This is a genomic window from Variovorax beijingensis (assembly GCF_003951285.1).
GTDB classification, from domain to species: domain Bacteria; phylum Pseudomonadota; class Gammaproteobacteria; order Burkholderiales; family Burkholderiaceae_C; genus Variovorax; species Variovorax beijingensis.
Window position 1 is genome coordinate 166,469 of record NZ_RXFQ01000008.1, and the last position, 115,343, is coordinate 281,811.

At 68.4% G+C, this 115,343-nt stretch carries 89 protein-coding genes and 2 tRNA genes (2 of these 91 running past the window's edge); 57 read left to right on the forward strand and 34 right to left on the reverse strand.

The window, feature by feature from the left end; all coding sequences use genetic code 11:
• The 3 genes from ybgF to EJO66_RS15990 form a co-directional block, all read left to right on the forward strand.
• A protein-coding gene (gene ybgF / locus EJO66_RS15980; RefSeq protein ID WP_124959703.1) for a tol-pal system protein YbgF crosses the window boundary here: on the forward strand, nucleotides 1-329 show its 3' portion. It extends 421 nt beyond the left edge of the window; 329 of the gene's 750 nt are visible here — the last part of the coding sequence; the start codon falls outside the window, past its left edge; the stop codon is at nucleotides 327-329.
• 31 nt (nucleotides 330-360) lie between these two features.
• Nucleotides 361-1,191: a tRNA threonylcarbamoyladenosine dehydratase gene (locus tag EJO66_RS15985; protein WP_420856693.1), complete on the forward strand. Its 831-nt coding sequence runs from the start codon at nucleotides 361-363 to the stop codon at nucleotides 1,189-1,191.
• 60 nt (nucleotides 1,192-1,251) lie between these two features.
• Nucleotides 1,252-1,327: transfer RNA gene (locus EJO66_RS15990), tRNA-Lys, on the forward strand.
• A 56-nt stretch (nucleotides 1,328-1,383) separates the two neighbouring features.
• Here EJO66_RS15990 and EJO66_RS15995 read toward each other — a convergent pair.
• The 11 genes from EJO66_RS15995 to EJO66_RS16045 all read right to left on the reverse strand — a co-directional run bounded on the left by EJO66_RS15995 (nucleotide 1,384) and on the right by EJO66_RS16045 (nucleotide 14,605).
• A complete protein-coding gene (locus tag EJO66_RS15995; RefSeq protein WP_124959561.1) occupies nucleotides 1,384-2,100 on the reverse strand; it encodes a helix-turn-helix domain-containing protein in 717 nt (238 codons plus the stop codon).
• Between the two features lie 381 nt (nucleotides 2,101-2,481).
• The gene (locus EJO66_RS16000; protein ID WP_125965581.1) at nucleotides 2,482-2,985 is read right to left on the reverse strand and encodes a hypothetical protein; all 504 of its coding nucleotides are present in this window, start codon (nucleotides 2,983-2,985) and stop codon (nucleotides 2,482-2,484) included.
• Nucleotides 2,986-3,008: 23 nt separating this feature from the next.
• Nucleotides 3,009-4,973, reverse strand: coding sequence for an ABC-F family ATP-binding cassette domain-containing protein (locus tag EJO66_RS16005; RefSeq protein ID WP_125965582.1), 1,965 nt, complete (start codon nucleotides 4,971-4,973; stop codon nucleotides 3,009-3,011).
• A gap of 145 nt (nucleotides 4,974-5,118) precedes the next feature.
• Entirely contained in the window at nucleotides 5,119-6,000 is an 882-nt protein-coding gene (gene prmB / locus EJO66_RS16010; protein ID WP_125965583.1) for a 50S ribosomal protein L3 N(5)-glutamine methyltransferase, read from the reverse strand.
• A complete protein-coding gene (dapE, locus tag EJO66_RS16015; protein WP_125965584.1) occupies nucleotides 5,997-7,172 on the reverse strand; it encodes a succinyl-diaminopimelate desuccinylase in 1,176 nt (391 codons plus the stop codon). Before dapE ends, prmB begins: the two co-directional genes overlap by 4 nt.
• Nucleotides 7,173-7,188: 16 nt before the next feature.
• A complete protein-coding gene (locus EJO66_RS16020; RefSeq protein WP_062367027.1) occupies nucleotides 7,189-8,337 on the reverse strand; it encodes a PilT/PilU family type 4a pilus ATPase in 1,149 nt (382 codons plus the stop codon).
• A gap of 58 nt (nucleotides 8,338-8,395) precedes the next feature.
• Nucleotides 8,396-9,229, reverse strand: coding sequence for a 2,3,4,5-tetrahydropyridine-2,6-dicarboxylate N-succinyltransferase (dapD, locus tag EJO66_RS16025; protein WP_124959566.1), 834 nt, complete (start codon nucleotides 9,227-9,229; stop codon nucleotides 8,396-8,398).
• 44 nt (nucleotides 9,230-9,273) lie between these two features.
• Nucleotides 9,274-10,485, reverse strand: coding sequence for a succinyldiaminopimelate transaminase (gene dapC, locus EJO66_RS16030; RefSeq protein ID WP_125965585.1), 1,212 nt, complete (start codon nucleotides 10,483-10,485; stop codon nucleotides 9,274-9,276).
• Between the two features lie 74 nt (nucleotides 10,486-10,559).
• Nucleotides 10,560-11,198: a LysE family translocator gene (locus tag EJO66_RS16035; protein WP_124959568.1), complete on the reverse strand. Its 639-nt coding sequence runs from the start codon at nucleotides 11,196-11,198 to the stop codon at nucleotides 10,560-10,562.
• 25 nt (nucleotides 11,199-11,223) lie between these two features.
• Nucleotides 11,224-12,570 carry an amino-acid N-acetyltransferase gene (argA, locus tag EJO66_RS16040; RefSeq protein ID WP_012747826.1) on the reverse strand — a complete coding sequence of 449 codons (1,347 nt, stop codon included), beginning with the start codon at nucleotides 12,568-12,570 and terminating at the stop codon, nucleotides 11,224-11,226.
• A gap of 40 nt (nucleotides 12,571-12,610) precedes the next feature.
• Nucleotides 12,611-14,605, reverse strand: a complete 1,995-nt coding sequence (locus tag EJO66_RS16045) for an AAA family ATPase (protein ID WP_125965586.1) — start codon at nucleotides 14,603-14,605, stop codon at nucleotides 12,611-12,613.
• 477 nt (nucleotides 14,606-15,082) lie between these two features.
• Between EJO66_RS16045 and hrpA the strand changes: the two genes are divergently transcribed.
• Nucleotides 15,083-18,871: an ATP-dependent RNA helicase HrpA gene (gene hrpA, locus EJO66_RS16050; RefSeq protein WP_240648592.1), complete on the forward strand. Its 3,789-nt coding sequence runs from the start codon at nucleotides 15,083-15,085 to the stop codon at nucleotides 18,869-18,871.
• A 69-nt stretch (nucleotides 18,872-18,940) separates the two neighbouring features.
• Here hrpA and EJO66_RS16055 read toward each other — a convergent pair whose 3' ends face one another.
• From EJO66_RS16055 to lptF, 6 genes are all read right to left on the reverse strand, one after another.
• Entirely contained in the window at nucleotides 18,941-19,099 is a 159-nt protein-coding gene (locus EJO66_RS16055) for a DUF3309 family protein (RefSeq protein ID WP_124959571.1), read from the reverse strand.
• 135 nt (nucleotides 19,100-19,234) lie between these two features.
• Complete coding sequence (locus tag EJO66_RS16060) at nucleotides 19,235-20,410, reverse strand: pyridoxal phosphate-dependent aminotransferase (RefSeq protein ID WP_125965588.1); 1,176 nt, start codon at nucleotides 20,408-20,410, stop codon at nucleotides 19,235-19,237.
• A gap of 32 nt (nucleotides 20,411-20,442) precedes the next feature.
• Nucleotides 20,443-21,384: a CysB family HTH-type transcriptional regulator gene (locus EJO66_RS16065; RefSeq protein ID WP_012747830.1), complete on the reverse strand. Its 942-nt coding sequence runs from the start codon at nucleotides 21,382-21,384 to the stop codon at nucleotides 20,443-20,445.
• 63 nt (nucleotides 21,385-21,447) lie between these two features.
• Nucleotides 21,448-21,822 carry a sirohydrochlorin chelatase gene (locus EJO66_RS16070; RefSeq protein ID WP_125965589.1) on the reverse strand — a complete coding sequence of 125 codons (375 nt, stop codon included), beginning with the start codon at nucleotides 21,820-21,822 and terminating at the stop codon, nucleotides 21,448-21,450.
• Nucleotides 21,823-21,828: 6 nt separating this feature from the next.
• The gene (lptG, locus tag EJO66_RS16075; RefSeq protein WP_124959574.1) at nucleotides 21,829-22,938 is read right to left on the reverse strand and encodes an LPS export ABC transporter permease LptG; all 1,110 of its coding nucleotides are present in this window, start codon (nucleotides 22,936-22,938) and stop codon (nucleotides 21,829-21,831) included.
• Nucleotides 22,935-24,074: an LPS export ABC transporter permease LptF gene (lptF, locus tag EJO66_RS16080; RefSeq protein ID WP_124959575.1), complete on the reverse strand. Its 1,140-nt coding sequence runs from the start codon at nucleotides 24,072-24,074 to the stop codon at nucleotides 22,935-22,937. Before lptF ends, lptG begins: the two co-directional genes overlap by 4 nt.
• Before the next feature lie 21 nt (nucleotides 24,075-24,095).
• Between lptF and EJO66_RS16085 the strand changes: the two genes are divergently transcribed.
• The 4 genes from EJO66_RS16085 to EJO66_RS16100 all read left to right on the forward strand — a co-directional run bounded on the left by EJO66_RS16085 (nucleotide 24,096) and on the right by EJO66_RS16100 (nucleotide 27,819).
• The gene (locus EJO66_RS16085) at nucleotides 24,096-25,631 is read left to right on the forward strand and encodes a leucyl aminopeptidase (RefSeq protein ID WP_125965590.1); all 1,536 of its coding nucleotides are present in this window, start codon (nucleotides 24,096-24,098) and stop codon (nucleotides 25,629-25,631) included.
• The gene (locus EJO66_RS16090; protein ID WP_125965591.1) at nucleotides 25,628-26,071 is read left to right on the forward strand and encodes a DNA polymerase III subunit chi; all 444 of its coding nucleotides are present in this window, start codon (nucleotides 25,628-25,630) and stop codon (nucleotides 26,069-26,071) included. Before EJO66_RS16085 ends, EJO66_RS16090 begins: the two co-directional genes overlap by 4 nt.
• Nucleotides 26,071-26,478: a hypothetical protein gene (locus EJO66_RS16095; RefSeq protein ID WP_124959578.1), complete on the forward strand. Its 408-nt coding sequence runs from the start codon at nucleotides 26,071-26,073 to the stop codon at nucleotides 26,476-26,478. Before EJO66_RS16090 ends, EJO66_RS16095 begins: the two co-directional genes overlap by 1 nt.
• A gap of 135 nt (nucleotides 26,479-26,613) precedes the next feature.
• Nucleotides 26,614-27,819, forward strand: coding sequence for a branched-chain amino acid ABC transporter substrate-binding protein (locus EJO66_RS16100; protein ID WP_124959579.1), 1,206 nt, complete (start codon nucleotides 26,614-26,616; stop codon nucleotides 27,817-27,819).
• An 89-nt stretch (nucleotides 27,820-27,908) separates the two neighbouring features.
• Here the strand turns inward: EJO66_RS16100 and EJO66_RS16105 are convergent, their stop codons facing one another.
• The 5 genes from EJO66_RS16105 to EJO66_RS16125 form a co-directional block, all read right to left on the reverse strand.
• Entirely contained in the window at nucleotides 27,909-28,301 is a 393-nt protein-coding gene (locus EJO66_RS16105; RefSeq protein ID WP_124959580.1) for a response regulator, read from the reverse strand.
• A 99-nt stretch (nucleotides 28,302-28,400) separates the two neighbouring features.
• On the reverse strand, nucleotides 28,401-28,757 hold the full coding sequence (locus EJO66_RS16110) for a hypothetical protein (RefSeq protein ID WP_125965592.1): 357 nt from the start codon (nucleotides 28,755-28,757) through the stop codon (nucleotides 28,401-28,403).
• 202 nt (nucleotides 28,758-28,959) lie between these two features.
• Nucleotides 28,960-29,050, reverse strand: a tRNA-Ser gene (locus tag EJO66_RS16115).
• Between the two features lie 24 nt (nucleotides 29,051-29,074).
• Nucleotides 29,075-30,004, reverse strand: a complete 930-nt coding sequence (locus EJO66_RS16120) for an SPFH domain-containing protein (protein WP_012747840.1) — start codon at nucleotides 30,002-30,004, stop codon at nucleotides 29,075-29,077.
• Nucleotides 30,005-30,031: 27 nt separating this feature from the next.
• Nucleotides 30,032-30,457 carry an NfeD family protein gene (locus tag EJO66_RS16125; RefSeq protein WP_124959582.1) on the reverse strand — a complete coding sequence of 142 codons (426 nt, stop codon included), beginning with the start codon at nucleotides 30,455-30,457 and terminating at the stop codon, nucleotides 30,032-30,034.
• A 108-nt stretch (nucleotides 30,458-30,565) separates the two neighbouring features.
• On the opposite strand from EJO66_RS16125, the gene EJO66_RS16130 reads away from it, so the two are divergent.
• Nucleotides 30,566-32,869: an arginine/lysine/ornithine decarboxylase gene (locus EJO66_RS16130; protein ID WP_124959583.1), complete on the forward strand. Its 2,304-nt coding sequence runs from the start codon at nucleotides 30,566-30,568 to the stop codon at nucleotides 32,867-32,869.
• A 34-nt stretch (nucleotides 32,870-32,903) separates the two neighbouring features.
• On the opposite strand, the gene EJO66_RS16135 is transcribed toward EJO66_RS16130, so the two are convergent.
• A complete protein-coding gene (locus tag EJO66_RS16135) occupies nucleotides 32,904-33,755 on the reverse strand; it encodes a DNA ligase (RefSeq protein WP_124959584.1) in 852 nt (283 codons plus the stop codon).
• A gap of 18 nt (nucleotides 33,756-33,773) precedes the next feature.
• Complete coding sequence (gene fabI, locus EJO66_RS16140) at nucleotides 33,774-34,556, reverse strand: enoyl-ACP reductase FabI (RefSeq protein ID WP_012747844.1); 783 nt, start codon at nucleotides 34,554-34,556, stop codon at nucleotides 33,774-33,776.
• Nucleotides 34,557-34,593: 37 nt separating this feature from the next.
• On the opposite strand from fabI, the gene EJO66_RS16145 reads away from it, so the two are divergent.
• The 12 genes from EJO66_RS16145 (at nucleotide 34,594) to EJO66_RS16200 (ending at nucleotide 50,775) form a co-directional block, all read left to right on the forward strand.
• Entirely contained in the window at nucleotides 34,594-36,390 is a 1,797-nt protein-coding gene (locus tag EJO66_RS16145) for an extracellular solute-binding protein (RefSeq protein ID WP_124959585.1), read from the forward strand.
• Nucleotides 36,391-36,417: 27 nt separating this feature from the next.
• A complete protein-coding gene (locus EJO66_RS16150) occupies nucleotides 36,418-37,452 on the forward strand; it encodes a microcin C ABC transporter permease YejB (RefSeq protein WP_124959586.1) in 1,035 nt (344 codons plus the stop codon).
• Nucleotides 37,445-38,488 (forward strand): ABC transporter permease, encoded by a 1,044-nt coding sequence (locus EJO66_RS16155; RefSeq protein WP_124959587.1) that lies wholly within the window; start codon nucleotides 37,445-37,447, stop codon nucleotides 38,486-38,488. Before EJO66_RS16150 ends, EJO66_RS16155 begins: the two co-directional genes overlap by 8 nt.
• A 5-nt stretch (nucleotides 38,489-38,493) precedes the next feature.
• Nucleotides 38,494-40,116: an ABC transporter ATP-binding protein gene (locus tag EJO66_RS16160; RefSeq protein ID WP_164547835.1), complete on the forward strand. Its 1,623-nt coding sequence runs from the start codon at nucleotides 38,494-38,496 to the stop codon at nucleotides 40,114-40,116.
• Nucleotides 40,117-40,135: 19 nt separating this feature from the next.
• On the forward strand, nucleotides 40,136-41,335 hold the full coding sequence (locus EJO66_RS16165; protein ID WP_125965593.1) for a YbfB/YjiJ family MFS transporter: 1,200 nt from the start codon (nucleotides 40,136-40,138) through the stop codon (nucleotides 41,333-41,335).
• 169 nt (nucleotides 41,336-41,504) lie between these two features.
• Nucleotides 41,505-42,152: a ribosome maturation factor RimP gene (rimP, locus tag EJO66_RS16170; RefSeq protein WP_125965594.1), complete on the forward strand. Its 648-nt coding sequence runs from the start codon at nucleotides 41,505-41,507 to the stop codon at nucleotides 42,150-42,152.
• 17 nt (nucleotides 42,153-42,169) lie between these two features.
• Nucleotides 42,170-43,654 (forward strand): transcription termination factor NusA, encoded by a 1,485-nt coding sequence (gene nusA, locus EJO66_RS16175; RefSeq protein WP_124959591.1) that lies wholly within the window; start codon nucleotides 42,170-42,172, stop codon nucleotides 43,652-43,654.
• A 24-nt stretch (nucleotides 43,655-43,678) separates the two neighbouring features.
• Nucleotides 43,679-46,633, forward strand: a complete 2,955-nt coding sequence (gene infB / locus EJO66_RS16180; protein ID WP_124959592.1) for a translation initiation factor IF-2 — start codon at nucleotides 43,679-43,681, stop codon at nucleotides 46,631-46,633.
• A gap of 24 nt (nucleotides 46,634-46,657) precedes the next feature.
• Entirely contained in the window at nucleotides 46,658-47,029 is a 372-nt protein-coding gene (rbfA, locus tag EJO66_RS16185; RefSeq protein WP_021007399.1) for a 30S ribosome-binding factor RbfA, read from the forward strand.
• Nucleotides 47,030-47,031: 2 nt separating this feature from the next.
• Nucleotides 47,032-48,000: a tRNA pseudouridine(55) synthase TruB gene (gene truB / locus EJO66_RS16190; RefSeq protein WP_124959593.1), complete on the forward strand. Its 969-nt coding sequence runs from the start codon at nucleotides 47,032-47,034 to the stop codon at nucleotides 47,998-48,000.
• Nucleotides 47,997-49,832, forward strand: a complete 1,836-nt coding sequence (gene typA, locus EJO66_RS16195) for a translational GTPase TypA (protein WP_124959594.1) — start codon at nucleotides 47,997-47,999, stop codon at nucleotides 49,830-49,832. The genes truB and typA overlap by 4 nt, the downstream gene beginning before the upstream one ends.
• Nucleotides 49,833-49,845: 13 nt before the next feature.
• Entirely contained in the window at nucleotides 49,846-50,775 is a 930-nt protein-coding gene (locus EJO66_RS16200) for a DMT family transporter (protein WP_185738337.1), read from the forward strand.
• Nucleotides 50,776-50,857: 82 nt separating this feature from the next.
• On the opposite strand, the gene EJO66_RS16205 is transcribed toward EJO66_RS16200, so the two are convergent.
• The 5 genes from EJO66_RS16205 to smpB form a co-directional block, all read right to left on the reverse strand.
• Entirely contained in the window at nucleotides 50,858-51,253 is a 396-nt protein-coding gene (locus EJO66_RS16205) for a COG4315 family predicted lipoprotein (protein ID WP_012747857.1), read from the reverse strand.
• Nucleotides 51,254-51,325: 72 nt separating this feature from the next.
• Entirely contained in the window at nucleotides 51,326-52,141 is an 816-nt protein-coding gene (locus EJO66_RS16210; protein ID WP_125965595.1) for an anti-sigma factor family protein, read from the reverse strand.
• Between the two features lie 16 nt (nucleotides 52,142-52,157).
• The gene (locus tag EJO66_RS16215; RefSeq protein WP_124959596.1) at nucleotides 52,158-52,673 is read right to left on the reverse strand and encodes a sigma-70 family RNA polymerase sigma factor; all 516 of its coding nucleotides are present in this window, start codon (nucleotides 52,671-52,673) and stop codon (nucleotides 52,158-52,160) included.
• 21 nt (nucleotides 52,674-52,694) lie between these two features.
• Nucleotides 52,695-53,075: a COG4315 family predicted lipoprotein gene (locus EJO66_RS16220; protein ID WP_124959597.1), complete on the reverse strand. Its 381-nt coding sequence runs from the start codon at nucleotides 53,073-53,075 to the stop codon at nucleotides 52,695-52,697.
• 93 nt (nucleotides 53,076-53,168) lie between these two features.
• Nucleotides 53,169-53,645: an SsrA-binding protein SmpB gene (gene smpB, locus EJO66_RS16225; protein WP_012747861.1), complete on the reverse strand. Its 477-nt coding sequence runs from the start codon at nucleotides 53,643-53,645 to the stop codon at nucleotides 53,169-53,171.
• A 62-nt stretch (nucleotides 53,646-53,707) separates the two neighbouring features.
• Between smpB and EJO66_RS16230 the strand changes: the two genes are divergently transcribed.
• Together EJO66_RS16230 and EJO66_RS16235 are read left to right on the forward strand one after the other, a co-directional pair.
• Nucleotides 53,708-54,154 (forward strand): type II toxin-antitoxin system RatA family toxin, encoded by a 447-nt coding sequence (locus EJO66_RS16230; RefSeq protein WP_125965596.1) that lies wholly within the window; start codon nucleotides 53,708-53,710, stop codon nucleotides 54,152-54,154.
• Nucleotides 54,154-54,489 (forward strand): RnfH family protein, encoded by a 336-nt coding sequence (locus EJO66_RS16235; RefSeq protein WP_124959599.1) that lies wholly within the window; start codon nucleotides 54,154-54,156, stop codon nucleotides 54,487-54,489. Before EJO66_RS16230 ends, EJO66_RS16235 begins: the two co-directional genes overlap by 1 nt.
• Nucleotides 54,490-54,504: 15 nt before the next feature.
• Here EJO66_RS16235 and EJO66_RS16240 read toward each other — a convergent pair whose 3' ends face one another.
• Nucleotides 54,505-55,017: a DUF4124 domain-containing protein gene (locus tag EJO66_RS16240; RefSeq protein ID WP_124959600.1), complete on the reverse strand. Its 513-nt coding sequence runs from the start codon at nucleotides 55,015-55,017 to the stop codon at nucleotides 54,505-54,507.
• 179 nt (nucleotides 55,018-55,196) lie between these two features.
• On the opposite strand from EJO66_RS16240, the gene guaB reads away from it, so the two are divergent.
• The 7 genes from guaB (at nucleotide 55,197) to EJO66_RS16275 (ending at nucleotide 62,035) form a co-directional block, all read left to right on the forward strand.
• Nucleotides 55,197-56,666 (forward strand): IMP dehydrogenase, encoded by a 1,470-nt coding sequence (guaB, locus tag EJO66_RS16245; RefSeq protein WP_012747865.1) that lies wholly within the window; start codon nucleotides 55,197-55,199, stop codon nucleotides 56,664-56,666.
• An 88-nt stretch (nucleotides 56,667-56,754) separates the two neighbouring features.
• A complete protein-coding gene (locus tag EJO66_RS16250; protein WP_124959602.1) occupies nucleotides 56,755-57,003 on the forward strand; it encodes a type II toxin-antitoxin system Phd/YefM family antitoxin in 249 nt (82 codons plus the stop codon).
• Nucleotides 57,004-57,014: 11 nt separating this feature from the next.
• Entirely contained in the window at nucleotides 57,015-57,434 is a 420-nt protein-coding gene (locus EJO66_RS16255; protein ID WP_124959705.1) for a type II toxin-antitoxin system VapC family toxin, read from the forward strand.
• A gap of 14 nt (nucleotides 57,435-57,448) precedes the next feature.
• Nucleotides 57,449-59,068, forward strand: coding sequence for a glutamine-hydrolyzing GMP synthase (guaA, locus tag EJO66_RS16260; RefSeq protein WP_125965597.1), 1,620 nt, complete (start codon nucleotides 57,449-57,451; stop codon nucleotides 59,066-59,068).
• 102 nt (nucleotides 59,069-59,170) lie between these two features.
• On the forward strand, nucleotides 59,171-60,814 hold the full coding sequence (locus tag EJO66_RS16265; RefSeq protein ID WP_125965598.1) for a S8 family peptidase: 1,644 nt from the start codon (nucleotides 59,171-59,173) through the stop codon (nucleotides 60,812-60,814).
• An 8-nt stretch (nucleotides 60,815-60,822) separates the two neighbouring features.
• Entirely contained in the window at nucleotides 60,823-61,065 is a 243-nt protein-coding gene (locus tag EJO66_RS16270) for a hypothetical protein (protein ID WP_124959605.1), read from the forward strand.
• A gap of 55 nt (nucleotides 61,066-61,120) precedes the next feature.
• Nucleotides 61,121-62,035 carry a DNA/RNA non-specific endonuclease gene (locus tag EJO66_RS16275; RefSeq protein ID WP_125965600.1) on the forward strand — a complete coding sequence of 305 codons (915 nt, stop codon included), beginning with the start codon at nucleotides 61,121-61,123 and terminating at the stop codon, nucleotides 62,033-62,035.
• 1 nt (nucleotide 62,036) lies between these two features.
• On the opposite strand, the gene EJO66_RS16280 is transcribed toward EJO66_RS16275, so the two are convergent.
• Nucleotides 62,037-62,561, reverse strand: a complete 525-nt coding sequence (locus EJO66_RS16280; RefSeq protein WP_124959607.1) for an arsenate reductase ArsC — start codon at nucleotides 62,559-62,561, stop codon at nucleotides 62,037-62,039.
• Nucleotides 62,562-62,697: 136 nt separating this feature from the next.
• A complete protein-coding gene (locus EJO66_RS16285) occupies nucleotides 62,698-63,192 on the reverse strand; it encodes an arsenate reductase/protein-tyrosine-phosphatase family protein (protein ID WP_125965601.1) in 495 nt (164 codons plus the stop codon).
• A 137-nt stretch (nucleotides 63,193-63,329) separates the two neighbouring features.
• Between EJO66_RS16285 and gspG the strand changes: the two genes are divergently transcribed.
• From gspG to EJO66_RS16355, 15 genes are all read left to right on the forward strand, one after another.
• Nucleotides 63,330-63,779: a type II secretion system major pseudopilin GspG gene (gspG, locus tag EJO66_RS16290; RefSeq protein WP_124959609.1), complete on the forward strand. Its 450-nt coding sequence runs from the start codon at nucleotides 63,330-63,332 to the stop codon at nucleotides 63,777-63,779.
• Nucleotides 63,780-63,872: 93 nt separating this feature from the next.
• Nucleotides 63,873-64,832 carry a type II secretion system minor pseudopilin GspK gene (gspK, locus tag EJO66_RS16295; protein WP_124959610.1) on the forward strand — a complete coding sequence of 320 codons (960 nt, stop codon included), beginning with the start codon at nucleotides 63,873-63,875 and terminating at the stop codon, nucleotides 64,830-64,832.
• Nucleotides 64,829-66,019 carry a type II secretion system protein GspL gene (gene gspL / locus EJO66_RS16300; RefSeq protein WP_125965602.1) on the forward strand — a complete coding sequence of 397 codons (1,191 nt, stop codon included), beginning with the start codon at nucleotides 64,829-64,831 and terminating at the stop codon, nucleotides 66,017-66,019. The genes gspK and gspL overlap by 4 nt, the downstream gene beginning before the upstream one ends.
• On the forward strand, nucleotides 66,016-66,618 hold the full coding sequence (gene gspM / locus EJO66_RS16305) for a type II secretion system protein GspM (RefSeq protein ID WP_164547836.1): 603 nt from the start codon (nucleotides 66,016-66,018) through the stop codon (nucleotides 66,616-66,618). Before gspL ends, gspM begins: the two co-directional genes overlap by 4 nt.
• A gap of 23 nt (nucleotides 66,619-66,641) precedes the next feature.
• Nucleotides 66,642-69,227, forward strand: coding sequence for a type II secretion system secretin GspD (gene gspD, locus EJO66_RS16310; protein WP_223262303.1), 2,586 nt, complete (start codon nucleotides 66,642-66,644; stop codon nucleotides 69,225-69,227).
• A complete protein-coding gene (gene gspE, locus EJO66_RS16315; protein ID WP_125965604.1) occupies nucleotides 69,224-70,651 on the forward strand; it encodes a type II secretion system ATPase GspE in 1,428 nt (475 codons plus the stop codon). The genes gspD and gspE overlap by 4 nt, the downstream gene beginning before the upstream one ends.
• A 10-nt stretch (nucleotides 70,652-70,661) precedes the next feature.
• On the forward strand, nucleotides 70,662-71,867 hold the full coding sequence (gspF, locus tag EJO66_RS16320; protein WP_124959614.1) for a type II secretion system inner membrane protein GspF: 1,206 nt from the start codon (nucleotides 70,662-70,664) through the stop codon (nucleotides 71,865-71,867).
• Nucleotides 71,868-72,077: 210 nt separating this feature from the next.
• The gene (locus EJO66_RS16325) at nucleotides 72,078-73,319 is read left to right on the forward strand and encodes a substrate-binding domain-containing protein (RefSeq protein WP_164547837.1); all 1,242 of its coding nucleotides are present in this window, start codon (nucleotides 72,078-72,080) and stop codon (nucleotides 73,317-73,319) included.
• Nucleotides 73,320-73,578: 259 nt separating this feature from the next.
• Complete coding sequence (locus EJO66_RS32565) at nucleotides 73,579-74,337, forward strand: TonB-dependent outer membrane receptor (RefSeq protein ID WP_164547838.1); 759 nt, start codon at nucleotides 73,579-73,581, stop codon at nucleotides 74,335-74,337.
• Complete coding sequence (locus EJO66_RS32570; RefSeq protein WP_164547839.1) at nucleotides 74,334-74,885, forward strand: RNA polymerase sigma factor; 552 nt, start codon at nucleotides 74,334-74,336, stop codon at nucleotides 74,883-74,885. Before EJO66_RS32565 ends, EJO66_RS32570 begins: the two co-directional genes overlap by 4 nt.
• Nucleotides 74,886-74,893: 8 nt before the next feature.
• Nucleotides 74,894-75,880: a FecR family protein gene (locus EJO66_RS16335; RefSeq protein ID WP_124959616.1), complete on the forward strand. Its 987-nt coding sequence runs from the start codon at nucleotides 74,894-74,896 to the stop codon at nucleotides 75,878-75,880.
• A gap of 54 nt (nucleotides 75,881-75,934) precedes the next feature.
• Entirely contained in the window at nucleotides 75,935-76,315 is a 381-nt protein-coding gene (locus EJO66_RS16340; protein ID WP_124959617.1) for a FecR/PupR family sigma factor regulator, read from the forward strand.
• A gap of 32 nt (nucleotides 76,316-76,347) precedes the next feature.
• The gene (locus tag EJO66_RS16345; protein WP_164547840.1) at nucleotides 76,348-89,139 is read left to right on the forward strand and encodes a filamentous haemagglutinin family protein; all 12,792 of its coding nucleotides are present in this window, start codon (nucleotides 76,348-76,350) and stop codon (nucleotides 89,137-89,139) included.
• A 117-nt stretch (nucleotides 89,140-89,256) separates the two neighbouring features.
• On the forward strand, nucleotides 89,257-89,871 hold the full coding sequence (locus EJO66_RS16350) for an RNA polymerase sigma factor (protein ID WP_124959619.1): 615 nt from the start codon (nucleotides 89,257-89,259) through the stop codon (nucleotides 89,869-89,871).
• A gap of 96 nt (nucleotides 89,872-89,967) precedes the next feature.
• A complete protein-coding gene (locus EJO66_RS16355; protein WP_164547841.1) occupies nucleotides 89,968-90,585 on the forward strand; it encodes a transposase in 618 nt (205 codons plus the stop codon).
• A 43-nt stretch (nucleotides 90,586-90,628) separates the two neighbouring features.
• Here the strand turns inward: EJO66_RS16355 and EJO66_RS16360 are convergent, their stop codons facing one another.
• Nucleotides 90,629-91,081, reverse strand: coding sequence for a type II secretion system protein N (locus EJO66_RS16360; RefSeq protein WP_124959621.1), 453 nt, complete (start codon nucleotides 91,079-91,081; stop codon nucleotides 90,629-90,631).
• Between the two features lie 140 nt (nucleotides 91,082-91,221).
• Here EJO66_RS16360 and EJO66_RS16365 point away from each other — a divergent pair, with 140 nt between their 5' ends.
• From EJO66_RS16365 to EJO66_RS16375, 3 genes are read left to right on the forward strand one after another with little or no spacing between them, the layout of a single operon-like run.
• On the forward strand, nucleotides 91,222-91,722 hold the full coding sequence (locus tag EJO66_RS16365) for a prepilin-type N-terminal cleavage/methylation domain-containing protein (protein ID WP_124959622.1): 501 nt from the start codon (nucleotides 91,222-91,224) through the stop codon (nucleotides 91,720-91,722).
• Between the two features lie 3 nt (nucleotides 91,723-91,725).
• Nucleotides 91,726-92,112 (forward strand): type II secretion system minor pseudopilin GspI, encoded by a 387-nt coding sequence (gene gspI / locus EJO66_RS16370; protein ID WP_206168852.1) that lies wholly within the window; start codon nucleotides 91,726-91,728, stop codon nucleotides 92,110-92,112.
• Nucleotides 92,113-92,772 (forward strand): PulJ/GspJ family protein, encoded by a 660-nt coding sequence (locus EJO66_RS16375; RefSeq protein WP_124959623.1) that lies wholly within the window; start codon nucleotides 92,113-92,115, stop codon nucleotides 92,770-92,772.
• A 21-nt stretch (nucleotides 92,773-92,793) separates the two neighbouring features.
• Here EJO66_RS16375 and EJO66_RS16380 read toward each other — a convergent pair whose 3' ends face one another.
• Nucleotides 92,794-93,168: a hypothetical protein gene (locus EJO66_RS16380; protein WP_124959624.1), complete on the reverse strand. Its 375-nt coding sequence runs from the start codon at nucleotides 93,166-93,168 to the stop codon at nucleotides 92,794-92,796.
• A 193-nt stretch (nucleotides 93,169-93,361) separates the two neighbouring features.
• Here EJO66_RS16380 and EJO66_RS16385 point away from each other — a divergent pair, with 193 nt between their 5' ends.
• From EJO66_RS16385 to EJO66_RS16425, 9 genes are all read left to right on the forward strand, one after another.
• Nucleotides 93,362-94,090: a TonB family protein gene (locus EJO66_RS16385; RefSeq protein ID WP_124959625.1), complete on the forward strand. Its 729-nt coding sequence runs from the start codon at nucleotides 93,362-93,364 to the stop codon at nucleotides 94,088-94,090.
• 17 nt (nucleotides 94,091-94,107) lie between these two features.
• Nucleotides 94,108-94,668, forward strand: coding sequence for an RNA polymerase sigma factor (locus EJO66_RS16390; protein ID WP_124959626.1), 561 nt, complete (start codon nucleotides 94,108-94,110; stop codon nucleotides 94,666-94,668).
• The gene (locus EJO66_RS16395; protein WP_124959627.1) at nucleotides 94,658-95,647 is read left to right on the forward strand and encodes a FecR family protein; all 990 of its coding nucleotides are present in this window, start codon (nucleotides 94,658-94,660) and stop codon (nucleotides 95,645-95,647) included. The genes EJO66_RS16390 and EJO66_RS16395 overlap by 11 nt, the downstream gene beginning before the upstream one ends.
• Nucleotides 95,648-95,800: 153 nt before the next feature.
• Nucleotides 95,801-109,501 carry a filamentous haemagglutinin family protein gene (locus EJO66_RS16400; protein WP_164547842.1) on the forward strand — a complete coding sequence of 4,567 codons (13,701 nt, stop codon included), beginning with the start codon at nucleotides 95,801-95,803 and terminating at the stop codon, nucleotides 109,499-109,501.
• A 198-nt stretch (nucleotides 109,502-109,699) separates the two neighbouring features.
• Nucleotides 109,700-111,316 (forward strand): ShlB/FhaC/HecB family hemolysin secretion/activation protein, encoded by a 1,617-nt coding sequence (locus tag EJO66_RS16405; protein ID WP_240648584.1) that lies wholly within the window; start codon nucleotides 109,700-109,702, stop codon nucleotides 111,314-111,316.
• A gap of 71 nt (nucleotides 111,317-111,387) precedes the next feature.
• Nucleotides 111,388-113,193, forward strand: coding sequence for a DUF2341 domain-containing protein (locus EJO66_RS16410; protein ID WP_124959630.1), 1,806 nt, complete (start codon nucleotides 111,388-111,390; stop codon nucleotides 113,191-113,193).
• A 12-nt stretch (nucleotides 113,194-113,205) separates the two neighbouring features.
• Nucleotides 113,206-113,619 (forward strand): ExbD/TolR family protein, encoded by a 414-nt coding sequence (locus EJO66_RS16415; RefSeq protein ID WP_125965608.1) that lies wholly within the window; start codon nucleotides 113,206-113,208, stop codon nucleotides 113,617-113,619.
• A gap of 10 nt (nucleotides 113,620-113,629) precedes the next feature.
• Complete coding sequence (locus EJO66_RS16420) at nucleotides 113,630-114,328, forward strand: energy transducer TonB (RefSeq protein WP_125965609.1); 699 nt, start codon at nucleotides 113,630-113,632, stop codon at nucleotides 114,326-114,328.
• A gap of 68 nt (nucleotides 114,329-114,396) precedes the next feature.
• Nucleotides 114,397-115,343, forward strand: the 5' portion of a protein-coding gene (locus tag EJO66_RS16425; protein ID WP_125965610.1) for a putative porin. 838 nt of this gene lie beyond the right edge of the window; only the first 947 of its 1,785 coding nucleotides appear in the window; its start codon is at nucleotides 114,397-114,399; the stop codon falls past the right edge of the window.

The following is a 115,343-nucleotide window of genomic DNA, read 5'->3' on the forward strand; positions in this document are numbered from 1 at the left end:
CGGGCCAGTTCGCCCAGGCGCAAACCGCGTTCGCCGAATTCGTCAAGCGCTACCCGCAAAGCGGCTACAACGCCTCCGCGTTGTTCTGGCTCGGCAACGCGCAGTACGCCACGCGCAACTACAACGAGGCCATCGCGAACTTCCGCTCCATGCTGTCGCTTGCGCCCGACCACGCCAAGGCTCCCGAGGCCGTGCTGTCGATCGCCAATTGCCAGATCGAGCTGAAGGACACGCGCGCCGCGCGCCGCACGCTGGAAGACCTGACCAAGGCCTATCCGCAATCCGAAGCCGCCCAGGCGGGCCGCGAGCGTCTCTCGCGCCTGCGCTAGCGACGGCGGAGCCCTCCGCTTGAACGCAGCCATCCTTCCTGATGCGTCGACCGCTGCCGCGAATGTCGTCACCGACACCGCGGCGCCCGACTTTGCGCGCCGCTTCGGCGGCCTCGAACGCCTGTACGGCGTGGCCGGTGCCGCGCGCATCCGCAACGCCCACGTGCTCGTCGCCGGCATCGGCGGCGTGGGATCGTGGGCGGTCGAGGCGCTGGCGCGCAGCGGCGTGGGGCGGCTCACGCTGATCGATCTCGATCACGTCTCGGAGTCGAACATCAACCGGCAGATCCACGCGCTCGATGCGACCGTGGGGCAGGCCAAGGTCGAGGCCATGCGCGACCGCATCGCGCAGATCAACCCCGACTGCAAGGTGCTCGCGCTCGATGAATTCGTGGAGCCGGGCAACTGGACGGCATTGCTCGACGCGGCGCAGGCTGCCAACGGGGCCGCGACGGCCGTCATCGATGCCTGCGACCAGGTCAAGGCCAAGCTCGCGATGGCTGCGTGGGCGCGTGCGTCGCGCACCGCCTTCGTGACCGTGGGCGCGGCCGGCGGCAAGCGGCAGGCGCACAAGGTCGACATCGACGATCTCGCGCTCGTCACGCACGACCCGCTGCTGGCCCAGCTTCGCCAGCGCCTTCGCAAGGAGCATGGCGCCCCGCGCGAGGGCCGCAAGATCGGCGTGGCCTGCGTCTTCAGCCGCGAGAGCGTCGCACCGCCCGATGCCTCCTGCGCCATCGAAGAAGGCGATGGTTCGCTCAACTGCCATGGCTATGGTTCGGTGGTGAGCGTGACCGCGACTTTCGGCCAATGTGCAGCAGGTTGGGTTCTCGACAAGATTGCGAGCAACGCCACGCTATAATCTTTGGCTTTGCCGGATTCAACGTCGGCAGAGAGAAAACGAAAAAGAAAAAATGGTTCCGGGACGTTAGCTCAGTTGGTAGAGCAGCGGACTTTTAATCCGTTGGTCACTGGTTCGAATCCAGTACGTCCTACCAGACCCATACAAGAAGCCGCTCCACCGAGCGGCTTTTTTATTGCCCGCAGATCGGCGTCAGTCCTCGTCTTCCCACTTCCCCACGACGGTGCCGAGCACCGTGAACGCGGCGCGGATCGGCTCGTGCTTGGGATTCAGCGGCAGCAGCCAGCGGCGGCCGTCTTCCTGCTTGAAGACCTTGAAGGTGACTTCGTTGCTTGCATCGAGCCTGGCAATGATGCGTTCGCCGTCTTCGGGCGCTGTTCGCTGCGTGTCGACGAAGATGATCGACTCCGCGGGATAGCTCTTCAGGTGGCCGTTCGGTGCGGTCATGCTGTCGCCGCGCACGCGCAGCGCGTAGGTGTTGCCGGGGCTGTGATGCGCAACGCAGGGAAGCCACCGCTCGGCCTGGACCGCTCCTTGGGCAGCGCCCTTCCATGAGGCGACCCGCGTCCATGCGATGAGGGGAACGGTGCCGGGCGTGCCGGGATGGAAGGACGGGCCCGACGGCGGCGTGCGCGTGACCCTGTAGGCGCCTGGAGGTTCGCTGGCGTTGTCGCGCGCCGTGCCTGGCTGGGGTACGTCCCACGGCGCGGGGCCGTCGCCGGTGTCGAGCCAGTTGGGATCGACGCGGTAGGCGCGCGCCAGCGCGAGCAGGGCCATCGAGCGGCCGGTGTCGCCGCGTTCTATCTTCGAGATGTTGGATTGCTTGACGCCTGAAGCCGCTTCGGCTTGCTTCTGAGTCATCCTGGCGTATTTGCGCGCTGCCAATGCGCGCGCTGCAATAGTCTCCATGGGCGCCGATTTAAGCGCAGGTGAATATTCGCTTTGGACTCTAGAATAGTTGAAAGGGAGTATTTGCCATGAAACCACGCAAGTTGGTGCTGGCGCTGAAAGCCGCGAGGCCGACGCACGAGCCAATCGAAGAGCGAGGCCATCACGCTTGCGGCGTGGTGCGGCGCCCACACCGTATTCACCTTCCGGGCTGAGTTGTGCGCAGGCTCCTGCCGCCGGGCCTGTGGCTCGACCGCGCGCTGTGCGCGCTATTGGCGCTGCTGTCCGTCGCGGCTCTTTTCCATGGATTTCGTTCGCAGAACGATGGCCTGGCCGGCCTGGGGATCGCAGGCCTTGTTGCCACGGGGTGGATCGGGACCGCGCTGTTCGACGACTGCGCCTTCAGTCGGGCGCGTGCGGTCCGGGAGGCGGTAGAGAAAGCGTCGCACTCACGCGCACGCAATCCTTGATGTGCTGCTCGCCCAAGGCGCGCAAGGCGGCGTAGCCGAGCGCAGCGGAAACGATCTGCCCGGCAATCGGTACGTACTTGGCGGCCTGCTTGGCCGTGAGCTTCACGCCGGCATGCCGCGCGAGCTTGATCAACAGGTCGCGCGTGACGAGCCTGCCGACCAGCAGCGCGCCAACGGTCGTGGCGGCCTTCTGGATGCGTTCGCGCTGATGCGGCGCAAGTTTTTCGACCTGGGTGACCGAAAGGCCGAATTCGGCGCTGATCTGCGGCACCAGGCGCGAGAGCAGGGCCGCATCGGCCGCCCAGTCGACGCCGGGCAGGGGAACGGCGCTGGCGGCTGCGGCCATCAGCGCCTTGCGGCCGATCAATCGGCGGCTGCGGTGGATGGCCGCGATCAGCTTTTCGTCACCACGGGCCAGTTCGATGGCAGATGGCATGCAGGGCGTCTCCTTCGGAAGGATCAGGCCGCGAGCGCCTCGAGCTGGTCCGACAGGGCCAGCCAGCGCTCTTCGAGGCGGCCGATTTCGTCGTTGAGGGCTTTCAGCCGCTTGCCCGCCTCGGCAATGTCGGCCGACGGCAGCGGCTGCGCCAGGCGAGCCTCGAGTGCGGTGCGTTCGGCGCCGGCCGCGGCCAGCCGTTCGTCGATCTGCGCGATCTCGCGCTTGATCGGCTTGGCCTGGTCGCTGCGCTGCTGGCGGTCCTGGGCGTCCTGCCTGGGCACCGGCGCGGCCGTGTTGGCGGCTTCGCGCACGGCCACCTTGGCTTCTTCGCGCAGGCGCTTGGCTTCATCGAGCAGGTAGCGCTGGTAGTCGTCGAGGTCGCCGTCGAAATCGGTGACGACGCCGCGGCCCACGAGCCAGAACTCGTCGCACACCGAGCGCAGCAGCGCGCGGTCGTGGCTCACCAGCATCAGCGTGCCTTCGAACTCGTTGAGCGCCACCGCCAGCGCTTCGCGCGTGGCCAGGTCCAGGTGGTTGGTGGGCTCGTCCAGCAGCAGCAGGTTGGGGCGCTGCCAGACCATCATCGCGAGCACCAGGCGCGCCTTCTCGCCGCCGCTCATGGTGCCCACGGGCTGCTTCACCATGTCGCCGCTGAAGTTGAAGCTGCCAAGGAAACCGCGCAGCGCCTGCTCGCCGGTGCTTTCCTTGACGGCGCTGCCCAGTTCGCGCGCCATGCGCACCATGTGTTCGAGCGGGTTGTCCTGCGGGCGCAGCACGTCGAGTTCCTGCTGCGCGAAGTAGCCGATGTTGAGGCCCTTGCCCTCGGTGACCTGGCCGGCCAGCGCGCCCATTTCGCGCGCAATGGTCTTCACCAGCGTGGACTTGCCCTGGCCGTTGGCGCCCAGGATGCCGATGCGCTGGCCCGCCAGCACCGAGCGGCTGACGCCGCGCAGGATGGTCTTGGGCTCTTCGCCTTCGCCACCTTCCGGGGCCTTGTAGCCGAAGCTCGCGTTGCTGATCGAGAGCATCGGATTCGGGATGTTGCCCGGCTCCTTGAACTCGAAGGTGAAGTCGGCCTCGGCCAGGAGCGGCGCGACCTTTTCCATGCGCTCCAGCGCCTTGACCCGGCTTTGCGCCTGCTTGGCCTTGCTGGCCTTGGCCTTGAAGCGGTCGATGAACTTCTGCAGGTGGGCGATCTTGTCCTGCTGCTTGGAGAAGGCCACCTGCTGCTGCTCCATCTGCAGCGCGCGCATGTCCTCGAACTTGCTGTAGTTGCCGCCGTAGCGCGTGAGCTGGGCGTTGGCGATGTGCAGCGTGACGTCGGTCACGGCGTCGAGGAACTCGCGGTCGTGGCTGATGACGATCATGGTGCCGGCGTACTTCTGCAGCCAGGCTTCGAGCCAGACGAGCGCGTCCAGGTCCAGGTGGTTGGTGGGTTCGTCGAGCAGCAGCAGGTCGCTCGGGCACATCAGCGCGCGGGCCAGCTGCAGGCGCATGCGCCAGCCGCCCGAGAAGCTGTTGACGGGCTCGTCGAGCTCGTGCGACTTGAAGCCCAGCCCGAGCACCAGCGCCTGCGCGCGTGGCACGGCGTCGTGCTCGCCGGCGTCGGCCAGGTCGGTGTAGGCGTGGGCCAGCTCCATGCCGATGTCGGCGTCGTCGGGGTTGGCTTCGTAGGCGGCCTCGATGGCCGCCAGCGAGGCGCGCAGCTCGGCCAGCCGGGTGTCGCCGCCGACCACGAAGTCGGTGGCCGACTCCTCGGTTTCGGGCATGTCCTGCGCCACCTGCGCCATGCGCCATTGCTTGGGCACGTAGAAGTCGCCGCCGTCTTCATGCAGCGAGCCGTTGAAGAGCGCGAACAGGGTCGACTTGCCGGCGCCGTTGCGCCCGACGAGGCCGACCTTCTCACCGGGATTGATGGTGACGGTGGCGCCGTCGAGCAGAACCTTGGCGCTGCGGCGAAGAATGACGTTTTTGAGAGTAATCATGAAATAGGAACCGTAGGGGTGATTATCCCGCCCGGCCCGTGGCGGCCTGGCGCGAAGGGGCAAATGGGGAGGACACACCCGGAAAAGGAGGGCCGCAGCCGTGGCTGCGAGAACGCGGCGGAAAAAGGGGCGTGGGCGGGCGCAGCTAACGCGCGCCGGCGCCGGCCAGCAGCGCGGTGCGGGTCACGAGCAGGACCTGGTCCTCGCCCGCGGAGGTTTCCAGCCACACGACTTCGAGCTGCGGGAAGGCCGCTTCGAAGTATTCACGCTCATTGCCGATTTCCAGCACCAGCACGGCCTCTTCGCTCATGCGCGAAGGGGCATCGGCGAACAGCTGGCGAACGAAGTCCATGCCGTCGGCACCGCCGGCCAGCGCCAGTTCGGGTTCGGCGCGGTATTCGGCGGGCAGGGCGGCCATGCTCGCGCTGTTCACGTAGGGCGGGTTGCACAGCACCAGGTCGTAGGGACCGGGCAGGCTGGCGAGGCCGTCGGATTCGACCAGCCTGATGCGCGCATCGAGCTGGTGGCGGGTGACGTTGATGGCCGCGACCTCGAGCGCCTGGGCCGACAGGTCGGCGGCATCGACCGTGATGTCCGGATAGGTCATGGCCGCGAGCACTGCCAGGCTGCCGTTGCCCGTGCACAGGTCGAGCACGCGCTGCGTGTGCTCGCCCAGCCAGTAGTCGATGCTGCCGTCGGCGATCAACTCGGCGATGAAGCTGCGCGGCACGATGGCGCGCTCGTCCACGTAGAAAGGCACGCCCTGCAGCCAGGCCTCCTTGGTGAGGTAGGCGGCGGGCTTGCGCGTGGCGATGCGTTCGTCGAGCAGCGCGGCGACCTTGCCGGCATCGGCGGGCGAGACGGCCTTGTCGGCGACGGCGTCGATGTTGTCGAGCGGCAGCTTCAGGCGCCACAGCACCAGCCAGGCGGCTTCGTCGAAGGCGTTGGCCGTGCCGTGGCCGAAGGCAACCCCGGCTTCTTCCAGCCGCCTGGCGCCGGCCTCGATCAGCTCGATGACCGTGCTCATCTGGCGAGCGACGCTTCGAGGCGCTCCAGCATGCGCTTGTAGATGTTCTTCAGCGTCTCGATCTCGGCCACGTCGATGTGCTCGTCGATCTTGTGGATGCTGGCGTTGACCGGGCCGAGCTCGACCACCTGCTTGCAGATCTTGGCGATGAAGCGCGCATCGCTGGTGCCGCCGCTGGTCGAGAGCTCGGTGGTGATGCCGGTTTCGTCGGCAATGGCCGCCTGCACCGCGGTCACGAGTTCGCCGGGCGTCGTGAGAAAGGGCAGGCCGCCAATGGTCCAGGCGAGCGTGTAGTCCACGCTGTGCGCATCAAGCACCGCATGCACGCGCTTCTGCAGCGACTCGGGCGTCGATTCGGTCGAGAAGCGGAAATTGAAGTCGATGACCGCGCTGCCCGGAATCACGTTGCTTGCGCCGGTGCCCGCGTGAAAGTTGCTGATCTGCCAGCTGGTGGGCTGGAAGTACGCATTGCCTGCATCCCAGCCGCCCGCGGCGTTGATGGCCACCAGCTCCGCCAGCGCGGGCGCCACGGCATGCACCGGGTTCTTCGCCAGGTGCGGGTAGGCGATGTGGCCCTGCACGCCATTGACGGTGAGCTTGCCGCTCATGGTGCCGCGGCGGCCGTTCTTGATCATGTCGCCGCAGCGCTCGACGGCCGTGGGCTCGCCGACGATGCAGTAATCGATGGTTTCGCCGCGCGCGGCCAGCACGTTGCAGACGATGACCGTGCCATCGACGCCCGGGCCTTCCTCGTCGCTGGTGAGCAGGAGCGCGAGCGTGAGCCTGGGATCGGGCGTGGCCGCGAGGAATTCCTCGATGGAGACGACGAAGGCCGCGATCGAGGTCTTCATGTCGCACGCGCCGCGGCCATAGAGCTTGCCGCCGCGGTGGGTGGGCGTGAAGGGGTGGCTGGTCCACTGCTCGACCGGCCCCGTGGGCACCACGTCGGTGTGGCCTGCGAACACCAGCGTCTTTGTCGGCGCGCTGCCGGCCGGGCGGCGCACCGCCCACAGGTTGGTCACGCGGAAATCGGCCGGGCCGCTTTCGATGGTCTCAAGTGTGAAGCCCAGCCGTGCCAGCCGTTCGCCGAGGATCTGTTGGCAGCCCGCATCCTCGGGGGTGACCGAGGGGCGCGAGATGAGTTGTTCGGCGAGCTGGAGGGTACGGGACATCGGCGGAAGGCTGTGTTCAGAACTTCACGTCGAGCGTGATGTCGGTAAAGGTGGGCTCGTCGACCTGGTCCGTCAGGTTGCGGTCTTCGGTCTTCTGCTTGGGCGCGGCGCGGTTCTGCAGCCGCCACATCAGGTTGGTGGGCGAGTCGGCCTGGGCCAGGCCTTCCTCGCGCGTGACGCGCTCTTCGGTGATGAGGCGGGCAATGTCTTCCTCGAAGGTCTGCGAGCCTTCCGCCATCGACTGCTCCATGGCTTCCTTGACGGCGGAGAAGTCGCCCTTTTCGATCAACTCGGCCACCAGGGCCGTGTTGAGCATGACCTCGAGCGCGGGCACTCGGCCGCCGGTGGGCGTGCGCAGCAGCCGCTGCGACACGATGGCACGCAGTGCCGAGCCCAGGTCGCCCAGCAGCGTAGGGCGCACCTCGACCGGGAAGAAGCTCAGGATGCGGTTGAGCGCGCGGTAGCTGTTGTTGGCATGCAGCGTGGCCACGCACAGGTGGCCCGACTGCGCATAGGCAATGGCCGCGGTCATGGTTTCGCGGTCGCGGATCTCGCCGATCTGGATCACGTCGGGCGCCTGGCGCAGCGCATTCTTGAGCGCGACCTGCAGCGACTCGGTGTCGCTGCCCACGTCGCGCTGGTTCACCAGCGATTTCTTGTTGGTGTAGGTGAACTCGATGGGTTCTTCCACCGTGAGGATGTGGCCCGTGGCGTGTTCGTTGCGGTAGTCGAGCATCGAGGCCAGCGTGGTGGTCTTGCCCGCGCCGGTCGCGCCCACCATCAGGATCAGGCCACGCTTCTCCATGATGAGCGTCTTGAGGATGTCGGGCAGGTTCAGGTCGGCAAAGCTCGGAATGGTCGAGGCGATGTGCCGCACCACCACCGCATAGCTGCCGCGCTGGCGCATGGCGCTGATGCGGTAGTTGCCGGCGCCCTCGAGCATCACGGCCATGTTGAGTTCGCCGGTTCGCTCCAGCTCCTGGATGCGGGCTTCGGGCACCACTTCAGCCAGCAGCGCGAGCGGCGCGGTGGCCGGCAGCACCTGGGCGTTGATCGGCACGCAGGTGCCGTTGAGGCGGATCAGCACCGGGGAGTGCGCCGAGAGATAGATGTCGGAGGCCTTGCGCTCGGCCATCAAACGAAGAATCCGTTCCATCATGTTCATCGGTCTCTCTCCTCGGGTGCTGTTGTTTTCTAAGGGGACAAAGGCAGGAGCCTGTCGATCAGTCGCGCAGCAGGTCGTTCAGGCTGGTCTTGGAACGCGTTTGCGCATCGACCGTCTTGACGATGATCGCCGCGTAGGTGCTGTAGTCCTGGCCCGACTTGGTCTTCTTGGGCAGGTTGCCGCTGATGACGACGCTGCCGGACGGCACGCGGCCGAAGGAAGTCTCTCCGGTGTCGCGGTTGAAGATCGGGGTGCTCTGGCCGATGTACACACCCATGCCGAGCACCGAGTTTTCCTCGATCACGACGCCCTCGACCACTTCGGAGCGCGCGCCGATGAAGCAGTTGTCCTCGATGATGGTGGGACCGGCCTGCAGCGGCTCGAGCACACCGCCGATGCCGACGCCGCCCGACAGGTGCACGTTGGCACCGATCTGCGCGCACGAACCCACGGTGGCCCAGGTGTCGACCATGGTGCCTTCGCCCACGTAGGCGCCGATGTTCACGTAGGAGGGCATGAGGATCGCGCCCTTGGCGATATAGCTGCCGCGGCGGGCCACGGCCGGCGGCACGATGCGAACGCCCGATTCCTTCAGCTCGTTGGCCGACAGGTGCGAGAACTTGGTGGGCACCTTGTCGTAGAAGCCCAGCGAGCCAGCCTGCATCTGCTCGTTGTCCTTCAGGCGGAACGACAGCAGCACGGCCTTCTTGATCCACTGGTGCACGGTCCACTGGCCCACGCTTTCGCGCGTGGCGACGCGCAGCTTGCCGTTGTTGAGCTCGGAAATCACGTGCTCGACGGCGTCGCGCACTTCGGCAGGGGCGGCGCTGGGCGAGATGTTGGCGCGGTCTTCCCACGCGGCGTCGATGATTTGTTGCAGTTGCTGGGTCATGGAGAAAGTCTCGTGTGAAAAATGGGTGCGGGCGGAAAAGCGGATCAGCGGCGGGCGTCCTTGCAGAAGCGGACGATGCGCTGGGCGGCTTCCACGCATTCGGCCGTTTCGGCCACCAGGGCCATGCGGATGCGACCCCGGCCGGGGTTGGCGCTGTGAGCCGTGTCGCGCGCCAGATAGCTCCCCGGCAGAACCGTCACATTGTATTGAGCGTAGAGCGCGCGGGCGAAGGCTTCGTCGTCGCCAGCCCACACTTCGGGAATGTCGGCCCAGAGATAGAAACTGGCGTCAGGCAGGCGCACGTCGAGCACGGGTTCGAGCAGCGGCGTGACGGCCGCGAACTTGGCGCGGTACTGGGCGCGGTTGTCCACCACATGGGACTCGTCGCCCCAGGCCGCGATGCTGGCCGCGGCCACGGCGCCGCTCATGGCGCTGCCGTGGTAGGTGCGATAGAGCAGGAACTTCTTGATGATGGCCGCGTCGCCCGCCACGAAGCCGCTGCGCAGGCCGGGTACGTTGCTGCGCTTGGACAGCGAGGTCAGCGCAATCAGGTTCCGGAAGTCGGGCCGCCCGAGCTTCACCGAGGCTTCGAGTCCGCCGAGCGGGGGCTCGTCGCGGAAATAGATCTCGCTGTAGCACTCGTCGGCGGCAATCACGAAACCGTGGCGGTCCGACAGATCGAAGAGCCTTTTCCATTCGTCCAGCGACATCACCGCGCCCGTCGGGTTGCCGGGCGAGCAGACGAACACCAACTGCGTGCGGGCCCAGACGGCCTCGGGCACGCTGTCCCAGGCTACCGCGAAATTGCGCGCGGGCACGCTGGCCACGTAGTACGGCTCGGCGCCCGAAAGCAGGGCCGCGCCCTCATAGATCTGATAGAACGGATTGGGCGACACCACCACCGGCTGCGGCGAGACGGTGGGGTCGACCACGGTCTGCGCCAGCGAGAACAGGGCTTCCCGTGAACCATTGACAGGCAGCACCTGCGTGGCCGGGTCGAGGGCGAGGCTGTAGCGGGTTTTCAGCCAGTCGGTGAAAGCGGTGCGCAGGGCCAGGTCGCCCGCGGTCGCGGGGTAGGCAGCCAGCGCGCCGAGGCTGGCGCTCAGGGCGTCCTTGATGAAGCCTGGCGTGGCGTGCTTGGGTTCACCGATGCCCAGGCTGATGGCCGGGAACTCGGGGTTGGGCGTGACGCCCGCGAACAGTTGCTTCAGCCGCTCGAAGGGATAGGGTTGCAACCGGGAAAGCAGGGGATTCATGCCCGGGATTATCGGTGACAGGTGTTACCGCTCCTGCCGAGGCGGCTACTGACAGCCATGGCGGCTGGCAGGCGTCAGGCCGCGCTGCGCCGGTAGAGGGCCAGCGAGCCCGCCAGCGCCAACAGCATGCCGCCGCAGGCGCGATCGATCCAGCGCGTGGCCGATACCGTGAGCACCCGGATCGCGCGGGCTCCGAGGAAGGCATAGCCCAGCATCACCAGCGTGTCGAGGCCCGCGAAGATCAAGGCAATGATCAGGTACTGCGGCGCCTGCGCGGCCGCCGGATCGATGAACTGCGGCAAGAGCGCAGAGCAGAAGATGTAGCCCTTGGGGTTGGTCACCGCCACCAGGAAGGACTTGAAGAAGATGCGCCGGCTTTCGCCCGCCGTGACCGAGGCGGCAGAGTCGGCATCCGGCAGCTTGAAGCCGCCCCTGGAGCGCAGCATGCGCAGCCCGAGCCACGCCAGGTAGACGGCGCCCACCCACTTGAGCATCGAGAACCAGAACTCCGAGGCCGCGAGCAGCGCACCAAGCCCGAGCGCCACGGCGCCGACCAGCACGAAGTCGGACAGCACCGCGCCGAGCATGCCCGGCAGCGCCCGGCGCACGCCGTGGCGGGAGCCGTTGCTCAGCGCCAGCAGCACCGTGGGACCGGGTGTGGCGATGGCGGTGAAGGCGACGAGGGCGAACAGCAGGGCGGTGGCGAGCGTCATGGCGGCGGGCGTCCTTTTTTCGGGTTCAGATTTTCTTGACCAGCACCTGGCTCTTGCGGTCCCAGTTGTACTTGCGCTTGCGGGCTTCGGGCAGCCAGTCGGGGTTGACCTGCTGGAAGCCGCGCTTGAGGAACCAGTGCATGGTGCGCGTGGTGAGCACGAAGATGCTTTCCAGGCCCATGGCCTTGGCGCGGTGCTCGATGCGCTTGAGGATGCGTTCGCCATCGCCCTGCGACTGCGACTGGGGCGAGACGGTCAGCGCGGCCATCTCGGCGGTCTTTGCCTCGGGGTAGGGGTAGAGCGCCGCGCAGCCGAAGATCACGCCGTCGTGCTCGATGACCGTGTAGTGGCCCACGTCGCGCTCGATCTCGGTGCGGTCGCGCTTGACCAGCGTGCCGTCGCGCTCGAAGGGCTCGATCAGCTGCAGGATGCCGCCGATGTCGTCGACCGTGGCTTCGCGCAGGCTCTCGAGCTTCTCGTCGATCACCATGGTGCCGACGCCGTCGTGCACATAGACCTCGAGCAGGAGCGCGCCGTCCAGCGCGAACGGCAGGATGTGGTTGCGCTCCACGCCGCCCTTGCAGGCCTTCACGCAATGCTGCAGGTAGAAGGCGGTGTCGGTGGGCTTTTGCGGCGGCGGCAGCGACGCCAGCAGCTTCTCGGCCGCGGCGAGCGGCAGCTCGGTGTCGATGGGGTTGTCTTCGCTCTCCGGCAATTCGCTGTCGATGCGGATGCCCGGGATCTCGGTCAGGAAGATCAGCTTGTCGGCCTGGATGGAGATGGCCACGCTGGTGGCCACTTCTTCCATCGTCAGGTTGAAGGCCTCGCCGGTGGGCGAGAAGCCGAAGGGCGACATCAGCACCATGGCGCCGAAGTCGAGCGTGCGGCGGATGCCCACGGCATCGACCTTGCGCACCAGGCCCGAATGCTTGAAGTCCACGCCGTCGACCACGCCCACGGGGCGCGCGGTGATGAAGTTGCCCGAGATCACGCGCACCGTCGATCCGGCCATCGGCGTGTTCGGCAGGCCCTGGCTGAAGGCGGCCTCGATTTCGTAGCGCAGCTGGCCGGCGGCTTCCTGCGCCGAATCGAGCGCCACCTCGTCGGTGATGCGGATGCCGTGCGAATAGCGCGCTTCGTGCCCCTTGGCCGCGAGCTGCTCGTTGACCTGCGGACGGAAGCCGTGCACCAGCACGATCTTGACGCCCATGCTCTGGATCAGCGCCAGATCCTGCGCAATGTTCTGCAGCTTGCCCGCCGCGATCGCCTCGCCTGCCAGCGCGACCACGAAGGTCTTGCCGCGGTGCGTGTGGATGTAGGGCGCGACCGAGCGGAACCAGGGCACGAAGGTGAAGTTGAAAACGGTGGACATGGAGCGTGATTGTGCATTCTTGGAGGGTGATTGGTGCGGCTCAGGCCATCGCGCGCAGCAGCCCGGCGGCGCGGGTGGCCGCGCCAGGGCCGGCGCCGGGCTCGGGCGGCACCGGGCCGTCCATTCTTCGGGCCTTGAAAGTGGCCAGCAGGGCGGCGTAGGCGTCGGTCGAATCGCCTGCCTCGGCGGGCAGGTCGAGCATTTCGGCCAGCTGCGCCGGCGCCACCGAGCCTTCGCGCGCCAGGGCGTCCACCACGGCCATGAAGGCCGGCGCGTGCGCCTCGAGCAGCGCCAGCGCTCGCGCATGCTCCTGTGCCAGCAGCGCCTCGATTTCAGGGTTGGTGGCTTCCAGGTCGGTGTTGAGGTTGTCCTCGGCGTCGTTGGCCACGTCGGTGCGGCTCAGCCGCGTGCCGAAGGCGAAATGGCGCACGTACTGCGCGGCGTAGGCGGTGGCCTGGCGGAAATCCTGCGAGGCGCCCGAGGTGCAGGCCTGCGCACCGAACACCATCTGCTCGGCCGCGCGGCCCGCCAGGCTCACGCAGATGCGGTCGCGCAGGTTCTGCCGGGACCAGGCCTTGCGCTGCTCGTAGCTGTTGTAGCCGCCTTCGAAGGACGCGACGTTGATCTTGATCTCCTGCGGCGCGCGGCCGAAGAGCAGGCCATAGGCCACGCCATGGCCCGCCTCGTGAACCGCGAGCAGGGCGCGGAAGTCCTCGTTCGAGCGCTTCTTGAGCTGGTTGAGCTCGAGCGTGACCGGGAAGCGGCGCTGCGCCTTGCCCTTGCCTTTTCGATACCGCGCCACGATGCAGGACTTGTCCGCCGCCGTTTCCAGCGACAACCACACCGGCTCGCCGCCGCCCGCGCCTTGCTCCAGCGCCCAGAGCGCAGCGTTGACCAGCGTCGCGCTCAGGATCGCGTGGATCGACGAGAACAGCGGGCGCGTGCCCTGCGCCGGAAAGACCGCGTTGGCATAGATCTGCTCGTACATGCTCGACTCGAGCATGAAGCGCACGCCCGAGCTCTGGCGGATGTCTTCGACGTAGCGGTCGCAGATCGACAGGATCAGCTGCACATAGGTGGCCCGGCTGAACGAGGGATAGATGACGTGGTTGTTGCCCAGCCGCGCAATCTGCTCGGGCTTGAAGCGTTCGGCCAGTGCCTTCTTGACGTCGATCAGCGAGAGCTTCTTCGTCAGCGCATGGAAGATGTCGGCGTCGGTGTCGCAGTCTTCCACGCGGCGCGCGGTCTCGGCATACATCTCGTCGAGGTTGCCCGAGACGAACACCAGCAGCTTGCTGTAGTCGGTTTCCCAGCTCTGCTGCGAGTCGCGGAAGGCGCGCAGCCGCGCATGCACCTCGGCCGGCTTCCAGGCCATGATCTGCAGCAGCGTCTCGGGCAGCTTGAGGCAGCGCTTGACCTCCTGCGCTTCCCAGGGGGAGAGGTGCAGCTTTCGCTTCTTCGCCTTCTTCTTGTCGGCCGGGCCGTCGCGGTCCTGCTCGTACTCGGCCTGGGCGAGCGAGGACTCGATCTCGCCGAGCATCGACAGCGCCGGCGGCAGCCGGCCATCGGACAGCAGCGCCCACACGTCCTGGTAGCGCTCGACCTTGGCGTCGTGGCCATTGCCGTCGAGCGTGCGAAAACGCTGGAACTCGTCGAGCACCAGGATGCCCGGCGTGCCTTCGTCGATGCCCGATTCGGCCAACATGGCCGAAATCGAACCCCGGCTGCCATAGCCCGAGCCGTGGCTGAAGCCGTCCATCTGCACCTCGATGAAGCGGTCGTAGAAACCCAGGTGCTGCGCGAGCCTGCGTACCAGCTGCGTCTTGCCGGTGCCCGTGAGGCCCCAGAGGCACACGATGACCGGCCGGCTGATGAGTTGCGGCAACACGTACCAGGCGCGCAGCGAATCGATCACGCGATCGATGATGTCGTCGATGCCGAAGAGCTCGGTCTTGAGCGCCTGGGCCACCGCCTGCAGGTGGCGCGTCCGCTCGGACAGCGCTGCATGCAGGCCTGAATGAATGTCGTTGGACATGGAATTCTTGAGAAAATAAAACCGGAATGAAGAAGCTGCCGCTTCCTCGCGGCGAGGAGGCGGCAAATACAGACGTTGCGGGAGGTCGGTTGCTGCGCTTCGGTCCTGGAAGCGAGCAGGCGTCCGTTGCAACGGACGCGCGGGCTTCTTCTTCAGGCCGGACGCGGCAGCTCGACCCCGCCATGCACCGAGGCATGGCTTGCGCGGCGGCTGCGCAAAGTGGGGGAGGCGAGGAAGGAGGTCATGGCCGCGATCCTAGCGGCCGGGCCCGCTGAAGTAAAGACTATTTACTTTGCGTGTGGCGCAATGGCCGCGCATTGTGGGAGGCGTGCAACAGCGGCGGCGCCCCCCGATAATGTGCGGTTTGCCTGCTGCGCTTCCCGAACAGCCTTCCCCTTGACGACCACGACACCTTCCGCCTCCTTGCGCATCGACTTTCCCGAATCGCTTCCGGTCTCCGGCCGGCGCGATGAAATCATGGCCGCCATCGCGGCGCACCAGGTGGTGATCGTCTGCGGCGAAACAGGCTCGGGCAAGACCACCCAGTTGCCGAAGATCGCGCTGGCGCTCGGCCGCGGCAAGCTCAATGCGCCGCCGGGCCAGGGCCGGCTCATCGGCCATACGCAGCCGCGTCGCATTGCCGCCAGCTCGGTGGCCAAGCGCATCGCCGAAGAGCTGAAGACGCCGCTGGGCGACGTGGTCGGATTCAAGGTGCGCTTCCAGGACCGGCTGAGCCGCGACGCATCGGTCAAGCTCATGACCGACGGCATCCTGCTGGCCGAGACGCAGACCGATCCGCTGCTCAAGGCCTACGACACGCTGATCATCGACGAGGCGCACGAGCGCTCGCTGAACATCGACTTCCTGCTTGGCTACCTGCGCGAGATCCTTCCGCGCCGGCCCGACCTGAAGGTGATCGTGACCTCGGCCACCATCGACGCCGAGCGCTTCGCACAGCATTTCGCCTCGGCGAAAGGCCCTGCACCGACGATCATGGTTTCCGGCCGTACCTTCCCGGTCGAGCAGCGCTACCGGCCCTTCGAGGAGTCGCGCGAGCACGACCTGAACGACGCCATTGCCGATGGCGTCGACGAGCTCTGGCGCGATCCGCACAACGCGGGCGACATCCTGGTCTTCCTGCCAGGCGAGCGCGAAATCCGCGAGGCGGCCGACCACCTGCGCCGCCATCTGAGCCATCAGCCGCTATTTCGCAACGCGGAGGTGCTGCCGCTGTTCGCGCGCTTGTCGGGCCCCGAGCAGGACCGCATCTTCGACGGCCACACCGGCCGGCGCATCGTGCTGGCCACCAATGTGGCGGAAACCTCGCTCACGGTGCCGGGCATCCGCTACGTGATCGACACCGGCACGGCGCGTGTGAAGCGCTACAGCTTCCGCAGCAAGGTCGAGCAGCTGCTGGTCGAGCCGATCAGCCAGGCTGCGGCCAACCAGCGCGCCGGCCGCTGCGGCCGCGTGGCCAACGGCATCTGCATCCGGCTTTATGACGAGAAGGATTTCGAAGGCCGGCCGCGCTTCACCGATCCCGAGATCCTGCGCTCGTCGCTCGCGGGCGTGATCCTGCGCATGAAGTCGCTGCGGCTGGGCGACGTGGCGCGCTTTCCGTTTCTCGAGGCGCCTTCGCCGCGCGCAATTGCCGACGGCTACCAGCTGCTCAACGAGCTCGGCGCGGTCGACGACACCAACGAACTCACGGCCACGGGCACCGAACTCGCCAGGCTGCCGCTCGATCCGCGCGTGGGCCGGATGATTCTGGAGGCCCGCACGCGCGGCGCGCTCGAAGAGGTGCTGATCATCGCGTCGGCGCTCAGCGTGCAGGACGTGCGCGACCGGCCGATGGAAGCGCAACAGCAGGCCGACCAGGCGCACTCGAAGTTCGACGACGAGAAGAGCGAGTTCAGCGGCTACCTGCGGCTGTGGAAATGGATTGCCGATGCGCGCGGCGGCCATGGAGACACCCACAAGCTCAGCAACCGGCAGTACGAGCAGCTGCTGCGCCAGAACTTCATCAACATCCGCCGCGTGCGCGAATGGCGCGATATCCATTCGCAGCTGCTCACGGTCGTGACCGAGCACAAGTGGCGCATCAATGCCGAGCCGGCGGGCTACGAGCCGCTGCACCTGTCGATGCTCGCGGGCCTGCTCGGCAACGTCGGCTGGAAGCTGGAGGACGACGAGGCGTACCTGGGTGCGCGCGGCATCAAGTTCTACAAGCATCCGGGCGCGCATCTGAAGAAGAAGCCCGGTCGCTGGATCGTTGCGGCCGAGCTGGTCGAGACCACGCGGCTCTTCGGCCGCGGCATCGCCAACATCGAACCGCAGTGGCTCGAGCAGGTGGCCGGCCACCTGCTGAAGAAGCAGCTGCTCGATCCGCACTGGGAGAAGAAGGGCGCGCAGGTCTCGGCGCTGGAGCGTGCAACGCTCTACGGCCTCGTGGTGTACAGCGGGCGCCGGGTCGATTTCACCAAGGTCGACCCGGTCGCGGCACGCGAGATCTTCATCCGCGAAGCGCTGGTCGGCGGGCAGTGGGAGAGCAAGTTCCCGTTCCTTGCGGCCAACCGCAAGCTGGTGCGCGAGGTCGAAGGGCTGGAGCACAAGGCGCGCCGGCAGGACGTGCTGGTCGACGACGAGCTGATCTTCGCCTTCTACGACGCGCAGCTGCCCGCCGACGTGGCCAGCGGCATCAGCTTCGAGAACTGGTACCGGCATGCCTCCAGGGAGCAGCCGCGCCTGCTTTTCCTCACGCGCGAGGAGCTGATGCGCCACCAGGCGGCGGGCATCACCACGCAGTCCTTTCCGCCCACGCTGCGGCTGGGCGGCGTCGACTGCGCGGCAAGCTACCTGCACGAACCTGGCGACGCGAAGGACGGGCTTACGGCCAGCGTGCCGCTCTTCGTGCTCAACCAGGTGAGCGAAGAGCGCTGCGAATGGCTGGTGACGGGCATGCTCAAGGACAAGATCCAGGCGCTGCTCAAGAGCCTGCCGCAGCGCCCGCGCTCGCGGCTGGTGCCGCTGCCCGAGTCGGCGGCCAGGCTGGCGGAAGAACTCTCGGCGCCCGAGGTCTTCGGCCATGGCTCGCTGACCGACGTACTGCTCAAGCGCGTGCGGGACGCAACCAGCATCGACGTCAAGCGCGCTGACTTCAAGTTCGACATGCTGCCGCCGCATTTGTTCATGAACCTGCGCATCGTGGACGAGCATGGTCGCCAGCTCGGCATGGGGCGCAGCCTGGGCGCGCTCAAGGCCGAGCTGGGCGCGCAGGCGCGCGGCGCTTTCCAGGCCCTGGCCGGCCTCAATGTCAAGGCTTCGGCGGATCGCAAGCCGGCCGATGCCGCCGAGGGACGCGGGCAGGCAAAGGGCAACGCCGCCGCGCCGGCCCCCGCCGCGCCCAGCCTGCCCGCCGGCCAGCGCTACACGAACTGGAGCTTCGGCGAACTGCCCGAGCTGATGGAAGTGCGGCGCGGATCGCAGTCGCTGATCGGATTTCCGGCGCTGCGCGACGAAGGCGATGCCGTCACCATCGAGGTGTTCGACGAGCCCGCCGTGGCGGCCGCCAAGCATCGCGCCGGGCTGCGCCGCCTGTTCGCGCTGCAGCTGAAGGACGCGCTCAAGTATCTGGAGAAGAACATCCCCGACCTGCAGAAGATGGCCGTGGCCTACATGCCGCTGGGTACCTCCGAGGAACTGCGCACGCAGATCATCGACGTGGCGATCGACCGGGCCTTCCTGCAGGAGCCGCTGCCCACCGACGAGTTCGCGTTCAAGCGCCGCCTCGAAGAAGGCCGCGGCCGGCTCACGCTGATCGCCAACGAGGTGGCGCGCCTGGCCTCGGCCATCCTGGCCGAGTACGCGGCGGCCGCGCGCAAGATCAAGGACACGAAGATCCAGCCCGAAGCCGTGCAGGACGCCGCGCAGCAGCTGCAGCGCCTGGTCGGCAAGCGGTTCATTGCGGACGCGCCGTGGACGCAGCTGCAGCATTTCGCGCGCTATCTCAAGGCCATCGTGCTGCGGCTGGACAAGCTGCGCAGCGACCCCGCGCGCGATGCTGCCAAGCTGGCCGAGCTGCGGCCGCAGGAGCAGCGCTATTGGCGGCTGGTGGCCGAGCGCAAGGGGGTGGTGGACGAGCGCATGCTCGAGTTCCGCTGGCTGCTCGAGGAGCTTCGCGTGAGCTTCTTCGCGCAGGAGCTGCGCACGCCGCAGCCGGTCAGCATCAAGCGGCTGGACAAGGCCTGGACCCAGTTGCAGGCCTGATTGGCGGGCAGCAAAAAAGAAGCCCGCTTTTCGCGGGCTTCCTTCAGGTGCAGGAACCGTCGGGCAGCGTCATATGCGGCCCATGAGCACCAGGATGATGATGATCAGCAGGACCAGGCCCAGCCCGCCGCTGGGCCAGTAGCCCCAGCTCCGGCTGTAGCCCCAGCTCGGCAGCGCACCGATCAGAAGCAATATCAGAACGATCAGCAGAATGAACGAGAGGGACATGCGTTTCTCCTGGGCCTTGTTATTACGAGATCCATGCTCGATGCCAGGAGACCCGCGGCACGCCGGATAGCCGCTTCTTCGGTGGTCAGGGCTTTCCTACCGGTGTCGTCGGCATTCAAGCCGTTGCGAGCCCGTTCAAAGCCGTGCGAGCCGATCCAGCGCCGCCATCAGCGTCTCGTCCTTCTTGGCGAAGCAGAAGCGGACCACGCGCTGGTCGAAGCCATTGCCGTAGAAGGCCGACAGCGGAATCGCCGCCACGCCGATCTCGCGCGTGAGCCACAGGCAGAACTCGGCTTCTGACAGATCGCTCACCGCCGAGATGTCGACGCACTGGAAATAGCTGCCCTCGCTGCGCAGCAGCCTGAAGCGGGTCTTCTGGGCCAGGCCGGCTGCGAACAGGTCGCGCTTGCGCTGGTAGAAGGCAGGCAGCTCGAGGTAGGGCCCCGGCTCGGCCATGTACTGCGCGAGCGCGTGTTGCATCGGCGTGTTGACGGTGAACACGTTGAACTGGTGCACCTTGCGGAATTCGGCCATCAGCGGCGTGGGCGCGGCCACGAAGCCGACCTTCCATCCGGTGACGTGATAGGTCTTGCCGAAACTGCTCACGATGAAGCTGCGCGCCGCCAGGCCGGGGAAGCGCGCCACGCTCTCATGCTGCGCACCGTCGTAGACCATGTGCTCGTAGACTTCGTCGGCAATCACGAGGACGTCGGTCGGGGCCAGCAGCTCCTCGAGCTTGCGCATCTCGGCGGCGGTCCAGACCGTGGCGCTCGGGTTGTGCGGCGTGTTGACGATGATCGCCCGTGTGCGCGGAGTGAGCGCCGCGGCGATCTTGTCGAAGTCGGGGCGGAAGGTGCCCGGCACGAGCGGCACGCGCACCACGCGGCCGCCGGCCAGCTCGATGTTGGGCACGTAGCTGTCGTAGCAGGGCTCCAGAACGATCACCTCGTCGCCCGCGCGCACCACGGCAAGGATGGCGGTGATGATGGCCTGCGTCGCGCCGGCGGTGACGGTGATCTCGTCGGCGGCGCTGTAGGCATGGCCATAGAGCGCCGAGATCTTGCGCGCAATGGCTTCGCGCAATGCCGCAATGCCGGGCATCGGCGGGTACTGGTTGTGGCCCGCGGCCATGGCGGCCGTGACGTCTTCGAGCAGTTTCGGGTCGCAGTTGAAGTCGGGGAAGCCCTGGCCGAGGTTCACCGCGTTCTTTTCTGCCGCGAGCGCGGACATCACGGTGAAGATGGTAGTGCCCACGGCGGGCAGCTTGGTGGCGATCTCCGGGGTGTGGGGGGAGGAAGGAAGGGCGCTCATGGTGGTGCTCGAAATCGGAATCGGGGTCTGGATCAAAGTTCGTAGTCTTGCTGGTGGCCGCTCAGGGCCTTGGCGATCAGGTTGCGGTCGAGCCGGTCGGACAGCAGTTCGGCAAACTTGAAGACGAAGTTGCGCAGGTAGGCGCTGCGCTTGAACGCCACGCGCGCGATGTTCTGGCCGAAGACGTGGCCCATGGGGCGCACCACGAGATCGGCGTTCGATTCGTCGCGAACCGCCATCTCGGCCACGATGCCCACGCCGAGGCCCAGGCGTACGTAGGTCTTGATCACGTCGGAGTCGATGGCTTCGAGCGCGATGCGCGGCGTGAGCTTCTTCTGCGCAAAGGCATGGTCGATGCGCGTGCGGCCGGTGAACGAGGGGTGGTAGGTGATGATGGGTTCGTGCGCCAGGTCTTCGAGCGAGATGCGCTCCTTGGCCGCCAGCGGATGGTCCTTGGGCAGCACCAGCACGTGCTGCCATTCGTAGCAAGGCAGGGTCACGAGCTCGGTGTAGTCCGAGAGCGATTCGGTGGCAATGCCCACTTCGGCTATCTCGTCGATCACCATGCGTGCCACCTGGTCGGGCGAGCCCTGGTGCAGGCTCACGTTGACCTTGGGGTAGGCCTCGCGCAGCTTGGCCACCGGCACCGGCAGCACGTAGCGCGCCTGGGTGTGGGTGGTGGCGATCGAGAGGGTGCCGCTGTCCTGCGCGCTGAACTGCTCGCCGATGCGCTTGAGGTTGCCGACTTCGCGCATGATCAATTCGATGCTCGCGATGACGTGCTGGCCCGGTTCGGTGACCCGCTTCAGGCGCTTGCCATGGCGCGCAAAGATCTCGACGCCGAGCTCTTCCTCGAGTTCGATGATCGCCTTGGACACCCCCGGCTGCGAGGTGTGCAGCGCCTTCGCCGCCTCCGTCAGGTTCAGGTTGCGCCGCACGGCTTCCTGAACAAACTTGAATTGGTGCAGATTCATATCAAATTCCGTCTTATTGCGGAATTCATTATGCCTTCGGAGTCTATGGAAATTGCCGGAACTTCAAGATTTGCTTGCAATTCTGGCCAGCAGATCGACCAGTTCGGGCTCTTCCCCGACGATGCCGGCCAACTGGAAATCGACCTGTGGCCAGGCTTGGCGCAGCGCCTGCACCTGCAGCGGCAGGTCTTCGCGGGCATGCTTGCCCATGCCGAGGAAAAGCGGAACCACCCGGACCACCTTGGCGCCGCTGGCGACCAGGGCCGCGGCGGCCGTGCGCAGGTCGGGCGCTGCAAGCTCCATGTAGGCGCAGACCACGCGGGCCTGCGGATCCAGCGCCGTGACGCGCGCAGCCACGGCCTCGATGGGCTCGCGCCAGCGCTCGTCGCGCGAACCATGGGCCAGCAGCACGATGCCCCTTGCGTTTCCCGTCGCCATCGGCCGCTACCTTCGAAGCACCAGCCAGCTGAAGGCGGCAAGCGACATCACCGAATAGATGAGCCCGGGCGCTGCCGCCGTCAGCCATGGCGACCAGTTGCTCAGGTTGCCGAGGTAGCCGAAGACGTTGTTCAGCAGGAAGAAGCTGATGCCGATCATCACGCCGCCGAACACATAGGTGGTGATGCCGGCCTGGCGGAAGTGCAGGTAGGCGAAGGGCAGGGCGAGCACCACCATCACCAGGCACGAGAGCGGGTAGAAGACCTTGCGCCAGAACTGGATCTCGTAGCGCTGCGCGGTCTGGCCGTTGGCCTCCAGGTGCTGGATGTAGTCGAACAGGTCGATGGTGCCCATGCGGTCGGGCCGCAGCAGCGCCACCGACACCATTTCGCTGGTCAGCGTGGTCGGCCAGTCGAGCTGCGGCACCTTGGTGGTCACGATGCGGGCCTTTTCCGCGGAGGTGCGCGTCTCGTAGTCCTGCAGCTCGACGTCCGACAGCTGCCAGTGGTCGTCGAAGATGCGCGCCGAGGACGCGACGAGCTGCTTGCGCACATAGCCGTTGGCGTCGAATTCGAAGATGCGCGCATTCTTGAGCGAACCGTCGCGCGCGATGGACAGCACGTTGACGGCATAGGACACGTTCTCGCGCTTTTCCTTGAGCCATGCGCCCGTGTTGCCGACCAGCGAGTAGGAGCCCTGGTAGCGGGACTTGAGCAGCTGGCCGGTGCGCTCGGACGCCGGTGCGATGTAGTCGCCGATGGCAAAGGTCAGGAAGACGAAGCCCACGCCCAGCAGCAGCAGGGTGCGCAGGGCGCGCCACGGCCCCAGGCCGCTGGTGCGAAGGATGGTGTATTCCGAGCTTTGCGCAAGGCGCGCCATCACGAAGATGCAGCCGATCAGCACCGTGATCGGGAGCAGTTCGTAGAGGTGGCTCGGAATCAGCAGGGTCACGTAGATCAGTGCCTGCGCGGGGCCGTAGGCCAGGCTTTCGGGCCTGCCGATCGACTGCAGCTCGTCGACGAAGTCGAAGAAGAAGAACAGGCTCAGGAAGCCGAGGGTCACGAAAGCCACGGCCTTCAGTGCCTCGACATAGATCAGGCGTCGGATTGTTTTCACGAGGTCGGGTCGATTTTCGAGGGCGGCGAAGGCGGCAGGCCACCGGCCATGACGTGCTCGGTCCTGCGCCTGCGGCCCCAGTTGTTGTTGCGCAGGAACAGCCATGCAACGCCGATCAGCAGGACGCCGCCGTGCAGCAGCAGCATGAACGAGCCCATGCCGAAGCGCCCGGAACTGATCCAGCTCTGGCCCAGGTTGAGCATGTTGTAGTAGACGACGAAGGCGAACAGTGCGAACAGCAGGTTGCCGCTTCGCCCCACGCGCGGGTTGACGCTCGACACCGTGAGCGCCAGCAGCACGAAATTGATGGCCGCCAGCAGCATGCCGATGCGCCAGGCCAGTTCGCCGCGGCTGGCGTCGCCGGGCTCGCGCAGCAGCTGAAGCGTGGGCTTGGCACGCGCGGGCGTGTTGTCCGCGGAGAAGTCGGAGGTGCCGCCGGCCCGGGTGCCGTAGGTCTCGAATTCGCTGATCTTGAGCCCCGCGGTGGGCAGCAGCGGTCGTTCGAGCCGCTGCCCGTTGCTCAGCATCAGGAAGCGGTTGTTGCCGACATTCTCGATGCGTCCGCTGCGTGCCGAGGTCGTGATCTGCAGGCCGCGCTCGATCGCCCAGATGAACACATTGGTGGCCGTGGCGCCATCCGGCGTGTCCTTGTCGATGAAGAAGACCCGCATGCGCCCGGAGGATTCGCGGAATTCGCCCGGCGTGACCCGCTCGATGTCGCTGCGCCCTTCATATTGCGCCCGCATGCCGATGGTCTGCGAGTTGGCCCAGGGCCAGCCCAGCAGCGCCATGACCGCGATCAGCACCAACACCGGCCAGGCAAAGCGGAACAGCGGCTCGACGAAATCGGCCAGGCCCCGTCCGCTGGAAAACCAGATCACCATCTCGCTGTCGCGGTACATGCGCGACAAGGTCCCGACAATGGCGATGAACAGGCTCAGGCTCAGGATGGTCGGCATGTAGCCGAGCACCGTGTACGCCATCACGAGGAACACTTCGGACGGGTTCACGCTGCCCTTGGAGGCGAGCCCGAGCGTGCGGATGAGCATCATGGTCATCACGATCGTGACCAGGACCACGAGGGTCGCTCCGAAGCTGCGCGACAGCTCCTTGCGTAGGGAAGAATGGAATAACATCGTTCGAGGAAAAAAAGGATTATGGACTTTCAGCTCAAGACCCTCACCGTCGCCCGCGCCGCGGCCGAAAAATCCGACGTGCTGATCGTGCTCGTCGGCAGCGCCCCCCTCACGGCCAAGGACCCCCTGTCCGCGCTGATCGCCAGCGCCCGCAAGGCCGGTGACCTGCCTGACAAGGCCGGCAAGCTGCTCTCGCTCTACCATCCCGACGAGGTGGTGGCGTCTCGCGTGGTGCTGGCCGCCGTCGGCGACGGAAAGCCCGCCTCGGTGCGCAGTGGCGTCATTGCGGCGGTCAATGCGGCCAAGGCCTACGGGCCCAAGCGCGTGGTCATGATCTTCGCGCAAGAGGCCGATGGCACCGCCGTGGGCTGCGCCGTGGCCGCCGCCGCCGACGCCAGCTACGTCTACACCACCACCAAGGCAAAGACCTCGAACGGCGAGAACGGGCGCACCATCCGCCAACTGACGCTTGGCGTGGCCGATGCGGGAGCGGTGGGCAGGGCCTTCGACGAAGCCCGTGCCACCGTCTCCGGCATCGAGCTCGCAAAAGAGTGGGGCAACCGCCCCGGCAACTACTGCACGCCGACCCTGCTGGCGGAGGCCGCCAAGGGCCTGTCCAAGCTGCCGCGCATCAAATGTGAGGTGCTGGGGCCCAAGGAAGTGCAAAAACTCGGCATGGGCTCGTTCGCGGCCGTGGCGCAAGGCTCGGCCGAGCCGCTGCGCTTCATCGTGCTGCGCTATCAGGGCGGGCCCAAGGACCAGGCGCCCGTGGTGCTGGTCGGCAAGGGCATCACCTTCGACACCGGCGGCGTCTCGCTCAAGCCGGCGGCCGAAATGGATGAAATGAAGTTCGACATGTGCGGCGCGGCCAGCGTGCTGGGCACTTTCCGCGCCCTTGGAGAAATCCAGCCGGCCATCAACGTGGTGGGCCTCGTGCCTTCGTGCGAGAACATGAACGACGGCCGCGCGATCAAGCCCGGTGACGTGGTGACCAGCATGAGCGGCCAGACCATCGAAGTGCTCAACACGGATGCCGAGGGGCGGCTCATCCTGTGCGATGCGCTCACCTACGCCAAGCGTTTCGAGCCCGCGGCCGTGATCGACATCGCCACGCTCACCGGCGCCTGCGTGGTGGCGCTGGGCGGCGTGCGCAGCGGCCTGTTCACCAGCGACGATTCGCTGGCCGAGGCGCTCGAGGCGGCCGGCGAGCAATCGCAGGACCGCTGCTGGCGCCTGCCGCTGGACGACGAATACGCCGAAGGCCTGAAGAGCAACTTTGCCGATGTCGCCAATGTGGCCGGCCGCGCCGGCGGCGCCATCACCGCAGCCAAGTTCCTGCAACGCTTTGCCGGCGATTTCGTCTGGGCCCACCTGGACATCGCGGGCACGGCCTGGAAGAGCGGGGCGGCCAAGGGCTCGACCGGCCGACCGGTGGGCCTGCTGGTCTCCTATCTGATGGAACGCGCGCGCAGCGGCGCGGCCCAGGCGGCACCGCACAAGAAGGCGGCGCGCAAGGAGTCCGGCGCGGCCGCGCGCAAGGCCCGGTCCGTGCAGTGACGGAAATCGGCTTTCACTTCAATCTGCCGGACAAGGCGAACTACGCCTGCCGGCTGGTGCGCAAGGCCGTGAGCGTGCGCGGCTTGCGGGTGGTCGTGGTGGGCGAGCCGCAGATGCTGGAGGCGGTCGATGCGGCGCTCTGGCAGCTCTCGCCCTGCGACTTCATCGCGCATTGCCGCGGCGATGCCCAGCCTCACGTGGTGGCGCGCTCGCCGGTCATTCTTTGCGTTGAGGGCCTGGACGCCGCGGCACTGGCGCACCGGGAGATGCTGGTGAATCTGGGGCCGACGGTGCCCGTCGGCTTCGAGCGTTTCGAGCGCCTGGTCGACATCGTGAGCAACGAGGCCGACGACCGGCAGATCGGCCGTTCGCGCTGGCGCCACTATGCCGACCGCGGCTATTCGATCCAGCCGCACGACTTTGCAAGGAGCGCTTCCTGATGGCCAGCACGCTGCGTACGCCGCCCCGGTTCGTTCCCACGCTGACCACGGTGCTCGACCTGCCGGCCGAGCCCGTGGCCGCCGCCGAGGCGGCGACGCCCGCCAGCGCGCCGCCACCGGCGCTTGACCCCGCCGAAGCAGTGGCATTGCCTCCGGCCGAGCAGCGCTCCGAGGCCGAGATCGTCCGGCTCGAAGAGCAGCTGCTGCATCGCGTCCTGCAGCGCGTCGACCTGTCGTTGGAAGAGCGCCTGAGCGACACGGTCTCTGCCGCCGTGCAACAGCAACTCGATGCGATGGTGCCTCGGCTGCGAGAGGAAATCGAGGCCGTGCTGCGTGCTTTGGTGATCGAGGCCATGGCCGCCGAGCTCTCGGAAAACACAGGGTCTACGCCAGCTTCCGGCGCATAAAGCTTCAGCTAAACTGCGCGCCAGGTCGATCGGGCGGGAGGGTGCCGCTGGTCTGCGGCGCGAAACTTGCGAGGTCTTCGCGCCCGGATCACACGACCGGTTTTTAGTTTATTCATCAATGTTCTGGAGGTTCTCATGCAATTGAAATGGACTGCGGTCGCACTGGCTGCTCTCACGCTTGTGGCTTGCGGCAAGAAAGAAGAAGCTGCTGCGCCCGCCGCTCCGGCGCCCACGGCAGCGGCTCCCGCACCTGCAGCGCCTCCGGCAGACGCATTGATCGTCAAGATCGGCCACGTCGGCCCCACCAGCGGCGCCATTGCCCACCTGGGCAAGGACAACGAGTTCGGCGCCAAGATGGCCATCGAAGACCTCAATGCCAAGGGCCTCAAGATCGGCGACAAGGTTGCCAAGTTCGAACTGCTGGCAGAAGACGACGCCGGCGATCCGAAGCAAGGCACCGCAGTGGCCCAGAAGCTGGTCGACAGCAAGGTCAACGGCATCGTCGGCCACCTGAATTCGGGCACGACCATTCCTGCTTCCAAGCTCTACAGCGACGCTGGCATTCCGCAGGTCTCGCCGTCGGCAACCAACCCCAAGTACACGCGCCAAGGCTTCAAGACCACGTTCCGCGTGGTGGCCGACGACACGCAGCTCGGCGGCACGCTGGGCAAGTACGCCGTGGAAACGCTCAAGGGCAAGAACATTGCCGTGATCGACGACCGCACGGCCTACGGCCAGGGCGTTGCCGAAGAGTTCGAGAAGGCAGCCAAGGCCGCCGGCGCGACCATCGTCGGCCACGAATTCACCACCGACAAGTCGACCGACTTCAACGCCATCCTGACCAAGCTCAAGGCTGCCAAGCCCGACGTGCTGTTCTTCGGCGGCATGGACGCCGTTGGCGGCCCGATGCTCAAGCAGGTCAAGCAACTCGGCCTGAACGTCAAGTTCATGGGCGGCGACGGCCTGTGCACCGGCGAACTGCCGAAGCTGGCTGGCGATGCCATCGGCGAAGAGATGGTGGTTTGCGCTGAAGCCGGCGGTGTCGACGGCGACTTCAAGCAGCCGCTGGAAGACTTCAAGGCCAAGTTCAAGGCCAAGAACGGCGTGGAAGTGCAGATCTACGCACCGTACGTCTACGATGCGGTCAACGTGCTGGCCGAAGCCATGGTCAAGGCCGGCTCTGCCGATCCTGAAAAGTACCTGCCCGAAGTCGGCAAGGTGCAATACAAGGGCGTGACCGGCCCGATCGCCTTCGACGAAAAGGGCGACATCAAGAACGGCGCGCTGACGCTCTTCACCTACAAGGGTGGCGTGCGTACGCAGATCGCCGTGGTGCGCTGATCAATCAGCGGACGGTTGCGCGCTGTTCCAGGCGCGCAAAAGAGAAAAGGGCCTTCGGGCCCTTTTTTTGTGCCTGCCGGTCGCTCTTCTCAGGCCAGGGTTGCGAACCCCGAGGGCCGGTCGGTGTTGCAGTATTCGATGAAGGCGTCGAGATCGCGCGACTTGTCGAACACCGCATCGGCGCCCAGCGCTTCGCAGCGCGTGCGGATGTCGGCGGTGACGTAGTTGCTCAGCACGACGACGCGCTGGCCTGGACCGCGTGCCTTGCAGCCCGAGAGCACGCCCAGGCCGGAGCCTTCCTTCAGGAACAGGTCGACGATGAGCAGTTGCCAGTCATGGGGATGAAGGGCGAGCCAGGCGAGCGCATCCGTTTCGGTTTCGGCAAAGCCGACGACCTGGCCATTGACCAGATCTTCGAGGGCCGGGACCAGGTTGTCCCTGATGGTCTTGTTGTCCTCGACGAGGAACGTGATGAGGGCCATGCCGTGGTTTCGTTCTGAGAACCAATAGCGTAGCGTGCCGGACGCGGCCGCAGCGTAGGAGAAGGGATACGGACAGCGCGTTCTGGCGCGGCGCTGCGCTCAGTGCTTGTTGTCGGAGCGGATCCTTGCCTTGAGCTCTTCGGCCAGCGCCTGGCTTTCATCGCGCTCGGCCGTCACTTCGCGGCGCTTCTCGATTTCCTCGCTCAGCGCCGCGTTGACCTCGGCCAGCTTCTCGGCCGACCTGGCGAGCTTCGCCTCGAGCTGGCCCGTCTGCTCGATGGCCTGCGCCACTTCGCCAACCTGAACTTCGTCCGGAAGCTCCTGTTCGAGCACCGTGTTCACGACTGCGAGATTGTCCGAGGCCCGCTGCACATCGGCGGCCACTTCTTCGCTCTTCTTGAGCGTCTTGTCGAGCGACGTCTTGCCAGGTGGCGCGGTTTGGGGCTGTCCAGCCATCGAGGCTCCTCCTTTTGCAGGCTTTGAAAGTAAAACCTTTGGATGGTACCGCCAGACGAAGCGGGCCGGGCCAATCTCCCAGTTGCGCCAAGGCAACGCACTTTCCCAACAAAAAACCCATCAAGGCGTTTCTGCATTGATGGGTTTGATGTGGGTAAACATGCTGACGGGCTGGAAACCCGCATGAAACCTATGACTTCTCTGGCGGAGCAGGCGGGATTCGAACCCGCGGAGGGCTATTAACCCTCACACGCTTTCCAGGCGTGCGACTTAAACCGCTCATCCACCGCTCCTGAGCCTTCGATTGTAGCAGTCGCTCAGGCCGGATTCTGCGGCTTGCCGGCCTGGACCATGCGCATCGCGGAAGCGATGAGGGCGGCGGTTTCGGTCATGTTGCTCGGCACGATCAGCGTGGTCTTGGAATCGGCCGCGACCTTGCCGTAGGCGTCGACCGCGCGCTCGGCCACCTTGAGCTGCACGGCCTGTTCGCCGCCGGGCTGGCGGATCGCGGCTGCCACGCGTTCGATGGCGTCGGCCGTGGCGGTGGCCACTGCAGTGATGGCGGCGGCCTCGCCCTGGGCATTGTTGATCTGGGCCTGCTTCTCGCCTTCGGAGCGGGCGATGAAGGCCTCGCGCTCGCCGGTGGCGATGTTGATCTGCTCCTGGCGGCGGCCTTCGGAGGCGGCGATGAGGGCGCGCTTGCCGCGCTCGGCGGTGATCTGCGCCTGCATGGCCAGCAGGATTTCCTTGGGCGGCGTCAGGTCCTTGATCTCGTAGCGCAGCACCTTCACGCCCCAGTTGAGCGCGGCTTCGTCGATGGCCGCGACCACCTGCGCATTGATGACGTCGCGCTCCTCGAAGGTCTTGTCGAGCTCGAGCTTGCCGATCACGCTGCGCAGCGAGGTTTGCGCCAGCTGCGTCACGGCGACGATGTAGTTCGACGAGCCGTAGCTCGCGCGCATCGGGTCGGTCACCTGGAAGTACAGGATGCCGTCGACCTGCAGCTGGGTGTTGTCGCGCGTGATGCAGATCTGGCTCGGCACGTCGAGCGGGATTTCCTTCAGGCTGTGCTTGTAGGCGACCCGGTCGATGAACGGGATCAGGAAGTTGGGCCCGGGCGTCATGGTGCCGTGGTACTTGCCCAGGCGCTCGCGCACCCAGGCGTTCTGCTGCGGCACGAACTTGACCGACTGGCTGATGAAGATGATCGCAATGACCAGGATGATGATGGGTACCGAAAATTCCATGGTTTTCTCCTCTAGGGTTCTGTTTGATCAGGTCTTGTCGACCACGAGACGGCTGCCGACCACCTCGACCACGCGGTGTTCGCCTGTGGTGGGGGCCTGGCCCGCGCGCGGAACCACGGTCCACTGGGCGCCGCGGTAGCGAACGGTGGCGGTACCGTCAGGGTTCCATGCCTCGACGTGAATGATTTCGCCGATGTCCAGATTGACATCGCGGTTCGATGCCGTGGGCGCAGCGGCCGGGCGCCGGCGCTGGACCGCATACCAGACCAGGACTGCCCCCACGCCGACGACCGCCGCCACGACCAGTTGCGCGACGGTGCCGGCGCCCAGGTGCGCCGCAATGGCCGCCGCCGCAAAACCGGTCGCCAGCAGCAACAGGTAGACCGTGCCGGAAAGCAACTCCAGCACGACGGCGGCCCCCGCTATCAGCCACCAGATGGTGGAATTCGCCATGACTTCTCCTCTTTGGTGAATGCACGACATTCTGTGTCAAAACCTGACCCAATCCTTCATCCGAATTCCGTACACTTCGCGCCTCATTGCCTGTCCGGAGCCCTGCTCATGAAATTTCGCTTCCCCATCGTCATCATCGACGAGGACTTCCGCTCCGAAAACACTTCGGGCCTCGGCATTCGCGCGCTCGCGCAGGCCATCGAGACGGAGGGCTTCGAGGTGCTGGGCGTCACGAGCTACGGGGACCTGAGCCAGTTCGCGCAGCAGCAAAGCCGCGCCAGCGCCTTCATCCTGTCGATCGACGACGAGGAATTCACGGTCGGCCCCGACCTCGATCCCGCCGTGCTGAGCCTGCGCAGCTTCATCGGCGAGGTGCGCCGCAAGAACGCCGACGTGCCGATCTACATCTACGGCGAGACCAAGACCTCGCGCCACATCCCGAACGACATCCTGCGCGAGCTGCACGGCTTCATCCACATGTTCGAGGACACGCCGGAGTTCGTGGCGCGCCACATCATCCGCGAGGCCAAGAGCTACCTCGAAGGCGTGCAGCCGCCGTTCTTCAAGGCGCTGATCGACTACGCGGAAGACGGCTCGTACTCGTGGCACTGCCCGGGCCATTCGGGCGGCGTGGCGTTCCTGAAGAGCCCGGTGGGCCAGATGTTCCACCAGTTCTTCGGCGAAAACATGCTGCGCGCCGACGTCTGCAACGCGGTGGAAGAACTCGGCCAGCTGCTCGACCACACCGGCCCGGTGGCGGCCAGCGAACGCAATGCAGCGCGCATTTTCAACGCCGACCATTGCTTCTTCGTGACCAACGGCACCAGCACCAGCAACAAGATGGTCTGGCACCACACGGTGGCGCCCGACGACGTGGTGGTGGTCGACCGCAACTGCCACAAATCGATCCTGCACGCGATCATCATGACCGGCGCGATTCCGGTGTTCATGAAGCCCACGCGCAACCACTTCGGCATCATCGGCCCGATTCCGAAGAGCGAGTTCGAGCAGAGCGCCATCAAGGCCAAGATCAAGGCCAATCCGCTGCTCGCCGACGTGGACCCTGACAAGGTCAAGCCGCGCGTGATGACGCTCACCCAGTCGACCTACGACGGCGTGATCTACAACACCGAGACCATCAAGAACATGCTCGACGGCTACGTCGACACGCTGCACTTCGATGAGGCCTGGCTGCCGCATGCGGCCTTCCACCCGTTCTACGGCGCCTACCACGCGATGGGCAAGCGCCGCGTGCGGCCGAAGGAGTCGCTGGTGTTTGCCACGCAGTCGACCCACAAGCTGCTCGCGGGCATCAGCCAGGCCAGCCATGTGCTGGTGCAGGATTCGCAGAACCGTGCGCTCGACCGCGACCTCTTCAACGAGGCCTACCTGATGCACTCGTCGACCAGCCCGCAGTACGCGATCATCGCCAGCTGCGACGTGGCCGCGGCCATGATGGAGCCGCCCGGCGGCACCGCGCTGGTGGAGGAAAGCATCCTCGAGGCGCTCGACTTCCGCCGCGCGATGCGCAAGGTCGAAGCCGAGTTCGGCAAGGACGAATGGTGGTTCAAGGTCTGGGGCCCCGAGAAGCTCGTCGACGAAGGCATTGGCCGCGCCGAAGACTGGATCATGACGGGCGAGAAGAACGGCAAGCAGAGCAAGAACAAGAAGTCGCCGCGCAACTGGCACGGCTTCGGCGAACTGGCCGATGGCTTCAACATGCTCGACCCGATCAAGTCGACCATCGTGACGCCGGGCCTCGACCTCGAAGGCAACTTTGCCGAGACCGGCATTCCCGCGAGCGTGGTGACCAAGTTCCTGGCCGAGCACGGCGTGATCGTGGAGAAGACCGGGCTCTACAGTTTCTTCATCATGTTCACCATCGGCATCACCAAGGGCCGCTGGAACACGCTGCTCACGGCGCTGCAGCAGTTCAAGGACGACTACGCGCGCAACCAGCCGATGTGGCGCATCCTGCCGGAGTTCTGCCAGCAGCACCCGGGCTACGAACGCCTGGGCCTGCGCGACCTGTGCCAGCACATTCACCAGCTCTATGCACGCTACGACGTGGCGCGCCTGACGACCGAGATGTACCTGAGCGACCTCACGCCGGCCATGAAGCCGAGCGATGCCTTCGCCCACATTGCGCACCGCAAGACCGAGCGCGTGGAGATCGACGAGCTCGAAGGCCGCATCACCACGAGCCTGATCACGCCGTACCCGCCGGGCATTCCGCTCCTGATTCCGGGCGAGGTGTTCAACAAGAAGATCGTCGACTACCTCCGGTTCTCGCGCGAGTTCAACTCGCAGTGCCCGGGCTTCGAGACCGACATCCACGGCCTGGTGGCGCGCGTCGACGAAACCGGCAAGAAGCGCTACTACGCGGACTGCGTGGCCGCGTCGAAGCAGTAGGCGGCAAGGAAGCGGGGAGGGCGCGCGCCGCGCTTCAGGAGGGCCGGTCGCTGCGCACCCGCATGAAGCGCGCGAACCTGGGCAAGCCGCCCGGGTTGGTGCCGTTGTAGCGGTAGGTCACCCAGCTTCCGATAGCGGGCGGGTTCTCGCGCTCGGCGTCGGTCAGGCCGCTGCCGAGCTTGAAGCGCTTGCCCTCGGGAGTTTCGACCAGCAGTGCGCCCAACCGGCCGCTGTGCCGGCCTTTGCCGGGCACGTGCCCGACCACCCGGGCCTCGGCGTCGTCGTGGGTCTTGACCTTGAGCAGGTCGTTGTTGCGTTCGGCACGGTAGAGCGATCCGCCCCGGTGCAGCATCAGGCCTTCGCCGCCCATCTTCACGGTCTTGGCGAGCAGGGCCTGCAGCTCCGCATGGGTGGTTGCGCGCTCCTGCGGCACGGGCACCACCCACGGCGCATCGGTGATTGGCAGCAGTTTGCGCAGGACGGCCAGCCGCGCCGTGAAATCGCCGCCCTGGGCCGGGAGGTCGAACACCATGAAGCGCATGCCGTGCCAGGCGGTGTCGTTGGGCGTCTGGCTGCGCACGGTGGAAACCGCATGCGCGAACTGCCCTCTGCCGGCCCACAGTTCGCCGTCGAGCGGCTGCCTGGGCAGCGGCGCGATGAACCAGGCGGGCGCCACCACCGGTTCTCCGCCGCGCGTCCACAGCTGCTTGCCGTCCCAGTAGCCGCGCACGCCGTCGAATTTTTCGCTGACCCAGTAGTCGTCCAGCGACATGCCGGGGCGGTAGACCTCGGCCAGCATCAATGCCGGCGCGGCCTCGCGCGCGGCGGCCACGCGGGCCGCCAGCGCGCCGAGGCCGGCGAGCAGGAGGGAACGTCTGTTCAGCAAGAGGCCGCTGCCGATCGATTACTCGGCCATGCCCGCCACGACGTTGCTGAAGCCGCCGTCCACATAGGTGATCTCGGCGGTGACGCCGCTGGCCAGGTCGCTCAGCAGGAAAGCGGCCACGTTGCCGACTTCCTCGATGGTCACGTTGCGGCGGATGGGCGAGGCATCGGCCACGGCGGACAGCATCTTGCCGAAGCCCTTGATGCCGCTGGCCGCCAGCGTCTTGATCGGCCCGGCGCTGATGCCGTTGACCCGCATGCCCTTGGGGCCGAGCGAAGCCGCGGTGTAGCGCACCGAGGCCTCGAGCGAGGCCTTGGCCAGGCCCATCGTGTTGTAGTTGGGCAGCGCGCGCTCGGCGCCCAGGTAGGTCAGCGTGAGGAGCGCCGACTTGTCGTTGAGGTAGGGCAGGGCCGCCTTGGCCATGGCCGGGAAGCTGTAGGCGCTGATGTCGTGCGCAATCTTGAAGCCCTCGCGCGAGAGCCCTTCGAGGAAGTCGCCCGCGATGGCCTCGCGCGGCGCAAAGCCGATGCTGTGCACGAAACCGTCGAATCTGGGCCAGGCCTGGGCCAGATCGGCAAAGAGCTTGTCGATCTGCGCGTCGTCGCCCACGTCGCAGTCAAAAATAAGCTTGGAGCCGAAGTCTGCGGCGAATTCGGTGATACGGTCCTTGAATCGCTCGCCGACGTAGCTGAAAGCAAGCTCGGCGCCTTGTTCGTGACAGGCCTTGGCTATGCCGTAGGCAATGGAGCGATTGCTCAACACGCCGGTGATCAACAGTTTTTTGCCGGAAAGAAAGCCCATGAAGTTGCCTCGTGAAAATCTTGGGCAGAATTCTCGCATGCGGGTTTGGCTGCTTCTTTTTCTGGCGCTCTCGGCGGCTCCTTCATGGGCCGCCCATGCCTACGCGCAGTTCGGCGACATCAAATACCCGCCGGGCTTCACCCACTTCAGCTATGTGAATCCGGATGCGCCCAAGGGCGGCGAGATCCGGATGGTGCCGCCCACGCGGCCCACCAACTTCGACAAGCTCAACCCGTTCACGCTCAAGGGCACGGCGCCTTCGGGCATCGGCTCGCTGATGTTCGAGAGCCTGATGACGGGCAATTCCGAAGAGCCGACCACGGTCTATGGCCTGCTCGCCGAAGACGTCGAGGTGGCGCCCGACCGCCTTTCGGCCACCTTCCGCCTGAACCCGAAGGCACGCTTCAACGACGGCTCGCCGGTGCTGGCGGCCGACGTGGTGCACTCGTTCAACACCCTGACCGGCCCGCTGGCCGCACCGCAGTTCCGCACCATCTACGCCGAAGTGAAGAAGGCCACGGCCACCAGCGAGCGCGTCGTGCGCTTCGACTTCGCGAGCCCGAACCGCGAACTGCCGCTGGTGATCGGCGGCATGGCGGTCTTCAGCCGCCAATGGGGCGGGGGCAAGCCCTTCGACCAGATCGTCACCGAGATGCCGATCGGCTCGGGCCCCTACAAGCCGGCCAGCGACCGCCTGGGCCGCGACATCACCTACGTGCGCCGCGCCGACTACTGGGGCGCAGACCTGCCGGTGCGCAAGGGGCTCTACAACTTCGATCGCATCACCTTCCGGGTCTACCTGGACGAGACTGCGCGCTTCGAGGGCCTGAAGGCCGGCGAGTTCGACTTCATGCGCGAATTCACCTCGCGCAACTGGGCGCGCCAGTACAAGGGCAAGCAGTTCGACAGCGGCGAGATCGTCAAGCGCGCCTTCGAGAACCACAACCCCGGCGACTTCCAGGGCTACGTCTTCAACATCCGCAAGGACAAGTTCAAGGATGCGCGCGTGCGGCGGGCCATCGGCCTGGCGATGGATTTCGAGTGGCTCAACCGCCAGCTGTTCTACGGTATCTACACGCGGGTGCAGGGCTACTTTCCCAACAGCGAGTTCCATGCCGAGGGCCTGCCCAAGCCCGACGAACTGGCGCTGATGGAGCCGCTGCGCGGCAAGCTCAAGCCCGAGGTGTTCGGCCCGGCCCCGCAGCCGCCGAGCACGGCGCCGCCCGACAGCCTGCGCGAGAACCTGCGCAAGGCGAGGGCGCTGCTGGAAGAAGCCGGCTGGACCTATCGCGACGGCGCGCTGCGCAACGCGAAGAACGAAGCCTTCACGATCGAGTTCCTCAACGACCAGCCCGGGCTGATCCGCGTCGTGACGCCGCTGCAGACGGCGCTGCGCAAGCTCGGCATCGAGATGACCTTCCGTACGGTCGATTTCTCGCTCTCGCAGCAGCGCATGCAGAACTTCGACTTCGAGATGACCTCGCTGCGCCTGCCCGGCAACAGCGCGCCGGGCGGCGAGCTGCTCGAGCTGTTCGGCTCCAAGGCGGCCGACACGCCGGGTTCGTCCAACATCTGGGGCATTGCCGATCCGGCGGTGGACGCGGTGGTCGGCAAGGTGCTGGCGGCCACCACGCGGCCAGAGCTGGCCACGGCCATGCGCGTGCTCGACCGTGTGCTCTCCAACGGCTACTACTCGATCCCGCAGTACTACGGCAACGCGTTCCTGATCGGCTACCGGCCGGCGCCGTTCGTACTGCCGCCGACCATTCCGCCGTACTACGATGCCGGCGACTGGGCGGTCACGACGTGGTGGGCTTCGCCCGCCAACAAATGACACAGCCGCACCGGACATGAATACCGAATGACCAGCTACATCCTCAAGCGCCTGCTGCTGATGATCCCCACGCTGCTGGGCGTGCTAGTCATCACCTTCGGCGTGATCCAGTTCGTGCCGGGCGGCCCGGTCGAGCAGATGGTGGCGCAGCTGCAGGGGCGAGATTCGGGCGGCGAGCGGGCCGCGGCCAGCGGTGCCGGCTACCGTGGCCGCCAGGGCCTCGATCCGCAGCGCGTCGAGGACATCCGCAAGCTCTACGGCTTCGACAAGCCGACCCACGAACGCCTGTGGACCATGCTGAAGTCGTTTGCACGCTTCGACCTGGGCACCAGCTTCTACCAGCGCAAGGACGTCTGGCAGCTCATCAAGGAGAAGATGCCGGTGTCGATCAGCCTCGGCCTCTGGACCTTCTTCATCAGCTACCTCATCGCGGTGCCGCTTGGCGTGGCCAAGGCCGTGAGGGCCGGCACGCGCTTCGACTTCGTCACCACGCTGATCGTGCTGATCGGCTATGCCATTCCGGGCTTCGTCCTGGGGGTGGCGCTGCTCGTGATCTTCGGCGGGCAGCTGCAGTGGTTTCCGCTGCGCGGCCTCACGTCGCCCAATTGGGAGAGCATGAACTGGGGGGCGCGCATCGTCGACTACCTGTGGCACATCGCGCTGCCGGTCACGTCGATGGTGCTCGGCAGCTTTGCCGTCACCGCCATGCTCACCAAGAATTCCTTCCTCGAGGAAATCCGCAAGCAGTACGTGCTGACCGCGCGCGCCAAGGGGCTGTCGCAGCGGCAGGTGCTCTGGAAGCACGTGTTCCGCAATGCGCTGATCCCGATCATCACGGGTTTTCCGTCGGCCTTCATCGGCGCGTTCTTCACCGGGTCCCTGTTGATCGAGACGCTGTTCACGCTCGACGGCCTGGGCCTCCTGAGCTACGAGAGCGTGATCCGCCGCGACTATCCCGTGGTGCTGGGCACGCTCTACCTGTTCACGCTGATCGGCCTGGTCACCAAGCTGATTTCCGACCTCTGCTACGTCTGGGTCGATCCGAGGGTCAAGTTTGACTAGCGCCGCCGTTGTTTCCGCGAGCCCGGGCCGCCGCGCCTGGCGCCGCTTCCGCCGCAATCCGCTGGGGTTCTGGAGCCTGGTCGTCTTTTCGATCCTGGTGGTGCTGAGCCTGTTCGCCGAGCTGCTGTCCACCGAGAAGCCGCTGGTCGTGCGCTACGCCGGGCAGACCTACTTCCCCGTGCTGCGCGACTACTCCGAGAAGACCTTCGGCGGCGACTTCGAGACGCCCGCCGACTACCTCGACCCGTTCATCCAGAAGCGCATCACCGAGGGCGCCAACTGGGCGCTCTATGCACCCAACCGCTACGGTCCGCGCACGCTGAACTACTTTGCCTCCCAGCCCAATCCCGCGGCGCCCTCGCGCGAGAACTTCTTCGGCACCGACGACCGCGGCCGCGACCTGCTCGCACAGCTGATCTACGGCTTTCGCGTGAGCGTGCTGTTCGGCCTGGCGCTGACCGTCATCGGCACCGTGCTGGGCGTGGCGGCGGGGGCGGTGCAGGGCTACTTCGCGGGCAAGATCGACCTCGCGTTCCAGCGCTTCATCGAGATCTGGGCTTCGATGCCCGAGCTCTACCTGCTGATCATCTTCAGCGCGATCTTCGCGCCCAGCGTGGCGCTGCTGCTGATCCTGCTGAGCCTGTTCGGCTGGATGGGCCTGGCCGACTACGTGCGCGCCGAGTTCCTGCGCAACCGCCAGATGGACTACGTGCGCGCCGCGCGGGCATTGGGCGTGGGCAACCTGCAGATCATGTGGCGCCACATCCTGCCCAACAGCATGGTGCCCGTTGTCACCTTCCTGCCTTTTCGCATGAGTGCGGCCATCCTGGCGCTGACCTCGCTCGATTTCCTGGGCCTGGGCGTGCCGCCGGGCACGCCGTCGCTCGGCGAACTGCTGAGCCAGGGCAAGGCCAACATCGACGCCTGGTGGATCTCGCTGTCGACCTTCGGCGTGCTGGTCGTGACGCTGATGCTGCTCACCTTCATGGGCGACGCGCTGCGCGATGCCCTCGACCCGCGGAAGGCCGACAAGTGAGCCCAATGAAGCATCAGCCGCTGCTGGACGTGAAAGACCTGCGCGTGGCCTTCGGCGACAAGGAGGTGGTGCACGGCATCGACTTTCGCATCGCCGCGGGCGAGAAGCTCGCGCTGGTCGGCGAATCGGGTTCGGGCAAGACCGTGACGGCGCTGTCGCTGCTGCGCCTGGCGCAGAACGCCGACGTGACGGGCACCGCGACCCTGTTCGGCTCTGCAGATGAGCCGAACGGGCGCGACCTGCTCTCGATCCCTGAACGGGAGCTGCGCGGCATCCGCGGCAAGGAGATCGCGATGATCTTCCAGGAGCCGATGACCGCCCTCAACGCGCTCTACACCGTGGGCGACCAGATTGCCGAGGTGCTCGAACTGCACGAGGGCCTGTCGGCGCGCGCGGCCCAGGCGGCCGCCGTGAAGCTGCTGGCCGACACCGGCATTCCGGAGCCCGAGCGGCGGGCGAGGGCGTTTCCCCACCAGCTTTCGGGCGGGCAGCGCCAGCGCGCGATGATCGCCATGGCGCTGGCCTGCAAGCCGCGCCTGCTGCTGGCCGACGAGCCGACCACCGCGCTTGACGTCACGGTGCGCGCGCAAATCCTCGAGCTGCTCGCCGATCTGCAGCGCCGGCATGGCATGGCCGTGCTGCTCATCACACACGACCTCAACCTCGTGCGCCGCTTCGCCGACCGGATCGCCGTGATGGAGGACGGCCACATCGTGGAGCAGGGCGCCGTGGCGGCCGTGTTCGAGGCGCCGCAGCACGCCTACACCCGCAAGCTGATCGACAGCCACCCGGAGCGCGATGTCACTGCCGTGCCCGCGGGTGCCCAGGCGCGGCCGGTGCTCGAAGCCACGGGCCTGCGCGTGAGCTACCCGGTGCCTCGGCCCGGTTTTGCCGGCTGGTTCCGCAAGGGCGAATTCATCGCGGTGCAGAACGCGGATTTCCGCATCGCGCCGGGCGAAACCCTGGGCGTGGTGGGCGAGTCCGGATCGGGCAAGTCCACGCTGGCGCTGGCCGCCCTCGGGCTGCTGAAGCACCGGGGCGCGCTGAAAGTGGACGGCAAGGACTGGGCAGTGGACCGGAGCTCCGACCTGGCCTTGAGGCGAGTCATGCAGGTGGTTTTCCAGGATCCGTTCTCCTCGCTCTCTCCGCGCATGACGGTCGAGCAGATCGTGGGCGAGGGGCTGCGCGTGCACGCGCCCGAGCTCGATACGGCGCAGCGCCGCGCGCGGGCGCTGGCGGCGCTGGCCGACGTGGGCCTGGGCGAGGCGCAGTTTCCCTCGCTGCTCGACCGCTATCCGCACGAGTTCTCGGGCGGGCAGCGCCAGCGGCTCGCGATTGCACGCGCGCTCATCGTCGATCCGCAGCTGCTGGTGCTCGACGAGCCCACCAGCGCGCTCGACGTGACGATCCAGAAGCAGGTGCTGGGCCTGCTGCAGCGCCTGCAGCGCGAGCGCGGCCTGAGCTACCTGCTGATCACGCACGACGTCGAGGTGATCCGCGCCATGGCGCACCACGTCATCGTGATGAAGGACGGCGCCATCCTCGAAGCCGGCGCGGTCGAGCGCGTGCTCGATGCGCCCGAGCACCCTTACACCAAGAAACTGGTGGCCGCCGCGCTGCTGGAATAGAACAACGGAATCGAAGGAAATGTCGGAGATCGGACAGAACAGGCGCGGTGCCTGGCGCGCGGCATTGGCGTGCATGGTGACCCTGGCCGTTGCCATGGGCCTGGGGCGCTTTGCCTTCACGCCCATGCTGCCGATCATGCTGCACGAGGGAAAGCTCCAGCTCGAGGCGGGCGGCGTGCTGGCTTCGCTCAATTACCTCGGTTACTTCCTTGGCGCGGTCAGTTGCGCGGCCATCGGCATCCAGGCCAAGCGCATGGTGCGGGGCGGCCTGGTGGCCACGGCGGCCCTGCTGGTGGGCATGGGCGTACTCCACAGCCTCACGAGTTGGGGCATCCTGCGCGCGGCGGCCGGCGTGATGAGCGCCTGGGTCTTCGTCTTCGCGTCCGGCTGGGGGCTGCGGCGGCTGGCGGAGACGAATTCCCCGGCCCTGGCCGGCGTGATCTACACCGGCCCCGGTATCGGCATCGCGATGACCGGCCTGCTCGGCGGCGCCCTCGGGCGCTGGGGCTCCGAGGCCGGATGGATCGGCCTGGGCCTGCTGGCGGTGGTGCTGGTGGCGCTGATCTGGCGCGTGTTCGACGATGGCGAATCGCCCTTGGCGCAAGGCTCCGCGGGTGCGCCGTCCGCCCGGGCCAGTGCGGCCGCGTCGCCTTCTGCGCACAGCGACGCTGTCTGGCTGGTCGCGCTCTACGGGCTGGCCGGCTTCGGCTACATCATCACGGCCACCTTCCTGCCGGTGATCGCGCGCCAGGCGCTGCCGGGCTCGCCATGGCCCGACTTCTTCTGGCCGCTGTTCGGGCTGGCGATCATCCCGGGCGCGCTGATCGGCGCCCGCGCACCCATGCACTGGGACAACCGGCTGCTCTTGGCGGCGGCCTATGCGCTGCAGGCGCTGGGCGTGGTGCTGTCGGTGGCCTGGCCCACCATCACCGGCTTTGCGCTCGGCAGCCTGCTGCTGGGCATGCCGTTCACGGCCATCACGCTTTTTGCGATGCGGGATGCGCGCCGGCTGCGCGGCAATGCCGCGGCGGGGCTGATCGGCTATGCGACCGCTTCCTATGGTGTCGGGCAGATCATCGGCCCGCTGTTTGCGGCGCCGCTGGCCCAGCGAACCGGGTCTTTCGAGCTCCCGCTGCTGGTGGCGGCCGCCGCATTGGCGCTCGGTTCGGTGCTGTTTGCCGTCGTCTGGTCAAAATCCCGGCGCAAAGTGGCGCTTTGAGCAGCCCAAGCCACTTCATTTATCACGGGAATAGCATATAATTCGAGGCTCACGACCAAACGGGCGGGTACCAACCGCCCGTTTTTTTTGGTCTATGCAATTTCAATGCGTGACACCCGTGGCGGGCGGGTGGCACGCATAAGCATTTTTACAAGGCAATTTCAAACACGTGGCATTGCAGCAGACAGTGGAACAAACCGTTGCCGGTCTCGGCTACGACCTGGTCGAGATCGAACGCTCGGCCGGGGGATTGCTGCGCGTGACAATTGATTTGCCCTGGACTGCCCCCACATCGGAAGCTGTGGCGGCAGGCATTCCCGAACCCTTCGTGACGGTCGAGGATTGCGAAAAGGTCACGCGCCAGTTGCAGTTTGCGCTCGAGGTCGACGGTGTCGATTACAAGCGGCTCGAGGTTTCCTCGCCGGGTATTGACCGTCCGCTTCGCAATGAGCAGGATTTCGAGCGTTTCGTGGGCGAGGTGATCGACATCACGCTCAAGGCGCCCATGGGTGCCGCGGCGGCGGGGCAGGTGTCTGCCACCCGCAAGAAGTTTCGCGGCACGCTGGAGCGTGCTGAAAAGGCGGAAGGGGCCGACGGGGCCCCGGGCTGGCAGATCGTCTGGAGCGATGCGCCGGAGCCCAAACCGGGTCAAAAAGTCAGCAAGAAGCGCGCACCTGCAAAGCTGCAGGCGCTCGGTTTCGTGCTGGATGAGTTGCGCGATGCGCGGCTCGCGCCAATTGTGGATTTCAAGGGCCGCAGGGCCAAAACCCAACCGGGTTTTTCGGATATTGACGACGGAACCAACGTTCCGGACTGACTAGAGGAGTGGGTGGCATGAATCGCGAAATGTTGATGTTGGTGGATGCGATCTCGCGCGAGAAGAACGTCGAGCGCGACGTGGTTTTCGGCGCGGTCGAGTCCGCGCTGGCGCAAGCCACCAAGAAGCTCCACCAGGGCGACGTGGACATCCGCGTCTCGGTCGACCGCGACAGCGGCGACTACGAAACCTTCCGCCGCTGGCACGTCGTCCCCGACGAAGCCGGCCTGCAGCTGCCCGACCAGGAAATCCTCCTGTTCGAAGCCAAGGAAGAAATGCCCGACATCGAGGTCGGCGAGTACATCGAGGAAGCGGTGGACTCGGTGCCGATCGGGCGCATCGGTGCCATGGCGGCCAAGCAGGTCATCTTGCAGAAGATCCGCGACGCCGAGCGCGAGATGCTGCTCAACGACTTCATGTCGCGCGGCGACAAGATCTTTGTCGGCACCGTCAAGCGCCTGGACAAGGGCGACATCATCGTGGAGGCCGGCCGCGTCGAAGGGCGCCTGCGCCGCAGCGAGATGATCGCCAAGGAAAACCTGCGCAACGGCGACCGCGTGCGGGCCATGATCATGGAAGTCGACCTGACGCTGCGCGGCGCGCCGATCATCCTGTCGCGCTCGGCGCCCGAATTCATGATCGAGCTGTTCCGCCAGGAAGTGCCCGAAATCGAACAGGGCCTGCTCGAAATCAAGAGCTGCGCCCGCGATCCCGGCTCGCGCGCCAAGATCGCCGTGCTCTCGCACGACAAGCGCGTCGACCCCATCGGCACCTGCGTCGGCGTGCGCGGCACCCGCGTGAACGCCGTGACCAACGAGCTCGCCGGCGAGCGCGTGGACATCGTGCTGTGGAGCGAAGACCCGGCCCAGTTCGTGATCGGCGCCCTGGCCCCGGCCAACGTCTCGTCCATCGTGGTCGATGAAGAAAAGCACGCCATGGACGTGGTGGTCGACGAGGAAAACCTCGCCATCGCCATCGGCCGCGGTGGCCAGAACGTGAGGCTTGCCTCCGATCTGACCGGCTGGAAGATCAACATCATGGACGCCAATGAATCGGCCCAGAAGCAGGCGAGCGAGACCGACGCCAGCCGCAAGCTGTTCATGGAAAAGCTCGACGTCGACGAGGAAATCGCCGACATCCTGATCTCCGAGGGCTTCAACAGCCTCGAGGAAGTGGCCTATGTGCCGATCTCCGAAATGCTGGAGATCGAAGCTTTCGATGAAGACACCATCAACGAGCTGCGCACGCGCGCCAAGGATGCGCTGTTGACCATGGAAATCGCCAAGGAAGAGGGCGTCGAGACCGTCTCGCAGAATCTGCGCGACCTCGAAGGCCTCGACCCCGAGCTGATTCCCAAGCTGGCCGAGGCGGGTGTGCACACCCGCGACGACCTCGCCGACCTCGCGGTCGATGAACTCACCGAGATCACCGGCCACAGCGCCGATGACGCCAAAGCCCTCATCTTGAAAGCCCGCGAACATTGGTTCGCCGGCCAAGAGTGATGGTCATGGAGGCACGAAACCAATATGTCCAGTACCACTGTCGCCGAGTTCGCGAACGAGCTCAAGAAGACTCCCGAAACCTTGCTTGACCAGCTCAAGAGCGCAGGCGTGCCCAAGGCGGCACCCACCGATGCGCTCACCGAGGCTGACAAGCAGCGCCTGCTCGGCTTTCTCAAAGCCAGCCATGGCACCGCCGAGCCCGAGCGCAAGAAGATCACGCTGACGAAAAAGTCGACCAGCGAGATCAAGCAGGCCGACGCCACCGGCCGCGCCCGCACCATCCAGGTCGAGGTGCGCAAGAAGCGCACCTTCATCCAGCGCGAAGATGGCCATCCGGCCACGCCCGAAGCGCAACCGGTGGCCGAAGCGCCCGCCGCGGCACCCGCCGCGCCGCGCATCGACGAAGCCGAACTGGCCCGCCGCGAGGAAGAGGCGCGTCGCCAGGCCGAGCTGATCCGCCGCCAGGAAGAAGAACTGGCCGAGAAGCGCCGCCTGCGCGAAGAAGCCGAAGCCCGCGAACGCGAGCAAGCCGAAAAGGCCGAGCGCGCAGAGCAGGCGGAGCAGGAAGCCGCGCGCGCCGCCGCCGAGAAGAAGGCCGCTGACGCAGCCGCCGCTGCGCCCGCGAAGGAAGCGGCCAAGCCGGTTGCTGCGCCTGCCGCAGCCGCTGCAGCCGCCGCCGAACAGCAGGCCGCCGACACCAAGATGGCTGCCCAGACGGCCGCCACGCAAGCCAAGGAAGACGCGAAGGCCAAGGCCGCTGCCGAATCGAAAGCCCGTGCCGACGAGGAAGCCGCGCGCGCGAAGGACCTGGACGAGCGCCGCCGCAAGGCCCTCGCCGAAGCCGAAGCCATTCGCGCCATGATGAACGCGCCGGCCCGCGTGCTGGTGCCGCACAAGGCGCCCGAGAAGCCGCAGCCCGAAAAGGCCGCGGTCAAGGGCACGCTGCACAAGCCAGCCGCGCCTGCAGCGCGCCCCGGCGCGCCAGCCGCACCGGGTGCTGCCGCAGCCCCTGGCGCCGCCGGTGCCGGCAAGGAAGTCAAGTCGGCCAAGCTCTCTTCGAGCTGGGCGGGCGATCCTGCCAAGAAGAAGGAAATCAAGACCCGCGGCGATGCCAGCGGCGGCGTCGGCCGCGGCAACTGGCGCGGAGGCCCGCGCGGCCGCCGCGGCAGCAATGACCGCGGAGGCCACGAGGAGCATGTGCAGGCCGCACCGGTGGAGGCCCGCATTCTCGAAGTGCACGTGCCCGAAACCATCACGGTGGCCGAGCTCGCGCACAAGATGGCCGTCAAGGCGCAGGAAGTCATCAAGCAGCTCATGAAGCTGGGCCAGATGGCAACCATCAACCAGTCGCTGGACCAGGACACCGCCATGATCCTGGTGGAGGAAATGGGCCACAACGCGGTCGTTGCCGCGCTGGACGACCCCGAAGCCTTCACCGACGAGGACGTGTCGGCGCAAACCGCCGAGGCACTGCCGCGCGCACCGGTCGTGACCGTCATGGGCCACGTCGACCACGGCAAGACCTCGCTGCTCGACTACATCCGCCGCGCCAAGGTCGCAGCAGGCGAAGCCGGCGGCATCACGCAGCACATCGGTGCCTACCATGTGCAGACCGAGCGCGGCATGGTGTCGTTCCTCGACACCCCGGGCCACGAGGCCTTCACGGCCATGCGTGCCCGCGGTGCGCAGGCCACCGACATCGTCATCCTCGTGGTGGCGGCCGACGACGGCGTCATGCCGCAGACCAAGGAAGCCATCAAGCACGCGAAGGCTGCGGGTGTGCCGATCGTGGTTGCGATCAACAAGATCGACAAGCCCGACGCCAGCCCGGACCGCGTGAAGCAGGAACTGGTGACCGAGGAGGTCGTGCCCGAAGAATACGGCGGCGACGTGCCGTTCGTGCCGGTGTCCGCCAAGACGGGCCAGGGCATCGACGACCTGCTCGAGCAGGTGCTGCTGCAGGCTGAAGTGCTGGAACTCAAGGCGCCGGTGGATGCCGCCGCCAAGGGCCTGGTCATCGAAGCGCAGCTCGACAAGGGCCGCGGCCCGGTCGCCACCGTGCTGGTGCAGTCCGGCACGCTCAAGACCGGCGACGTGGTGCTGGCAGGTTCGACCTATGGCCGCGTGCGCGCCATGCTCGACGAAGACGGCAAGGCCATCAAGTCGGCCGGTCCCTCGATTCCGGTCGAGATCCAGGGCCTGACCGAAGTGCCACAGGCGGGCGACGAGTTCATGGTGATGAGCGACGAGCGCCGTGCGCGCGAAATCGCCACCTACCGTGCCGGCAAGTTCCGCAACACCAAGCTGGCGAAGGCCCAGGCCGCGAACCTGCAGAACATGTTCACCGACCTCTCGGCCGGCGAAGTGCAGACGCTGCGCATCATCATCAAGGCCGACGTGCAGGGCTCGCAGGAAGCGCTGGCCCAGTCGCTGCTCAAGCTGGCGACCGAAGAGGTCAAGGTGCAGATCGTGTACGCCGGCGTCGGCGGCATCAGCGAAAGCGACATCAACCTTGCGATCGCCTCGAAGGCCATCGTGATCGGCTTCAACGTGCGCGCCGATGCCGGTGCGCGCAAGCTGGCCGAAGGCAATGGCGTGCAGCTGAACTACTACAGCATCATTTACGACGCCGTGGACGAGATCAAGGTCGCGATGTCGGGCATGCTGGCACCGGAGCGCCGCGAGGAAATCATCGGCTCGGCCGAGATCCGCACGGTGTTCGTGGCTTCGAAGATCGGCACGGTCGCAGGTTCGTACATCACCTCGGGCTCGGTCAACCGCAGTGCGCATTTCCGCCTGCTGCGCGACAACGTGGTGATCTACACCGGCGAAGTCGACTCGATCAAGCGCATGAAGGACGACGTCCGCGAAGTGCGCGAAGGCTTCGAGTGCGGTATCAAGCTCAAGAACTACAACGACATCAAAGAGGGCGATCAGCTCGAGTTCTTTGAAATCAAGGAGATCGCCCGTACGCTGTAACAAGCGTTCGATGCGACCGTATCCATGCCCAAAAGAAAAGCCGCAGCCCCCAACCGCGCGTTCAAGGTTGCCGACCAGATCCAGCGCGATCTGACGGAGCTGATCGCGCGCGAGTTGAAGGACCCGCGCGTGGGCATGGTCACGATCCAGGCGGTCGAGGTCACGCCCGACTATGCGCACGCGAAGATCTACTTCAGCATGCTCACGGGCGACGTGGCCGAGACCACCGAAGCGCTGAACCAGGCCGCGGGGTTCCTGCGCAACGGCCTGTTCAAGCGCCTCCATATCCACACCGTGCCGACGCTGCACTTCCTGTTCGACCGCACCACCGAGCGTGCGGCCGACATGAATGCGCTCATCGCGCAGGCCGTCGCTTCGCGTTCGAAAGACGACTAGCGATGAATGCGCCACGCACAAGGGTGCAGCGGCGCCCTGTGCATGGGGTGTTGTTGCTCGACAAGCCGCTGGGACTCTCCAGCAACCAGGCCTTGCAGAAGGCCAAGTGGTTGCTGCGCGCCGAAAAAGCGGGCCACACCGGCACGCTCGATCCGCTGGCCACCGGCGTGCTGCCGCTGTGCTTTGGCGCGGCCACCAAGTTCAGCCAGCTGCACCTGGACGCCGACAAGACCTACGAGGCCACGGCACGCCTTGGCATCAAGACCTCCACCGGCGACGCCGAGGGCGAGGTGATTGCCGAGCGCCCGGTGCATGTCACCGCTGAAGACCTGGCCCGCGTCGAAGCGCAGTTCACCGGTCCGATCCGCCAGGTTCCGCCGATGCACAGCGCGCTCAAGAAAGACGGCAAGGCGCTGTACGAGTACGCGCGCGAAGGCATCGAGATCGAGCGCGCGCCGCGCGACGTGGTCATTCATGCCTTGAAGATCACGCAGGCTGCTGCCGAATCAGCAGGCCATGCCATCAAGATCGTGGCTTCCGTGAGCAAGGGCACCTACATCCGCACGCTGGGCGAAGACATCGGCGAGGCGCTGGGCTGCGGCGCCCACCTTACGTCGCTGCGCCGTACGGCCACCGGCGGTTTCGGCGTGGCGCAGTGCATCACGCTCGAAGCGCTCCAAGCCATGGGCGAGGAGGAGCGGCTGGCGCAATTGTTGCCTGCCGAATCCCTGGTCGAGGGCCATACGGTCGTCACGCTCGGCAGCGAAGATGCAGGGCGCTTTCTGTCCGGCCTGCGCCGCCGCGGCACCTGGCCCGATGCCGACCATGTGGCGGTGTTCGGCGAAGCGCCTCCGGCCTTTCTGGGCACGGCGCACATTGCCGCCAACGAACTGATCCCGGGGCGCTTGCTGAACCCCATCGAAATCCAGCAAATTCTTTTGAACGCACAACAGACCGAAGCGACACCATGAGTACCAAGCAAATCCGCAATATCGCCATCATTGCCCACGTCGACCATGGCAAGACCACGATGGTCGACCAGCTGCTGCGGCAGTCGGGCACCTTTGCCGAGCACGAGAAAGTGGTCGACACGGTGATGGACAACAACGCCATCGAAAAGGAACGTGGCATCACGATCCTGGCCAAGAACTGCGCCGTGACCTGGGAAGGCACGCACATCAACATCGTCGACACCCCCGGCCACGCGGACTTCGGCGGCGAAGTGGAACGCGCGCTGTCGATGGTCGACGGCGTGGTGCTGCTGATCGACGCCCAGGAAGGTCCGATGCCGCAGACGCGCTTCGTGACCAAGAAGGCGCTGGCCCTCGGCCTGAAGCCGATCCTGGTCGTGAACAAGGTCGACAAGCCGGGTGCCAACCCCGACAAGGTGGTGAACGCCGCCTTCGACCTGTTCGACAAGCTCGGCGCCACCGACGAACAGCTGGACTTCCCCGTGGTGTATGCCTCGGGCATCAACGGCTGGTCGTCGCTCGAAGAGGGTGCGCCCGGCGAGCAGTGGGGCCCCGACATGTCGGCGCTGTTCAACACCATCCTGAAGCACGTGCCGGCGCAGAAGGGCGATCCCAGCGCGCCGCTGCAGCTGCAGATTTCCGCGCTCGACTTCTCGACCTTCGTCGGCCGTATCGGCGTGGGCCGCATCAGCCAGGGCACGCTCAAGCCGATGATGGACGTGCTGGTCATGGAAGGTCCGGACGGCAAGACCATCAAGGGCCGCGTCAACCAGGTGCTGACCTTCCAGGGCCTGGACCGCGTGCAGGCCACCGAAGCCGGCCCGGGCGAGATCGTGCTGATCAACGGCATTGCCGACATCGGCATCGGCGTGACCGTGACCGACCCGGCCAACCCGTCTCCGCTGCCCATGCTCAAGGTCGACGAACCGACCCTGACCATGAACTTCTGCGTCAACACCAGCCCGCTGGCCGGCCGTGAAGGCAAGTTCGTCACCAGCCGCCAGATCTGGGACCGCCTGCAGAAGGAACTGCAGCACAACGTGGCGCTGCGCGTGAACGAGACCGACGAGGAAGGCATCTTCGAGGTGATGGGCCGCGGTGAACTGCACCTGACCATCCTCTTGGAAAACATGCGCCGCGAAGGCTATGAAATGGCCGTATCCAAGCCGCGCGTGGTGTTCCGCACGGTCAACGGCGAGAAGCACGAGCCGATCGAACTGGTGACGGCCGACATCGAAGAGCAGCACCAGGGCGGCGTGATGCAGGCCCTCGGCGAGCGCAAGGGCGAGCTGGTCAACATGGAACCGGACGGCCGCGGCCGCGTGCGCCTGGAGTACCGCATTCCGGCGCGCGGCCTGATCGGCTTCACCAACGAATTCCTGAACCTGACGCGCGGCTCGGGCCTCATCAGCAACATCTTCGACAGCTACGAGCCGCACAAGGGCGAGATCGGCAGCCGCAAGAACGGCGTGCTGATTTCCATGGACGACGGTGAAATCTTCACCTACGCCCTGGGCAAGCTCGACGACCGCGGCCGCATGTTCGTGAAGGCGAACGACCCGGTGTACGAAGGCATGATCGTGGGCATCCACAGCCGCGACAACGACCTGGTGGTGAACGCCACGCGCACCAAGCAGCTGACCAACTTCCGCGTCTCGGGCAAGGAAGACGCGATCAAGATCACGCCGCCGATCGAACTCACGCTGGAATACGGCGTGGAATTCATCGAGGACGACGAGCTGGTCGAAATCACGCCCAAGAGCGTGCGCCTGCGCAAGCGTTTCCTCAAGGAAAACGAGCGCAAGCGGGCCAGCCGCGAAATGGCGAGTTGATCGCCATCCAGCCATGCTGCTGCGCCTGACCCACGGCGGGGCCGTGTGGCTGATGGTTGCCGTGACCCTGATGTGGGCCACGGCGGGCGTGGTCACGCGGCACCTGGCGCAGGCCCACAGTTTCGAGATCACCTTCTGGCGCAGCTTCTTCACGATGCTTGCGCTGCTGGTGATCTTGCCGCTTTGGCGGGGCCGGGCGGTGTTTTCGCAGATCCGCTCGGGTGGGCGCGAGCTCTGGATCTCGGGCGTCTGCTGGACCGTGATGTTCACGGCCTTCATGGTGGCGCTCACGCTGGCTTCGACGGCCAGCGTGCTGGTCACGATGTCGCTGGGCCCATTGCTCACCGCGCTGGCCGCGCGCCTGTTCATCGGCCACCGCCTGCCCGCGCGGACCTGGGTGGCCATCGTGGTGGCCGGCCTCGGCATTGCGTGGATGTACGGCACGCAGCTGATGCAGGGCGGGGCGGCAGGCGGATCGCTGCTCGGAACGCTGGTGGCGCTGTGCGTGCCGCTCGCGGGAGCCACTAACTGGACGGTGGTTCAGCATGCGCGTGCCAAGGGGCATGACATCGACCTGGTTCCCGCGGTGCTGATTGGCGCAGCGCTCAGCGCGCTGCTCACGCTGCCCTTTGCCTTGCCGTTCCAGGCCAACGCGCGCGACCTCGGCCTGCTGGCTTTCCTCGGTGTTTTCCAACTGGCCATTCCCTGCGTGCTGGCGGTGCTGTGCGCACAGGTGCTCAAGGCACCCGAGGTGGCGCTGCTCGCACTGCTCGAAGTGATCTTCGGCATTGCACTGGCCTGGATCGGCGCCGGCGAGGAACCGGCTGTGAGCGTGCTGACCGGCGGCGCGCTGGTCATCGGCGCGCTGGTGTTCAACGAGCTGCTGGCGCTGCGCGGGCGCCGCGCCACGGTGGCCGGCGACGCGCTTCCCAGCGCCCACTGAGCCGCGCCGGCGAGCCGAAAAGAAAAAGGCCCCGACATCTGCCGGGGCCTTCGAACTGGAGCGCGATCAGGCGATCACGGAATCAGGGGCGGGCCACCTTCCAGGCGCCGTTCAGGACGCCGTCGCCGGTCTTGTCGCCCGGCTTGCTGTCCTTGGTCCAGTAGTAGAGCGGCCAGCCCTTGTAGGCCCACTGCCTCTTGCCGTCTTCACGCACGATGATGGTGTAGCCGCCCATCGGCTTGGCCGTTTCGGCCACCGGCAGCGGCGGCCAGTTGGCGGCGCACTGGGCATTGCAGGCGGAGGTGCCTGCACCGGCGGTGTCGCGGGCGAAGGTGTACAGCGTCATGCCATTCGGGCCGACCAGCACGCCATCGGCGGTGCGGGTGGGGGTGTCGGGGGCGCTGGCGGTCTTGTTGGACATGCCGCCGCAGCCGGCGAGCAATGCCGCCGCGAGGATCGAGGCGCTGAGCAATTTCATGCAGTTTCTCCTTCAGTTGAAAAATCGCGAAAACAAGGCAGTGGTTGCGCGACACGGCAGTTTATGCCGGCCTCACGACAAATCGCGGTAGGCGAGCGTCGCGAGTTTCAGCAAAACTTCACGCGGTAGCTTGCCGGCAACGGCATAGCCGAAGCCCTGGTCGATCCAGTAGAAGCTGGGCACCGGTCCTTCGGACGCGAAACGGAAGGCTGTTTCGCGCGAAGCGCCCGTGTCGGCGGCGGCCTGGCTGTCGAGAGTGCCGATGTAGAGCGTGATGCGCTCGCCGGCGCTGTCCTCGAACATGAACTGGGCGCGCGCGCCGCTTTCCCCGGGCAAGAGGCGGCCGCCGACGAGCGTATAGCCCATGGCAGTCAGGTCGGGCACCTTGAGCGGCCTGTCGAGGCGCTTGGACAGCCACTGCACGAGGTGCTGCTGCTCGCTGGCGGCCACTTCGACCGGATGTCTTTTTTCTGGCGCATAAACGGCGTGGGCAATGGACGCGTCGTGCACGAATTCGCGCATCGCAGGCGCCCTGGCCAGTTGGGCCGCAGCGGCGCGGTGCACTGACCACTGGGCATTGCCGAGCCAGCCGGCGGCAAAGGCGATCAGCACGCCGGCCGCCATGCCGCCCCATCGTATCCAATGGCCTTGCCGGGCCTGGCTGCGATCGAGCGCGCCCATCAAGGGCGCAGGCACGGGCTCGCCCAGCAGTTCGCCGTGCAGCCGGCGCAGCGCGTCGCGCTGGACGCGCCAGGCCGCCACCCGCGCCGCAAGGGCCGGATCGCCAGCCACGGCGTCCTCGACCTGGGCGCGGCGTTCCGGTGCCAACTGGCCATCGACGAGGGCATGCAACTCGTCGTCGCTGGGGGGCGGAGCAGGGCGATTCATGATGGAGCGGCGGGTTTCACTTGAGGCGGCGCAGGCCGGGGCGATGCGGCGCCGAGGCGCCGTCCATCAGCTCATGCAGCCGGACGCGCGCGCGCGACAGGCGCGACATCACGGTGCCGGCAGGAATGCCGAGCACCTTGGCCACCTCGGCATAGGAAAGATCTTCGAGCGTCACGAGCAGCAGCACGGCGCGCTGCTCGTCGGGCAACTGCATCAGGCAGCGCTGCAGGTCCAGGCCCATGCCGAGGTCGCGGCCCGGATCGGCGCCGCCGTGCAGTTCCTGCGCCGCATCATCCAGTGGTACCACGCTGTGCGGCGGTGGTGTACGCCGCAGCTGGCTCGCAAAGATGTTGTGCATGACCGTGAACAGCCAGGCGCGCAGGTCGCTGCCCGCCACCCAGAGCCGCCACTTGCTGCAGGCCCGCTCGAGCGTGTCCTGCACCAGGTCGTCGGCCGCCCAGGCATTGCCCGTGAGCGCGCGCGCGTAGCGGCGCAGGCCCGGGATCTGGTCGGCCAGCAGGCGGGCGTCCATGGGAGCGGGAACGCGCGCGGGTCAGGGCTTGGCGATTTTCCAGGCGCCGCCGACGCCGTCGCCGGTCTTGTCGCCCGGCTTGGTGTCCTTGGTCCAGTAGTAGAGCGGCCAGCCCTTGGCGGCCCATTGCTTCTTGCCGTCGTCGCGCGTGACGATGGTGAAGTCGCCGGCGGGCTTGTCGCTGTCGGTGGCCATGAAGGGCGGCCAGTTGGCCGCGCAGCCGCCGTTGCAGGCCGACTTGCCACTGCCGGCCGTGTCCTTGTCGAAGGTGTAGAGCGTCATGCCGTTGGGGCCGACCAGCGCACCGTCGGCGGCCTTGGGCTGGGCGAACGAGGGAAGCGCGAGCAGTCCGGAAAGCAGCGCGGCGGCAATGCCGGCGGAGGAAAGGCGAAAAGGCGACATGGAAGACTCCTGGAGTTGGTGGCACCGACGATCCGATGACACCGCACAAACGCCTGCAACCGGCGTTTTATTCCATGCCGCGCAAAAAAAGAACTAGCGGCTGCGGCTCTTCATCGCGCGCTCGACCTCGCGCTTGCCTTCGCGGTCCTTGATGGTGTCGCGCTTGTCGTGCTCGGCCTTGCCCTTGGCCAGCGCGATCTCGCATTTGACCTTGCCCGCCTTCCAGTGCAGGTTGAGCGGCACCAGCGTGTAGCCCTTTTGTTCGACCTTGCCAACCAGGCGGCGGATCTCTTCCTTGTGCAGCAGCAACTTCTTGGTGCGGATGGAGTCAGGGTTGACGTGGGTCGAAGCGCTCTTGAGCGGGTTGATCTGCAGGCCGACGACGAAGAGTTCGCCGTCGCGGATCACCACGTAGCCGTCGGTCAGCTGGACCTTGCCTTCGCGCAGGGACTTGACCTCCCAGCCCTCGAGCACGATGCCGGCCTCGAAGCGTTCTTCGAAGAAATAGTTGTACGCGGCCTTCTTGTTGTCGGCAATGCGGGAGGAGGTATCTTGTTTCTTGGTGGCCATGGCTCGGAAAGATGGGGGCGCATGGCTTCAATACAATCCGTCGCGCACGCTGTCCCGATTCTATGAAAGCCGTCAACAAGTCCGTCCTCATCTGGTACAGCGCCGAAGAGATGTACGCGCTCGTCATCGACGTGGAGAAATATCCGCAGTTCCTGCCCTGGTGCGACAAGTCCAGGGTCATCGAGGAAGACGAGGCCGGCATGACCGCCGAAGTGGGCCTGGCCTTCGCCGGCCTTCACCAGAGTTTCACCACCCGCAACACCCACGTGCCGGGGCGCGAAGTTCACCTCAAACTGGTCGACGGGCCGTTCTCCAACCTCGACGGCATCTGGAAATTCGTGCCCGTGGGCGAACCCGGCGAGCGCGCCTGCCGCGTCGAGCTGCACATGAGCTATGGCTTCAGCAACTTCGCGCTGCAGGCGCTGGTGGGGCCGGTGTTCGACACCGTCGCCTCCAGCCTGGTCGAGGCCTTCGTCAAGCGCGCCGAGCAGGTCTACGGCGCTTCCTGATGATCGAAGTCACGCTCTGCTGCTCGCCTGCGCCGCGCGAGGTGTTCGAGCAGGTGCTGCGGCTGGCGCCCGGAGCCACCGTGGCCGATGCCGTGAAGGCCAGCGGTCTTTCGCAGCGCTTTCCGCAGCTCGATTGGCGCGAGGCCATGACGCCGGGAATCTGGGGCAGGGAAGTCGGCTGGGACGAGCCGCTCGAGGACGGTGACCGCGTCGAACTGTGCCGGCCTTTGGCGGTCGATCCGAAGGTGGCGCGCCGCGAGCGCTTCCAGCGCCAGGGCGCGCGCGGCACCGGTCTTTTCGCGAACCGCCGCAAGGGCGGCAAGGCCGGCTACTGAACCGGCGCGAACTGCTTACTTGCAGTCGCTTTCGATGATCGACTGAAGACGCTTCTGCTCGGCGGCCCGGGCTGCGTCGTCCATGATTTCGCGCTCGCCCTTCGCGTTGATCTTGGCCACGCGGATGCCGCTGTCGAAGGTGGCCTTGCCCTGGCGTGCGCGGTCGCAGTTGTCGGCCTTGGCCTTGGCGTTTTTCTCCGCTTCGGCCGCCTGCCTGGCCTTTTCCTCGGCCTGGGCCTTCTTGGTCTTTTCCTCGAGTTCCTTGTCGACGCCCGCGGGCTTGGGCGCGGCCGCGGCCTTGGGTGCCGCGGCGTCGGGCGCATCGGCTTCGGCAGCGGCCGGCGCCGAGCCGCTTCGGGGCGGCGGAGAGCCCGCGCGGCGCAGGATGTTCTTTTCCGGCACGTCCGTCGGCGGCGGCTGGTCGCTGAAGACCTTCTTGCCGCTCTTGTCGATCCATTGCCATTGCGCGCCGGCCGCGAGCGGCAGCAGGCAAACACATCCCAGTACGAGCCAATGCGCGAATTTCATGCGGCGAGTTTAGCGTTCCTTACGTTTTGCAACATGAGCGGGCCCGGCTTTCGTTGCCGGCGAGTTGGGATTTGGCTACGTTTTCGCCGCCTTGCCGGCCCAGCCACGGCCGGCTGAAGCCCCTGGCAGGGCGGGTAAGTACCGACGGTCGCTACAATCCGTCTTTTGGAGCTTCACCCATGCGCCTTCTCGGCAAAGCGCTCACCTTCGACGACGTGTTGTTGGTGCCAGCGTTCTCCCAGGTCCTGCCCAAGGACACCTCCCTCGCCACCCGTTTCTCCCGCAACATCACGCTGAATCTGCCGCTGGTCTCCGCCGCGATGGATACGGTGACCGAAGCACGCCTCGCGATCGCGATCGCGCAGGAAGGCGGCATCGGCATCGTGCACAAGAACTTCACCGCCGCCGAGCAGGCCGCGCAGGTGGCCAAGGTGAAGCGCTACGAATCGGGCGTGCTGCGCGATCCCGTGGTGATCACCCCCACGCACACCGTGCTGCAGGTCATGCAGCTGTCCGACGAACTGGGCATCTCGGGCTTCCCGGTGCTCGACGGCGGCAAGGTCGTGGGCATCGTGACCGGGCGCGACCTGCGCTTCGAGAACCGCTACGACGTGCCGGTGAGCGAGATCATGACGCCGCGCGACAAGCTCATCACCGTGCCCGACGGCACCACGCTGGCCGAGGCCAAGGCGCTGCTCAACAAGCACAAGCTCGAACGCCTGCTCGTCATCAACAGCGCATGGGAGCTCAAGGGCCTGATCACCGTCAAGGACATCACCAAGCAGACCAGCTTTCCCAATGCCGCACGCGACCCGAGCGGCCGCCTGCGCGTGGGTGCGGCGGTCGGCGTGGGCGCGGGCACCGAAGAGCGCGTCGAGGCGCTGGTGAAGGCCGGCGTCGACGCCATCGTGGTCGACACCGCGCACGGCCACAGCGCCGGCGTGATCGAGCGCGTGCGCTGGGTCAAGAAGAACTATCCGCAGGTCGACGTGATCGGCGGCAATATCGCCACTGGCGACGCAGCCCGCGCGCTGGCCGATGCCGGCGCCGACGCGGTCAAGGTCGGCATCGGCCCCGGATCGATCTGCACCACGCGCATCGTGGCCGGCGTCGGCGTGCCGCAGATCATGGCGGTCGACAGCGTCGCCACCGCACTGCAGGGCACCGGCATTCCGCTGATCGCCGATGGCGGCATCCGCTATTCGGGCGACATCGCCAAGGCCATTGCCGCGGGCGCCAGCACCGTGATGATGGGCGGCATGTTCGCAGGCACCGAAGAGGCGCCCGGCGAGATCGTGCTGTTCCAGGGCCGCAGCTACAAGAGCTACCGCGGCATGGGCTCCATCGGCGCCATGCAGCAGGGCAGCGCCGACCGCTACTTCCAGGAATCGACCACCGGCAATCCCAACGCCGACAAGCTGGTGCCCGAAGGCATCGAAGGCCGCGTGCCGTACAAGGGCTCGATGGTGTCGATCGTCTACCAGATGTCGGGCGGCTTGCGCGCGAGCATGGGCTACTGCGGCTGCGCCACGATCGAAGAGATGAAGAACAAGGCCGAGTTCGTCGAGATCACCACGGCCGGCATCCGCGAGAGCCACGTGCACGACGTGCAGATCACGAAGGAAGCGCCGAACTACCGCGCTGAATAAGCGATGAGCGGGTCCAATCTGGCCAGACCTTGTAAGTCAGGCCAGATTGGCATTAGAATTCAGGCCAGATTTAAATTTTCTGGCCCAAATGCAATCCATCGGCATCGCTGAAGCCAAGAACAACTTCTCGGCCCTGATCGACCTGGTCGAAAAGGGCGAGGAGGTTCGCATCACCCGCCACGGCAAGGAGGTGGTGCGCATGCTGCCGGTGCGGCGCAAGCCGGTCATCACCGACGAGCAGATCGAGCGCGAACTCGGCCAGATCGACGCGCTGCACGCCACCATCAAGCCCGGCCTTTCAATGCGCGCGCTGCTCGACGAAGGGCGCCAATCGTGACAGCCTTCGTCATGGACGCCTCCGTCACCGCCGCCTGGCTCTTGCCCGACCAGGCCAGCGAACACACCCGCAAGCTCTACGCCGCCATCCGCCGCGACGAGGTCGAGCCGCAGGCGCCCAACGCCTGGCAATGGGAGTGCGCCAACATCCTTGCCAACGGCGTGCGCAGCGGCCGCATTCCAACGTCCGCGGTCGAAGGGCTGTGGAGCGTGCTCGACGCCATCCGCCATCGCGTCGAGCTGCACGAACTCGCCCCTGCACAGCACAAGGCGGTGCTGGCCGTGGCCATCGACGCCGGGGTGTCGCTCTACGATGCGGGCTACCTCTGGCTCGCGCGCTCGCTCAATCTCCCGCTCGCGACCTTCGACGAGCAACTCATCCAGGCCGCGCCCAAGGCGGGCGTCAAGCTGTTCGACATTTCAACGCTCTGACCGAGTCTTCTTTCATGCAACACGACAAGATCCTCATCCTCGATTTCGGCTCGCAAGTCACGCAGCTCATCGCGCGCCGTGTGCGCGAGGCGCATGTGCTCAGCGAAGTGCACCCCTGCGACGTCAGCGACGAATGGGTGCGCGAGTACGCGGCCGACGGGCACCTGAAGGGCGTGATCCTCTCGGGCAGCCACGCGAGCGTGTACGAGGAGACCACCGACAAGGCCCCGCAGGCCGTGTTCGACCTGGGCGTGCCGGTGCTGGGCATCTGCTACGGCATGCAGACCATGGCCCACCAGCTCGGCGGCAAGGTCGAGGGCGGCCACAAGCGCGAGTTCGGCTTTGCGTCCGTGCGCGCGCATGGCCACACCGCGCTCTTGAAGGACATCGCCGACTTCACCACGCCCGAAGGCCACGGCATGCTCAACGTGTGGATGAGCCATGGCGACAAGGTCACCGAGCTGCCGCCCGGCTTCAAGCTCATGGCCAGCACCGACAGCTGCCCCATCGCCGGCATGGCCGACGAGGCGCGCCGCTACTACGCGCTGCAGTTCCACCCCGAAGTCACGCACACGCAGCAGGGCAAGGCGATCCTCGAGCGCTTCGTGCTCGGCATCTGCGAGGCCAGGCCCGACTGGGTCATGCGCGACCACATCGCCGAGGCCGTGGCAAAGATCCGCGAGCAGGTGGGCGATGAGGAAGTCATCCTCGGCCTCTCGGGCGGCGTCGATTCGAGCGTGGCGGCCGCGCTCATTCACCGCGCCATCGGCGACCAGCTCACCTGCGTGTTCGTCGACCATGGCCTCTTGCGCCTGAACGAGGGCGACATGGTCATGGAGATGTTCGAGGGCAAGCTGCACGCGAAGGTGATCCGCGTCGATGCGAGCGAGCTGTTCCTCGGCAAGCTCGCGGGCGTGAGCGACCCCGAAGCCAAGCGCAAGATCATCGGCGGCGAATTCGTCACGGTGTTCAAGCAGGAGGCTGCCAAGCTCAAGGCGGGCGATGGTGGCCACAAGGGGGCGACCTTCCTCGCGCAGGGCACCATCTACCCCGACGTCATTGAATCGGGCGGCGCCAAGAGCAAGAAGGCCGTCACGATCAAGAGCCACCACAACGTGGGCGGCCTGCCCGAACAGCTCGGCCTCAAGCTGCTCGAACCGCTGCGCGACCTGTTCAAGGACGAAGTGCGCGAGCTCGGCGTGGCGCTCGGCCTGCCGCCCGAGATGGTGTATCGCCACCCGTTCCCCGGCCCGGGCCTGGGCGTGCGCATCCTCGGCGAAGTGAAGAAGGAATACGCCGACCTGCTGCGCCGCGCCGACGCGATCTTCATCGAGGAGCTGCGCAACTTCAAGGACGACGCCACCGGCAAGAGCTGGTACGACCTCACGAGCCAGGCCTTCACCGTGTTCCTGCCCGTGAAGAGCGTGGGCGTGATGGGCGACGGCCGCACCTACGACTACGTGGTCGCGCTGCGCGCCGTGCAGACCAGCGACTTCATGACCGCCGACTGGGCCGAGCTGCCGTACGCGCTGCTCAAGAAGGTGTCGGGGCGCATCATCAACGAAGTGCGCGGGATCAACCGCGTGACTTACGACGTGAGCAGCAAGCCGCCGGCGACCATCGAGTGGGAGTGATCTCAAGGTCCCCACCGGCCAAGGCGCGCGCCTCGGGCCACCTGCGCAATTCATCGATCTGAAACGCCCTCGTGCGATAAGTCGGGGCAACGAGGAGAGCCCATGGCTGCAGAGCGCAAGCGACAGGAAGTCCCGAGACAGGCCGGCTCGCCGCGTCGAACCGAGCGCGCCTACCAGCACGCAAAAGGCGACATGTCGAAGACGGACTGCGAGAAGATGGAGCGCCTGCTGCAGGAACTGCGCCTGCGCCGCATCGCGGCGGAGCCCAAATTCTCCGATGACGTCATCGTGTGGCCTTCGAAGAACGCGGCGCCTGGTGGCAGCGAGCTGGCGACGCTGGGCGCCATCAACCTGGGCAACGCCGAAGAAGCGCTCGGGCGAGGGATGCGAGGCCGCGGTGTTCCCCGGATGAATCTCGTCAAGCAGCTGGACGGCGTGTCGGTCATGAAGGCCAACTCGTCCGCCTTGCTGGCGATGCGCCGCAATACGCCCGGACTGCGGGTTGCACCCGCCGCATGGGCATACCTCCAATACATCCGCCCGCTGGGCGAGGAACTGGAATCCAGTGCAATCCAGGTTGCGGCGGGAGCCAAGGTCAAGCGCTTCGAATTGCGCCTTGCCGACTCGCTGGGCAAACCCGTGCCGGGGGTACGCGTCAAGGCGCTCGTGGATTGGGATGGCGCACACCTGCCGGCGGTGACCGACAGCCGGGGAATCGCGAGCCTTGGAATTCCGGTGCTCTACCCCCGGGTGGAAATGATCCTGGTCGAGCCGGAACACACGCACTGGTCGGTCTTCGTGAAGGGGTTCGACCGCGTCGCGGCACCGAAGCGGCTGGATGTCCGGACCACGGCACTGGCGCCCGATACCTTCCAGCTGCTGGCGAACTACGCGCCCTACGATCCCCAGGCGGGAGCGGGTGTCACGGTCGGTGTGATCGACAGCGGCGTTGGCCCGCATGCCGGCATTGCCGTGGCGGGCGGCGGATGCTTCGTCACCGGCGACGATGCCACGGATTTCCTCGACAACGGCATCGGGCACGGAACCCACGTTGCCGGCATCATCGCGGGCAGGATGGCCGCTGGCACCGGCATCTACGGCCTGGCGCCGGCCTGCCGTCTGCTGGCCTACCGCGTGTGTCCCAAGACCGGCGAACGCGGCCGCGCGAAATCCAGCGACATTGCCAGTGCGCTCGAGCGCGCGATCAGCGACGGCTGCCACATCGTCAACATCAGCATGGGCAGCCTCGAGCCCATGCCGGAAATGCCGGACATTCTTGAAAAAGCGCGCAACGCCGGCATTGCCGTGTTCGCGGCCACCGGCAACGACGGGCAGTCGCTGCTGCGCTATCCCGCCCGCTACAGCCACACCCTGGCGGTCGGCGCGCTCGGCCGCGACGGAACGTTTCCGGCGGACTGCCCCGAGAGCTTTCAGGAGAGCGAGATCCGCCGCAAGAAGGAATTCGTTGCCGAGTTCTCGAACTACGGGCTTTCGACCGATTTCATCGGTCCCGGCGTCGCCGTCCTGTCGGCGTTTCCCGGCGATAGATACGCCATGATGTCCGGCACGTCGATGGCCACGCCGTTCACGTCGGGCATGGCGGCCCGTCTGTTGTCAGGGAATCAGAACCTGCTTAACATGCCCAGAGGTCCTGAAAAGGCCGACGCCATCGTCAAGATGCTGTCGCAGGCGGCCCGAAAGGTGGGTTGGTCGGCCGAATACGAAGGGTTTGGAGTTCTGAAGTGACAAGCGTGGTGCTGACCTACACAGGCCGTCCCGACCAGAAGTTGTCGGCCGAGGCACGGCTGCGGCGCTGCGTGCCGGGCGTTGTGCTCACGCCGAAGACGGGCACCCTGGTGGAGGCCCAGATCGACGACGACGCGCAACTGGCGGCGCTTGAACAGAATCCCGAATGGGTGGTGACCCCACCGACCTTTGCGGAAATCCGCAAGCCTGTCTTCAATCTGAAAAACGCACGCGCCAAGCTCGGCAAATAGTCGCAAGGCGCCCGCGCGCCGATTGTGGCCGTGGGTTTTTTGGAGAGGAAGTTCCATGTCCGATACAGACGTCCAGGTCGTGAGCAATTCATGGGCCGGTATCCAGCGCGTTGCCGCAACGCCCAAGCCGGCGGAATTCTTCAGGGGCCGGCAAGGCTACGCGCCCGACTTCTTCGGAGACGGCAACCGCGTGGAGCTGCCCTCGATGAGCGAGGCGATATCGATGGACGATATCGCCTCGCTCGAAGACGGCTCCTTCGAACTCAAGTACCAGCACTTCAGCACGGTGCAGTGCATTTCCCGCCGCGTGCCGCTTTATTCCGCATGCAACGTCGATGGGTCCAGGTCGAAGAACGTTCCCCGCCACGATACCTGGAACTACGACGGCCGCATCAAGAAGGAATACCAGATGCTGCGGGAAGCCTACGGCCCCGGGCAGGACAGGAAGTTCTCGCGCGGCCACATGACGCGCAGGCAGGACCCGAACTGGGGTTCGCTGGCGACCGCGCAGCGGGCCAACATCGATACCTTCTTTGCAACCAATGCGTGTCCCCAGTGGCAGCCTTTCAACGACGGACTGTGGGGCGACCTGGAGGACTACGTCCTCGGCAATGCGCAAGGCGACGACAAGCGCATCAGCGTCTTCACCGGGCCGATTCTCCGGCCGGACGATGCCGAGAGATTCGGCATCCGGATTCCGCGCGACTTCTGGAAGGTCGTTGCCTTCATCAGCGAGGCGACGGGTGAACTGGCCGCCATCGCCTATCTGATGAGCCAGGGCACCTATCTCGATTCGGGGGTGGCGCGCGACCTGGAGGATTTCGCCATGTCGCAGCGCCCGCTTTCGTTCATCGAAGCCGAGACCGGGCTCAAGTTTGAAAGTCTCGAAGGGCGCGATGTGCTCGACGGCGCGGACATCAGCTTCGTTCAGCCGATCCGGCGCTTCAGCGACACCAGGCTTCCGGCCTGATCTATGGCGCGGGGGAGCCGGACTCCCCGGCAGGCGCGCCGATGCGCCGCGCCTCGGACTCGATCACCAGGCGGTCGATGCGCTCGTCCGGCAGATTGACCAGCAGTTCCACGTGGCGGTGGATCGCGTGCATCGTCTTCACGAAGGCGTCGGTGTCGCCACCGGCGCCTTCGGCACGGGGATCCGGATGGGACCAGTGCGCCGCGGCGGGCTGGCCGGGCCAGACGGGGCAGGCCTCGCCTGCGGCCTCGTCGCAAAGCGTGACGACCAGGTCCATGTGCGGTGCCGAGGCCTGGCCGTATTCGTCCCAGCTCTTGCTGCGCAGTCCATCGGTCGGCAGGCCCGCACCCTTCAACGCTTCGATGGCGCGGGGATCGGGCTTCCCGTCCGGCGTGGGCGCATGGCCTGCGGAATACGCGAGGAACCGGCCCTTGCCGAGATGGTTGAGCAAGGCCTGCGCGATCAGGCTGCGTGCCGCGTTGCTGTTGCAGAGGAAAAGGACGTGAACAGGGTGGCTCGGGTTCATGGCGTGGCAAAGGCGGCTGCGCGCAGGCGGCCTTCATGTGGATGATTCCGCGCATTGATCCCGACCGGCATGACGGGTGTATGACGCCCGCAAGACGGGCGGGATTGCAGATCGGCACTGGCGCCTCTCCCGGGCCCTATCTCATGTGCGCCAGGTCCCGAAGGTCCGATCGGATGGCGGCACGATCCGTGCCTTGAAGCGGCAGGCTGACAAACAGTTCCAGCCGTCGGCGCAATGCATACAGCATCTGTATCGCCAGATGGGCGACCTTCTCCGGGTCGCCGGCCGCGGCAACATCCGGAAAAGCCCACAACGCCGAGTCGGGTTGGCCCGGCCAGCGCGGTTGGAACGAGGACGTCGTTTCATCGAGGGTGATCACGAATTCCGCACGAGCTGCGCTCGGCCGCGCCAGGTCATTCCAGTCACGAGGTCGATGATTGGGTATCGGCATGCTTGCGCTGTTGAGCGCGCCGATTGCCGCGGGATGGATCGCATCGGCGAGCATGCCTGGCCACCCGCATGACAGTGCCAGGAACCGTCCCGAGCCCAGGTGCGCGAGACAGGCTTGCGCCAATATGCTCCGCAGGGAATTGCGCTGCGAGACGAAGATCACCACGCTGTGTTTCGACATTGGTTCCAACTATACAAAGGGCCCCCTCATCCGGCGGCCATGCGAACTCCCGAGGATTTTCAATCTCGCTGACATGCGGCGCGGTAACGATCGGCGCTGGTGCTTGTCTTTGATGTCCTTTGCTCTGGGAGTGGAAAATGGCCGCACGTTCAACTCGTTGTCGCGCAGGTCGGCGTCCTCTTCTGCAGCGCGCGTTCACGCTCATCGAGCTGATGGTGGTGCTGGTGATCATCGGCGTGCTTGCCGCGCTGATCGTGCCGAGCCTGATGGACCGGCCCGACCAGGCGCGCGCCACTGCCGCGCGGCAGGACGTGGCCGCGATCATGCAGGCGCTGAAACTCTATCGGCTCGACAACGGCGTCTACCCCGGTGGCGCGCAAGGCCTGCGCGCGCTGGTGGAAAAGCCGACCTCCGGCAAGGTGCCGGCCAACTGGCGCACCTATCTCGAGCGCCTGCCGAAGGATCCCTGGGGCAACGCTTACCAGTACCTGAATCCCGGCACCCACGGTGAGGTCGACGTGTTCTCGCTGGGCGCCGATGGCGAGCCCGACGGGGAGAAGGCCGCCGCGGACATCGGTTCCTGGTAGCGCGGCAGTACCGTGGGCGGACCGGTGGATACCAGGACGGGCGGCTGCCCGGCCGCGAAGGCGAGCCGGCGGAGCCGGGCGCGCGCAGGGGGCATGGCGGTGGTCAGCGCGCTGCTGATCGTGGCCGTGATCGCCGCGCTGGCGGCGGCGTTGCTGGGCCGGCAATCCGCATTCATCCGCATCACCCAGGACGGCCAGTCCCGCGTGCAGGCGCGCTGGCTGCTGCTCGGCGAAGTCAGCGCGGCGCAGCGCCTGTTGCGCGCCGAGGCCGTGCGCGAGCCGACCACACGCCTCGACGGGGCGTGGAACCGGTCCTTCTCGAGGCAGGCGTCGGGCCAGGTGGCCGCCGAGGGGGGCCGCCTTGTCAGCGAAATCACCGATGAGCAGGGCAAGTTCAATTTGCGCAACCTGGTGGACCGCGGGCGCATCGATCTCGCCGAGGCGGAGGTGTTCACGCGGCTTTGCGCGATGGTGGGAGTGCCGCAGGCACCGGCCCGGTCCATCATGCGCCGCGTCATCGTGAGCCTGGGCGATGTGGAGGCTTCATCGGCCGATGCCTTGCCGGATGCGGCGCCGGAGCGGGCCGGCAAGCTGGCGGCCGCGCTGGACCTGCCGCCGGTGTTGCCGCGCGCTGCGCAGGCGCCGCGGCTGCGCGCGCTGGAAGACCTGCTCGCCGTTCCCGGCGTGGATGCCGGCGTGCTCGCGAGGCTGGCCCCCTTCGTGACCGTGCTGCCGCAGCGGACCTGGATCAATTCGAACACGGCGAGCGCGGAACTGGTGGCGGCCGGGGTGTCGGGCCTTTCGCTGGACAGGGCCCGCGCCGTGCTGGCCGCGCGCGACCGCGGCCAATGGTTCATCAATCGAGGCGACTTCACCAACCGCCTGCAGATGCCGGAACTGGAGGCCGATGAGGTTCGCATCGGCATCACCAGCAACTGGTTCCGCGTTGCCAGCGTGCTCGACACTGCGCGTACGAAGTTCGTGCAGGTGGCGCTGCTGCACGACGACAAGAATGCCTTGCCACGCGTGGTGTGGCTGCGGGAGGGCGTGTGAAGGTCGACCTGCTGCGCCTGCAACTGCCGCCCTGGACGGACCCGGATGATCCGACGCTTGCCGTGCGCTGCGGCTGGCGCGGATCCGGCGGCGCGTGGCGCGACGGCGGCACGCTGGCCCTGGGCGAGGTCGCCGGCCGCTTCCGGTCCAGACGCTGTGAGGCCTGCCTGCATCCCGGCGACCTGCCGATGGCCAGCTTCACGCTGCCTCCGCTGTCGGGGCGGCGTCTTCGTGCCGCCGTCCTGGGGGCTGTCGAACCCTGCGCGCTCCAGCCGCTGGAAAGCCTGGTGGTCGGCTTCGGTCCGCGCGAGGCCGATGGCACAGTTGGCGCGGCATGGCTCGGCGCCCGCGCGATGGACGGCTGGACGAGACTGCTGCGGCGCAGCGGCATTGCGGTGCGCGGGCTTCATCCTCCGGCTGCTTTCCTGCCGCTTGCGGCCGAGGGCTGGGTGGGATGCCGGGTCGATGGCTGGTGCATCGTCCGCACGGGCCGGAGCCAGGGCTTCACGCACTGGATGACGGAGGGCGCCGACCACGCCGCGGGCTTGGCGGCGCCCGAAGCGCCTGCTTTCATCCGCTGGCTTGATGTCGAAGAAGCCGATGCGGCCGCGCGCTGGTCGGGCGAGGATTGGCGCTGGTCCCTGCCTTCTGCAGAAGCGGCGGGCGTGAGCGGCGGCACCGCGCTCGCCGGACCCGCCTTCGGCTGGGGCGCCATCGCCGCCGCGGTCTGGTTGGGTGGCCTGAACGTCTACGCTGGCCAGCTGGCAACGCAGGGGCAGGCGCTGAAGCGGCAGATGGCCGCGCGGGTCAAGGCCGTGTTCCCCGACCTGCCTGTCGTCGTCAACCCGGTGCAGCAGGCGCGGCAGCAAAAGGATGCACTCGCGGCGGGCGGACCGCAGGCGGCCGGCAGCGGCTACGCGGGTCTCGCGCAGGGGGCCGCACGGTTGCTCGCGGAGGTGCCGGCCGGGCAGGTCCAGAGCCTGCGCTATGCACCGGAGGAGCTGCGCATCCGCTGGCGCGATGGCGGGGTGCCGTCGTCCGAGGCATGGGGCGCGCTGCAGGCCCGGGCCCGCGAGCAGGGCCTGGCTGTCGAGAGCGGTGCGGGCGTGCTGAGCGTGCGGATGGCGGCCAGCAGTTCGGCTGCCGACGCTGCGGCACTCGACCCGCAGCGGAAAGACCCGCCGTGATCCGCGATCGCCTGCGAGCGCTGATCCAGCGCCTGAACCCGGCGCGGCAGTTCGCCCGCGAAGGCGCAGCCCGCTGGCGCACAATGCCTGCGCGCGATCGCACGGCGGTGGGTATTGCCGTGCTCGTGACGACGCTGGCTTTTCTGTGGCTGGTCCTGACGCGGCCCGCTCTCGATACCGTTGCTCGATGGCAGCGCGACCTGCCGAAGCTGCAGGCCCAGTCCGCCGAACTCGACCAGGTGCTGGCAGGCGTTCCTGTTGCGCGCCTGGCCCCCGGTGCGGCCGAACCGCTGCAGGCCGGACTGGACCGCGCAGGCCTTCGAGGACTTTACGGACTGCAGGACGCCGTGGCCGACGCGCCGCCGGCCGCAGGCAAGGCATCGCCAGCGAAAGCGTGGCGGATCGAGTTTGCCGAACCGGTGCCTGCTGGCCAGGTGTTCTCCTGGCTGATGGCCGTGTCGGCGCGCGGCGACGTCGAGATCGTGCGTGCCGCCCTGGATCGCGTGGATGGTGCGGAGGATCCCGCTACAGGCTCGCAAGGCCTGGTGCGCGGCGTGGTGGACGTGCAGTCCAGGCAACTCAACAAGGATGGCCAGTGACACGAGATCGAAAGGGTGCAGCCGTGCGCCGATGGACAGTGGCGTGCTGCCTGGGCCTGGCCATGTGCGCGGCGGCCGCGCCGCCCTCCGCATTGCCCCCCAACCGCCCCGATGCCCGCGCGCCGCAACCCGCCAGGGGCGGCGGCAAGGACGAGAAGGTGGTGCTGAACTTCGTCGATGCGGACATCACCTCCGTGGTGTCGGCGCTGGCGAGGTTCCTGGGCCGCAACTTCCTTTTTGACCCGCGCGTGAAAGGGCAGATCACGCTCGTCTCGGAAGGCGAGGTACCTGCATCCACGGCCTACGGCATGCTGTCGACCGCGCTGCGCATGCGCGGCTTCGTGATCGTGGACGTCGGCGAGGTGAGCCGCGTCGTGCCCGCCGCCGACGCGAAGCTGCAGGGCGGGGCGGTCAACATGCGCAATCCCGGCGGCGGGCTGGCGACGCGCACCTTCCGCCTGAACTATGAAAACGCCGAAGCGCTGGTGCCGGTGCTCAAGCCGCTGATCGCGGCCGAGAACACCATTGCCGCCTACGCATCGAACAACACGCTGGTGGTGACCGACCACATCGACAACCTCGAGCGCCTGGCCCGCATCATCGAGAGCATCGACACCCCGGCATCGCTGGATTCCGAGCTGGTGAAGCTGCGCAACGGCATTGCCGTGGACATTGCCGCGCTCGCCACCGAACTGCTGGAAGGCAGCGGCGAAAAGGGCCGGCGCGACATCGTGGTGCTGGCTGATCCGCGCTCCAACAGCGTCGTGATCCGTGCCAGCAGCCCGGGGCGCACGGCCCTCGCGCGCGAACTGATCGCCAAGCTCGACAGCGCGCAGACCGATGCGGGAAACCTGCACGTGGTCTACCTGCGCAACGCGCAGGCCGTGCATCTGGCCGGCGTGCTGCGCGGCCTGCTGACGGGCGAGTCGGCGGACACGTCCGCCACAGGCAGCGGCTCGGTCCGCGCGGCGCTGGGGTCGGGCGGCATGCTGAGCGGAGCAGGGGGAGCGAACGGGAGCGGGAGCAGTGCCACCGCAGGCGGCAGCACCACCCTTGGCGCAGGCAGCACGGCCGGCGCGGCCGGCAAGGCAAGCGCCGGCGGCGGGTTGCGCGCGGTTGCGGGCGGCACGGGCCAGTCCTCCGGCGCCGCGGCGGGGAGCACGTCGACCGCCTTTTCCACGGGCAGCGTCACGGTGCAGGCCGACGCTTCCACCAACACGCTGATCATTGCCGCGCCGGAGCCGATGTACCGCAGCCTGCGCAGCGTGATCGACCTGCTGGACCAGCGCCGCGCGCAGGTGCTGGTCGAAAGCCTGATCGTCGAGGTGACGGAGCGCGACGCCTCCGAACTGGGCATCCAGTGGATGGCGGGCGGCAGCAATGGCCGGGTGCGCGCGGGCACGAACTTCGGCGGTGCCCAGCTCAATGCGAGCGCGGCCAACACCATCGACGTGATGCCCAGGGGCCTCAACATCGGCGTGGTCGACGGCACCATCAACCTGCCGGGCGTGGGCGAGATCCTTAACCTCAAGATGCTGGCCCGCGCGCTCCAGGGCAAGGACGGCGCCAACATTCTCTCCACGCCCAACATCCTCACGCTGGACAACGAACCGGCCTCGATCATGGTGGGCAAGACCGTGCCTTTCGTGAGCGGGCAGTACATCACCAACGGCAACAGCAGCACCAATCCGTTCCAGACCATCCAGCGCGAGGACATCGGCCTCAAGCTCAACATCCGCCCGCAGATCTCCGAGGGCGGCACGGTCAAGCTCGACATCTACCAAGAAGTCTCGTCCATCGACGAGCAGACCTCGGGCGCCTCCGGCATCGTGACCAACAAGCGTGCGCTGGACACCAGCATCCTGGTGGACGACGGGCAGATCATGGTGCTCGGCGGGTTGATGGAAGACAGCGTGGCCAACGGCAGCGAAGCCGTACCCGGCCTCGGTTCGCTGCCGGTGCTGGGCAACCTGTTTCGCTACGACAAGCGCCAGCGGGTCAAGACCAACCTGATGGTCTTCCTGCGGCCCTATGTGATCCGGGATGCGAACGCGAGCCGCGGCCTCACGCTGGACCGCTACAACTTCATGCGCATGCAGCAGGGGCGTGCGCGGCCGGCGCCGCACGGCCTGCTGCCCGACCTGGGCGGACCCGCGCTGCCCCCGGCGGACGTGCCCGCCGTGCGGCGCGCGCCGGAGGTCGACCTGCGGCCGCAGAACTGGGAGCGCACGCGGGAGCAGGTGCCGCCGCCCACCGCCTCGGCCAGCGCGGTGCGCCAGGCGCCGGCAGCAGCGGCGGCGCCGCCACCCGAGCTGCGGTCGCAGCTGCCGGTGGGCGTGACGGTGGAATCCGACCCCGCCGCGCTGCATGGCGGCATGAACGACAAGGTCACCGTGGTGCAAATTGCCGACGTGAACGCCGAGCAGGATGCGGTGCGCATCGTCAAGCGCGTGCGCATCAGCGGCATCGGCGCCTACATCGTCGGCGGCCCCGGAGGGGAAGGCAACCTGGTGCGGGTGGAGATTCCGCGCGATCCGCAGGCGGTGGACAATGCCATCGCCGTGCTGCGCGAACTGGGCTACCGCCCCGAGCTGGTGGTGACGCCATGAGCGCAGCGCTGCCGCATGCATGGGCGCGCAGCCAGCGCATCGTCGTGCGGCAGGAGGGCGATGCGCCTTGCATCGCGGTGTGCCCCGCCACGCCGGGCTGGGCCGTCGTCGAGGCGCGCCGCCTGCTGGGCGATCTGCCGCTGCAGCGCATCGGCGACGACGAGATGAGCGGCCTGCTGGCCAGCAGCTACGCCGACGCCGGCGATGCCGCCTCGGTGGTCGGCGCGGTGGAGCAGCAGGTCGATCTTGCGCGCCTGATGCAGGACATTCCCGCCGTCACCGACCTGCTCGACGCGCAGGACGACGCGCCGGTCATCCGCATGATCAACGCGCTGCTGGCCCAGGCCGCGCGCGACGGCGCGAGCGACGTGCACCTCGAATCATTCGAGACCCATTCGGTGGTTCGCTTTCGCGTCGATGGCACGCTGCGGGACGTGGTGGCGCCGCGCCGTGCGCTGCATGCGGCGCTGATCTCGCGCATCAAGATCATGTCGCAGCTCGACATCGCCGAGAAGCGGCTGCCGCAGGACGGGCGCATCACGCTGCGCGTGGGCGGCCGGCCGATCGACGTGCGCGTGTCCACCGTGCCCACCGCGCACGGCGAGCGTGCGGTGCTGCGGCTGCTCGAGAAGGACGCAGGCCGCCTGCGGCTCGAGCGCCTCGGCATGGCGCCCGACACGCTGGCCGAGCTCACGCGGCTGGTGCGCCAGCCGCACGGCATCGTGCTCGTCACCGGCCCCACCGGCAGCGGCAAGACCACCACGCTCTACGCGGCGCTGGGCCAGCTCGACCTGGCTACCAGCAACATCCTCACGGTGGAGGATCCGGTGGAGTACGACCTGCCCGGCATCGGCCAGATTCCCGTGCACGGCAAGATCGGCATGACCTTCGGTGCGGCGCTGCGCGCGGCGCTGCGGCAGGACCCGGACAACATCATGATCGGCGAGATCCGCGACCTCGAGACTGCGCAGATCGCAGTGCAGTCCTCGCTCACCGGGCACGGCGTGCTGGCCTCGCTGCACACCAACGACGCGGTCTCGGCTGTGACCCGCATGAGCGACATGGGCATCGAGCCCTTCCTGCTGTCGTCCTCGCTGCTGGGCGTGCTGGCGCAGCGGCTGGTGCGCTGTCTCTGCCCCGCCTGCAAGGCGCCGCAGCCGCGGCCCGACGGCAGCATGGCCTACGTGCCGGTGGGCTGCCCCGCCTGCGGCAACTCCGGCTTCAAGGGCCGCACCGGAATCCACGAACTGTTCGTGGTGCACGACGACATCCGCCGCCTGATCCACGAAGGCGGCGACGAGCAGGCCATGCGCGCCGCGGCGGTGCGCCACGGCATGCGCTCCATGCGCGAGGACGGGCAGCGCTGGGTGCGCGAAGGCGTGACGACCGCCGAGGAGATCCTGCGCGTGACGCGCGACGCATAGGAGCCGCGGCATGGCACGTTTCGAGTTCGAGGCCGCGAACGGCGCCGGCGAGATCCAGCGCGGCACCGCCGAGGGCGAGTCCGCGCGATCGGTGCGCACGCAGCTGCGCGAGCGCGGCCTCACGCCGCTGGACATCCGCGAGAAGGCCGCGAGCGGCGGCGCGCTGGCCTGGATGAATCCGAAGCTGAGCGCCAGCGACCTGTGCTGGGCCACGCGCGAGCTTGCGAGCCTGCTGGGCGCGCGGCTGACATTGGAGGCCGCGCTGGTCGCAACCATCGAGCAGGCCGAGCGCAAGCACGTGGCCGAAGCGCTGGGCGCGGTGTGCGAAGGCGTGCGCGCCGGCATGCGGCTCGCCGATGCGCTGGGCGAGCGGCCGCGCGACTTTCCGCAGATCTACCGCGCGCTGGTGAGCGCGGGCGAAGACTCGGGCGATCTCGCGCGCGTGATGGAGCGGCTGGCCGACTACCTGGAGAACCGCGACAACCTGCGCAGCAAGGTGCTCACGGCCTTCATCTATCCGGCCATCGTGGGCTTCGTCTCGCTGTGCATCGTCGTGTTCCTGCTGGGCTACGTGGTGCCGCAGGTCATCGGCGCTTTTGCGCAGGCGCGGCAGGAGCTGCCGGCCATCACGCGGGCCATGCTGGCCGCCAGCGCCTTCGTGCGCGAATGGGGCTGGCTCACAGCGGGCCTGGCCGCGGGCGCATGGATGCTGGGCCGCGCGTCGCTGCGCGATGCGGGCCGGCGGCTGCGCTGGCATGCGCTGGTGCTGCGCCTGCCGATGGTGGGCCGCTATGCACTGGGCGTGGACACGGCGCGCTTCGCCTCCACGCTGTCGATCCTGATGGACGCCGGCGTGCCCTTGCTGCGCGCATTGGAGGCCGCGCGGCAGACGCTCGGCAACGAGTGGATCAAGCGCTGCGTGCTCGAGGCCACGGGCCGCGTGAAGGAGGGAACGCCGCTGGCGGCGGCGCTCAAGGCACAAAAGATTTTTCCGTCGAACCTCGTGCACCTGGTGGCCAGCGGCGAGAAGACGGGCGCGCTGGCTGCCATGTTCGAGCGTGCGGCGCAGAACCTCTCCCGTGATCTGGAGCGCCGGGCGATGCGCCTTACCACCGTGCTGGAGCCGCTGATGATCGTCGGCATGGGCGGCGTGGTGATGGTGATCGTGCTCGCCGTGCTCATGCCGATCATGGAAATCAACCAGATGGTGCGCTGAATGTTCGGGAGCAGGCCTCTCGAAACCAGCTGCGTGTTCGGGAGTTTTCGCGGTGCGTGTTCCCGAGCTTTTTTCGGCCTGCTGTCACCTGCGAAACGCAGGATCAAAGGCGTCGCTGGAGAGGCGACAGAGGTAGCGAGAAGACAGGCGTTCGAGCGAACGCACGGTCTTTTGGTAGTTCATTTATCTGGTCCATTCAAAGGAGTTTCCATGAATGCAAAGTTCAAGACGGCCGCACTGTCGGCCGTGACGATGGCTTGCCTGCTGGCTGCCGGTGCTGCGTCCGCGCAGATCGCGGTCGGCGGTGGCGCGACACTGCCCGAGATCCTGTATGACGAGATCCTTCCGAGCGGCGTGGGCCTCACCAACTTCAGCTACACCGGCACCGGCAGCGGCGCCGGCAAGTCGGCTTTCTTCAGCAACAGCGCCACCGCGTTCAAGAACGAGTCCGTGTCCGGCACGCCGGCATGGACCGCCACGCAGTCGGTGCACTTCGCAGGCAGCGATTCCGCCGTGACCGCCGCCGAGCGCGACGCGTACAACACCGCGCACGTCACCGGCGTGACCGGCCCGGCCGCCTGGAGCCGCATGATCCAGATCCCCGCGGTTGCCACCTCGGTGCTGATCCCCTACAAGCGCTCGGGCATCAGCGACCTGAACCTGTCGGACGCACAGATGTGCGCCGTCTTCAGCAACAAGACGGGCGGCCAGACCTGGGGCCAGCTGCGCGGCACCACCGACGCCACGACGGTGAAGGTGGTCTATCGCACCGACAACAGCGGCACCACCGAACTGCTGAGCCGCTACCTGGTTGCGGCTTGCCCCACCTCGGGCTTCATCGTCTCGAACAACTTCGCCGCCATGGTGGCCGGTGCCGTCACCGGCGGCACGATCCCGGCCCACTGGTTCGGCGCCAACGGCAACGCCGGCGTGTCGAATGCCTTCATCGGCACCGGCACCGACTCGCGCGTCGGCTACCTGAGCCCCGACTCCACCTACACGGGCAGCAGCAACGCGGTTGTCGCGCGGGTCAACGGCAACCTGCCGCTGGCCTCGTCGATCCAGACCGCGCTGGCCGCCGTGTCCCTGCCGGTGGGCGGCGCTGCGCAGGCCAGCAACCCGCTCGCCTGGGTGCCGGCCTACTCGAAGCCGACCCCGGCAACGGGCGCGGGCTCCAGCTACCCGATCTTCGGCACCACCAACCTGCTGGTGAACCAGTGCTACAGGGACGCCGCGGTGCAGACCAAGGTCCGCAACTTCCTGGTGGGTCTGCTGGGTACCACCTACAACACGCCGATCACCACCCACAACTTCGTGAACCTGCCTGACGGCACGGTCGGCACGAACAACTGGAAGACCCAGATCGCCAACGTGTTCCTGAACGCCAGCCACCCGCTGGGCATCGGCAACGTCAACGTCTGCAACGGCATCGGCCGTCCGCTGACGAACTGATAGGCACCTGCTGACCGTACGTTCGGAGCCGTCGCACCTCGGTGCCGCGGCTGCGAACCTGCCCCGGGGAAAAGGGCTGTGCCACGGCACGGCCCTCATCCTGGGGCTTTGGGCTGTCTGGCCCGGTCAGCACAAACGCAAGGGTTTGCGATGTCATGCGAACGTCACCTCGGGCGACTAACTTCACCCGGGTCCGCAAGAGCGCCAGGTGGGCTGCGCGGCGGAAGCGGCAACCCAGGGACATGTGCGCCAACCCGGTATGACAGCGATTTCGGCATCGGTCAGTGTTCTGGCACTGGCCTGGTGCCTGGCCGGCGCGGTTGCGTTGTTCGGGTGCGGCGTGGCGTATGCGCAGCCGGAGCCCGCGGCGCAGCAGGCGTCCACGGCACGCATCGATTTCGATATTCCGGCCCAGCGCCTGGGAGACGCGATCGAAGCCTACAGCGCGACGACGCGGATGGATGTGCTGATCGATGGCCACCACGCGCAGCGCCTCTCGACTGCCGTGCGCGGCTTGCTGACCGCGGCGGAGGCAATGGAAGCAATGCTGGTGGGTACGGGCCTGGAAGCGCGCCTTGCCAATGCGAGTTCGCTGGTGATCCAGGCCTCGCGCACATCCGGCGCTGCGGCCGCGCTGCAAGGAGCGCAAGCGCCGGGGCTGGAGGAGTCGGGTTTCAAAGAAGGGGAAGTCTTGCATCAGTCCTACGCCGCCCAGGTCCAGCAGGCCCTGCGCGGTTCCTTGTGTGGTTCGGCCGAAACACGGCCGGGCAGCTATCGCCTGGCGCTGCAGCTGTGGCTGGACGCGCGCGGCACGGTGGAGCGCTTCCGCCTGCTCAGCACGACCGGCGACGCGAACCGCGATGCCGCCGTGCACAGCCGGGTGCGCAGCCTGTCCATCGGCAGCGCGCCGCCGCCGTCGCTGCCGCAGCCGCTGGTCATCCTGCTGCTGCCGGAGGGACCGGGCGCGCAGGTCGATTGCGGGCAGGCCGCCTACCGCGGCAAGGTCTACGCGCAATGAGCGAAGGCATGGCGTCCACGCTGCGCGCGCGCATGGTCGCGCGCTACGTCGAGTTGCGCGGCAAGCTCGAGCGCATCGTCGGTTCGCGCGACGATGCGGCCGACGCGATGCAGGAGACCTGGCTTCGCCTCGCGGCCATGAGCGACGGCACCACGACGGTGAACAATGCCGACGCCTACCTGCTTCGCATGGCCGCGAACATTGCCACCGATCGCTACCGCCAGGACAATGTGCTGCTCGCGCGCGGCGAGATCGACGCGCTGGTGCACATGGTGGACGAGGTGGGAGACCCCGAACGCATCGCGAGCGGGCGCAGCGATGTGCAGGCACTGAGCCTCGTGCTCGCGCGCATGCCGGCGCGGCGGCGCGCCATCCTGGTGGCGGCGCGCGTCGAAGGCCAGCTCAACAGCGAGATTGCGCAGCACCTCGATGTTTCCGTGAGCACGGTCGAGAAGGAATTGCGCGCAGCCCTCGAATACTGCAAGAAGCATTTGCCGGACGTGGAGGCCGCCCAGCGCGGCCACTTTGCCGGCCCGAGAAAATACTGATGAGCGCCATGTCTTCTTCCAAGCCCGACCCTGGTGCGCTTCAACGCCAGGCCCATGCCTGGTGGGTGCGGCTGCATTCGGGCCAGGCGACCCGCGCCGACGCCGACGCGTTCCGGCAATGGGCGACCCTGAGCGCCGCGCACGCGCAAGCTTGGCGCGAGGTCATGCGCGTGTGGTCGGCACTCGATCCGCTGCTGGCCGAAGAGGCCGCGCGCCAGGCGGCACGGGCGCCGCTGTTCTCGTGGCCCGGCGTGTCCGAGGCGCTGCGTTCCCCGGGGCGCAGGGCGTTCATGGGCGGCGCGGTCGCGGCCACCGTGGCTGCGGGCGTGCTGGCGGTCGACCCGCCATTGGGCCTGTGGCCGTCGGTGGGCGAACTGGCCGCCGACTACCGCACCGCCACGGGCGAGCAGCGGCAGGTGGCGCTGGGCGAGGACGTCAGCGTGCGCATGAACACGCAGACGCTCATCAACCGCATCGGCACCGGCGCGAACCTCCGCGGAATGGAACTGCTGGCCGGCGAGGCGGAGATCGCGGCGGCAGGCAATGCCGACTTCTTCGTGGAGACGGGTGGCGGCCGCCTGCTGGCGCGGGGCGCGCGCTTCAACGTCCGCCACACCGGGCCGCAGGTCTGCGTGACCTGTCTCGATGGCCGCGTGCTGGTGTCGGTGGGCGGAGAGCAGCGCTCGGTCGAAGCGGGCCGGCAGGTGGTGTACGACCGGGCCGGCATCCAGGACGTGGTGCGTGCGGACGTGGTCAGCGTGAGCACGTGGCGCACGGGCGTGCTGTCTTTCGACCGCACGCCGCTCGCCGAAGTGATCGACGAGATCAACCGCTATCGCCCGGGCAAGGTCATCCTGCGCAACGAGTCGTTGGGCCGCACGCTGGTGCGGATGCAGTTGTCGCTGCGCAGCATCGACAACGCACTGGTGATGATCCGCGAACTCTATGGCGCCAAGGTGCGCAGCCTGCCGGGCGGCATCGTGCTGTTGAGCTGAGACGCCCTGCGCAAATAATTTACGGGTCGCCTCGCGCAGGCTCGTCATGGGGGTATGCAACCGACGCCTCATGACGAACGGCCGCGCGAAGCCCGCAGCAAGGAAGCCTGCCTGGGCGAGGCGCTGGACTGGATCGTGCGCCTGAACCGCCTCAGCGTCAGTGAGGCCGAGCTTCTTGCGCTCGAAGTCTGGCGCGCGCGCAGTGCCACGCATGCCCAGGCCTGGCACGAGGCGCTGGTGCTGTGGCGGCTGCTGCTGCCCGCTGCGCACGGCCTGTCGCAATCGCCGCCACCCGCTCGCCGCCGAGGGGCCGCCGGCCATCCATTGATCGCCTGCACCGCGGGCGACATCCGCATCACCGACCGCGGTGCCGCTCGCGGCGCTGCTTCCGACATCTCGTTCCCGCACTATCGCCGCAGGCAATCATGGTCTTGAATCCACACACCCTTCATTCACGCCGATCCGCAGTGCAGCGGGGCGCATCGTCCGGTGGCGGCGGCCTGCGCCTGACGCCGCTGGCGCGAGCCATGGCGGTGGCGCTGGCGGCGGCCGGCGCGCTGGGCCCGACGCAAGCGGGCCAGGCCTTCAGCCCTGCGTGGTTTGCGAACAAGGGTGCGGCCCAGGCCGGCGCGATGCAGACCGGCAGGCTGCCGAACGGCATGCCGGCGTCGAGCCTTGCGAGCCCGTCGCAGCAGCAACAGCAGGCCAGCGAGCAGCTCCAACGTTCGATCGGCAACCTGAACCTGGCCGCGCGGGCCATCGCGGCGCAACAGGCCGCGCAGGCCGCGGCGCGCGAGGCGGCGCTGCGCGATCCGTCGTCGGTGCCCGACGGCCTGGCTGAAGGCGGCCTGCGGGTCGATACCAACAGCCTCACGGCGGGCTGGCACAACGCCAATGCACCGGTGCAATCGCAGCAGGCCGACGGCCGTACCAACGTGGCGATCCAGCAGACCGGCGACCGCGCCATCCTCAACTGGGAGACTTTCAACGTCGGGCGCAACACGACAGTCGAATTCAGGCAGCAGGCCGACTGGGCGACGCTCAACCGCGTGAACGATCCGCAGGCGCGGCCCTCGCAGATCCAGGGGCAGATCAAGGCCGACGGCACGGTGCTCATCGCCAACCGCAACGGCATCGTCTTCAGCGGCAGCAGCCAGACCGACACGCGCAACCTGGTGGCGGCAGCCGCGAAGATCGGCGACGACCAGTTCAAGGCGCACGGCATCCACAGCGCACCCGCAGGCGAAGGCTATGCGCCGAGCTTCACCGACGCAGGCGGCGCGGTGAAGGTCGAAGCGGGCGCGCAGCTCGCCACGCGCACGCCCACTTCCGTGAAGCAGGGCGGCGGCTACGTGCTACTGATGGGGCAGGAGGTGAGCAACGCCGGCACCATCACCACGCCGCGCGGGCAGGTGCAGCTGGCCGCGGGCGATTTCTTCATCGTGCGTCCCGGCCAGGGCACGGCCGCGAACCAGATCTCGACCACGCGCGGCAATGAAGTGGCGCCGCAGTTCAATGCCGACAGCAGCTCGGGCAAGGTCGTCAACACCGGCCTGCTGCAGGCGCCCGAGGGCGACATCACGCTGGCCGGGCGCAAGGTGGTGCAGGACGGCGTGGCGCTCGCCACCACCACGGTGGACGCGCGCGGCACCATCCACCTGCTGAACTCGGCGAGCGACAAGCTCGGCAGCGTGACTGTCACGCAGCGCGCGGTCAACGCGGTGCTGCTGGACAGCCAGAACGGCCGCACCGCGCTGGACAGCCAGCGCGAGGCGCTCATCGCCGAATCGGCCAGGCAGGACGTGCTGCGCCGCGCCAGCATGCAGGGCGCCTTCGACAACCTTTCGCTTCTGGACGACCGGCGCGACCAGTCGCGCATCGAGATCGTCTCTGGCGGCAACGTGCTCTTCGAAGGCGGCTCCACCACGCTGGCCACAGGTGGACAGCTCGCGGTAAGCGCCGGAAGCACATCCGGGCGAAGCACCGTGGCCAAGGGCGCGAGGCTCGACGTCTCGGGCGCGGTCGGCGTGCAGGTGGCGATGTCCTCCAACAACGTGCAGATCAACATCCAGGGCAACGAGCAGCGCGATGCGCCGCTCAACCGCGACACCTCGATGCTCAACAGCAGCAACGTGTTCATCGACCGGCGCAAGCTGGTGCGCGTGGCGCGTGGCGTGGGCGGCTACGACGGCGAGCGCTGGTACACGCCGGGCGGCCTGCTGGAAGTCGGTGGCTACCTCGGCCTGCAGGGCCACGGCATCGGCGAGTGGGCCGCGCAGGGCGGCAGCGTCAGCTTCTCGGGCGGCGAGCTCGTGACGCATACAGGATCGAACATCAATCTCTCGGGCGGCACACTGGACGTGCAGACCGGCTTCATCCGCCAGAGCTGGCTCAAGGGACCTGAAGGGCGCCTGTACGAAGTGTCGAACGCGCCCGCCGACATCGCCTACAGCGGCCTCTACAAGGGCTACGAAGACGCGCACAAGCGCTGGGGCGAGAAGACCACCGGCTACTTCTACAACCCGCTGATCGGGCCGCAACAGCGGCTGGAGAACGGCTACACCGTGGGCCGCGACGCTGGGCGGCTGGTGGTGGCCACCGGCGCCGCGGTGCTCGACGGCGACATCACGGCCCATGCCTTCCAGGGCGCGCGGCAGGTCGAGCGCGGCGATGCGGGCCTGGACGGCTATGCGCAGTCGCACAACGCGGCGGCGCAGGCCGGGCAGCTGGTACTCGGGCGCTACGAGACGGCCTACAGCGGCGACGCCAAGGTCGGCCCGGTGGGCGTTTTCCACAACCTTGTGCCCACGTTCGACAACATCGTGTTCGGCCCCGCGCAGCCCGATGCCGGCGCCGCGCTGGCGCCCGACACCGCGCTGCCGCAGGCGCGCCGCGACGCGCTCCTGCTAGACAGCGAGCGGCTGAGCGGCTTCGGCCTCGGCACGGTGATGGCCGCGGCCGGCGACAGCGTGAAGGTCGAGGAGGCCCTGGGCGTTGTGCCCGGCGGCCGCATCGCGCTGCACGCGCCGCAGGTGACGGTGAACGCCGACCTCACGGTCCGCGGCGGTGCCATCGCGCTGGGCAACGTGCTCAACTCGGTGACCGCGGCCGGCGCACCGGTGGAGAACGCATTGCCGGCGAGCGAGGGCCAGCCGACCGAGGTGATCGTCGCTCGGGACGCGGCGCTCGACGCGCGGGGGCTCTGGAGCAACCTGCAGCTGGAACCGGGCGACGCGAAGGGGCTGGCTTTCCTGGACGGCGGCTCGGTGAGCATCGGCAGCACCGGCGCGGTGACGCTTGCGACCGGTTCGCTCGTCGACGTGTCCTCGGGCGGCGCGCTGCTGGCCAACGGCAAGACGCGCGGCGGACGCGGCGGCGACGTGAGCCTGGTCGCGGATGCCCAAGTCGATGGGGTGGCGACGAACGGGCTGCTGACGGTCGATGGCGACATCCGCGGCTACGGCGTCAAGGGCGGCGGCACGCTCAGGATGGTGTCGGGCAGCGGCATCGTGGTCGGCGGCAAGCTGCAAGGCGCCGACGGCGTGCTGGGCGCGGGTGAAGCGGCGCCGCTCGATGCGATCCTGTTGCAGAACTACCAAGTGCACGCCGGCGACATCCTGCCGGTGGATTACAGCTACGAACGCACGCGCGCGCTGCCTGGAGAAGCTGTGTCGAATGCGCCGCTGTTCGATGGTGGTGCGAATGCCGTCACCCTGGCCGCGAACTGGCAGCTTCCCGATGCCGTTGGCGGGCGTGCCTACACGGTGCTGGCCATCGTCGACGGCCAGCAGCGCTCGTTCATGGGCTTCAGCAGCGGTGACATCAACGAGAGCGAGACAGTGCCAGCGGGTGCCACGGTGATACGCATGAACACCTCCACCGCATTTCCGGTGAACTACATCGTGCCCGCCAACGTATTCCCCAACGGTTTCGGCATCGAGGCCCAGGTGGTCACGGTCGCCGCGGGCCATGCCGCGCCGGCGGACTTCGCCATCGCGAGCGGCACGCGCATTGCCGCTGGCGTCGTGTTCCTTCAGCCGGTGGTCACGAGCACGAGCCTCTCGATCGGCGCCGGCATGCTCCAGTCCGGCTTTGCGAACTACGACTTCAACGGCCGCCTGGGCGTGGCCGCGGCCGACAACGCCGCGCTCGATGTGCGCATGCCGGTCTACCGCTTCACCGATGCGTCCAAGACGGCCGCCACCGGCAGCGACCCCGCCGTTGCACTGGAGCTCTGGACGCCGCCGCTCTGGCAGGAAGACGCGCTCAAGGGCGTGCTCACCCAGCGCCGCGGCGCGAGCCTCACGCTGCAATCGGGCACAGGCTCGGGCATGTCGACCGGCCCCAGAGGTCCGGTCGACGTGCGTGCCGGCGCCGCCGTCACCGTGGACCCCGGCCAGTCGATCACGCTGAATGGCCGGGATGTCACGGTCGACGGCCGGCTCACTGCACCGGGCGGAACGATCGCTATCGGCGGCGGCGGCATCCCCGATGCGCCCGGCCTGTTCTGGATCGGCGAGCGCGCGGTGCTCGATGTCGCGGCGCGCGCCGTCACCGCGCAGGACGTGTACGGCCGGCGCTACGGACAGGCGGCCGACGGCGGCACCATCCGCATCGGCGGTGCGCTCGACTGGGAAGAGAAGGGCCGGGCCGAAGCGCCCCATGCCTTCGTCGTCATCCGACCGGGCGCACTGCTCGACGCCTCGGGAACGAGTGCCACGTTCGACCGCGCGGTGGACAGCATCGACCGCAGCTTCGCACCGATGCAGGTGGCCACCGACGGCGGCTCGATCGTGCTGAAGTCCGTGCAGGGCCTGTACCTCGACGGCACACTGCGCGCGGCGGCCGGCGGCGCCGGCGCGGCCGGCGGCACGCTGGGGCTGGCGCTCGAGTCGGCCATCTACCCCACGTCGACCACGCGCGGCGAGGTGCTGCGGCATCGCGAGCTGGTGCTCGCGCAGGAGCAGGGCGACAGCCTGCTCGCGGCGGGGCTGGCCCGGCCGGATGCGAAGCAGCAGCTGCTCACCGGCACGGCGCGCATCGGGGTCGACCGCATCGAGGTCGGCGGCTTCGACAACCTGTCGATACTCGCCAACGGCCCCTTGAGCTTCGATGGCGACGTGGCGCTGCGCATGGGGCAGAGCCTGCGCCTCTATGCGGGCACCTACGCGCACGCAGAGAATGCTCCTGCGGGCACGAACGTGTCGCTGTCGGCACCGTATGTGCGCCTGGCGGGCACGACCCTGACCGCGCCCGACGGCTTCACCATGCCCAGGGCCAACTGGGCCGCCGGTCCGTCGCAGCAACCCACCGACGGCATGTTCTCGGTGCTGGCCGACCTGATCGACGTGCGCGACGACGTCGGCTTTGGCACCCATGCCGAGCTCGACCTGCGCACCTCGCGCTACACGGTGGACCGGCGCGGCTTCGACGCCGCCGAGCTCACGAGCCGGGGCGACATCCGCATGCTGGGAGGCAGCCTCGCGACCACGGGCAACCTCGCGCTCGCTGCGGAACAGATCTACCCGACGACGGGCGCGCGGGCCACGGTCCAGGCCGGCTACCGCAGCATCGACGGCATCGTGGACTACCTGCCCGGCAGCGTTCTTTCCATCCGCCGCCAGGGCGAAGGCGAAGTCGCCATGCCCTATTCGGTCTTCGGCAGCCTCAGCCTGGGCGCCGAGACCATCGAGCAGGGCGGCATCGTGCGGGCGCCGCTGGGCCTGCTGACGCTGGGAACCGGCGCGGAGGTCGGCGCGGTGACCGAGCGCGTGAACCTGCTCGCGGGCAGCATCACCTCGGTAAGCGGCGCCGGGCTCGCGATGCCCTACGGCGGCACGGTCGACGGCCTGAGCTATGCATACAACGGCCAGGCTGTGCAACTCGACAGCGTGGGCGCGTTGACGCGCGGCATCTCGGTGGTGGCCAGGCACCTGGATGCGCAGGGCGGCGCCGTGCTCGACCTGTCGGGCGGCGGCACGCTCTCGGGCGCCGGCTTCGTGAGCGGGCGGGGCGGTTCGGTCGACGTGCTGAACACGCCGCTCGCCAATGCGAATCCCGCCAACGGCTACAGCAGCGCGGGCAACGCGGTGTATGCGATCGTGCCCGGCAGCGCCGCGCGCTATGCGCCGGTGGCGCCCGAGGCGGGCTTCGGCACGCCGGGCATCGGCCGGCAGATCACCGTGCCTGCGGGCATTCCGGGCTTGCCCGCCGGAACCTACACGCTGATGCCGTCGAACTACGCGCTGCTGCCGGGCGCATTCAGGGTGGAGATCGGCACGGCCGACGGCATCGGCCTTGCGGGGACCAGCGGCGTGGGCAACGGCTCGTATCTCACGCCCGGCTACCTGGGCGTGGCGCACACGCCGATCCGCGATGCGGTGCCCACCCAGATCCTGGTCACTCCGGGCGACAAGGTGCGCAGCCACGCGAGCTACAACGAGACCGGCTACAACGCCTTCGTGCTTGCCGACGCCGAGCGGCGCGGCTTCCTGCGCGGCATGCTCACCTCGGACGCGAAGACGCTGGACGTCTTCCTGGAGAAGCCCTGGGACGACGACGCCGAGCGCACCGGGCTTGCGTTCGACGGCGAACTGTTCCTGGGCGCCGCGGCCGGAACGCAGGGCTTCGGCGGGACCGTGAATGTCCGCAACGTGCGCGAGATACTGGGCGCCGGACAGACGGCGGCCACCGGCCTGGAAGGCGCCTCCGTCCACGACGAAGCGCTGAACCGGCTGGGCGCCGCGCGCCTGGTGATCAACGGCAGCATCGCCCCCGTCTATGGGCAGGCCGGCCGCGTGGCCACCATCGCCGGCAATGGCAGCCTTGTCGTGCGCAGTGGCGCGCGCCTGTCGGCTGCCGACATCGTGCTGGCGAGCGGTCCCAGCAACGCTGGCGACCCGGCCATCACCATCGAGCAGGGGGCGTCGATCAGCACTGTCGGCCGCCAGGCCATCGCCTACGACTCCAACGACGGCTACGTGTTCTCCGGCAACGGCGTGCTGGCGCTGTCCAACGGCTGGTTCAATCTGATGCTGGCGCCGGCCAGCGCAGATCTCCAGCCCGTGACGGTCAATGTCGGCAGCTGCGTGAGCGCGGCGTGCAGCGGCGAGACCCGGCTGGTGTCCGAAGGCACGCTCGCGGTCGCTACCGATGGCTCGCTGACGCTGGCAGACAACGTGTCCTACGGCACGCGCAATCTCGTGCTGGCGCTCGCCGCAGTGAACCTGGGCGACGATGCGCGCATTGCCGCCGCGGACGCCAACGGGCAACTGCCGCGCGGCCTCGTGCTGAACCAGGCAAGGCTCGGCCAATTGCTGGCCGGCAACACGGCCACAGGCGCCCCGGCGCTGGAGACGCTGGTGCTCAATGCGCGCGACGCGGTGAACATCTACGGCGCGGCCAGCCTCGATGCCTCCAGCCTGGAGCGGCTGGTGCTCGGCACGCCCGCCATCTATGGCTACGGCGCCGCAAGCGACGTCGCTTCGATCCGCGCCGGCGAGTTCCTCTGGACCGGTTCGGAAAACAAACCCGGCGCGGCGATGCCCGGATTGCTGGGCGAGGGCACGCTCGACATCGCCGCCCGCTCGATCGTGCTGGGCCACGGCCCTTATGCGCAACCGACCAACGTCGCGGCGGATGCACGGCTCGCGCTGGGCTTTGCCGACGTGAAGCTGACGGCCACCGAACGCTTTACTTCCGATGGCAAGAGTTCGCTGTCGGTGTACCACCGGCAGGGCGCGTACGTGCCCGGCCAGGGGCATGCGAACGAGGGCGGCAACCTCGCGATCACGTCGCCGCTCGTCACGGGGCAGGCCGCCTCGACGACGCGGATCACGGCGGGCGGCGCCATCGTGGTGGCCGCGCCCCAAGGCACGGGCGCAACGGCGTCGAGCGATGCGCTGGGCGCCACACTGGAACTGCGGGGGAAGAGCGTCGGCCTGGAGGGCAGCGTCGTGCTGCCCTCCGGGAGGCTGGTGCTCGCGGCGACCGGGGACGTCGTGCTCGGTGCCGGCTCGCGCATCGACCTGGCCGGCCGCAAGACCGCGCTGTTCGATGTCGACAAGTACAGCTGGGGCGGCGACCTCGTGCTCTCCAGCGAGGCGGGCAACATCGCGCAGGCGGCGGGCTCCGTCATCGACGTGTCCGCGCGCAACAACCGCGGCGGCACCGTCGAGGCGAGCGCGCTCGGCGCTGGTGCGGGCCGCGTCGGCCTCGCGGGCACGGTCCTGGGCAGCAGCAGCGGCAGCTACGACGCGGGCGGCACGGTCGTACCCTACGACGCGGCCGAGCTCACGGTGCGTGCGCAGACGCTCGACGACTTCGCGGGCCTGAACAATCGCCTGAACGCAGGCGGCGTGTTCGGCGCGCGCCGTTTCCAGATCAAGCAGGGCGACCTCGCCGTGGGCGACGAGGTGAAGGCGCGCGAGGTGTCGATCGCATTGGACGGCGGCAGCCTGCGTGTGGACGGCCGCATCGACGCGAGCGGCTACCAGGTCGGCTCGATCCACCTGGCGGCGCGCAACGACCTTACGGTGAATGGCACGCTCGATGCCCATGGCACGGGCCTGCGCGTGGACAGCTACGGCAAGATCATCGACAGCCCCAACCGGGCCATCGTGGACCTGACCAGCAGCGAAGGCATGCTGACGCTGGGCAGCGGCGCGCGCATCGACCTGCGCGCCGGCACCGACGTGGCCGTGGGACCGAATGCCGGCCAGAACGACGGCCGCGCGCGCGGCACGCTCGACCTGAATGCGCCGCGCGTGGGCGCCAACGACGTGGCGGTCACCGTCGACGGCACGCCCGCGATCCAGGGCGCGAAGACCATCGCGGTCAACGCCTTTCGCAGCTATGACGATGCGCCGCTGGCCGATTTGCCCGACGTGTCGGGCCACCGGCCGCAGCTCATCACGCAGGACTATCTCGACCGCATCGACACGGACAGCCAGGCCTTCGTCGATGCTGCGTTCGCCAACGCGGAGCTGGGCCGCAGGCTCTCGGGCCTGGGCCGCTACCACCTGCGCCCCGGCGTGCAGATCGTGAGCGACCGCGTGAACAACCCGAACGGCGACCTCACGGTGGACGGCGACCTGGACTTTTCGGGCTACCGCTACGGTCCCGATGCCAACCGCGGCGATCCGGCCCGGCGCGGCTTCGGCGAGCCGGGCCGGCTGGTGATTCGTGCGGCCGGCAATCTCAACATCCACGGCGGCATCAACGACGGCTTTGCGCCGCCCGCCGCCACGCCCGACGACAGCGGCTGGGTGCTGACCGAGGCGCGCAAGAACGGCGGCCCCTACACGCCCAACGGCGGCGACATCGTCGTGCCGATCGACGGCGTGGTGCTGGACACCGGCACCCGCTTTCCGGCCGGCTCGACCCTCAACTACAGCGTGGCCGTCGCCGCGATGACGCTGCCGGCGGGCACCGTGCTGCCGGTGGATGCCGTGCTGGCCGGCGCGCTCGGCCTGTCGGCGGGCACGGTGATCGGCGCCAACATCTACAACGCCGACGGGTCCATCGCCCATGCGGCGGGCACGGTGCTGCCGGGCGCCGTGACGCTGGAGGCGGGCATGCGGCTCGGTGCGGGCACGGCGCTGCGCGGCGCAGCGCAGGTCGGCGCGCTCACCTGGCCCAAGGGCGTGGCGCTGCCGGTCGAGATGACCACCACGGCCCAGGTCAACCTCGCGCGCGGATCGCTCATTCCCTCGATGACGTTCGTGGAGCTGCCGGGCGACCAGCCCATCAATTTGCGGCCCGCCGCGAACGGCGCGCAAGGGCGCAACTGGGCCGTTGCTCCGATGCTCGGCGAGGGCGCCACCTCGTGGAACCTCCAGCTGGTGGCGGGCGCCGATCTCGGTTCGGCCGACCGGCGCGCGCTCAACCCCTCGTCCAAGGCCGCCATCAGGCTGGGCGACACGCACTACGTGATGACCCACACGATCGGCCGGGCCAAGGCCTGGGCCGAAGGCAACTTCATGGGGTATCCGGCGGGCACGCCGGTGTCTGCCGACGAATTGTTCTGGTGCGACATCGATCCGACCCAATGCTCCGACGACGGTCCGCCCTCCATCGCGGGCAGCCAGCCCGCGTCGGCGGCCTTCAGCGTGGTGCGCACCGGCACCGGCGACCTGGACCTGTCCGCGGCCGGCGACATCCGCATGGATTCGCTCTACGGCATCTACACCGCCGGCTCGGCAACGGCGGCCGACGCTGCGTACAACCGCGCGCGCGGCAGGGAGGCCGACGGCACGGTCATCGGCCCGCAGCCCGACCTGCTCGACTACGCGAGCAGCCTGGCGGCCTACCGCGCCTGGTATCCCGACCAGGGCGGCAACGTGCGCATTGCCGCGGGCGGCAACCTGGTGGGCGACATCACCGGCGCGCCGACGACCAGCGTGGTGCCGGGCAACTGGCTCTGGCGCCAGGGCTCGGGCACGGCGGCCATCGACACGCCGATCCCCACGTCGTGGTGGATCAACTTCGGCACCTACGCCAGGAGCACCACCGCCACGCCCGACCTGGTCGGCTTCACCGGCATCGGCACGCTGGGCGGCGGCAACGTCAGCATCCGGGTGGGAGGCGAGGCCGGCACGATCGACCTGCGCGGCGAGCAGGTCGCGCAGCAGAGCGTCGATCACCGCAGCCAGGGGCTGGTGGTCGCGGTTGGCAGCACGGGCCGGGTCGGCGCCGACGGCGCGCTCACACTCACGGGCGGTGGCGACATCGACATGCGCATCGCGGGCGCGCTCAACCCGCAGCGCAAGCTCAGCCCCGGCGCGGAAACGCTCGTGCTCACGGGCGCCATCGCCAACCTGCGCGGCGCGACCGAACTCGCCGCCGCCGCCATCGGCAGTGTCGGCCTGCAGTATCAGGCTCGGAGTTCCGACCCCACCGATCCGCGCGACATGGACCCTTTCAGGGCCGCCTATGCCGATGCACGCGGCGGCATCAACCTCGTGCCGGGCGACACCGCCATGCGCCTGGAGACGCGCGGCGACCTGGCGATGGGCGGGGCGGCCGATGCGGGCCGCAGCGCAACGCCAAACACCTCGGGCTACCTGCTGGGGGGGCAGACGCAATCCGGCGGCGGCCAGAGCGCGTTCTCGCTGTGGACCGCGCGCAGCGCGATCGAACTGGTTTCGGCCGGCGGCAACCTGACGCCCACCATGGCAACGGGCGACAAGAGCCAGATCGGGACCGCCGCGGCAGACGCATGGATCGTCTACCCCTCGATCTTCCGCGCGGCCGCGCTTTCGGGAAGCCTCTACTACGGCTATGCGGCGCTGCCGCAGACGGTCGGGTTGCCCGAAACCCTCGTGTATGGCCTGACCCTCGCGCCTTCGGCCACAGGTGAACTGGAGATGCTCGCGGGCGGATCGATCTATGCGGGCCAGTACGCGGTCGGCATGTCGGGTTCGGGCACGCCCGTACCGACACCATTGAACCCGGCGTTCCTGGGCGCGACCGATCCGAGCAACATCCTCGTGACCAACATCTCGCGGGAGGGCCCGGCGTTTTCCACCAGCGCCTTCGCGCCCACGACCCTGTTCGCGTTCGGCGCGAACAGCGCCGCGATGCCGCTGGGCCGCGCTGAAGATGCGCCGCCCATCAGGTTCTATGCGGCCGGCGGCGACATCATCGGCCTGAAGACGGGCGAGGTGGTGCAGAAGAACGGCGGCGCGACCACCTGGTACAACGCCGCCGCGCCGGTGTGGATCAAGGCCGGCCGGGACATCGTCAACACCGGCGTGGCGCCCGGCACCACCACCGGCGCGTCCGCGGAACTCGACGGTGCCAGGCTGCGCGGCAACCTGATCGTCCACGACAACCCGACCGACGTTTCCGTCGTCTCCGCCGGCCGCGACATCCTCTACGCCAACCTCGACGTCGCCGGCCCCGGCACGCTGGAAGTTTCCGCGGGCCGCAACCTGCTGCAGGAAGACCGCGGCGGCATCGCCTCGATCGGGCCGATCGTGCCGGGCGACACCCGGCGGGGTGAGTCGATCGCGCTGATGGCGGGCGTGGGTGCCCAGGGCCTCGACATGTCGGCGATCCGCGCGCGCTACCTCGATCCGTCGAAGCGCGCCGGTGCCGGTGCGCCGCTGGCCGGCCAGCCCGGCAAGGCCGCCAGGACCTACGAGGCGGAACTCGCCGCGTGGCTGAACGCACGCTACGGCTTCAGCGGCGACACCACGCAGGCCCTCGCGTATTTCGATGCGCTGGCGCCGGAGCAGCAGCGCATCTTCCTGCGCGAGGTGTACTACGCCGAGCTGCGCGAGGGTGGCCGCGAATACAACGACCGCGGCAGCAGCCGCTTCGGCTCGTACCTGCGCGGCCGCGAGATGATCGCCACGCTGTTCCCCGACCGCGATGCGGCCGGCAACGAGATCGTGCGCGGCGGCGACATCACGATGTTCGGCGGCTCGGGCGTGCGCACCAATTTCGGTGGCGACATCGAGATGCTCGCGCCGGGCGGCAAGATCATCCTCGGCGTGCAGGGCGAGGTGCCGCCGGCCACCTCGGGCGTGATGACGCAGGGCGAGGGCGACATCCGCCTCTTCAGCGAAGGCAGCCTGCTGCTGGGCCTGTCGCGCATCATGACCACATTCGGCGGCGACATCTTCGCCTGGTCCGAGAAGGGCGACATCAATGCCGGCCGCGGCTCCAAGACCACGGTGCTGTACACGCCACCCAAGCGCGTGTACGACGGCGTGGGCAATGTCGAGGTTTCCCCGCAGGCACCGAGTTCGGGCGCGGGCATCGCCACGCTGGCGCCGATTGCCGAGGTGCCGCCGGGCGACGTCGATCTGATCGCGCCGCTGGGCACCATCGACGCGGGCGAAGCGGGCATCCGCGTGTCGGGCAACGTCAACGTCGCGGCGCTGCAGGTGGTGAATGCGGCCAACATCCAGGTGAAGGGCGAATCGAGCGGCCTGCCGATGATGGCTTCGGTGAACGTGGGTGCCCTGACGAACGCCAGCGCGGCCGCCTCGCAGGCCAGCATGGCGGCGCAGGACGTGATGCAGCGCGAGCGTGCCGCGGCGCGCCAGGCCTTGCCCTCGGTGTTCACCGTGCGCGTGCTGGGCTTCGGCAACGAGCCGGCAAGCGGCAGCGACACGCCTTCGGACAAGGCGGCGACGCCGGTGAGCTACAACCCGCGCAGCGTGATTCGCGTGCTGGGCGGTGCAGGGAACCTGCCACCCTCGGCGAGCCGGCAGCTGACCGACGAGGAGCGCGCCAATCTGCAACGCTGACCCGTGCCGGGCGCCCCGGCCGGTGGGCGCATCCGTTCCTTCCTTGCCTCAAGGCCTGGCCGTCCCCGCAACCGGAACTCCGGGTGCGGATGTGCCGGGCGCTCAGCGAAAACGATCATGACTCCCAATTCCCTGGCCATTCGCAGTGCTCCGCACCGGTTCTCCCTGGTATTCCCGCAGGCCTGGCGCCTGGTCGACGCCATCGGGATGCCCGCACCTGAAGTGCGCGCTCCGGCAAGGCCGGCTGCTGCGCCTGCCTGCGACCTGCAGGCCCATCTGGTGGCGCACTATGCCCAGCTGCACCGGCGCCTCGGCCGGCAGCTCGGATGCCGGGATCTCGCGAGTGAGTGCCTGCACGAGGCATGGCTTCGGCTGGGCGAGCGCCAGCCGCGCGAGGCGCCGGCCAACGCCGACGCCTACATCTACCGGGTGGCCTTCAATCTTGCGATGGACAGCATCCGCTCGCGCGAGCGCTGGCTGGGATCGGCCGAGGAGGGCGCGGACTTCGACGCCATCGCCGACCTGCAGCCCGGCCCGGAGCTCATCGCGCAGGCGCGCTCGGAGGTGGCAGCGGTGGACCGCGCCATGCAGCGCCTGCCGCGCCGCCACCAGTCGATGCTGCTTGCGCTGCGCTGGCACGAGATGTCGCGCCAGGAAGTGGCCCGGCGCCACGGCATCTCGGTGCGCAAGGTGGACACCGCGCTCAGGCAGGCCCTTGGCGAACTGCGCTGAAGCCGTGAGGTGCGCAGTGGGCACGGCGCAGCCTGCATGCATGCCGGCGCCGCGCATCCCGTTGCACGCCGATTCAGGAAGTGGAGGAAGTCGATCATGAAGTGGATGTCGCCGCTGCGGGTCACCATGCAGGAACTCGATGCCAGGCTCTCGAAGATCGTCGAGCGCGCGCGCGAAGGGCCGGTGGCCGTCAACCGGTACGGCTCGCCGTGGGTGTGGATCGTCAGCCACCAGGCCTGGGTCCAGGCCGACAACCTGCGTGCGCTGGTGCCGCCGGGCCACCCGCTCGTGGCGCTGCGCGAGCAGGTGGAGGATGCCCTGCGGCACGAGCGCGCGCTGCTGGCCGACCTGGAGAGCCGGTACGGCAGCACGATCGACGCCGCGACGCTCTTCAAGTGCCTGATGCTGCAGATCATCTATTCGCTCGAAGACGCACAGAAGGTGCACGAGAGCCTGGCCTACAACATGCTGTTCCGCTGGTTCGTGGGCTTCGAGAAGTTTGCCGACGAGCTGCCCGGACGTGCCGAGTTCACGCGCGAGCTGCAGGCCGTGGGGGCCGATCCGCGCGCCGTGCGGGTGGTCACGCGCTGTCTCTCCAGCACCTTCCTTCAGGAGTCGGGCGATGGCGATTTCCGGGTCAACCGCGGGCTGCTGCACGCGCTGTCCCACTGGGCCTCCGCGCCCGACGCTCGCTCGCACGAAGTGGCACGCTAGGGGAGGCGGCAAGATGCGGATCCGCCGGCGCGGACCCTGCGCGCTAGCGATGGGCTTCGGCGGGCGCCACCCTGACGATGCCCGGTCCCTTCGGCTGCACGATGGCCGGTGCGGCGATGCGCTCGGTCGTTCCGGCTTTCTCGATCACTACCGCGTCGGCCTCGATGGCCGCCAGCGTGACCGACCGGCCCAGCGCGTCGCCGACCTGGTAGGGCCTGGGCGCCGCATCGTTGACGGCCAGCACGGCCACACCCTCTTGGCCCGTGCCCTTGATCAACCCCTTGACGGCAACGTTCGCCCGCAGCTCGCCGGGGCCGAACCACGCGGCCAGGGCCCCGGCCGTGGGGTCGGCTGCCGCCGCCGGCGCGGATGCGGCCGGAACCTGCGGCGCGGGCCGGGACAGCAGGTGGACCCAGGTCGCCACCCCCGCAACGGCCAGCAGCAGGCCGGCGGCGTGGACCAGGGTTCTGGCGGACAGCTTCACAGGATCGGTCATCGGTATTCCCCATGCGGTTGCCGCTGCTGCGGCATTCGGGTTCCATGTCTATCACGGTGGCATTGGCGCTTCGTGTCAGGCGCTGTTTTCACTCCAGCATCACGGAGTGTTCCTAGCATCGGCGCAAGATGAAGATGTGCATGCTGCTGCGAATCCGGGGTGATACAGCCGATGAAGCCGGCTTCTCGCTGATCGAGTTGATGATCGTGCTGGTCATCATCGGCATCGGGACCGCCGCGATCAGCCTGAGCATGGCGCCCGATCCCGCGCAGGAACTGCGCCGCGAGGCGCATGACCTGGTCCGGCGCCTTGCCGTCGCGCAGAACGAGGTGCGCGTCGACGGACGCGTCATCGCATGGCAGGCGGACGGCACCGGCTATCGGTTCGCGCGCGGAACCTGGCGCGCCGTGCCCGGCAGCGCCATACCGGCGGTATCGACGCTGGGCTCGCTCGACACATTTGGCGCCGATGACGAACTGCGTCCACGACAATGGCGCGTGGCGCCGGTCGACGTCACGCCTGCCGGGCCGATCCTGCTGACCTCCGAGCCGATGGGGACGGCCTGGCAGCTGGCGTTGCGCCACGCCGGCGCCACCGTGACCATCCGGCGGGATGCCGCAGGCGGCTACGAGGTCCGGTAGGCCATGCGCTTCCTGCCGCTATCGTCCCGCACCGGCGGCTTCACGCTCATCGAAGTGCTGATGGCGCTGGCCATCGTCAGCATTGCATTGGCGGCCATCGTGCGGGCTTCGAGCCTGACCATCACCAACCTCGGCCTGCTGGAGCAGCAGTCGCTGGCCATGCTCTCTGCGGAGAATCGGCTGGCCGAGCTGCGCATCGGCCAGGGCCCTTCGGTGCCGGGCGTCGTCCGCAGCGACTGCCCGCAAGGCGGCGTGCGGCTGGTCTGCCGGCTCGAGACCAGCGCCGCCGCCATCGACGGCTTGCGCACGGTGACGGTGGAGGTGTATCTCGCGGAAGACGGCGGCAGGCGGCTGGCCTCGCTGCAAACGCGCGCGGGGGAGGGCCGCTAGATGCGCAGGCGGCAGGCCCAGGCGGGCTTCACGCTGGTCGAGGTGATGATTGCCATCACCATCATGGCCGTGCTGAGCGTGATGGCGTGGCGCGGCCTCGACAGCGTGAGCCGCGCCAACACCATGCTGGAGCAGCGGACCGAAGACATGGCCCGGCTGCTGCGCGCGCTCGATCAGCTGGAGCGCGACCTGGCGCTGCGCGCCACCACCGAACTGCCGTCGAGCGCTACCGATGCGCCGCAGGCCGCCGCGGCGAACACGGCGCCATTGGCCGCCGCCGAACTGCTGCCCGCGTCGTTGCAGGTGCGCCGGCAGGCAGGGTTGCCGTTCTTCATCGAGATCGTCCGGGCGGCGCCCGCCGCACCGGGACACTGGCAGCGCGTGCAATGGTGGCAGCGCGGCGCCGTGCTGTACCGGGCGGCCGGTCCGGCTGCTGCTTCCTTTCCGTTGCCGGCGCCGGATGCCGCCGTGCGCGTCGGGGTGCTGGACGATGTCGCCATGTCCCGTGTGCGGGCATGGGAGCCTGGCCAGGGATGGCGCAACCTGCCAGGGACTGCGCCTGCGCGATCGCCCGCGACGGGGTTGGAGCTGGTGTTCGGTATCCGCGCGGCGGGGGGCGGCGACGTCCGGACTTTCCGCCGCGTTGTCGCGCTCGAATGAAGCAGCCGCGGCCTGCGGTGTTCAGGGCCGGTTCATCAGCGGCGAAGACGGCGCCACCGGCGGCGGACGCTGCGGATGGACCGAGGTGCCGAAGGTATTGCCCATGCGGTGTCCGGTCGCGGCGCGGTTGAACAGGCCGAGCTGGTTCGATGGCCGCTGCGTGATGGCTTCCGACGCCATGCCCGGCGGTGGGTCGCCGGCGCCGCGCGGCGGGGCCGCGGGACTCAGCTTCTGCGTGAGGCAGGCATAGGAAGGCGCGCGTTCGCCGTTGACCATCACTTCGACGCAACTGTCCACGCCGGCATCGCCTGCCTGCGATGCGGCCTGTGCCGCTGCGTTGCCGCAAAGGCCGCACGCCGCGAGGGCCGCGACGCCATACAAGAAAACCATGCGCATCTGCTCGCCTCCATCGCCGGGAATGCGGCAGTCTGGGCCGCATGCAAGTCAGGGGAAAGACGGCGCGCGCCGCATGCAAACAAAACGTCACAGCTTGGTCACGCGCGCCGGATAGTCTCGCCCGCACGCTCACCCAGGCCGCAAGGCGGACGGCCGAACCTCCCAAGACCTCCTCACAGTTGATTTCCGCCAAATGACACGTACTTCCGCACCGGGCGGTGCCCTGACACTGTCCTGGTGCCTTGTCATGGCGCTGATGATGGGCGCGCGGCTCGCCGCCGCGCAAGCCGCTGCGGAAGGCGCCGCGAGGCGTTTCGACCTGCCGGCCCAGCCGCTGGAAATTTCCCTTTCCGTCTTCGGCCGCATCACGGGGCATTCGGTGCTCGTGGCCAGCAGCCTCACGGCCGGACGCGAGGCTGCCGCGGTCCACGGCGACTTCACGCCGCGCGAGGCACTGCAGCGCATGCTCGCCGGCACCGGCCTGGCGGCCCGCTACACCGGCACCGACGCGTTCACGCTGGTGCCCGTTCCGGAAGCGCCATCCGCGCAGAGCCGTTCCGGTGGCCACGCGCCGAGGAGCGAAGGCGCGGCCGCGGAAGCCGCCCGCGCCCAGGCGGGTTTTGCGGCCGAGCTGCAGGCATCGGTCACGCGTGTGCTGTGCATCGCGCAGCCCGATGCCTTTGGCCGCTATCGCCTTGGCATCCAGCTATGGATCGACCCCGCGGGCCAGGTGGGCGAGGCCCGCGTGCTCGAAGGCAGCGGACTCCCGCAGCGGGATGCCGCCGTGCTCGCCAGCCTGCGCGCGCTGGCCCTGGACGCACCGCCGCCGCCGGGGATGGCGCAGCCCGTCACCATCCTGCTGACGCCGCGCGCCGACCCTGGGCGCGACTGCCGTCCCTATCGCGCCGTGCGCGCAGGCTGAAGGCCGGGCAACGAGACATGCCCGATTCGGTCAAGGCCACCCTGCGCGCGCTGTTCCTCGCGCGCTATGCGCAGTTCAGGAAGCACCTGCAGATCCGGCTCGGCTCGGAAGACCTGGCCAACGACGCACTGCAGGAGGCCTACCTGCGCGTGGAGAGCACCAACGTGCGCAGTGCCGTGCGCTATCCCTCGGCCTATCTGTTCCGCATTGCGCTCAACGTGGCGGAAGACCAGCGCAAGAGCAATTCGCGGCTGCTGAGCGTGGGCGAGGTCGAGGCGCTCTACGACATGGCCGACGAGATGGCCGACCCGGCGCGCGGCGCCGAGGCCCGCAACGAGCTGGAGGCACTGGAGCGTGCGCTGGCCGAGCTGCCGCGCCGACGCCGCGCCATCGTGCTGGCCGCGCGCGTGGACGAGATGCCGCACAAGGACATCGCGGCGCGCTACGGCGTGTCGGCGCGCACGGTCGAGAAGGAACTGCGCGCCGGCCTGGAGCATTGCTGCGAGCGGCTGGGAAGAGATTTTGTCCAGCGCTTCGGTCCCGGCGCCGGAAAACAGTCTAAGCGTGATGGCAGCTGAACAACCCCGAGAATCCGCCGAGGCCGAAGCCACCCTGCAGCGCGAAGCGCAGGCCTGGGTGGTGCGGCTGGGCTCGCACCAGGCGACGCAAGAGGACGCACAGGCCTTTCGCCTCTGGTGCGCGCAGAGCCGCGCGCATGCGACCGCCTTCACGCAAGCCCGCGAAGTCTGGAAGGCGATGGCGCCGGCCGCGCTGCACGTGCGCCGGCAGGAACAGCGCGGCGCGGACGGGCGCATGCCCGTCGCGGGCCGCCGCGCACTGCTGGGCGGGGCCGTGGCGGCTTCGGTCGCGTACCTTGCGGTGTCGCCGCCGCTCGGGCTGTGGGCTTCGGTCACGGAATGGGGCGCCGACTATCGCACCGGCACCGGCGAGCAACGCGAGGTGGCCATGGCCGATGGCGCGGTGCTGCAGATGAACACGCAGACGCGCGTCAACCTGCAGCCCGGAACCGGCGGCGGCGAGGGCATCGAGCTGCTGGCCGGCGAGGCCGAGGTGCTGACCGGCGCCTCGGCCGTGGCGCGCGTGACCGTGTCGGCCGCGGGCGGCACGGTGTCGGCGATGCGGGCACGTTTCAATATCCGCAACCTGGATGGCGAGGTGTGCGTCACCTGCCTGTCGGGCCAGGTCGAGGTGGCTCGCGGCGAACGTCAGGTGCGGCTCGATGAAGGCCGGCAATTGCGCTACGGCTCCGCGGGGTTGGGGACGGCCGCGCCGGTGGACACCGGACCTGTCAGCGCATGGCGGCGCCGGCAGCTGGTGTTCAACGAAGTGCCGCTCGCCGAGGTGGTGGCTGAAGTCAACCGCTACCGGCATGGCCGGCTCGTGCTCACCAGCGAGGCGCTGGGCCGCAGCAGGGTGCAGGCGAGCTTCTCGATCGACCGGCTCGACGACGTCGCCTTCCTGGTGCGCGACGTGTATGGCGCCGAGCTCACGCAGCTGCCGGGCGGCATCGTGCTGCTGGGCCTTGCAAAGGCCTGAGGCCGGCACCGCCTGTGTGAAGTTTTCGTGACATGGTGCAGTCGCGGTGGGGCTTCGCTGTCATAGCTCGGTAGACCACGGGCCGCCCGACTTCCGGGCGGGCCTCGTGGCAGCGATCGAGCAATGAAGAAACACGAACCCATGGAAGTCCGCATGCAACGCAGCAGCACGGTGTCCCGGCGCAACACGAATTCATCCTTCTCCTTTCCGGAGGTCCGGCTCACACCGCTGGTCCATGCCATCGCGCTGATGCTGGCCGCCGGCGCCGCGGCCTCCGGCGCGCATGCGCAGCAGGCCTTCAGCGGCGCATGGATGGCGCAGAAGAACATGGCGCAAAACGCCGCCATCGCCACCGGCCGGCTGCCCAATGGCATGCCCGCATCGGCGCTCACCAGCCCGCAGGCCCAGCAGCAGCGCGCGAACGAGCAGCTTCAGCGCTCCATCGGCAACCTGAACCTTGCCGCACGCGGTATCGCGGCGCAGCAGGCCGCGCAGGAGGCTGCACGGCGCGCGGCGCTCGCGAGCGGGTCGAGCGTGCCGGACGGCCTGGCCGAGGGCGGCCTGCGGGTCGACACGGCCAGCCTCACGGCCGGCTGGGCGAACGCGAATGCACCGGTGCAGACGACACAGCCCGACGGCCGCACGCAGGTCACGGTCACGCAAACCGGCGAGCGCGCGATCCTGAACTGGGAAAGCTTCAACGTCGGGCGCAACACCACGCTCCGGTTCGAGCAGCAACCGAGCTGGGCGGTGCTCAACCGCGTCAACGACCCGAAGGCGCGCCCCTCGCAGATCCAGGGGCAGATCCAGGCAGACGGCACGGTGATGGTCGTCAACCGCAACGGCATCGTGTTCAGCGGCGGCAGCCAGGTGAACACACGCAACCTGCTGGCCTCGGCCGTGGGCATGACGGATGCGCAGTTCAATCGCGGCCTCTACAGCCAGGCGCTGGGCACGGGCCATGTGCCCACGCTGGCCAACGACCTGGCGGCGACGCCCACGAGCTCGTCGAACGGCAACGCCACCGCCGACGTGATCGTCGAGGCGGGCGCGCGCATCGAGACGCGCAGGCCGCAATCCGTGACCGAGGGCGGCGGCTATGTGCTGCTGGCCGGGCGCGAGGCGCACAACCGCGGCACCATCATCACGCCGGGCGGGCAGACCACGCTGGCGGCCGGCGACAGCTTCGTGATCCGCAGGGGGCTGGGCACCGACGGCAACCAGCAGTCGAGCACGCGCGGCAACGAAGTGATCGTGGCGCGCAACGAGGGCAGCAGTGCCGGCCGGGTATCGAACACAGGCCTCATCCAGGCGCTGACCGGCGACATCACCCTGACCGGCCACACGGTCGAGCAAGCGGGTGTGCTGGTGTCGAGCACCAGCGTCAACACGCGCGGCACGCTGCACCTGAGCGCGGCCGGCGATGCGGATGCGCGCGTCACGCTGGCACCCGGCAGCGTCAGCGCGGTACTGCTCGATGAGAGCAATGCCACCGCGCTCGACGTGCAGCGCGACACGCTCGTGAAGGAGTCGGTCGTCCTCTCGGACGGCGCCTACAACCGGCGCGACCAGTCGCTGGTGCAGATCGCCTCCAGCGGCGACGTGGCGTTCGACGCCGATTCAATGACGCTGGCCACCGGCGGGCAGGTCAACGTGAATGCGGCGCGCCGCATCCAGCTGGCCGACCGCGCAGCCATCGACGTCGCGGGCGCGGTGGGCGTGAGCGTGGCCATGGCGTCGAACAACGTCGAGGTCAACGTCCAGGGCAATGAGCAGCGCGATGCGCCGGGCAACCGCGACAGCAGGAACCTCAACAATGCCAACCTCTGGATCGACCGCCGCTATCTGGTGCGCGTGCCCGCCGGCACCAACGGCTATGCGACCGACCGCTGGTACACGGGCGGCGGGCTGCTCGAGGTCAGCGGCTACCTGAACACCGGCGGCCACGGCATCGGCGAATGGGCGGCCTCCGGCGGCACCGTGGCCTTCGGCGGCGGCGAGCTGGTGGCGCGCGCGGGCTCGGCCATCAACGTCTCGGGCGGTTCGCTCGACGTGCAGACCGGCATGCTCAAGCAGAGCTGGCTCAAGGGCAAGGACGGCCGGCTCTACAACCTTTCGAGCGCGCCCGGCGACATGCTCTACGACGGCGTGTACCGCGGCTTCGAGAGTCCGCACGAGCGCTGGGGCAAGAACACCACCGAGTTCTTCTACAACCCGCTGATCGCCCCGCGAGAGCGGCTCGAGAACGGCTACACCGTGGGCCGCGACGCGGGCCGCGTCATCGTCGGCACCAAGTCGGCGGTGCTCGAAGGCCACATCGAGGCCACGGTGTTCCAGGGCGATCGCCAGCGCAACGCGCCGGACGCCGGGCTCGACGGCTACCGGCAGTCCCAGGTCGCGGCGCCGCGCGCGGGCCAACTGGTCATCGGGCAGTTGCAGCCTGCGCTCGATTCCGGCACCGGCATGCTGCGCGACAGCCCGCAAGCCGCGGCCGAGCGCATCGACATCGGCGCGGTGCAGCGCATCGCACACGGCCTGCAGCTCGACGACGCGCTGCCCGCGGAACTCGAAGGCAAGATCGGCATCGACGCGGACTGGCTCAACGGCCTGCGTCTCGGGAACTTCAGGGCCTATGCGCAGGGCGGCATCAGCGTGGATGCCGACATGGCCGTGGGCAACGGGGGCAGCATCGCGTTGCATGCGACGCAGGTCGACGTCAACGCAAACCTCTCCGCGCGCGGCGGCAGCATTGCGCTCGGCAACATGGTCGGCCGCCTGCAGACCGGCAGCACCACCAACTGGCTCGACCAGCCCATTGCAGCGGCGCTGCCCGAAGGCTACACGCCGGGCGTGACGGTGGCCCGCGGCGTCACCCTCGACACGCGCGGCCTGTGGACCAACCTGCGCACCAACCCGACGGACATCGGCGGCCTGCCGTACATGAACGGCGGCAGCGTTTCCATTGCCAGCACGGGCGACCTGCGGCTGCACGCCGGCTCGGTGATCGACACTTCCTCGGGGGCGGCCCTGATGGCGGACGCCTCGATGCAGGGCGGGCGCGGCGGCGACATCACGCTGCGCTCGAGCCAGGACGACAGCACCGGCCGCGGCGCGGGCGCGCTGCTGCTCGATGGCGAACTGCGCGGCCACGGCTTCAAGGGCGGCGGCACGCTGACGCTCGACACCGGCATCGGCATTGCGATCGGCGGCGGCCTGCTCGCCCAGCCGGGGCAGCTGTCGGCGGGCGAGGCGGTGCCGGTGCACCTCACGCTGGCCGAGGCCTTCACCATCCCCGCGGGCACCGTGCTGCCGCAGGATTTCAGCTACATCGCCAACACGGTGGCGCCGGGCGAGGCGCTGAAGGTGGCGCCGATGTTCACCGCCGCGCGCAGCTACACGGTGGCCGCCGACTGGGTGGTGCCGGCCGCGACAGTGGCCTGGGAATACGTCTACGTCACCGCCAGGAGCGGCACCCTCTACCCGAGCGGCAGCACCGTGCCGGCGGGCACCGAGCTGGTCAATATCAGCGGCAAGATGGCGCCTGGCTACGTGGTGCCCGCCGATGCATTCCCCAACGGCATGCCCGTGCCCGACTACACCGCCACGGTGGCCGCGGGCACGCCCTTCAGCCGCGAGGTGGTGCTGGGCGAGGGCGCGCTGCTGATGGCCGGCAACCGGCTGCCGACCGACGTGGCGGTCAAGCCGCTGCTGGTGCTCGACGACAGCCTGTTCCGCAACGGCTTCTCGCGCTATGCCGTGACTGCGCAGCAGGGCGTGCAGGTGGCCAACGGCGCGCGCATCGACGTGGCCATGCCCGTGCTGCGCGCGGACCCCGCCGCTGCGCTTGCCACGGCGACCGGCACCGACCCGGCGGCGGTGCTGCAGCCCTGGCTGCCGCCGCTGTGGCAGGAAGATCCGCGCAAGGGCGTGCTGACGCAGCGCGCCGGCGCCGACCTGGCGCTCACTGCGGGTTCGGTCTACAGCCAGGCACCGCTGATCGTGGGCCATGGCTCTGCGATCTCGGTCGACCCGGGCCGCTCGCTCACCCTCACGGGCAACGGGCAAATCACCATCGATGGCACGCTCAACGCCTGGGGCGGGCGCATCGGCGTGCTGCCCGGGAGCTTCGGCACCGGCGACGACGCGAACCGGCCGTCCGGCGCAGCCAACGCCACGTCGATCTGGATCGGCGACGACGCCGTGCTCGACGCCGCCGGCCGGGCCACCACCGCCGTCGATTCGCGCGGGCGCGTCTACGGCCATGTCGGGGAGGGCGGGCGCATCGAGATCGGCGCGGCCTACGTCGCCGATGCACGCCAGGTCGACGCGGCCGACGCCTTCGTGGTGCTGCGGCCCGGTGCGCGGCTCGATGCATCGGGCGCGTCCGCACGGCTCGACCTGCCGGGGCGCGGCGCGATCGACGTGGCCACCGATGGCGGCGTGATCTCGCTGAGCTCCTACCGCGGGCTCTTCCTGGACGGCGACATGCGTGCCGCGGCCGGCGGCGCGGGTGCGGCCGGCGGCACGCTGGCGCTGAATCTCGAGACGCCGAATTACGGCGTGGTCGGCCGGCAGGACCTGAAGGGCATCAACGTCGACGACGCGGTGCGCGTGGCGCGCGAACTGGTGCTTGCGCAGGTGCAGGGCGAGAGCGGGCTCTCGGCCGAACTCGCGCCTGGCGAGCGCGAGGCCGCGCTGGCCTATGGCCGCGCACGCATCGGCGTGGACCGCATCGGCGCGGGCGGTTTCGACAATCTCTCGCTCATGGCCAACGGCCTGGTGAGCTTCGACGGCAACGTCGACCTGCGCCTGGGCCAGAGCCTGCGCCTCACGGCCAGCGCGATGGGCCTCACCGAAGACAGCAGCGCGGGCACGCAGGTCCGCCTTGCCGCGCCCTCGATCCGGCTGGCCGGCAGCACGCGCGGCCAGGCCGAGAGCTACATCATGCCGAACCCGGTGCGTGGCTCGCAGAACAGTGGCGCCGGTGCCGGCGCCCTCGGCCTGCCGCTGGTGGCCGAGGGCTCGGGCCTCGCACTCGACGCGCAGCTCATCGACATCGTCGGCCAGGTCAACATGGGCGCACGCGGCACCATCGTGCAGAACGCGGGCGATGCGCTGAAGGTCGAGCGCACCGCCTTCGACCGGATCGTGATGCGCGCTGGCGGCGACCTGCGCCTGTCGCAGGCGGCGGCGTTCTACACGCCCGGCAGCCTCAAGCTCGCGGCCTCGCAGATCTACCCCGCCATGAACGACAGCGGCAGCTTCGTCGTGGGAGAGCGCGGCGCGTTCAACGAAGCCGGTACGCTGCAGCGCGAGTTCGACCCCGCGCGCAGCCTGGACATCGAGCGCATCGATCCCTCGGCTGCGCTGCCCGCGCAGCCGTACTCGGTGTTCGGCCGCCTGAGCTTTGCCGCGGCCACCGTGAACCAGGGCGGCGTGGTGCGCGCGCCGCTGGGCGAGATCGTGCTCGGCGCGGTCGCGGCCCCCGTGCTCTCGGGGGAGATCAACCTGCTGCCCGGCAGCGTCACATCGGTCAGCGCCAACGGCCTCACCATGCCCTACGGCGGCACGCTCGACGGGCTGAGCTACGTGCATGACGGCAAGGACGTGGTGTGGAAGGGCGTGGGCAACGACCCCTCGGTCACGCTGGCCGCGCACGCGGTGAATGTGCAGCAAGGCGCCGTGCTCGATCTGAGCGGCGGCGGCGAGCTCACGGGCGCCGCGTTCCTCGTGGGCCGCGGCGGCTCGACCGACGCGCGCATGAATCCGCTGGTGCAGACCAGCGCGCGCGGCAGCTTCACCTTGCCGGGCCTGGCCACCAACCCGGTGTACGCCATCGTGCCCGGCGCACAGGCCGGCTACGCACCGCTGGTCAACGAGCACGGCGCGGGCGACCCGGCGCTGGGCCGACAGATCACTATAGGTGCGGGCGTGCCGGGCCTGCCCGCAGGCACCTACACGCTGCTGCCTTCCACCTTCGCGCTGCTGCCTGGCGCCTTCCGCGTCGAACTCAACGGCCTGGCGCCGAACCTCCCGCCCGCGGGCGTGACGGTACCCATGCGCAACGGCTCCTACGCGGCCGCCGCGCAGTTCGGCACGGCAGGCACTGCCATCCGCGACACGCTGCCGACTCAGGTCTTCCTGACCCCGGCCGACACGCTGCGCAGCTATTCGCAATACAACGAGACCAGCTACGCCAGCTTCGCGATCGCGCAGGCCGAGCGCAACGGCGTGCCGCGGCCGCTGCTGGAGCGCGATGCCAAGATGCTGCGCTTCGATCTGGCCGCGCCCGAGCGGCTCGGCGCCATTGGCGAGGCCCCCGCACTGCGCTTTGCCGGCCAGGTGGACTACACGCCGGCGACCGGCGGTTTCGGCGGCAGTGCGCTGCTGGTGGGCGGCTACCGCATGGACTACGAACTGCTGGCCGACGGCGCCGCGCCCACGCCGGGCTTCACTGGCGTTTCGTTGCACGCCAGTGCGCTCAATGCGATCGGTGCACCGCGCCTGGGCATCGGGGGCCTGCCGAGCGCGGCCTACACGGACTACACCGGCAGTTCGCAGCGCGCCAACATCGCACGCTTCCTCACGGGAGCCGGCAGCATCGTGCTGCGCGAAGGCGCGGTGCTGCGTGCCGGCGAGGTCTACCTCGTCACCAACACCAAGGCCGGCGGCATCGTGGTCGAGCAGGGCGCGGGCATCAACACGCTGGGCCGCGGCCGTGCGGCCTGGGACTCCAGGGACGGCTTCGTCTATGTACCGGGCACGGCCAGCGTGCTGGCGGTGTCCAACGGCTGGCTCGACCTGCTGGCGCCCGAATTCAGCAGGTCGCCCGACGACGGCGGGGGCCGCATCGACATCGGCGCCTGCGCCACCGGTTCGCTGTGCCAGGGCATCACGCAGCTCTATTCCGAAGGCACCATTGCGGCCTCCACCGACCAGAGTTTCGAGCTGCGCGACGCGGCGCGCTACGGCACGCGCAACCTTGTGCTGTCGGTGGGCGGCATCAATGTCGGCAGCGAGGCCGCGCTGGCCGATGCGGCCACGCGCAACGCACTGCCGCCGGGTCTCACGCTGAACCAGGGCATCCTCGACCGGCTGCTGCGCGGCGACACCTCGAGCGGCGCGCCTGCACTCGAGAACCTGGTGCTGACTGCGCGCGACGCCGTCAACTTCTACGACTCGGTCGAACTCTCGACCATCGATCCGGCCACCGGCCGCTCGTCGCTCGAACGGCTGGTGCTCGGCGCGCCGGCCATCTACGGCGCGGGCGATGCCAATGCGCTGGCCCGTATCCACACCGGCATCCTGGTGTGGAACGGCGCCACCACGCCGCCGGGACTGGTGGCCACGGGCGGTGCGGGCACGGGCAGCGGGCGGCTGCAGATCGACGCCAACCAGATCGAATTCGGCTACGGTCCCGGCAGCCGGCCCGACACCATCCACGGCATGGATCGGCTGATCCTCGGCTTCGGCGATGTGGTGTTCAACGCCAGCGAGCGCATCACGTCCAATCACACGGGCTCGCTCTCTGTGCACCAGTCCCAGGGCGCCTGGGACGATGCCTTGAAGGGCTACGCCTTCACCGGCGGCAACCTGCGCATCCAGACGCCGCTGCTGACCGGCCAGGCCGGCTCGGTCAACAAGATCAAGGCGGGTGGCGACATCGTGCTCGCGGCACCGGCCGGCGGAGCGGCGCCTGCGCTCCAGGGGCAGGCACTGGCCGAGGCCCTCGGTGCCGAGATCGGCCTCGACGCCGGCGGCAACCTCACGCTGGACAGCCGCATCGCGCTACCGAGCGGCAAGCTCACGGCCTCGGCCGGGCGCGACCTGCGGCTGGAGGATGGCGCGCAGCTGGACCTCGCGGGCCGCCGGATCGACTTCTTCGACGTGCCCAAGTACAGCTGGGGCGGCGACGCGATCCTTGAAAGCCGCGGGGGCGACGTGCGGCAGTCGGCCGGCTCGCGCATCGACCTGTCGGCCGAGCAGAACCGTGCGGGCAAGCTCACGGTGCTGGCATTGGGCGAGGGTGCCGGCACGGTCGCGCTGCACGGCACCATCGCGGGCGCGAGCAGCGGCGGGTACGACGCGGGCGGCACGCGCGTGCCGTACGCGGCCGGCGGCGCCGACATCCGCGGCCAGCACATCGACGACTTCGCGGGGCTGAACCGCCGCCTCACCGAAGGCGGCGTCATCGGCAGCCGCAGCTTCCAGCTCAAGCAGGGCGACCTGGCTGTGGGCGACGAACTCAGGGCGCGCGAGATCAGCGTGTCGGTGGACGGCGGCCGGCTCACCGTCAACGGCACGGTGGACACGAGCGGCGAGCAGGCCGGCAGCATCCGCCTGGCCGCGCGCAACGGCGTCACCATCGGCGGCGCGGCCGTGCTCGACGCGCACAGCCGCGTGCTGCGCACCGACAGCTATGGCCAGGTCATCGAGGCGCCGAACCGCGCCATGATCGAGATCGATGCGGGCAGCGGCCGCCTCGTGCTGGAGAGCGGCGCGCGCATGGATGTGCGCGCCGGCACCGACGGCACGGCACAGGCGCTTGGCACGGTGGAACTCAGCGCGCAGCGGCTGGGCGGTGCGCGCGGCAACGACATCGCCATCGACGCCGGCGGCCAGGTGCGCATCGACGGCGCGCGCGCCGTCACCGTCAACGGCTTCTGGACCTACAAGGACGCGGAACCCGGCACCGACGCCGCGGCCGATGGCCGTCCCTACCAGGTGGTGAACCAGGCCTACCTCGACGCCAAGCATGCCGACAGCGTGGCCTTCATGGGCAACGTGCGCGGCAACGGCGATCTGATGAACACGCGGCTCGCGGGGTTGCGCGCCTACGGCGACGCCTTCCACCTGCGCCCCGGCGTGGCCATCGTGAGTGCCACGCCCGATGGCGACCTGCACATCGACGGCGACATCGACCTGTCGGGCCACCGCTATGCGAGCGTGAACCCGCACACGCAGCAGACCGGCGTGCACGGCTCCGGCGAAGCGGGCGCGCTGGTGCTGCGCGCCGGCGGCAACCTCAATGTGTACGGCAGCATCACCGACGGCTTCGACACCTCGGCGCTGCAGCCGACGCCGAGCGATCGCGGCTGGGTGCTCATCAAGGGCCGCGTGCCCTGGGGCGGCGACGTGGTGGTGCCGCGCGGCGACATGGTCGAACTGGCCGAGGGCACCTTCTTCCAGCCGGGCCGCACGCTCAACTACGCGCTGCCGATGCAGGCCATGGGCCTCAGGGCCGGCACCGTGCTGGCCACTGCCGCCACGCTCACCGCCGACTTCGTGCTGCCCGTGGGCACGGTGCTCGGCGGTGCGGTGCGCGATGCGGCCGGCAACGTGCTGCATGCCGCAGGCACGGTGCTGGCGCAGGCCGTCACGCTGCGCGCCGGCATGAAGCTCGACGCCGGCAACCGGCTGCCGGGCGATGCCCGCGTGGCAGCCATGACCTGGCCGGCCGGCGTGCCGCTGCCGTTCCCGCCCGGCGCCATCAACGACACGCCCAGCCCCGACTACAACGGCGACGGCCTGCCCGACCAGCCGGCCAACGGGGTGATCCTCGCCGGCTCGCTCAAGCTGGCCAAGGGCGCCGTGGTGCCCGCAGAAACCCTGGTGAAGCTGCCGGGCGACGTGGACTTCGTCAACCTGCGTCCGGCCGGTGCCGGCGGCGACCAGGGCCGCAACTTGGCGCTCGCGCCGATGCTGGCCGAAGGTTCGCAGTCGTGGTCGATGCGGCTCGTGGCCGGCGCCGACACCCAGGCCGCGGACAGCCGCGCGCTGCGTGCGCGCCGAACCAGCGGCCAACTGCTGCTGGCCGACACGCACTACGGCATGGGCAGCGGCCTCGCGCTGCAGCTGCCCACGCCGGGGGTGCCCGGGCAGTTCTACTGGATGGGCGACTCGCTCAACCAGATCGGCTATGCGCCCGGCACGCTCATCAATCTCGACGAATGGGGCGGCGAAGAGGCTGTGCTCGCGATCAACGATTGGGGCCTCGGCAATCTCGTGACCTGGGCGCCCGAAGGCGAGCAGCCCAAGACCGTGCCGCTGCCGGCCACGCAGCAGCTCTTCAGCGTGCTGCGCACCGGCACCGGCGACCTCGACCTGCTCGCGGGCGGCGACTTCACGATGAGCTCGCCCTACGGCGTGTACACCGCGGGCACACAGGCCAAGGGCGTTGCCGCGGCCTACAACCTGCCGCGCGCCCGGGCCGACGACACCGTGCTCGGCGCCGACGGCGCAGCGTACGAGCCCTTCGTCGACGGCGGTGCGCAAAGCCTCTACCGCGCCTGGTATCCGGAGCACGGCGGCAACGTGCTGGTGCGTGCGCAGGGCGACGTGCGCGGCGACCTGATCGGCAGGCCGGGCAACCAGGTACGCACCGACGCCATCGGGGTCATCCGCCCGATGGGCGCGAGCACCGACGTGGGCAACTGGCTGTGGCGCCAGGGCACCGGCAGCGCGGTGGCCGGCGCCGAGGGTGTGCCCACCGCATGGTGGATCAACTTCGGCAGCTACGTGCCCGGCCCGAGCACCGCCTACGACCTGTTCGGCACCGTGCCGTTCATGACGGGCTTCACCGGCATCGGCACGCTCGGCGGCGGCAACCTCGTGCTCGAGGCCGGCGGCGACGCCGGCATGCTGACCCGGCGCATGGACCTGGCCGGCAACTTCGTGCCGCGCAGCACCGGCCTCAACCTGGTGGTGGGCAGCACCGGCCGCGTCTCGGCCGACGGCGGGCAACTTGCGCTCACGGGCGGCGGCGACCTGGACGTGCGCATCGGCGGCGGGCTCAATCCGGTGGCCGAATTGCGCGCGTTCCCGAACAGCGCCGAGATCACGCCGCAGACCACCTACAAGGGCGCACGCCCCGACCTCAACAGCACCTTCGTCAACCTGCGCGGCGCATTGCGCATGCAGGCCGGCTCGGTCGGCGGCATCGAGCTGCGCTTCGACCGCGCCGACCCCGAGGAGTCGCGCGCCTACCAGGTCTACACCGCCACCTCGTCGATCGCGGGCGGCGGGCCCATGCTGGTGCCGGGCGATGCCGCGGTGCAGATCGACGCGCGCGGCGACCTGGTGCTGGGCAGCGTGGCCGATGCCGGCCGCGTGGCGCAGTTCAACAACGGCACGCCGTTCGTGGGCGAAGGCGTGCAGCGCCCGGGCGACGGCTACAGCTGGTTCTCGCTGTGGACCCCGGCCAGCGGCATCGACCTGTTCAGCGCGGGCGGCAACCTGGCGCCGTCGAGCGCCATCGCCGGCTATCGCGATCGCGGCGACGCCCAGCCGACCGACGGCCGCTTCGTGATGCCTTCGATGTTCCGCGCGGTCGCGGCCAGCGGCAGTCTCTACTACGGCAACTCGATCACCGGCACCGTGGACGGCACCAACAAGCCGGTGCAGCCGGGCACCGGCGTCATGCTGGCGCCCCCGCCGGCAGGGCCGCAGTTCGCCCACGCGGGCGCGGGCCAGCTCGAGCTCATGGCGGGCGATTCGGTCTATGCCGGGGGCTACAGCTTCACGCAGTCGGGCGCCGACCCGGCCGACCTGCCGACCCCGTTCAACCCCGGCTTCAGCGGCAGCCTGGAGCAAACGTGGTTCGGCATGCGCAAGCTCAGCAACGTGAGCCCCGATGCGCTCGCGCCCACCGTCTTTCTCAACCCCTTCCGACCAGGCGAAGGCAACCAGGTCTACCCGCTGTTCAGCCTCGGATCGCCGAGCGTGTCGGGCCACAGCGTGCCCGGCCAGCAGCCGGCGCGCTTCTACGCGCTCGAGGGCGACCTGATCGGCGTGCGCACGGGCTCTGTCGTCTACCGCGGCCGGGGCAGCAGCATCGGTGTCCCCGGCGAGCTGCCCACCTGGTACGAAGGCGGCGGACCGGTGGCGCTGCGCGCGGGGCGCGACATCGTCAACGCCGGCAACGGCCTGGGCGAGTACGAGGAGGCGCCGGTCGGCGCGCTCGGCTGGACCACCCAGATCAACCGCGCCGATGCCAGCGCGCCGCTGAAGCCGGTCTCGGTCGAACTCGGCAGCGCGCGCGGCAACCTGATCGTGCACAACAACCCGGACGACGTCTCGGTGGTGTCCGCAGGGCGCGATGTGCGCTACAGCAGCTTCTACGTGGCGGGCCCCGGGCTGCTCGAAGTGACGGCCGGGCGCGATCTGTACATGGCCGACAAGGCCGAGCTCAAGAGCATCGGCGCGGTCGCGAAGAACGCCGCGCCGGGCGAGCGCAGCAGCGGCGCGGGCATTGCCGTGGCCGCGGGCGTGGGTACCCGGGGGCTCGACTTCTCGGCCTTTGCGGCGCGCTACCTGGACCCCGCGAACCTGGCCGACGCGGGCCGGCCGCTGGCCGACCAGCCCGGCAAGGCCGTGGCGGTGTACAGCGGGCGTCTCACGCTCGCGCAATGGCTGCAGGAACAGTTCGGCTATGGCGGCGGCGAGGCCGGTGCGCCGGCCTACCTTGCGGACAAGCAGGCCGAGATCGACCGCGCACGCGCCGCGGACGCCGCCTCCGGCAGCGGGGCGCCCAGCCGCGACCTGCAGCGCGAGTACGCCCAGCGCAGCCAGCTGCACCTGGTCAACTGGCTCGAGGAGCGCTTCGGCGATGGCAAGCGCAATGGCCTGGGCCTGCGCTTCGACGCTGCCTCGATGGACGCACGCGCCTTCTTCGCGGGGCTGCCGGCCGAGCAGCAGCGCACCTTCCTGCGCCCGGTGTACTACGCCGAACTCAAAGCCGCCGGCCGCGAGTACAACGCCGCGGGCGGACCGCGCGAGGGCAGCTACCTGCGCGGGCGCGAAGCCATCGCCACGCTGTTCCCGACGCACGACGCGAAGGGCCGGGCGATCGACTACCAGGGCGATCTGACGATGTTCAGCAGTGCGCTCTACTACGAGGACCGCGTGAACTCCGTGCCCACGACGCGGCCGAAGCCCGGCGTGAAGTACATCACCGAGGCGGAGTGGATCGCCCTCGGCCGGCCCACCTACGCCACGCCGTACTACCAGGTGCAGGACGCGGGCATCCATACCGACTTCGGCGGCGACATCCGCGTGATGGTGCCGGGCGGGCGCACGCTGGTGGGCGTGGACGGCGGCTTCGTGCCGGGCGAGGGCTCGGGTGTGCTCACGCAGGGCACGGGCGACATCGAGATCTTCTCCAACGGCAGCATCCTGCTGGGCCAGAGCCGGGTCTTCACCACCTTCGGCGGCAACATCCTCGCGTGGTCCGCGCAGGGCGACATCAATGCGGGCCGCGGCTCCAAGTCGACCGTGGTCTACACGCCGCAACGGCGCGTCTACGACGACGTGGGCCTGGTGACGCTGTCGCCGACCACGCCCAACACCGGCGCGGGCATTGCCACGCTGAACCCGGTGCCCGAGGTGCCGCCGGGCGACATCGACCTGATCGCGCCGCTGGGCACCATCGATGCGGGCGAGGCCGGCATCCGTGTCTCGGGCAACGTGAACCTGGCGGCACTGCGCGTGGTGAACGCGGAGAACATCCAGGTGAAGGGCGAGGCCGTGGGCATTCCGGTGGTGGCGGCGGTGAATGTGGGCGCGCTCTCCAATGCCAGCGCGGCAGCGTCGCAGGCCGCCACCGCCGCGCAGGATGCGGTGCAGCGCGAGCGCGCGGCGCAGCGGCAGGCGCTGCCCTCGGTGTTCACGGTGCGCGTGCTGGGCTTCGGGAACGAAGGGGCGGGCGAGGGCGGCAACAGCAGCGCGCCGCCCCCCCGGGACTCGCGCGCCGCCTACGACCCGCAGGGCGTGGTGCAGGTGCTCGGCGCCGGCACGCTGACGGCCGCGCAGATGCAGTCGCTGACTCCGGGCGAACGCGGCGGGCTCGAGCGCTGAGCGACCGGCGCCGCGAACCGCGACCCAAGGCCTCCCGCAGGGGAGGCCTTTTTTCTTGATGAAGTTTTCGTGACAAACAGCAGTCGTTGCGTACGCCACGCGTCTAGGTAACGGTACGCAGCAGCGACATGAAGGCTCTCCATCATGAGCCGCTGCAAGCGAGCTTCATCCTTGAGAACCGAGCTGTAAATGCATGACATGAAGAAGAACGGCCCACCGATGTGCTGGAGAGCGGTGTGGCTGGCAGTGATGGCATTGGGCGCCCCGGCGGCGGCCTTGGCCCAGGCGTCCCCGCCCGCGAGCGCGGCCACCGCCGAACCGGCCCGCAAGGTCGACATTGCCGAGTACATCGTCCGCGGCAACACCGTGCTGGATGCCCGCGCCATCGAGAAGGCGGTCACGCCGTTCCTCGGGCCCGAGCGCACGCTGAAGGACGTGGAGGCCGCGCGCGATGCGCTGCTCGCGGCCTACCAGGCGGCGGGCTACCAGTCGGTGTACGTCGACCTGCCCGAGCAGCAGGTGACGCAGGGCGTGGTGTTCCTGCAGGTCAACGAGACCCGCGTGGGCCGCGTGCGCGTGGTGGGCGCGGAATACAACTCGCCGCTCGACGTGCGCGACCAGGTGCCGGCGCTGAAGGAGGGCGGCGTGCCCGACTTCAACAAGGCCCAGACCGAGCTCGCCGCGCTCAACCGCAGCCCCCGGCGGCAGGTGATGCCGCTGGTGCGCCAGGGCGCGATGCCGGGCACCATGGACGTCGACCTCAAGGTCCAGGACTCGAGCCCGTGGCGCGCCAGCCTCGGCCTCAACAACGACTACAGCGCCGACACGCGCAAGCTGCGCGCCACCGCCTCGCTGGGCCACGACAACCTCTGGCAGCTGGGCCACAGCGCCTCCATCAGCTTCTTCGGCGCGCCGCAGGACCTCAGCCAGACCCAGGTGATCTCGGCCTCGTATGCCGCGCCGCTGCCGGGCACCAACTGGAGCCTGGAGGCCAGCGCCTTCGTGTCCGACAGCAACGTGGCCACGGTGGGCGGCACCGACGTGCTCGGCAAGGGCCACTCGATCGGCCTGAAGGCCACCTACACCGTGCCCAGTGCTGGCAATTGGTGGCACGCGTTCAGCGTCGGCGTCGACTTCAAGAACAACAAGGAGGCGCTGAGCCTGAACGGCAGCGCCGACACCGTGCCGCTCAAGTACGCGCCGATCACTCTGTCGTACACGGGCTTTCGGCAATCGGACAAGAGCCAGTACGGCGTGGGCATTTCGCTGGTGGTGGGCACCAGCAGCTCGTTCAAGTACGGCAGCGACTGGGCCGCGTTCGACTACGAGCGCTACAAGGCCTCGCCGAGCTTCATGGTGCTGAAGACCGATCTCAACGGCACGCATACCTTCGACGGCGGCCAGCAGGTGGCCTTCCGCTTCAACGGCCAGATGACCGATTCGCCGCTGGTGTCGAGCGAGCAGATCGCCGGCGGCGGCATGAACTCGGTGCGCGGCTATCTCTCGGCCGAAGCCACCGGCGACTACGGCGTGGTCGGCTCGCTCGAACTGCGCAGCCAGCCGCTGACCTTCCTTGGCAGCACGGTCGAGAACTGGCGCGTCTATGCCTTCGCCGATGCGGCGCGGCTGCGCCTGAAGAGCCCGCTGCCCGAGCAGGACGACCGCTTCTCGCTGTACTCGGTGGGCCTGGGCACCACCTTCAAGGTGGGGCAGTACCTCGCGGGGCGCGTCGACATCGGCTATCCGCTGGTCGACGGTCCGCGCACGAAGAAGCACGACACGCGCGTGAATTTCAGCCTCACCGCGAGCTACTGATTTCCGCCGCCCCGAATTTCCATTTCCTTCATTTCTTGTCTCTCTCTACGAGCTTTCCGGAGAACCCTGTCATGCGACGCATCCTTTTCATCGTGCTCACGCTGCTGAGCACGCTCCTGCCGGGCCTGGCCCATGCCTGGTGGCAAGCCGAGTGGTCCTACCGCAAACCCGTCACCATCGACGGCGGCCCGCAGGCCGGGGCCATCGGCAGCGACGCCGGCCGCGTGCCGGTGCTGGTTCGCCTGCACACGGGCAACTTCAAGTTCGAGGGCGTGAGCGAGACCGGCGCCGACCTGCGCTTTGTCGCAGCCGACGACAAGACCGTGCTGAACCACCAGATCGAGCAGTTCGATCCGCTGCTGGGCATGGCGCTCATCTGGGTCGACGTGCCCAACGTCTCGGCAGGAACGCCTCAGAAGCTGTGGATGTACTACGGCAACCCGAAGGCTCCCGCATCGGGCAACGGCCAGCGCAGCTTCGACCCCGACTACACGCTGGTCTACCACTTCGCCGAAGCCGCCGTGCCGCCGCGCGACACCACGGCCTACGGCAACAACGGCCAGACCGCGGCCGTGCCGGTCGAGGGCACGGTGATCGGCAAGGGCGCCCAGCTGGGCAGCGGCCCACTGATGCTGCCCGCGACGCCATCGCTCGCCGTGCAGGCGGGCGGCGCGCTGACGTTCTCGGCCTGGGTCCGTCCCGACCAGCTCGGCGCGCGCCAGGCGATCTATGCGCGCCGCGACGGCGCCGGCGAGTTCGTCGTCGGCATCGACCAGGGCGTGCCCTTCGTGCAGGTCAACGGCCAGCGCAGCGCGCCCGGCCAGCCGATCCAGGCCGGCCAATGGTCGCACCTGGCCGTCAAGGCCGAGGGCGAGAGCATGGCGCTGTACGTGGGCGGCCGGCCCACGGTGTCGCTGGCAGCCCGGATGCCGGCGCTGAACACCGCGGGTGCCCTTGGCGCCGACGCCCCGGCAGCCACGCCCGCTGCGCAAGGTGCGCAGGCTGCCGCTGCCTTCGCGCCGTTCAATGGCGCGATCGACGAAGTGCGGTTCTCGAAGGTGGCGCGCGCCGACGCGCTGCTGCTGGCCGATGCGGTGTCGCAGGGTGCCGAGTCGCGCCTCACCGTGTTCGGTGCCGACGAGCAGCAGGCCGGCAAGAGCCACTTCGGCTTCATCCTGGCCGCGATGCCGCTGGACGCCTGGGTCGTCGTGGGCCTGCTGGGCCTGATGATGGTGCTGTCGTGGGCCATCATGATCGGCAAGGGCCGCAGCTATGGCGCCACCTCGCGCGCCAACGCGGCCTTCATCGAGCACTTCCGCGAAGCCGCCGGCGCGCCGCTCGACCGCCTGGCCGTGAGCAACACGGTGCCGCAGGAGGTGCGTGCCGACTCGTCGCTGTGGCGCCTGTACGAAGTGGCCATCGACGAGATGCGCCGCCGCCACGACCGCGGCTACGACCTGAGTGCCGTCTCGAGCGCCACCATCGGCGCCATCCGAGCCGCCATGGACGGCGTGATGGTGCGCGAGACCGAGCGCATGTCCAAGCGCATGAACTGGCTTTCCACCACCATCGAGGGCGCGCCCTACGTGGGCCTCTTCGGCACCGTGATCGGCATCATGCTGGTGTTCGTGGTCGCTGCAATGGCCGGCGCGGTGGACATCAACTCGGTGGCCCCCGGCATGGCGGCCGCGCTGCTGTGTACCGCGGCCGGCCTGGGCGTCGCGATTCCGGCGCTGTTCGGCTACAACTGGCTCGCTTCGCGCTCGGACGCCATCGGCGCCGACATGGCCGTGTTCGTCGACGAGTTCGTCACGCGCCTGGCGGAAGAGCAGGGCGAGGGCCGCTCGCTGCCGGTGGCTGTCGCCAAGCGCGCCTGAGGCCGCAACGCCATGGCAAACAGTGCAGCCAAGTTCGCCGTGCGCAAGCGCACGGGCGGCATCAACATCACGCCCTTCGTCGACGTGCTGCTGGTGGTGCTGGTGATCTTCATCCTCACCAGCAACGCCAGCATCCCGGGCATCAAGGTCGACCTGCCGAAGGCCAGCGCCTCCGTCGCGCTGGAGAAGCCCAAGACCAAGGCCATCACCATCGACAACGCGGGCAACGTGTTCCTCGACGCCTATCCGGTGACGCTGCCGGAGCTCGAAGAACGCCTGCGCACCGAGAAGGCGCTCGCGCCGGACTTTCCGGTGATCGTGCGCGGCGATGCCAGCGTGCAGTACGCCAAGGTGATCGACGTGCTCGACCTGCTGCGCCGCATCGAGCTGAACCAGATCGGCCTCGTGACCGGCAAGCAGAAGTGAGGGGCGGAGCGTGAAACCTCGCGATCCGACTTCCGGACTCTGGCGCCGCTGGGGCGGGGTGGTCATCGGCCTGGCGATCCTTGCCGCGCTGGTGGCCCTGGTCTGGCATCTGCTGTCCGACACCGCAAGCACCAAGCGCGTGGTGGCCGACGCGCCGATGCTGATGCTGCCACCCCCGCCGCCGCCGCCGCCGGAGCCCGAGAAGCTGCCCGAGCCAGAGCCGGAAAAGATCAAGCCCGAAGTGGTCGAGCGCGAGCCCAAGCCGGTCGAGCCGCTGGAGCCGCCCAAGGACGATGCGCCGCCCAGTCCGTCGAAGGACCTGGGCGACCCGGTGACCATGGACAGCGCCGCGCAAGCAGGCAACGACGCCTTCGGCATCCAGGCCGGCAGCGGCGGCGGCATGAGCGGCACCGGTGCCGGCGGCGGCCTGGGCAGCGGCTCGTATGCGCGCTATGTATCAAGCCTCCTGCAGCAGGCCCTGTCGCGCGACCCGCGCACGCGCCAACTGGTGTTCGACGACATCCAGATCGACCTGTGGCTTGGGGCCGACGGCAAGACCACGCGGGTCCAGCTGGTGCGCGGCACCGGCACCAGCGATATCGACGACACCGTGCTCGCGCTGATCCGCAACCTCGACCGGGTCGACGAGAAGCCGCCGGCTTCGCTGCGCTTTCCGATGCGCGTGTCCATGAAGGGGCGCCGGCCATGACCGAAGCGGCCACCACCGCGGCCCGTGCCGACACCCTGCCAGTCCCATTCAATCCTGTGAACGAAGCGATGAACCATCTCAACAACATCCAGAGCCGGGGCGCGATGCCGACCCTGCGCAAATGCGCGCTTGCGGCGGCCGTGGCCTCCGTGTTCGTCTTCGCGGCCGCGAGCGCCCAGGCGCAGGCCGCCGTCCCTGCCGAAACCGCCATGGTCAAGCTGATCCGCGGCCTGATCCAGAGCGGCACGCTCGCCAAGGACGTGGGCGAGGCGCTGCTGGCCCAGGCCCAGACCGAAGCCATGGCCGCGCAGCAGGCGCAGCGCACGGCGGCCTCCGCCACGGCCGCGTCGGCGAGCACCGCCGGCGGCGTGCGGCTCGAGGCGGGCGACGTGCGCGTGCCCTACATCTCGCAGACCGTGCGCGACCAGATCCGCGACGAGGTCAAGGCGCAGGTGATGGCCCAGGCCAAGGACGAGGGCTGGGCCGCCCCCAACGAAACACCCGAGTGGAGCAAGCGCATCCGCGTGGAGGGCGACGTGCGCGTGCGCAACGAGTCGCGCAGCTACGCGGGCAACAACAGCAACATCGAGATCAACTGGCCCGAGCTCAACAGGGGCAGCGGCTACGACGTCAACCCGAACACCAACCTCGCGCTGCCCTCGATCCTCAACACCCGGCAGGACCGCCGCAACCTCTTTCGCGCCCGTGCGCGCCTCGGCGTGTACGCCGACCTTTCGGAGAACACCAAGGCCGGCGTGCGCCTGGCCTCGGGCAGCGACGAGAGCCCGGTCTCGACCACCCAGACGCTGGGCGGTGGCCTCGGCAAGAAGAGCGTGTGGCTCGACCAGATGTGGATCTCGCACAAGCCGGTGGATTGGCTGACCGTGACGGCCGGCCGCTTCGGCAACCCGTTCATGGCGACCGACCTGCTGTACTCCAGCGACCTGAACTTCGACGGCATCGCTGCACAATTCGAGAAGAAGCTGGCGTCCAACAAGGACCTCTCTCTCTTCGG

Bases quoted from the DNA above. Each gene is read 5' to 3' on its own strand.
- smpB (WP_012747861.1), bottom strand. From the start codon at position 53,645: ATGGCCACCAAGAAACAAGATACCTCCTCCCGCATTGCCGACAACAAG.
- EJO66_RS16130 (WP_124959583.1), top strand. From the start codon at position 30,566: ATGAAATTTCGCTTCCCCATCGTCATCATCGACGAGGACTTCCGCTCC.
- prmB (WP_125965583.1), bottom strand. From the start codon at position 6,000: ATGAGCACGGTCATCGAGCTGATCGAGGCCGGCGCCAGGCGGCTGGAA.
- EJO66_RS16355 (WP_164547841.1), top strand. From the start codon at position 89,968: ATGAAGTGGATGTCGCCGCTGCGGGTCACCATGCAGGAACTCGATGCC.
- EJO66_RS16350 (WP_124959619.1), top strand. From the start codon at position 89,257: ATGACTCCCAATTCCCTGGCCATTCGCAGTGCTCCGCACCGGTTCTCC.
- dapD (WP_124959566.1), bottom strand. From the start codon at position 9,229: ATGACCCAGCAACTGCAACAAATCATCGACGCCGCGTGGGAAGACCGC.
- EJO66_RS16385 (WP_124959625.1), top strand. From the start codon at position 93,362: ATGACACGTACTTCCGCACCGGGCGGTGCCCTGACACTGTCCTGGTGC.
- EJO66_RS16375 (WP_124959623.1), top strand. From the start codon at position 92,113: ATGCGCAGGCGGCAGGCCCAGGCGGGCTTCACGCTGGTCGAGGTGATG.
- EJO66_RS16045 (WP_125965586.1), bottom strand. From the start codon at position 14,605: ATGTCCAACGACATTCATTCAGGCCTGCATGCAGCGCTGTCCGAGCGG.
- EJO66_RS16055 (WP_124959571.1), bottom strand. From the start codon at position 19,099: ATGTCCCTCTCGTTCATTCTGCTGATCGTTCTGATATTGCTTCTGATC.
- EJO66_RS15995 (WP_124959561.1), bottom strand. From the start codon at position 2,100: ATGGAGACTATTGCAGCGCGCGCATTGGCAGCGCGCAAATACGCCAGG.
- EJO66_RS16085 (WP_125965590.1), top strand. From the start codon at position 24,096: ATGGACTTTCAGCTCAAGACCCTCACCGTCGCCCGCGCCGCGGCCGAA.
- lptF (WP_124959575.1), bottom strand. From the start codon at position 24,074: ATGTTATTCCATTCTTCCCTACGCAAGGAGCTGTCGCGCAGCTTCGGA.
- fabI (WP_012747844.1), bottom strand. From the start codon at position 34,556: ATGGGCTTTCTTTCCGGCAAAAAACTGTTGATCACCGGCGTGTTGAGC.
- gspE (WP_125965604.1), top strand. From the start codon at position 69,224: ATGAGCGCAGCGCTGCCGCATGCATGGGCGCGCAGCCAGCGCATCGTC.
- dapE (WP_125965584.1), bottom strand. From the start codon at position 7,172: ATGTCCCGTACCCTCCAGCTCGCCGAACAACTCATCTCGCGCCCCTCG.
- EJO66_RS16200 (WP_185738337.1), top strand. From the start codon at position 49,846: ATGCTGCTGCGCCTGACCCACGGCGGGGCCGTGTGGCTGATGGTTGCC.
- guaB (WP_012747865.1), top strand. From the start codon at position 55,197: ATGCGCCTTCTCGGCAAAGCGCTCACCTTCGACGACGTGTTGTTGGTG.
- EJO66_RS16070 (WP_125965589.1), bottom strand. From the start codon at position 21,822: ATGGCGACGGGAAACGCAAGGGGCATCGTGCTGCTGGCCCATGGTTCG.
- EJO66_RS16240 (WP_124959600.1), bottom strand. From the start codon at position 55,017: ATGAAATTCGCGCATTGGCTCGTACTGGGATGTGTTTGCCTGCTGCCG.
- EJO66_RS16095 (WP_124959578.1), top strand. From the start codon at position 26,071: ATGGCCAGCACGCTGCGTACGCCGCCCCGGTTCGTTCCCACGCTGACC.
- EJO66_RS16145 (WP_124959585.1), top strand. From the start codon at position 34,594: ATGCGGGTTTGGCTGCTTCTTTTTCTGGCGCTCTCGGCGGCTCCTTCA.
- EJO66_RS16380 (WP_124959624.1), bottom strand. From the start codon at position 93,168: ATGCGCATGGTTTTCTTGTATGGCGTCGCGGCCCTCGCGGCGTGCGGC.
- EJO66_RS16255 (WP_124959705.1), top strand. From the start codon at position 57,015: ATGGACGCCTCCGTCACCGCCGCCTGGCTCTTGCCCGACCAGGCCAGC.
- infB (WP_124959592.1), top strand. From the start codon at position 43,679: ATGTCCAGTACCACTGTCGCCGAGTTCGCGAACGAGCTCAAGAAGACT.
- EJO66_RS16360 (WP_124959621.1), bottom strand. From the start codon at position 91,081: ATGACCGATCCTGTGAAGCTGTCCGCCAGAACCCTGGTCCACGCCGCC.
- EJO66_RS16235 (WP_124959599.1), top strand. From the start codon at position 54,154: ATGATCGAAGTCACGCTCTGCTGCTCGCCTGCGCCGCGCGAGGTGTTC.
- gspK (WP_124959610.1), top strand. From the start codon at position 63,873: ATGGCGGTGGTCAGCGCGCTGCTGATCGTGGCCGTGATCGCCGCGCTG.
- gspI (WP_206168852.1), top strand. From the start codon at position 91,726: ATGCGCTTCCTGCCGCTATCGTCCCGCACCGGCGGCTTCACGCTCATC.
- guaA (WP_125965597.1), top strand. From the start codon at position 57,449: ATGCAACACGACAAGATCCTCATCCTCGATTTCGGCTCGCAAGTCACG.
- EJO66_RS16220 (WP_124959597.1), bottom strand. From the start codon at position 53,075: ATGTCGCCTTTTCGCCTTTCCTCCGCCGGCATTGCCGCCGCGCTGCTT.
- EJO66_RS16415 (WP_125965608.1), top strand. From the start codon at position 113,206: ATGGCAAACAGTGCAGCCAAGTTCGCCGTGCGCAAGCGCACGGGCGGC.
- hrpA (WP_240648592.1), top strand. From the start codon at position 15,083: ATGGCCGCCATCGCGGCGCACCAGGTGGTGATCGTCTGCGGCGAAACA.
- rbfA (WP_021007399.1), top strand. From the start codon at position 46,658: ATGCCCAAAAGAAAAGCCGCAGCCCCCAACCGCGCGTTCAAGGTTGCC.
- EJO66_RS16100 (WP_124959579.1), top strand. From the start codon at position 26,614: ATGCAATTGAAATGGACTGCGGTCGCACTGGCTGCTCTCACGCTTGTG.
- EJO66_RS16160 (WP_164547835.1), top strand. From the start codon at position 38,494: ATGAAGCATCAGCCGCTGCTGGACGTGAAAGACCTGCGCGTGGCCTTC.
- EJO66_RS16120 (WP_012747840.1), bottom strand. From the start codon at position 30,004: ATGGAATTTTCGGTACCCATCATCATCCTGGTCATTGCGATCATCTTC.
- EJO66_RS16105 (WP_124959580.1), bottom strand. From the start codon at position 28,301: ATGGCCCTCATCACGTTCCTCGTCGAGGACAACAAGACCATCAGGGAC.
- EJO66_RS16210 (WP_125965595.1), bottom strand. From the start codon at position 52,141: ATGAATCGCCCTGCTCCGCCCCCCAGCGACGACGAGTTGCATGCCCTC.
- EJO66_RS16125 (WP_124959582.1), bottom strand. From the start codon at position 30,457: ATGGCGAATTCCACCATCTGGTGGCTGATAGCGGGGGCCGCCGTCGTG.
- EJO66_RS16150 (WP_124959586.1), top strand. From the start codon at position 36,418: ATGACCAGCTACATCCTCAAGCGCCTGCTGCTGATGATCCCCACGCTG.
- typA (WP_124959594.1), top strand. From the start codon at position 47,997: ATGAGTACCAAGCAAATCCGCAATATCGCCATCATTGCCCACGTCGAC.
- EJO66_RS16265 (WP_125965598.1), top strand. From the start codon at position 59,171: ATGGCTGCAGAGCGCAAGCGACAGGAAGTCCCGAGACAGGCCGGCTCG.
- EJO66_RS16405 (WP_240648584.1), top strand. From the start codon at position 109,700: ATGAAGAAGAACGGCCCACCGATGTGCTGGAGAGCGGTGTGGCTGGCA.
- EJO66_RS16285 (WP_125965601.1), bottom strand. From the start codon at position 63,192: ATGTCGAAACACAGCGTGGTGATCTTCGTCTCGCAGCGCAATTCCCTG.
- EJO66_RS16325 (WP_164547837.1), top strand. From the start codon at position 72,078: ATGAATGCAAAGTTCAAGACGGCCGCACTGTCGGCCGTGACGATGGCT.
- EJO66_RS32570 (WP_164547839.1), top strand. From the start codon at position 74,334: ATGAGCGAAGGCATGGCGTCCACGCTGCGCGCGCGCATGGTCGCGCGC.
- EJO66_RS16060 (WP_125965588.1), bottom strand. From the start codon at position 20,410: ATGAGCGCCCTTCCTTCCTCCCCCCACACCCCGGAGATCGCCACCAAG.
- EJO66_RS16215 (WP_124959596.1), bottom strand. From the start codon at position 52,673: ATGGACGCCCGCCTGCTGGCCGACCAGATCCCGGGCCTGCGCCGCTAC.
- EJO66_RS16230 (WP_125965596.1), top strand. From the start codon at position 53,708: ATGAAAGCCGTCAACAAGTCCGTCCTCATCTGGTACAGCGCCGAAGAG.
- EJO66_RS16005 (WP_125965582.1), bottom strand. From the start codon at position 4,973: ATGATTACTCTCAAAAACGTCATTCTTCGCCGCAGCGCCAAGGTTCTG.
- EJO66_RS16395 (WP_124959627.1), top strand. From the start codon at position 94,658: ATGGCAGCTGAACAACCCCGAGAATCCGCCGAGGCCGAAGCCACCCTG.
- dapC (WP_125965585.1), bottom strand. From the start codon at position 10,485: ATGAATCCCCTGCTTTCCCGGTTGCAACCCTATCCCTTCGAGCGGCTG.
- EJO66_RS16410 (WP_124959630.1), top strand. From the start codon at position 111,388: ATGCGACGCATCCTTTTCATCGTGCTCACGCTGCTGAGCACGCTCCTG.
- EJO66_RS16335 (WP_124959616.1), top strand. From the start codon at position 74,894: ATGTCTTCTTCCAAGCCCGACCCTGGTGCGCTTCAACGCCAGGCCCAT.
- EJO66_RS16065 (WP_012747830.1), bottom strand. From the start codon at position 21,384: ATGAATCTGCACCAATTCAAGTTTGTTCAGGAAGCCGTGCGGCGCAAC.
- EJO66_RS32565 (WP_164547838.1), top strand. From the start codon at position 73,579: ATGACAGCGATTTCGGCATCGGTCAGTGTTCTGGCACTGGCCTGGTGC.
- EJO66_RS16205 (WP_012747857.1), bottom strand. From the start codon at position 51,253: ATGAAATTGCTCAGCGCCTCGATCCTCGCGGCGGCATTGCTCGCCGGC.
- EJO66_RS16390 (WP_124959626.1), top strand. From the start codon at position 94,108: ATGCCCGATTCGGTCAAGGCCACCCTGCGCGCGCTGTTCCTCGCGCGC.
- EJO66_RS16035 (WP_124959568.1), bottom strand. From the start codon at position 11,198: ATGACGCTCGCCACCGCCCTGCTGTTCGCCCTCGTCGCCTTCACCGCC.
- EJO66_RS16250 (WP_124959602.1), top strand. From the start codon at position 56,755: ATGCAATCCATCGGCATCGCTGAAGCCAAGAACAACTTCTCGGCCCTG.
- gspF (WP_124959614.1), top strand. From the start codon at position 70,662: ATGGCACGTTTCGAGTTCGAGGCCGCGAACGGCGCCGGCGAGATCCAG.
- EJO66_RS16000 (WP_125965581.1), bottom strand. From the start codon at position 2,985: ATGCCATCTGCCATCGAACTGGCCCGTGGTGACGAAAAGCTGATCGCG.
- truB (WP_124959593.1), top strand. From the start codon at position 47,032: ATGAATGCGCCACGCACAAGGGTGCAGCGGCGCCCTGTGCATGGGGTG.
- EJO66_RS16020 (WP_062367027.1), bottom strand. From the start codon at position 8,337: ATGAACATGATGGAACGGATTCTTCGTTTGATGGCCGAGCGCAAGGCC.
- EJO66_RS16340 (WP_124959617.1), top strand. From the start codon at position 75,935: ATGCAACCGACGCCTCATGACGAACGGCCGCGCGAAGCCCGCAGCAAG.
- EJO66_RS16280 (WP_124959607.1), bottom strand. From the start codon at position 62,561: ATGAACCCGAGCCACCCTGTTCACGTCCTTTTCCTCTGCAACAGCAAC.
- argA (WP_012747826.1), bottom strand. From the start codon at position 12,570: ATGTCCACCGTTTTCAACTTCACCTTCGTGCCCTGGTTCCGCTCGGTC.
- EJO66_RS16400 (WP_164547842.1), top strand. From the start codon at position 95,801: ATGCAACGCAGCAGCACGGTGTCCCGGCGCAACACGAATTCATCCTTC.
- gspG (WP_124959609.1), top strand. From the start codon at position 63,330: ATGGCCGCACGTTCAACTCGTTGTCGCGCAGGTCGGCGTCCTCTTCTG.
- EJO66_RS16365 (WP_124959622.1), top strand. From the start codon at position 91,222: ATGCTGCTGCGAATCCGGGGTGATACAGCCGATGAAGCCGGCTTCTCG.
- EJO66_RS16165 (WP_125965593.1), top strand. From the start codon at position 40,136: ATGTCGGAGATCGGACAGAACAGGCGCGGTGCCTGGCGCGCGGCATTG.
- nusA (WP_124959591.1), top strand. From the start codon at position 42,170: ATGAATCGCGAAATGTTGATGTTGGTGGATGCGATCTCGCGCGAGAAG.
- EJO66_RS16110 (WP_125965592.1), bottom strand. From the start codon at position 28,757: ATGGCTGGACAGCCCCAAACCGCGCCACCTGGCAAGACGTCGCTCGAC.
- EJO66_RS16275 (WP_125965600.1), top strand. From the start codon at position 61,121: ATGTCCGATACAGACGTCCAGGTCGTGAGCAATTCATGGGCCGGTATC.